The organism is Pseudomonas sp. WS 5146 (genome assembly GCF_012985495.1).
GTDB lineage: Bacteria > Pseudomonadota > Gammaproteobacteria > Pseudomonadales > Pseudomonadaceae > Aquipseudomonas > Aquipseudomonas edaphica.
In genome coordinates, this window is record NZ_JAAQWL010000013.1 from 1 (window position 1) to 113,661 (window position 113,661).

The following is a 113,661-nucleotide window of genomic DNA, read 5'->3' on the forward strand; positions in this document are numbered from 1 at the left end:
TGATGCCATCGCAGGCAAGCCAGCTCCCACCTTTGACCGAGTATGGCTCTGCTGTTGCTGTTGCTGTTGCTGTTGCTGTTGCTGTTGCTGTTGCTGTTGCTGTTGCTGTTGCTGTTGCTGTTGCTGTCGCTGTTGCTCTGGCCCTTACATCCTTTTCGATGACGAAGTCAGCGGTCTTTTGATCTGTGTTTTTGATCTTGATCTGAAATCGCCCCGTCAAACACGATGGCCGGAATCTGACAGGGATTTGGGGGGTAAACCGGCAGGGATGCCGGTTTAGCCGCGCTGGGCCAAGGATGGCCCATCGCGGCGGCCCCCCAAATCACTGGCGGATTGCGGGCATGCCGAGCCATAGCGAGGCACCGAGTGTTGGGGCGAGGACTTTTTGCTTACTTTTTGGTCCTTCAAAAAGTGAGCCGCTGTAAGAGCGGAACCATAAGCCGCCGTTACCTAAATAACGGATATACACACCCCCAACACCCCAACCCCCCCCACAAACCAAACCCCGCAAAAGCGGGGCCTGATCACATCCAAACGAAACCTACTTGGGCGGCACCCAGGTCACCTCGCTGATCCCAAACTTCTCCGCCCAAGGTCGGGTGGTTTTCTTGACCTGCTCATGACCCACGCGCCCAATGCGGCTGACATGGGCAATATCAGCATCGACCGCCGCCCAATGCCACGCTTCAGCGTTATTCATCACTTCGGCGCGTACCACAAAGGACTTCGGTTGACCGTGCAGTTGATAGTGAATGGTGTAGATTTTTGCGGTACTCATGTTGCCTCCCTGTCTTGTTATAGATGGATAGGCGGGCGTTCAAAAAGGTTCACTCAAAATGACAAGTCGCACACTGGCGCGGCATAGTGACGCATCCGCCACGCGCCCAAGGATCGCGCCATGTCCCGATTGACTCACAGCCAGCTCTACCTGCAGCGTCTGGGCTACGACTCAGCCCCGCCACCCACGCTCAAAACCTTGCAAGACCTGCAGCTGCGTCACGTGTGCACCTTCGCCTTTGAGAGCCTGTCGACATTGCTGCATTCACCGGTGCCGATTGACCTGCCCAGCATCGAGCAAAAGGTCTTGCTGGACGGGCGTGGTGGTTACTGTTTCGAGCTTAACTACCTGTTCCTGGCGCTGTTGCAGGAGCTGGGCTTCGACGCCCGCGGGCTTACCGGCTGGGTGGTGATGGGCGGGCCGCCTGATGCGCGCACCGGGCGCACCCATCGCCTGAGCCTGGTGACCCTGGACGGCGTGCGTTATGTCACCGATGTCGGCTTCGGCGGCATGGTGCCCAGCAGTCCGTTGCAGCTGGATACCGAGGTGCCCCAGGCCACCGCCCATGAACCTTATCGCCTGACCTTCAACGGTGCCGATTACACCCTGTGGGCGCAGGTGGGTGAGGAATGGCGTGGCTTATATGTGTTCGACCTGCAAGTGCAGGCCGATATCGACTACACCATCGGCAATTGGTACGTGTCGACGCACCCGGCTTCCGTTTTTGTCGGTCAGCTGAAAGCGGCGCGATTGGCACCGGGTAAACGCCATACCTTGGCCAATGCCAATTACGCGGTTCACTGCCTTGACCAGCCCAGCGAAAAGCGCGCAGTCGAGAGTGCTGATGAGTTACTGGAATTGCTGCAGGGCACCTTCGGTATTCGTTTGCCAAGTCATCCGCAGCTTCGCCAAACCCTTGATGGCTTAGTAATGGAAAACTCCAGGGAGCCTTGAGCTAGAGCCTTCGCTGAACCGTTTTACCTTCATGTCAATGCAAATTAATTCGAGCCTTTGGCAAAAGCCGAGGTTCGAACCGGTTCCTGAATAATTTGCTCACCAGACAAGGAGATGTAAAACGATGTCCAAGCTATTCGGAAAATTCCTCAAGGGTTCCTCACTGCTGGCGCTGGTCACCGCGCCTGCTGTGGTGTTCGCCGCAGCACCGACTGGCCCGATTTCCGTCCTGGGCCTGCAGGGCAGCTATAACGATTTCAAACTCGAAGGTGGGCAGCGACACGGTAGACCTCAAGGACCGCACCAACCCTTACGCCGAGCATTCGACTGTCCGCCCAAGCCCCCTTTGTGTCCCCCAAAACCCTCAACGCCCTGCCTTCGCTGCCTTAGTGTGCAAACAGCTTCCACTGCACAATAAGAGAGGGTGGCCATGCCCCGCACCGCGTTACTGTTGCTCGTACTCAGCCTGCTGACGGCCTGTGACGACACGCCCAAACCTGCCCCCGAACGCACTGCTGCGACCACGACCGTGCCCGCCGACCCGGCACTGGCCCAGGTCTACGACACCAGCTGCAAGCTATGCCACGCCAACCCGGCGGCCGGCGCGCCGTTGGCGGGTGACAAGGCTGCCTGGAGCCCGCGCGTCGCCCAGGGCGCCGACACGCTGCTGGACCACAGCATCAACGGCTACAACGGCATGCCGCCGATGGGGCTGTGCATGCAGTGTTCCGAAGCGCAGTTTCTGGCGCTGATCAGCTTTATGGCCGGTGTTCAACTCCAATAATAAAAAGAGGTGGTGGATGGCGCTTTCACGGCGGCAACTCTTGCAACGCTCGGCAGTGGCCGGGGTTTTTCTGGCCCTGTCGAGCAACCCGGTACTGGCCCAGTTGGCCCGCGCGCCACGGTTGATCCCGTGGCGCAACTGGTCGGGCGCGCAGACCTGCCTGCCGCTGGCGCGCCTGGCGCCCAAAGACCTGGATGAATTGGTGCAAATGATTCGCCAGGCACCGAGCACTATTCGGCCCGTAGGCTCGGCACATTCGTTCAGTGCCCTGGTGCCCACCGACGGCACCTTGTTGTCGCTGAGTTACTTCAATGGGCTGTTGGACCATGACCCCGCCACCTTGCAAGCGACCTTTGCCGCCGGCACGCCGATGTCGCGCATGGGCCCGGCGCTCAAGGCCATCGGCCAGGCGCTGCCGAACATGGCGGACATCGATTACCAGACCCTGGCCGGGGCGATTTCCACCTCCACCCATGGCACCGGTGTGGGCTTTACCTCGTATTCCGGTTGCGTCACCGGCCTGCAACTGGTCACAGCCCAAGGCGACGTGCTGGACTGCGATGCGCAACGCCATCCCGAGCTGTTCAGCGCCGCCCGGGTATCTCTCGGTGCGCTGGGCGTGGTCACGCAAATCCGCTCGCAGAACCGCGCACCGTACCGCTTGCGTGAGCGTCAGTGGATCGCCAAGACCGAAGAGTTGCTGGAGGATGTGCACAAGAACACCCGCGAAAACCAGCACTGGGAAATGCTCGTGGTCACCCATTCCGACTACGCGCTGTCCATCGCCCTCAACGAAACCGATGACCCCGAAACGCCTCCCGTCGACCCGGCGGAGGCGGGCGGCAATGAGTTTGTGTCGATCATCGAAAAGCTCGACAAGTATGGCAGTGATTTCCCGGGCACCCGCCGCACCTTGCTCAACAGCCTGCGTTTTTTTGCCAGCTTCCAGGACCGCGTGGCCGAGTCGTTCCAGGTCTATGCCAATGTGCGCAACGTGCGTTTCAACGAGATGGAATATTCGGTGCCCGCCGAACATGGCCCGGCGTGCCTGCGGGAAATCCTCAAGCTGATCACCGACAAGGATCTGCGCACCTGGTTTCCTATCGAGTATCGCTACGTCAAGGCCGATGACATCCCTTTGAGCATGTTCGAAGGCCGCGACAGCTGTTCGATTTCGGTCCATCAGCATTACGCCATGGACCATCACAACTTCTTTGCCGCCGTGGAGCCGATTTTCTGGAAGTACGCCGGCCGCCCGCACTGGGGCAAATTGCACACCCTTAACGCGCGCACCTTGCAGTCGCTGTACCCGCGCTGGGACGAATTCACCCGCGTGCGCCGCGAGCTGGACCCGAGCGGCAAGTTCCTCAATGCGCACCTGCAATCCATCCTGGGAGTGGCCTGATGAAACGCCGACATTTTGTGCTGGGCGCCGCAGTGGCGGCAGTGGCGGGTGGCTGGTGGCTGCGCCCCAGTGATCGCGGCGGCCCGTACAGCGAGTATTTCCGTCGTCTTAATGACGAACTCAAAGCCCATGGGCCGATGCGCCCGGTGATGCTGATCGACCTGGATCGCCTTGATCACAATATCGACGTGGTGATGCAGTCGGTGCAGCGTGGTGGCAAGCATTTGCGCCTGGTGGAGAAGTCGCTGCCGTCGCCGGGGTTGCTGGCGTATATCGCCAAGCGCGCGGGTACTGCGCGGCTGATGTCGTTTCATCAACCGTTTCTGAACCACGATGCGCAGGTGTTTCCCGAGGCCGACATCCTCATGGGCAAGCCGTTGCCGGTGCGCTCGGCCGAGCTGTTTTATCAAACCCATAAAGGTCCGTTTGACCCGGCCAGGCAATTGCAGTGGCTACTGGACACGCCAGAGCGGTTGCAGCACTACCTGGCGTTGGCGCAAGGGTTGGGCACGCGGTTGCGGGTGAACATCGAGCTGGATGTGGGGCTGCATCGCGGCGGCATTAGCGATAACGCGGTGCTGGGGCGGATGCTCACGCTGATCAGCGCCAACCCGCAGCACTTGGAGTTTGCCGGATTTATGGGCTACGACCCGTTTGTGGGCATGGGCGTGCCGGGTATTCTCGGTTCGCCCCAGGCGCTGTTTGAGCAGGTGATGCAGCGCTACAACGGCCATGTTGATTTCACCCGTCAGCAGTTTGCCGGGTTATGGCGTGAGGGGCTGACGTTGAACACGGCTGGCAGCCCCAGCTATCGGATTCACGAGCAGGAAACACTCAGTACCGAGGTGTCGGTGGGTACCGCGTTGCTCAAGCCCACGCATTACGATTTGCCGTCGTTGAGCGAGCATGTGCCGGCAGCGTTTATCGCCACGCCAGTGTTGAAAAGCACCGGGTCGGTGGAGATTCCGGCGCTGGATGGCAAGTCGCGGGTGTTTTCGTGGTGGGATCCGAATCAGCGCGAGACGTTCTTTATTTATGGCGGTAACTGGATGGCGCAATTCGAGTCGCCGCAGGGGCTGCAAAGCAATGAGCTGTTTGGGCGCAGTTCCAATCAGGAGATGGTCAACGGCTCGCCAGCGGTGGGATTGAATATTGAGGATCAAGTGTTTTTGCGCCCGACCCAGAGTGAGTTTGTGTTGTTGCAGTTTGGGGATTTGCTGGGGGTGCGGGACGGGAAAATCGTCGAGACCTGGCCTGTTTATGCCTGACGCAAAGCGCTCGAAATGTGGGAGTGTGATTGTGGGGGGCTGGCTTGTGTGGGAGCTGGCTTGCCTGCGATGCAGACGCCTCGGTCTCAAGGTTAGACCGCGGTGATGCTATCGCAGGCAAGCCAGCTCCCACACAATCACACTCCCACACACGTCAGTGTTCCTGTTTCAAGTCGGGTTTTTACAGGGCAAAGGGAATGGTGAGCTTGGCCCACAACATATCGCCTTCCGGCCGGTTCTTCACATCAAACTCTTTAGCCCAGCGCACCTCTGCACTGGCGTATTTCAAGAAGGTGAAATACACCGCCGGGCCAATGGCAAACACTTGTCCCTTGACCCCATCATTCACTTCATCACCATAGATGTTTACCACCGTGCGCCCGTACTGCTTATCGTCGGTGGTCTGCTTGAGGTAATAGCCGTTGACCCCCAGGCTCAGGTTGTCGGTCACCTTGTAGCTGGCCGAGTAGTCGAAATGGAAAATCTGGCCGGAGCGGTAGTCGGTGTCGTGGTTTTCTTCGTTGAAGCTGTAGGTGGTCTTGATCGACAGTTCGGTGCGTTCATTGGGCATCCAGGTCGCCGAGACCAGCGGCTTGTAGGTGTAGAAGTTGTTGCTGGTGTTGGCCAGGCGCGTGGCGTCGTATTCGCCGGTGGGCAGGGTGATTTCCACGGCGGCGGCCAGGGTCAGGTTTTTGCCCATGTCCCACAGGATGATCGGCGCCAGGGTGGTGTCGCCCATGCTTTCGCGGGTGTCGGACATACCGAACAGCGACACCTGTTGCTTGATATACGGCTGGGCGATGTAGCCGCCCAGGCGCCCGCCGAACACACGCACGGGGCTCAGGTAGTCCAGGCGTGGGATGATCGCGTCGGACTTGATCCGCACTTGCGAGACCTTGCCGCCGAGGGAGCTGATGTCCAGTTTGCGTGCCTGGTAGTGGTTGTAATACAGGTTGAACGCGAACATATGGTCGGGCAGGTTGTTCACGTCCAGCGGCAGGATGTAGAAGCCATCGGTGCCGGGGCCGATGTTGTCGACGCCGCCTTCGGTGGCCAGGGCCGGCAGGCTGAGCAGGCTCAACAACGCCAGTTGCAGGGGGGGAAGTGCACGGGTGGGGTTCATGTCTGGCCTCTTTATTATTGTTAGGGCACCGCTGACGTTAGAAATATGCCTTCAGCGCCCGGCGGGGCAGGGTTTTGGCGGCCAGATAGGGGGACTTTGCCGGACAGGTTTCACTCAGGATGCAGCGGCTCTTGCAAGCGCCTATGATTAGCAGGATGTTTCTAAAACAAGAACTGAAGTACTCAGTCGGGAACCCGTAAGCCATGCAAAGGAAAGCCGTTGACCCGCAATTTGAATTGGCGCTGGTGTCGCCCTTCCTGTTGCAGACCCTCGGGCACGTGGTAGCGCAAAAGGGCGCGAATGCCGAAGCGTTGTGCCGAGGCCTGGGGTTTACCCTGGCCGACCTGGATGACCCGGCCCAGCGTATTTCCTATCGCCAGGCTGTGGCGATGATCCAGCGGGCACTCAAGGTGCTTCCCGATCAGGGGCTGGGCCTGTGGGTGGGGCATCAGAACGTGCTGGGCACCCTCGGCCTACTCGGCCATGTGATCTCCCTGTGCAAAACCCTGCGCGATGCATTTGCCATTGGCGAGCGCCATCAGCACACCTCAGGCGGCATCGCCACCACCCGTACCCATGAGACCTTGGAAGAAGTACACGTCGACGTCGAATGCCTGCTGCCGTTTGCCGAGGTGCAGGTGTTTGCGGCCGAAGAGTTCTTCGCCAGCCTGATGGTGTATGGCCGCGCGCTCGTGGGGGAGACGTTTATGCCCCTGCGCATGGAGTTCGTGCACGCTGCGCCGCCTTACCAGGCTGAGTACCAACGCCTGTTTGGCGCGGATGTGCGCTTTGGCTGCCTGCACAATCGCATGGTGCTGGCCCCGCATTGGCTGGATAAACGCCTGCCTAATCACCACGCCTTGGCGTTGCGCCAGGCCCTGGAGTTGCTGGAGTTGGAGAGCGCGCAGTTGCACCAGAAGATGGACCTGATCCAGGCCGTTGAACGCGCTATTTCGCGGGATTTGCAGGGCAGCCAGCTGGAGAAGGTCGCCGGCGACTTGAACATGAGTGGGCGCACCCTGCGCAGGCGCCTGACCGAACACGGGCTGACGTTCGAAGCGTTGCAGGAGCAAGTGCGACGTGCACGTACCATGGGGTTGCTGGGGAATCCGGGGCTGTCGATCGAACGTATTACCGAGGAAGTCGGTTATAGCGATGTGCGCAGTTTTCGGCGGGCCTTCAAGCGCTGGACAGGGGTGAGCCCGAGTGCGTTTCGTGGCGAAGGAGGAGGGGCCTAGTCCTCGGGGGAGCCGATAAGCCTGCATGAAGAAGCCCCGAACCTGTCGGGGCTTTGTCCATCAACCCAAGGCCGCGAGCTGCGCCACGGTTTCCGGAAAGCGCGCCACCAGCCGAATCAAGGTGGTGGCCTGGGCGTTGGGCTTGGCCCGGCCTTGTTCCCAGTTTTCCAGGGTGCGCACGTTGGTACGCAGGTACATGGCGAACACCGAGCGCGAGAGGTTGAGCTGTTGGCGCACGGCCACCACTTCTTCGGCGCTCAGGGGGGCCAGGTTGTTGAGATGGACCTTGTGGGTCCGCAGGGTGACTTTGCCTTGGCGTTCTTCGGCCAGGGCGTCGAAGCCTTCGACCAGTTCGGAAAAGATTTCACGTTTCATGATGTGTTCTCGCTTTGATTTCCCTGTCCAGCATGTGTTTTAAGGCTTTCTTGTGATTGGGGGTAAGGTCATCCTGTTCGTGTTTGCCGTACAGGGTGAATAACCAGAACTGCGTGCCGCCCGACCACCAGTAGTAAATGACCCGCAAGCCTCCGCGTTTGCCTTTGTTGCGTCGCTCATCGACGAAACGGACCTTGCGCAACCCGCCGGTTCCCTCGATGACGTCGCCCGCTTGCGGATTCTTCATCAACTCCTGTTGAAAGCCTTGGAATAGCTCGTCACTCAGATAGTCCCTGCGATGCCGTTCAAAGGCCGGCAACTCGATAAATAGAGCATCCATGTTCTGTACGTAGCCTGCGTATAGTGTGGTGGCCCACGCGCCCGGGGTCAAGTGACCTGGCTGTGGGAACTTTCCTAAAACACAATCACCATACGGCTAGGTTCAGCGGCTAGATGCCAGACAAAGAGGTAGAGGAGGAAGGAAATTTCAGCGCACAGGGGAGGGCAAAAGAATTGAAAGTCCAGAAACGCAAAACGGCGCCCGAAGGCGCCGTTTCGTTTACTGCATCAAGCTAAGCGATCAAACGCCCAGTACCGCGTGCTGCACCAGGGTGAGCAACGGTTGTGGGTACACGCCCAGGAAGAACGCGAGCAGGGCGATGGCCAGCAGCATCACGCCGCCTGCCTTCTGTTCCCAGTGCAACTCGGCATCCACACGGCGCAGGTTTGGCTCGATCAGGTACAGGGTGACCATCACGCGCAGGTAGTAGAACACGCCGATGGCGCTGCCCAGTACCAAGGATGCAACCAGCCACCATTCATGGGCTTCAACACCGGTAGCCACGATGTAGAACTTGCCGATAAAGCCTGCGGTCAGCGGGATACCGGCCAGGGACAGCATCATCACGGTAAGCACGGCGGTCAGGTACGGACGGCGCCAGAACAGGCCGCGATATTCGTACAGGGCGTCGGCATCACGACCTTTGAACGGCGAGGACATCAACGTGATCACGCCAAATGCGCCCAGGCTGGTGATCACGTAGGTGACCAGGTACACGCCCATGGCTTCCACGGCCAGGCCTTTGCTCGCCACCAGGGCGATCAGCAGGTAGCCGAAGTGCGCGATGGAGGAATAACCGAGCAGACGCTTGAGGTTGTTCTGGGTCAGGGCCAGCAGGTTACCGAACAGGATCGACGCAATGGCGATCACGGTCAGCACGGTGCTCAGCACGCCGGTGTTGGCCGCAGGCGAGATCTGGAACAGACGCACCATCACAGCAAACACGGCAACCTTGGACGCGGTGGCCAGGAACGCCGCCACTGGCGCCGGGGCGCCTTCGTAGACGTCCGGGGTCCACAAGTGGAACGGCACCAGGGACAGCTTGAACGCCAGGCCGATCAGCATCATCGCCAGGCCCAGTTGGGCAATCGGTGCAGGCATGTTGGTGGCCGCCAGGGCGTGACCGATACCGGTGAAGCTCAGGTTGCCGGCCTCTGCGTAGAGCAGCGCCATACCGAACAACAGGAACGCGGAACCGGCCGCCGACAGCACCATGTACTTGATGCCGGCTTCCAGCGAGCGCTTGTTGAAGAACGCGTAGGCCACCAGGCCGTAAGTCGGGATCGACAGCAGTTCCAGGCCGATGAACAAGCCGGCCAGGTGCTGAGCGCTGACCAGCACGATGCCACCGGCCGCAGCCAGCAGAATCAGCAGGTACAGCTCTTCCTTGTTGCCGGGGTAGCCGGTGCCGCCTTCGCCGAGGTAGGCGTGGGCGAGGGTGACGCAGGCCAGGGTGGCAACGAGGATCAACGCGATGTACAGCAGCGCGAAGTCATCGACCATCATCAGCGGGGTCACGGCCAATGGCGCGACCTTGAGTGCCGGGATGATCGACAGCAGGGCCAGGTTAAGACCGGCACACGACAGCAGGAACGTTTGCGAGTGATTGCGGCGCCAGGCGATTGCCAGCATCACCGCCACAACGGTGAGGCTGGTAATCAGCAGCGGCGCAAGCGCGATAAAGTGTTGGATCGTGAATTCCATAGCGCTCTTACCGGGCCGAAGCGAGTTGAGAGAAGGCGGTGCCGATCCACTGCTGCACGCCATGCATCGTCGCGGCAGAAGTGTCCAGGAACGGTTGCGGGTACACACCGATGTAGATCAGCAGCACCGCAAGGCCGAGCACCATGATCAGTTCGCGAGCATCCATCCCTTGCAGGACGGTGTCGGACTTGGCCGGGCCGAAGTAGGCGCGGTGGATCATGATCAGCGAGTAGACCGAACCAAACACCAGGCCCGAGGTAGCAATGGCGCTGATCCACGGCGTGTGTACGAACGAACCCATCAGGATCAGGAACTCGCCGATGAAGTTACCGGTGCCCGGCAAGCCCAGGGATGCGGCGGCGAAGAACAGGCTGATGGCCGGCAGGTACGCGATGCGCGACCACACGCCACCCATTTCACGCATGTCACGGGTGTGCAGGCGCTCGTACAGCTGACCACTGAGGATAAACAGTGCCGCGGCCGAAACACCGTGGGCCAACATCTGGATCACCGCGCCTTGCAGCGCCAGTTGGCTGCCGGAGTAGATGCCGATCAGTACGAAACCCATGTGGGAAACGGACGAGAAGGCAATCAGACGCTTGATGTCGGTTTGCGCAAAAGCCAGGAACGCACCGTAGAAGATCCCGATCAGACCCAGGGTCATGGCGATCGGCGCGAACTCGGCCGAGGCATTCGGGAACAGTGGCAGGGCGAAACGCAGCAGGCCATAAGCAGCAGTCTTAAGCAGGATACCGGCGAGGTCGACGGAACCTGCGGTCGGTGCCTGGGCGTGAGCGTCAGGCAACCAGGAGTGGAACGGCACCACCGGCAGCTTCACCGCGAAGGCGATGAAGAAGCCCAGCATCAGGATGTACTCGGTGGTCAGCGACATCTTGGTTTTCAACAGGTCGGCGTAGTTGAAGGTAATCACGCCAGTGTTGTTGAAGTTGACCAGTACCAGACCCAGGATCGCCACCAACATGATCAGGCCGGAAGCCTGGGTGAAGATGAAGAACTTGGTCGCCGCGTAGATCCGGGTTTTCTTGCCGTCCGAAGAACTGTGACCCCAGAGCGCGATGAGGAAGTACATCGGCACCAGCATCATTTCCCAGAAGAAGAAGAACATGAACAGGTCCAGCGCCAGGAACACGCCGACAACGCCGCCCAAAATCCACATCAGGTTCAGGTGGAAGAAGCCCACGTGACGCTGAATTTCTTTCCAGGAGCAGAGTACCGAGAGGATACCCAGCAAGCCGGTCAGCAAAATCATCAACAGCGACAGGCCGTCGAGGGCCAGGTGCACGTTGATGCCGAAGCGCTGGATCCACACGTGCTTGAATTCAAGCGCGAAGGTTGGATCGACACCCGGTGCCGGAGCGAATGAATAGTCACCGTGCGCCCACAGCCAGAGGCCGAGCGCGAGTTCCAGGGACATGGTCAGCAACGCAATCCAGCGGGGCAGGGTGGCGCCGAAGCGTTCACCCATCCAGCAGAGCAGGCCGCCGATAAAGGGGATCAGGATTAGCCAGGGCAGAATCATGACGGGCTCGTTTCCTTTTGCAAGTTCGCAAAGTACGCAATGTTCATAGTCATACCGCCACCACCACGATGGCACCGATCACCAGCACCGCACCGGCAGCCATGGACGCGGCATACCAACGCAATTGGCCCGTCTCGCTGCGGCTCAGGGCGGTGTGACCGGCCTTGGCGGCGCGCGGGATCAAACCGATGGTCTGGTCGAGCGGGTCTTTGCGCAGAAGGTGGCTGATAGCAAGGTATGGCTTGACGAACAGTTTGTCGTAGATCCAGTCGAAGCCCCACGCAGCGAACCACCAGGCTGACAGGAAGCGACCAATGCCACTGTTGGCCACAGCCGTCACGAAGCGACGCTTGCCGAGGAACAGCAGCGCGGCCAGCAGGATACCGGCGATGGCGATGGCGCCCGAGGCGATTTCCAGGCTGTGCTTGGCGGCGCCACCGGCATGCCCGGCGCTTTCCGGCAGTACACCGGCCAGAGGCGGGGTGATCATGGCGCCGATGAAGGTCGACAGGATGATCAGCACCGACAGTGGCAACCAGTGGGAGATGCCGTGGCCTGCGTGCGCTTCGGTCTTGGCTTCACCGTGGAAGGTGATGAAGATCAGGCGGAAGGTGTACAGCGAGGTCATGAACGCACCGACCAGGCCTGCATACAGCAGGTTCTGGTTACCGCTGGCGAACGCTTCCCAGAGGATTTCGTCCTTGGAGTAGAAACCTGCGGTCACCAACGGCAGGGCGGCCAGGGCGGCACCCCCGACGATGAAGCTGGCGTAGGCCAATGGCAGTTTCTTCCACAGGCCGCCCATCTTGAAGATGTTCTGCTCGTGGTGGCAGGCAACGATCACTGCACCGGAGGCAAGGAACAGCAGGGCCTTGAAGAAGGCGTGGGTCATCAGGTGGAAAATCGCCGCGTCCCAGGCGCCAACGCCCAGGGCCAGGAACATGTAGCCAATCTGGCTCATGGTCGAGTAGGCGAGGATACGCTTGATGTCGGTCTGTACCAGCGCGGCAAAACCCGCCAGAACCAGGGTCACACCACCGACCAGTCCTACAAGATGCAGGATTTCCGGCGCCAGGGTGAACAGGCCGTGGGTACGCGCGATCAGGTAGACACCCGCAGTCACCATGGTTGCCGCGTGGATCAGCGCCGACACCGGCGTAGGACCGGCCATCGCGTCCGCCAGCCAGGTTTGCAGCGGCAGTTGTGCGGATTTACCCACAGCGCCACCCAGCAGCATCAGGGTCGCCAGGGTGATCCAGAAGTCACCAACCTGGAATTTCTGCGGTGCCAGCACCAGCAGTTCCTGGATGTTCAGCGTGCCCACTTGTTGGAACAGGATGAACAGGCCGATGGCCATGAACACGTCGCCGATGCGGGTGACGATAAAGGCCTTGAGTGCCGCGTTACCGTTGTTGCGGTTGCTGTAGTAGAAACCGATCAACAGGTACGAGCACAGGCCCACGCCTTCCCAGCCGAAGTACAGGAACAACAGGTTATCGCCGAGTACCAGGAACAGCATGCTGGCGATAAACAGGTTGGTGTACGAGAAGAAGCGCGAGTAGCCGGCCTCACCACGCATGTACCAGGACGCGAACAGGTGGATCAGGAAGCCTACACCCACCACCACGCCGAGCATGGTGATCGACAGGCCGTCGACGTAGAGGGCGAAGTTGGGCTTGAAGCCGTCCACCGACATCCATTGCCACAGCACCAGGGTGTAGTGGCCGCCTTCCGGCGGTGCCACGTTGAATTGCCAGATGACGTAGGCGGCGACGATCGCCGACAAGCCAATGGAACCCACGCCGATCAAGGCAGAAAGGTTTTCCGACCAGCGTCCACGGGAGAACGACAGCAGCAGGAAACCGATCAGGGGAAATACGAAAGTCAGAAAGATCATGTTCATCCGCGCATCTCACTGGCAGCGTCGATATCAAGCGTGTGGAAGCGACGATACAGTTGCAGCAGGATCGCCAGGCCAATACTGGCCTCGGCGGCTGCCAGGCTGATCACCAGGATGAACATGACTTGCCCATCCGGCTGCGCCCATCGGCTACCTGCAACAACGAACGCCAGTGCGGCGGCGTTCATCATGATTTCCAGGCTCATCAACACGAACAGAATGTTACGGCGAACCATCAGGCCGACCAGGCCAAGGCAGAACAGGATGCCGGCGACCGCCAGACCATGCTCCAAAGGGATAGCAGGCATCGTCATTGCTCCTTGGCTTCGTTGCGGCCCAAGTGGAAGGCGGTGATGGCTGCCGCGAGCAGCAGCATCGAAGCCAGTTCGACCACCAGCAGGTACGGGCCGAACAGGCTGACGCCCACGGCTTTCGCGTCTACGGTGGTGTGGCCGATGGCCTGGCCGCTCTGGTGAGCGAACAGCACATACAGCAGTTCACCCAGCAGCAGGGCTGCCAGGATGACCGGGCCGAGCCAGATGCCGGGCTTGAGCCAGACGCGTTCCTGGGCGACCGAGGCCGGCCCCAGGTTGAGCATCATCACCACAAACACGAACAGCACCATGATGGCGCCGGCGTAGGCGATCACTTCCAGCACACCGGCGAATGGTGCGCCGAGGCTGAAAAAGGTCATGGCCACGGCGATCAACGAAATGATCAGGTAGAGCAGGGCGTGCACAGGATTGGTGTTGGTGATCACGCGAAGCGTGGACACCACTGCAATACCGGACGCGAAATAGAAAGCGAATTCCATCTTTCTTCCTTAAGGCAGCAAGCTCTTCACGTTGATCGGCTCGGCTTCGTTTTGTGCGGCGCCCTTCGGCTTACCGGCAACGGCCATACCTGCAACACGATAGAAGTTGTAATCAGGGTTTTTACCGGGACCAGAGATCAACAGATCTTCTTTCTCGTACACCAGGTCCTGACGTTTGAACTCGGCCATCTCGAAATCCGGTGTCAGCTGGATCGCGGTGGTCGGGCAAGCTTCCTCGCAGAGGCCACAGAAAATGCAGCGCGAGAAGTTGATGCGGAAGAAGTCCGGGTACCAGCGACCGTCTTCGGTTTCAGCTTTCTGCAGGGAGATGCAACCCACCGGGCACGCCACGGCGCACAGGTTGCAGGCTACACAACGCTCTTCGCCATCGGGGTCGCGGGTCAGTACGATGCGGCCGCGATAGCGCGGCGGCAGGTACACCGCTTCTTCCGGGTATTGCAAGGTGTCGCGTTTGCGAAAGCCGTGACCGAACACCATCACCAGGCTTCGCAACTGGGTACCGGTACCCTTAACGATGTCGCCAATATATTTGAACATGGGTCAAATCCTCACTGAACCGCGCCGGCTGGCGTGTTCAACAACACAACGGCAGCCGTCACCAGCAAATTGATCAGGGTCAGCGGCAGGCAGAAGCGCCAGCTGAAATCCATCACCTGGTCGTATCGTGGACGCGGAATGGAAGCGCGCAGCAGGATAAACAACATGATGAAGAACGCGGTCTTCAGGAAGAACCAGAAGAACGCCAACTGCGGCAGGATGCCGAACGGACCGTGCCAGCCGCCGAAGAACAGCGTGACCAACAGGGCCGAGATCAAGATGATGCCGATGTATTCGCCAACGAAGAACATGCCCCATTTCATGCCGGCGTATTCAATGTGGTAACCGTCAGCCAGTTCCTGTTCCGCTTCCGGCTGGTCGAACGGGTGACGGTGAGTCACGGCGACGCCAGCGATGAAGAAGGTGCAGAAGCCGAAGAACTGCGGAATGATGAACCACAGGTTCTGCGCCTGGTACTCGACGATGTCGCGCATGTTGAACGAGCCGACCTGCACCACGATGCCCATCAGCGCCAGGCCCATGAACACTTCGTAGGACACGGTCTGGGCCGAAGCCCGCAAGCTGCCCAACAGGGCGAACTTGTTGTTGCTCGACCAACCGGCGAACAGCACCGCATAGACCGACAAACCGGCCATGGCGAAGAAGAACAGCAAGCCGATGTTCAAGTCCGCCACGCCCCAGGTCGGGGTGATCGGGATGATCGCGAAGGCGATCAGCAAGGCGCTCATGGCCACGACCGGTGCCAGGGTGAAGATCACCTTGTCGGCAAACGGCGGGGTCCAGTCTTCCTTGAAGAACATTTTCAGCATGTCGGCGGCGATCTGGAACATACCGAACGGGCCAACGCGGTTCGGACCGTAACGGTCCTGCCACCAGCCCAGCAGGCGACGTTCGACGAAGCTGAGCAGGGCGCCCGCAACGACAACGGCCAACAGGATCACGATGGCCTTGACGACCGAGATGATCACGTCGATCACTTCAGGGGTGAACCAGGTCATTGCGCTGCCTCCTGCAGACCGTCAACGGTTTGGCCAAAGATCGCAGGCGGAATACCGGCGAGGCCTTTCGGCAGTGCAACCAGGCCAGCACCCAACTCATCATTGATACGCAGCGGCAGACGCAGGGTCTGGCCAGCCACGTTCAGGCTGAGCAGGGCACCGTCGTTGACGCCCAGGCGGTCGGCTTCGGACTTGGCCACGGACACGTAGGCTTCAGGAATGCGACTTTGCACCGGCGCGGCTTTGGAAGAGGTCTCTTCGCTGCCGAACAGGTGGAAGAACGGCACAACCTGCCAGGTGCCCTGGGCCGGGTTGAATGGTCGCGGCACCGCAGCGAACCAGTTCAGCGAGTCACCGGTGCTTTCGATCAGGCGGGTGCCTGGGTCGCCAGCGCGGATGTGACCACCGACTTCGTCCTGGAACTTGTTCCAGGCTTGCGGCGAGTTCCAGCCCGGCGACCAGGCAAATGGCACCTGCTGACGTGGCTCGACCGAGCCCGAGTAACCTTCCATGGAGAAGGCAAACGCGGTATCCGGGTCTTGCGGGGTACGCGGCTCGTGCACGCTGATGTCGGCGCGCATGGCCGTACGGCCGGAGTAACGCAGCGGTTCACGGGCCAGTTTCATGCCCTTGATGCGGAACGAGGCGGACGGAGCCGCGTCGACGATACGTGCCAATTGCGGCGCGCTTGCGGCGGCAGCAGCGGTCACGTGGTCGAGCTGGGTCCAGTCGATCGGCTGGTTCAGCAAGGTCGCGCGCAGGGCATGCAGCCAACGCCAGCCTTCGTGAACCAGGATGCTGGCGTCCATGTACTTCGGATCGAACACCTGGAAGAAGCGCTGGGCGCGGCCTTCCTGGCTGACCAGGGTACCGTCGCCTTCGGCGAAGGTGGCAGCTGGCAGTACCAGGTCGGCACGCTCGCTGGTGGCGGTCTTCTGGTGGTCGGCCACGATCAGTACTTTGGCGGCGTCCAGTGCAGCGTCAACCTTCGCGGCATCGGTGCGGGTGTACAGGTCGTTTTCCAGTACCACGATGGCGTCGGCGTTGCCGTCGGTCACCGCTTGCAGGGCCGCGTCCAGGGACTCGCCACCGAGCATCGCCAGGCCGAGGCTGTTGGCTTCCGGCACGACCAGGCTGATGGAACCGTTCTTGTCGCGCAGCTTCAAGGCCTTCGCGATATTCGCAGCAGCCTCAATCAGTGCCTTGGAACCCAACGAGGTGCCGGCAATGATCAATGGGCGCTTGGCCGCGAGCAGGGCGTCGGCGATGCGCTGGGCCAGTTCAGCGGCTTCAGTGTCCAGGCCTTCGACGGCAGGTGCGCTGGCGTCCAGGGCGTGGGCCACGGCGAAACCGATGCGGGCCAGGTCGTCCGGCGCTGCGTGAACGCATTCTTCGGCGATGTCGTCGAGCTTGGTTTCAGCCAGGCTTGCGATAAACAGCGGGTTCAGCGCGTGCTGGCCGATGTTTTTCACCGCGGCGTCGAGCCAAGGCTGTACGCGCATGGCGTCGGCCATGTCTTCGGCCTTGCCTTTGACCGACTGACGCAGCGACAGCGCAATACGCGCGGCAGTCTGGGTCAGGTCTTCGCCGAGGACGAAGATCGCATCGTGGTCTTCGATGTCGCGCATGTTCGGGACTGGCAGCGGGCTGTCGTTCAGCACTTGCAGGACCAGGCGAATGCGCTCCAACTCACCGGCTTCGATACCGGAGTAGAAGTGCTCGGCACCCACCAGCTCGCGCAACGCGTAGTTGCTTTCGAGGCTGGCACGCGGGGAACCGATACCGACGATGTTGCGGCCGCGCAGCAGGTCGGCGGCTTTATCCAGCGCGTCGTCCAGGCTCAGCTTGGCGCCACCGGCCAACAGCGGCTGGCGTGGGCGGTCTTCGCGGTTGACGTAGCCATAGCCGAAACGGCCACGGTCGCACAGGAAGTACTGGTTGACCGAACCGTTAAAGCGGTTTTCGATGCGACGCAGTTCGCCGTAGCGCTCGCCCGGGGAGATGTTGCAACCGCTGGAGCAGCCATGGCAGATGCTCGGCGAGAACTGCATGTCCCACTTACGGTTGTAGCGCTCGGAGTGAGTCTTGTCGGTGAACACACCGGTCGGGCAGACCTCGGTGAGGTTGCCGGAGAACTCGCTTTCGAGCACGCCGTCTTCAACGCGACCGAAGTACACGTTGTCGTGGGCGCCGAAGACGCCCAGGTCGGTGCCGCCGGCGTAGTCTTTATAGAAACGCACGCAACGGTAGCAGGCAATGCAGCGGTTCATTTCGTGGGAAATGAACGGGCCGAGGTCCTGGTTCTGGTGGGTGCGCTTGGTGAAGCGATAACGGCGCTCGTTGTGGCCGGTCATCACCGTCATGTCTTGCAGGTGGCAGTGACCGCCTTCCTCACAGACCGGGCAGTCATGCGGGTGGTTGGTCATCAGCCATTCGACGACACTGGCGCGGAACGCCTTGGATTCTTCATCTTCGATGGAGATCCAGGTGTTGTCGGTGGCTGGGGTCATGCAGGACATGACGATACGACCACGGGTGTCGTTCTCGTCGGTGTACTGCTTGACCGCGCACTGGCGACAGGCACCAACGCTACCAAGCGCGGGGTGCCAGCAGAAATACGGGATGTCGAGGCCTAGTGAGAGACATGCCTGTAACAGGTTGTCTGCCCCATCGACTTCGAGCGCTTTGCCGTCTACGTGGATAGTGGCCATGGTTCAAAGTTCTTCGTTGGCCCGTTGTCAGCGGGCGTGGCTAATGGAATCTTGTTATTCATGGGCATCAACACAGCCTTTACGGCGTCAGCCCATGAGAAGACGAAGGGCACGGACCCTTCGCCTTTAAAGCGTTACGCGCCGGCTACGATCGGCCTTGCCAGAGGCGGGACGGCGGCGCTGACAGGCGCGATGCCGGCTTCGAACTCCGAGCGGAAGTATTTGATTGCGCTGCCCAATGGCTCCACGGCGCCCGGTGCGTGAGCACAGAAGGTCTTGCCTGGGCCGAGGAACCCGACCAGACCCAGCAGGGTCTCGATGTCGCCTGGCTGGCCTTCACCGTTCTCGATCGCCATCAAGAGCTTGACGCTCCATGGCAAGCCGTCACGGCACGGGGTGCAGAAGCCGCACGATTCACGGGCAAAGAACTGCTCCATGTTGCGCAGCAACGAAACCATGTTCACGGTGTTGTCCACCGCCATCGCCAGGCCAGTGCCCATACGGGTGCCGACCTTGCCGATGCCGCCGGCATACATTTGTGCGTCGAGGTGCTCGGGGAGCAGGAAGCCGGTACCGGCGCCGCCTGGCTGCCAGGCTTTCAAGGTGTAGCCGTCGCGCATGCCGCCGGCGTAGTCCTCGAACAGCTCGCGTGCGGTGACGCCGAACGGCAGCTCCCACAGGCCAGGGTTCTTGACCTTGCCGGAGAAGCCCATGAGCTTGGTGCCCATGTCTTCGCTGCCTTCGCGGGCCAACGATTTGTACCAGTCGACGCCGTCGGCGATGATCGCCGGCACGTTGCACAGGGTTTCAACGTTGTTCACGCAGGTAGGCTTGCCCCACACGCCCACGGCGGCAGGGAAGGGCGGCTTGGAGCGCGGGTTGGCGCGGCGACCTTCGAGGGAGTTGATCAGTGCGGTTTCTTCACCGCAGATGTAACGCCCGGCGCCGGTGTGCACAAACAGCTCGAAGTCAAAACCCGAGCCGAGGATGTTCTTGCCCAACAGGCCTGCGGCCTTGGCTTCTTCCACGGCACGGTTGAGGTGCTTGGCGGCGGTGGTGTATTCGCCACGCAGGAAGATATAGCCCCGGTAGGTTTTCAGCGCGCGGGCGCTGATCAGCATGCCTTCGATCAGCAGATGGGGCAGTTGTTCCATCAGCATGCGGTCTTTCCAGGTGTTCGGCTCCATCTCGTCCGCGTTGCACAGCAGGTAACGGATGTTGATGGATTCGTCTTTGGGCATCAGGCCCCACTTAACACCGGTGGGGAAGCCTGCACCGCCGCGGCCTTTAAGGCCGGCGTCTTTCACGGTCTGGACGATATCGTCCTGGGCCATGTCGGCGAAGGCTTTGCGCGCCGCCGCGTAACCGTTCTTGGCCTGGTACTCGTCGAGCCATACCGGCTCGCCGTCGTCACGCAGGCGCCAGGTCAGCGGGTGGGTTTCAGGCGAACGCTTGATCAGGTTGGCCGGGCCGAAAGATGTAAGGGTCATGGGTAGCCCTCGAGCAATTGGGTCACGCCAGCAGGCTGCACGTCACCGAATGTGTCGTCGTCGATCATCAACGCCGGCGCCTTGTCGCAGTTGCCCAGGCAGCACACCGGCAGCAGCGTGAAGCGGCCGTCCGGAGTGGTTTGGCCGAGGCCAATGCCCAGCTTGTTCTGGATTTCGCTGACCACTGATTCATGGCCACCGATGTAGCAGACCATGCTGTCGCACACGCGAATGATGTGGCGGCCGACCGGCTGGCGGAAGATCTGGCTGTAGAACGTGGCCACACCTTCAACGTCGCTGGCGGGGATGCCGAGGATCTCGCCGATGGCGTAGAGGGCGCCGTCCGGCACCCAGCCACGTTCTTTCTGGACGATCTTCAAGGCTTCGATAGACGCCGCGCGCGGGTCTTCGTAATGATGCAGCTCGTGCTCGATGGCCGAGCGCTCGGTTTCACTCAAGGTGAAACGGTCTGTCTGGATAAGCGTGCTGTTCATGCTTAGCGGTCCACGTCGGCCATAACGAAATCGATACTACCCAGGTACGCAATCAAGTCCGCGACCATCTCGCCTTTGATCACCGAAGGGATCTGCTGCAAGTGGGCAAAGCTTGGGGTACGAATCCGGGTGCGGTAGCTCATGGTGCCGCCATCGCTCGTCAGGTAATAACTGTTGATACCCTTGGTCGCTTCGATCATCTGGAAGGATTCGTTGGCCGGCATCACCGGGCCCCACGAAACTTGCAGGAAGTGCGTGATCAGGGTTTCGATGTGCTGCAGCGTGCGCTCTTTCGGCGGCGGTGTGGTCAGCGGATGATCCGCCTTGTACGGGCCAGCCGGCATGTTGCGCATGCACTGCTCGATGATCTTCAGGCTCTGGCGCATTTCTTCAACGCGCACGATGCACCGGTCGTAGGCATCGCCATTGGCGGCCAGCGGCACTTCGAACTCGAAGTTCTCGTAGCCCGAGTACGGCCGTGCTTTACGCAGGTCGAAGTCGCAGCCGGTCGAACGCAGGCCGGCACCGGTGACGCCCCATTCCAGGGCTTCTTTGGTGTTGTACTGCGCGACGCCGATGGTACGACCCTTGAGGATGCTGTTGTCCAGCGCAGCCTTTTGGTACTCGTCCAGACGCTTGGGCATCCAGTCGATGAATTCCTTGACCAGGCGCTCCCAGCCGTTCGGCAGGTCGTGCGCCACGCCGCCGATGCGATACCAGGCCGGGTGCAGGCGGAAACCGGTAATGGCTTCGATGACCTTGTAGGCGCGCTGACGGTCGGTGAAGGTGAAGAACACCGGGGTCATGGCGCCAACGTCCTGGATATAGGTACCCAGGAACAGCAGGTGGCTGGTGATGCGGAAGAACTCGGCCATCATGATGCGGATGGTGTCGACGCGGTCCGGCACCTTGATACCGGCCAGCTTCTCGACCGACAGCACGTACGGCAGGTTGTTCATCACGCCGCCGAGGTAGTCGATACGGTCGGTGTACGGGATGAAGCTGTGCCAGGACTGGCGCTCGGCCATCTTCTCGGCACCACGGTGGTGGTAGCCGATGTCCGGCACACAGTCGACGATTTCTTCGCCGTCCAGTTGCAGGATGATACGGAAGGCACCGTGAGCCGAAGGGTGGTTCGGGCCCAGGTTGAGGAACATGTAGTCCTCGTTGGTGCCGGAGCGTTTCATGCCCCAGTCTTCCGGACGGAAGCGTGCAGCTTCTTCTTCAAGCTGCTGCTTGGCGAGGTTGAGGCTGAACGGGTCGAATTCGGTTGCGCGGGCAGGGAAGTCCTTGCGCAGCGGGTGACCTTCCCAGGTCGGCGGCATCATGATGCGCGTCAGGTGCGGGTGGCCCGGGAAGTCGATACCGAACATGTCCCAAACTTCGCGCTCGTACCAGCTGGCATTCGGCCAGATACCGGTGACGGTCGGGATGCTCAAGTCGCTTTCGGACAGCGCGACCTTGATCATCACGTCGCTGTTACGTTCCAGCGACATCAAGTGGTAGAACACGGTGAAATCGGCACCGCTCGGCAAACCTTGACGCTTGGTGCGCAGACGCTCGTCCACGCCATGCAGGTCATAAAGCATGACGTACGGCTTGGGCAGGTTGCGCAGGAAGCTCAGGACTTCGACGAGCTTGGCGCGCGCCACCCACAGCACCGGCATACCGGTGCGTGTGGCCTGGGCGGTGAAGGCGTCAGGGCCAAAACGGTTATTGAGTTCGACAACCACATCCTGGTCGTCTGCCTTGTAAGGCGGGATGTACAGAGCACTGCCTGTAGTCATGGTTTTTTATCGCTTTCGGTCAACGTAAAGAATGAAGCCAGGTTTTCGTTCTATAAAAGAAGCGGGGCTGGATCAGACTTCGTCGGGGCTGCGCAGGTTGGTGACTGCGATTCGCTGTTCGCGGCGCTGTTCCTTTTGTGACGGCATCTCGGCGCGATAAACGCCTTGATCACCGACCACCCAGGAAAGCGGACGACGCTCCTTGCCAATCGACTCCTGCAACAGCATCAAGCCTTGCAGAAAAGCTTCAGGGCGGGGCGGGCAGCCTGGCACGTAGACGTCCACGGGCAGGAACTTGTCCACCCCTTGAACGACGGAGTAGATGTCGTACATGCCACCGGAGTTGGCGCACGAACCCATGGAGATAACCCACTTCGGTTCGAGCATTTGCTCGTAGAGACGCTGAATGATCGGCGCCATTTTGATAAAGCAGGTGCCGGCGATAACCATGAAATCCGCCTGGCGCGGTGATGCCCGGATAACTTCGGCGCCAAAGCGCGCGATGTCGTGGGGCGCCGTGAAGGCGGTGGTCATTTCCACGTAGCAGCACGAAAGGCCGAAGTTGTACGGCCACAGGGAGTTTTTACGCCCCCAGTTGACCGCGCCACTCAGCACGTCTTCGAGTTTGCCCATGTAGATGTTTTTGTGGACTTGATCTTCTAACGGATCGGAGACGGTTTCCCGTTCGCCGATAGGGTACTGATCGTTAGGAGCATCCGGGTCGATCCTGGTGAGATTGTATTGCATCGCCAAAGCCTCATTGTTTCAGCTTCGCTTGCCGCTTACGACGAGCTTCCGGAGCCCAGTCAAGGGCGCCCACTCGGAATAGGTAGACAAGGCCTGCCAACAGAATTGCTATGAAAACGAGGGCTTCGACGAATCCGGTCCAGCCGCTTTCGCGGACGGACACAGACCAGGCAAAGAGAAAGAGGGCTTCGATATCGAAGATCACGAACAGCATCGCGACCAGATAGAATTTGGCTGAGAGCCGCAAGCGGGCGCCACCTGTAGGCAGCATGCCGGACTCGAACGGTTCATTTTTGCTGCGGCCCCAGGCTTTTGACCCGAGGAGGCTGGAGACGCCGAGCATGAAGGCACAAAGGCCGACAACACCGAGGAGGAAAATGGCAAAGCCCCAGTTGTGGGCCATGAGTCCTGTCGCTTCGGTCATGCTGGAAATCCTTAACAGAGAGCAAAGGTCTCTGAGCTCGAAAAAGTAACGATGCAGTGACGATATGTCGCACTGCAATCAATCGCGGTGATTTTATGGCTAAACACCGGGCAAGTAAAATTCCTATAGCGAAATTATTCGATGGAATAAGCACATAGTGCACCTTCTTGGGGCTGTAGCCCTTGTGGGGCGGGGATTAGCGGGCATTTAATCAAATGTGTTTTGTTTAAGCGGTAAAGAAGTTTTCATCGGCTAAATGATAATGAATATTGTTTGCGCAGGATTTAAGCGAATGTTTCTCGTGTGGCGCGGGAAGTTGTTGTTACTTGCGTGATTGCTGCTAGTTGCTGGAGGGGATCTTTTAACCGATTTGATTCAGGCAAATAGCGCCCTGGGTCAATGTTTTGCGCAAAACCTTCAGGGTCGACACGGTCGATGTGGGAGCTGGCTTGCCTGCGATAGCGGTGGAACAGTTGAAAAATCTGTCACTGACCCACCGCCATCGCAGGCAAGCCAGCTCCCACAGGTGATGTGTGGTGTTTTCAAGCGGGCAAAAAAAACGCCCCGAACCAGTCGGGGCGTCAGATCAAGCGGCAGTGCGGTTAGGTCTTCCGTGGGGCCGCACTGGCCGTTTACTCGCGACTTAGTGGAACTGCTCTTCTTCGGTCGAGCCGGTCAGCGCGGTCACGGACGAGGTGCCGCCCTGGATCACGGTGGTCATGTCGTCGAAGTAGCCGGTGCCCACTTCCTGCTGGTGCGCCACAAAGGTGTAACCCTTGGCGGCGTCAGCGAACTCTTGCTCCTGCAGTTTCACGTAGGCGGTCATGTCGTTACGGGCATAGTCGTGCGCCAGGTTGAACATGCTGTGCCACATGTTGTGAATGCCAGCCAGGGTGATGAACTGGTGCTTGTAGCCCATGGCCGACAGTTCGCGCTGGAACTTGGCGATGGTCGCGTCGTCCAGGTTCTTCTTCCAGTTGAAAGAAGGCGAGCAGTTGTAGGACAGCAGTTGGTCCGGGTATTCCTTCTTGATCGCTTCGGCGAAACGACGCGCTTCGTCCAGGTCCGGCTTGGCGGTTTCGCACCAGATCAGGTCGGCGTAAGGCGCGTAGGCCAGGCCACGGGCGATCGCCTGGTCGAGACCGGCGCGCACTTTATAGAAGCCTTCCTGGGTGCGTTCGCCGGTTACGAACGGCTGGTCGTACGGGTCGCAGTCGGAGGTTAGCAAGTCTGCCGCGTTGGCGTCGGTACGCGCCAGGATGATGGTCGGCGTGCCAGCAACGTCAGCGGCCAAGCGTGCTGCGGTCAGCTTTTGTACGGCTTCCTGGGTTGGAACCAGTACCTTGCCGCCCATGTGGCCGCATTTTTTCACCGACGCCAGTTGGTCTTCGAAGTGCACGCCGGCAGCGCCTGCCTCGATCATGCTCTTCATCAGTTCGTAGGCGTTGAGTACGCCGCCGAAACCCGCTTCGGCGTCAGCCACGATGGGTGCGAAGTAGTCGATGTAGCCTTCGTCGCCCGGACCTTTACCGGCTTTCCACTGGATCTGGTCGGCGCGGCGGAACGAGTTGTTGATGCGCTTGACCACGGTCGGCACGGAGTCCACCGGGTACAGCGATTGGTCGGGGTACATGGATTCAGCGGAGTTGTTGTCCGCTGCCACTTGCCAGCCGGACAGGTAGATCGCCTGGATACCGGCTTTTACCTGTTGAACTGCCTGGCCGCCAGTGAGGGCGCCCATGCAGTTGACGAAATCTTTTTCGGGGCGGAAGGACGGCTTGGCACCCTGGGTGACCAGCTTCCACAGCTTCTCGGCGCCGAGTTTTGCAAAGGTGTGCTCAGGTTGAACCGAGCCACGCAGGCGGACGACGTCAGCAGCGGAATAAGCGCGGGTTACGCCTTTCCAGCGTGGGTTTTCAGCCCAATCTTTTTCAAGGGCTGCAATTTGCTGTTCGCGTGTCAGTGCCATGGGGAAAAACCTCGTCGCGTCTTGTTTGGAAAAACATCCGTTTTGCCAGCCGTGCATTCAATGCGTGGGCAGGGCTGCTCGCTGACCAGAAGCTTAGGCGGTCAAGTCGGGTTTGGCGGGGAAGGCGACGGGATAAACGCAGTGCGAGAGGGCGAGTTGAGCAGGTAAGGGCAAACTGCGAACAGTCTTCGGGCATCGTGGGCCTTGGTACGATCCATCAGTGTGTAGCCGGGTTACCTGGTTAGCTTCCGTCCCTCGGGACAACTTCGTTCCAGTCGCAACCAACGTCAAACACACCTTGTGGGCGGTACAGACACGAATCGGCTCAGGTGGGTAGCTTAGAGCGGCGATCCGAAGGCCCTTGCCAGGGCCTCTGATTAGCGGGAGCGAGGCCATCATGCACAGGCTTTTTTGGCTCGTCAAATGTTTTGTAGTGCTATTTTTCAGGCACTACATCTTTAGTCTAATGCGACTCGCCAGTCAGTTTTTGGTGCTTTAGTTCAGGGTGTCGACCTTGACCCGCAAAGTCAGGTCATCACGGCCCTGGGTAGAGTAGCTGCGGGTTGTAGAGGATTTATCGGCCTGGGTCTCGCGATTGATACCCGCCAGCGGGATCCATTCGCCCAGGCGGCCACTGACCGTTGTGTCGGTACTTTGAATATTCACTACATCGGGACGTTCCTGGCTCATGCGGTCACGGTTGGTACTGATAGCCAGGTGTACGGTCTCGCCAGTGACACTGGCAGTCACGTAAAAGCCCTGGGTGACGTTGCGGTACTGGGTCTGGTTCTGCGGGCGGCCGTAGGCGTCAGGCTGCGTGGTGGTCAGTGGCACGCTCTGGCCGACCTGAATCAGTGCGGGCACGCCTTCACTGGCCTGGATCTGCTGGATGCCGCCGTCGCGGCTGGCAGTGCCGTAGCTGATGATGCGGGTTTGGCTGTCACCGCTGTTCTGCTGGTTGTGTTCGTTGCTGTCGACGGTGATCAACAGGCGCTTGGCGGGTGTGTCCAGTTGCGTGAGCAGGGCGCGCAGGTCCTGGATCTTGCCGGGGTCCGCTTTAACAATAAGCTGGTTGCCATAGGCGCTGACGGTGCCGTCCTTGCCGATAAAGTTCTGCGCGACGGGCAGCAGGTCGGCGCTGGTGCGGTTGCTCAGATTGACGACTTCGGTGTCGGCCATGGCGCAGGCGCTGGCAGTGAGGAGCAGGGCGGTGAGCAGGGTGCGTAGGGACATGTCCGTTATCTCTGCGAGTCAATTAGGCTTGATAGTGCCAGTTTGTCGGCCTGGCGGGTCGCAAGTTGAATCGTAGACGGCAAAATGCCCTGGCAGGCAGGGCATTTTGGGTGTTGCTGATGGCGCTATCGCAGGCAAGCCAGCTCCCACATTTGGAATGCATTCCCCTGTGGGAGCTGGCTTGCCTGCGATAAGGGCGACTCGATCTCGAATCAGCCCTCGCGCACCATATCAACGTGCGGAATCCCGACTTCAAGGAATTCGTCACTGACGATCTTGAAACCCAGCCGCTCATAAAACGGCGCCGCATACACCTGCGCACTCAGGAACTGCCTGGTCTGGCCACGTTTTTCGGCCTCGCCGATCACCGTTTCCATCAGCTTGTCGCCGACCTTCAGTCCGCGCCAGTCCTTGAGTACCGACACGCGACCAATCTCGCCGCTGGGCAGCAGGCGAGCGGTGCCAATCGGAAAATCGCCTTCGAATGCAAGAAAATGCATTGCGTCGGCGTCATCCGCATCCCATTCCAGCTCTGGTGGAACCGATTGTTCAGCGATAAACACCGCCTCACGAATGCGCCGAATCTCAGCGATATCCTTTTGCCAGTCCGCGACACTTACGTGAATCTTATTCATCGGCAAATCCCAGGCTTCCTTGCTTGACCAGTTCGCACAGCAGGTCACGACCGTCTTCGTCGGCCAGCCAGGTGCCGAGGTTTTCGCTGTGCAGGGCGTCGGCCGAGCAGACCAGTTTCAACAGTTCGCGCAGTTTGCCTGGCAGATAACGGCTCTGGCCGCTGGCAAACAGCAGTACGTCATCGTCCACTTCCGACCACGCCATGCGCGCGCTCGGGTTGCGCACCAGAATCGCGCCGTTTTCCAGGCTGCTGATAAAGTCTTCTTCGCCCAATTCTTCACCGGCGACCAGTTCCGGGTAGCGCGGCTCGGTCATGAACTGGCCGAACCAGGTCAGCAGCATGCGCTCGTCGCTCATGTGCTCGGCCAACAGACCTTTGAGGCGGTCGAGTGCATCCGCCTGAATCTGGTGCGGGTCGCTGACTGGTTGGGCGTCGGCGTCCGTGTAGCGCTCTTCATCGGTCAGGTACTGGCTGAGGAAGTCGGTGAAGTGGGTCAGCACTTCGGCGGCGCTCGGTGCGCGGAAGCCCACCGAATAGGTCATGCAGTCATCTTCGGCGATGCCGAAGTGCGCCAGGCGCGGCGGCAGGTAAAGCATGTCGCCCGGTTCCAGCACCCATTCTTCGCTCTGTTCGAATTCTGCGAGGATGCGCAGGTCGGCGTGCTGCAGCAGCGGGCTTTCGGAATTGCACATCTGGCCGATTTTCCAGTTGCGCTTGCCTTGGGCCTGCAGCAGGAACACGTCGTAGTTGTCGAAGTGCGGGCCAACACTGCCGCCGGGTGCGGCGAAGCTGATCATCACATCGTCGATGCGCCAGCTGGGCAAAAAGCGGAAGTGCCCGAGCAATTCGGCAACTTCGGGTACGAACTGGTCGACTGCCTGCACCAGCAGGGTCCACTCACGCTCTGGCAATGTGCTGAACGCATCTTCGGCGAACGGCCCGCGGCGCAGTTCCCATGGGCGCTCGCCGTGTTCGATTACCAGGCGCGATTCAACTTCTTCTTCCAGGGCCAGGCCGGCCAGTTCGTCGGCGTCGATCGGGCTTTCGAAATCAGGGATGGCCTGACGGATCAGCAGCGGTTTTTTCTGCCAGTAGTCGCGCAGGAATTCGCGTGCCGTGATGCCGCCCAGAAGTTGAAGAGGAATATCAGGATTCATGTGTAACCTATTGAAAAAAAGCGCTTTTAAGACAGGAATAAAAACGCCCGGCGCGGCCGGGCGTCTCAAGAGGGCTTGCGCTAAATCAGATGCGCTTGGCTTGGGCCACCGCATTGCCGATGTAGTTGGCCGGGGTGAGCAATTTCAGCTCGGCCTTGGCGGCGGCTGGCATGTCCAGGCCGTCGATGAAAGTTTGCAGCGCCTCAGGGCTGATGCCCTTGCCGCGCGTCAACTCTTTCAGCTTCTCGTACGGGTTTTCGATGTTGTAGCGGCGCATTACGGTCTGGATCGGCTCGGCCAGCACTTCCCAGCACGCATCCAGGTCAGCGGCGATCTTCTGCGCGTTGAGCTCAAGCTTGCTGATGCCTTTGAGGCTGGCTTCGTAGGCGATCACGCTGTGGGCAAAGCCCACGCCGAGGTTACGCAGTACGGTGGAGTCGGTCAGGTCGCGCTGCCAGCGCGAGATCGGCAACTTGCTGGCCAAGTGCTGGAACAGGGCGTTGGCGATGCCGAGGTTGCCTTCGGAGTTTTCGAAGTCGATTGGGTTGACCTTGTGCGGCATGGTCGACGAACCGATCTCGCCGGCGATGGTGCGCTGCTTGAAGTAGCCCAGGGAGATGTAGCCCCAGATATCGCGATCGAAGTCGATCAGGATGGTGTTGAAGCGCGCAATGGCGTCGAACAGTTCGGCGATGTAGTCGTGCGGTTCGATCTGCGTGGTGTAGGGGTTGAAGCCCAGGCCCAGCTCGTCTTCGATGAAGGCGCGGGCATTTTCTTCCCAGTCGATTTCCGGGTAGGCCGACAGGTGGGCGTTGTAGTTGCCCACGGCGCCGTTGATCTTGCCCAGCAGCGGCACGGCGGCGACTTGAGCGATCTGGCGCTCCAGGCGATACACCACGTTGGCCAGTTCTTTGCCCAAAGTGGTCGGCGAAGCTGGTTGGCCGTGGGTGCGCGACAGCATCGGCACGTCGGCGAAACGGATGGCCAGTTCGCGGATGGCGTCAGCGGTCTGGCGCATCAGCGGCAGCATCACGTCATCACGGCCTTCGCGCAGCATCAGGGCGTGGGACAGGTTGTTGATGTCCTCGCTGGTGCAGGCAAAGTGGATGAACTCGCTGACCTGGGCCAGTTCCGGCAGCTTGGCCGCTTGCTCTTTGAGCAGGTATTCGATGGCTTTAACGTCGTGGTTGGTGGTGCGCTCGATCTCTTTCACACGCTCGGCGTGCTCCAGGGAGAAGTTTTCCGCCAGGGTGTTCAATACAGCGTTGGCTTCGGCGGAAAACGCCGGCACTTCGCTGATGGCAGGGTGAGCGGCCAGGCGCTGGAGCCAGCGCACTTCAACCAGAACGCGAGCACGGATCAGACCGTATTCGCTGAAAATAGGGCGCAGGGCCTGGGTTTTGCCGGCGTAGCGGCCGTCAACAGGGGAAACCGCAGTGAGCGAAGAGAGCTGCATGGGGTGTTCTCGGACAGTCGGGCAACGAAATGGGGCGCGTATCATACATGAAAAAATCCGCCGGTCCGTCGCCAACTGACCGGCGTATTACGCGTGAGGCTATAAAAAAACGGGTCGCTGCGACTTATTCGTTGCGCATCAACGGGTAAAGCTCTTTGAGCAATTTGCGTCGGCTGATCACCAACTGCCAGCGATGACCGCCCAACTGGCGCCACAACCGCGCCGAACGAATGCCGGCCAGGAGCAGGGCGCGGATTTTCGAGGCGTTGTTCGGTTGTTGCAGGTTGCGCATGTCGCCGTGCACCTGGATGCGTTGGCGCAAGGTGCTCAACGTGTCCTGGTACAGCGCGCCACAGGCGGCAATCACGTTTTCGTGGGCCGGGCCGAAGTGCTCCACCTGGGACTGAATCTGCGGCAGGCGTTTGCCGATGGTTTCGAGCAGGTCGTCACGCTTGGCCAGTTGCCGTTCAAGGCCGAGCATCGACAGCGCATAGCGCAACGGCTCACGTTGCAAGGTGCTTGGGTCGCGCTCCAGGGCGCCGATCAGCGCGCGGTAGCCTTCGCGTAGCGCCAGATCATCACCGCCGTAGACTTCCAGTGTGTCCTTGGGGTCGCGAATCAGCAGGCTGCCGAGCATGCAGGTCAGGCCTGCCTCGGTCACCTGGCCGGTCTTGGCAATCTTGTCGACCAGCACCGCGGCGAGGAAAACTCCGCCGAGCGCCGTCAATTGCTCCTGGGTCGGGCTCATGCCGGGTTGCTCCAGGCTTCGGCGACTTCAATCACGCCGCCACCCAGGCAGATTTCACCGTCATAGAACACCACCGATTGGCCGGGCGTGACCGCGCGTTGCGGGTCATCGAACGTGGCGCGGTAGCCGCTGGCGGTTTTTTCCAGGGTGCAGGGCTGGTCGCTTTGGCGATAGCGCACTTTGGCGGTCAGGCGGCGTGGCGTGCTCAGGTCGATCGGGTTGACCCAATAGATTTCCGAGGCCAGCAGCGCGCCCGAGAACAGCAGCGGGTGCTCGTTGCCCTGGCCGACGACCAGCACGTTGTTTTCCAGGTCCTTGACCAGCACGTACCAGGGTTCTTCACCGGCGTCTTTAAGGCCGCCGATGCCCAGCCCCTGACGCTGGCCAATGGTGTGGTACATCAAGCCATGGTGACGGCCGATCACTTCACCGTCGGTGGTTTTGATCTCGCCAGGTTGTGCCGGCAGGTATTGCTTGAGGAAGTCGCTGAAGCGGCGCTCGCCGATAAAGCAGATCCCGGTGGAATCCTTCTTCTTGGCGGTAGCCAGGCCGTGTTTTTCGGCGATCTTGCGCACTTCGGGTTTTTCCAGCTCGCCGACCGGGAACAGGGTCTTGGCGATCTGTTCACCGCCCACGGCGTGCAGGAAGTAGCTCTGGTCCTTGTTCGGGTCCAGGCCTTTGAGCAGTTCGGTACGGCCATCGATATCGCGACGGCGCACGTAATGGCCAGTGGCAATCAGGTCGGCGCCGAGGATCATGGCGTAGTCGAGGAACGCCTTGAACTTGATTTCGCGGTTACACAGGATGTCCGGGTTCGGCGTACGGCCGGCCTTGTATTCGGCCAGGAAGTGCTCGAACACATTGTCCCAGTACTCGGCGGCGAAATTGGCGGTGTGCAGCTTGATGCCGATCTTGTCGCACACGGCCTGGGCGTCGGCCAGGTCGTCCATGGCGGTGCAATATTCCGTTCCATCGTCTTCTTCCCAGTTCTTCATGAACAGGCCTTCCACCTCATAACCCTGCTCCATGAGCAGAACGGCGGAAACGGAAGAATCCACGCCGCCGGACATGCCGACGATGACGCGCTTCTTTTGTGTGTCAGAAGGGGCTGGATCACGCATAGGGTTTCAACGGGTGTCTTGAAAAAGGACGCGATTCTAACAGGCTCACGCCCGCAAGGCTAAAGAGAAGGGCGGATCAATTCGAGGCTATGGCGCTGGCCGGCCAGATAATCATCGATACAGCGGATGATCAGCTCACTGCGCCAGTCGTCGCGCAGGGCCATCAGCTCCTCACGGGTCAGCCAGCGGGCGCGGACGATGCCTTCATCGAGCTGGTAGTCGGGGTGATGTTTCAAGGCCTTGGCGGTAAAACACACGCGCTGATAAGTCACGCCATTGCTGGGAGCGGTGTACAGGTAGATGCCGACAATGCCGGTGGCCTCGACGTCCCAGCCGGTTTCTTCGAGGGTTTCACGCACGGCAGCTTCGGTGAGGGTTTCATGCGGGTCCAGATGGCCGGCCGGCTGGTTGAGCACGGCGCGGCCGCCCTTGAGTTCCTCGACCATCAGGAAGCGGCCGTTGTCTTCGACGAGGGTGGCGACGGTGATGTGGGGTTGCCAGGTCATAGGTGCCTCAATGTGTAGTGACTGAAGAAACTCGTTCAGTGTGGGAGCTGGCTTGCCTGCGATAGCAGTCTGTCAGTTGACCCAGATGCAGCTGAACCACCGCTATCGCAGGCAAGCCAGCTCCCACATTTGATCGGGGTTGTTCAATGAAATCGGGGGCACAAACAGAAACCCCGGCACGGGGCCGGGGCTTCTTTGCATCCTTACAACCTTACTTCAACTTGGCAATGGCCGCGTTGAGGGTGTTGCTTGGGCGCATGGCTTTGCTGGTCAGCTCCGGGTTCGGCGCGTAGTAGCCGCCGATGTCCACTGGCTTGCCCTGTACGGCGTTCAGCTCGGCAACGATGGTTGCCTCGTTGTCGGCCAGGGTTTTGGCCAGTTCGCCAAACTGCGCTTGCAGTGCAGCATCTTCAGTCTGTGCGGCCAGGGCTTGAGCCCAGTACAGCGCCAGGTAGAAGTGGCTGCCGCGGTTGTCGATGTTGCCGACTTTGCGCGATGGCGACTTGTTGTTGTCCAGGAACTGGCCAGTGGCCTGGTCCAGGGTCTTGGACAGCACCAGGGCTTTCGGGTTGTTGTAGGTGACACCCAAATGCTCAAGGGACGCGGCCAGGGCCAGGAACTCGCCCAGGGAATCCCAGCGCAGGAAGTTCTCTTCAACCAGTTGCTGCACGTGCTTTGGAGCCGAACCGCCGGCGCCGGTTTCGAACAGGCCGCCGCCGTTCATCAGCGGCACGATCGACAGCATCTTGGCGCTGGTGCCCAGTTCCATGATCGGGAACAGGTCGGTCAGGTAGTCGCGCAGCACGTTGCCGGTCACCGAGATGGTGTCCAGGCCCTTGCGGGTGCGCTCCAGGGTGAACTTCATCGCGTCGACCGGCGACATGATGCGGATGTCCAGGCCTTCGGTGTTGTGGTCTTTCAGGTAAGCCTGAACTTTCTCGACCACCACGCCATCGTGGGCACGCTTAGGGTCCAGCCAGAAAATGGCCGGGGTGTTGCTGGCGCGAGCACGGTTGACGGCCAGTTTGACCCAGTCCTGGATCGGTGCGTCTTTGGTCTGGCACATGCGGAAGATGTCGCCGGCTTCGACAGCCTGTTCCATCAGCAGGTTGCCCTTGCTGTCGGTGACGCGGACTACGCCGTCAGCCTTGATCTGGAAGGTCTTGTCGTGGGAACCGTACTCTTCGGCTTTCTTGGCCATCAAGCCAACGTTTGGCACGCTGCCCATGGTGGTTGGGTCGAAAGCGCCATTGGCCTTGCAGTCTTCGATGACGGCTTGGTAGATGGTGGCGTAGCAGCGATCCGGGATCACCGCCTTGGTGTCGTGCAATTGGCCGTCGGTGCCCCACATTTTGCCGGAGTCACGGATCATGGCTGGCATCGAGGCGTCGACGATGACGTCGCTCGGCACGTGCAGGTTGGTAATGCCTTTGTCCGAGTTGACCATGGCCAGGGACGGACGAGCGGCGTACACCGCCTGGATGTCGGCTTCGATCTGCGCTTGCTGATCGGCCGGCAGGGCCTTGATGCGGGCGTACAGGTCGCCGATGCCGTTGTTCAGGTTAAAGCCGATCTGCTCCAGCACGACAGCGTGCTTGGCCAGTGCGTCTTTATAGAACTCGGCAACGATCTGGCCGAACATGATCGGGTCGGAGACCTTCATCATGGTGGCTTTCAAGTGGACCGACAGCAGTACGCCTTGTTTCTTGGCGTCTTCGATTTCAGCGGCGATGAAGCTGCGCAGGGCATTCTTGCTCAGCACGGCGGTGTCGATGATCTCGCCAGCCTGCAAGCTGGTTTTTTCTTTCAGGACGGTAGCGGTACCGTCCTTGGCGATCAGTTCGATCTTGACGGCGTCAGCCGCTTCGATCTGTACGGCTTTCTCGCTGCCGTAGAAGTCGCCGTTGCTCATGTGGGCCACGTGGGACTTGGAGTCCGCAGCCCAGGCGCCCATTTTATGCGGGTGCTTGCGCGCGTAGTTCTTGACCGACAGCGGTGCGCGGCGGTCGGAGTTGCCTTCGCGCAGTACCGGGTTCACGGCGCTGCCCTTGACCTTGTCGTAACGTGCGCGGGTTTCTTTTTCCGCGTCGGTGGTTACGGTTTCCGGGTAGTCCGGCAGGGCGTAGCCCTGGGCCTGCAGTTCCTTGATCGCCGCTTGCAGCTGCGGGGTCGAAGCACTGATGTTAGGCAGCTTGATGATGTTGGCTTCAGGCGTAACGGCCAGGTCGCCCAGTTCGGCGAGGTGGTCCGGGATAGCCTTGGTGCCCAGTTGCTCGGGGAAGCTTGCGAGGATGCGCGCGGCCAGGGAAATGTCGCGGGTTTCCACGGCAATATCAGCGGAAGCGGTGAAGGCCTCTACGATAGGCAGCAGTGAATAGGTGGCGAGGGCTGGGGCTTCGTCGGTGAAGGTGTAGATGATCTTCGAGCGGGTGGGCATATTCGGATTAACTCTCTTCTTTGCTGAAAGCGTGCGCAGAAACTCGAGATGCGCCGGGTGGAGCGCGTTCGTTCAAAGTCATCCATGAGCGAAATGTCGAGGTTTCTTCGCGGTGATGTTGGGTTGCATCAGTCGAGCGTCAAGCGGGTGGACTATTGTATTAGTCCTGCTTTGTAGCGGAAGGCTTTGTTCTAGAGCGGTCCGCCGTCGTGACTCTTTGGTCAGCGGCGGCATTATACATAGGTCGCTATGCTTACGCCGAGCCTTCATACAAAAGGTGTGTCGTCCATTGGTCTAAAGGTCGCAGGGTCCAGACTGCGACCAAAGTCGCACGATGTGCTCAAGATTGGCGATTTTGTCTTTGCTTTCAGGCTTGTAGGCGACAAATTATGCTGTTTTCGATGCAAATGAGCATGGCGTGAGGTTTCAGTCGCCATTTATCTGGAGTAGGCTCGAACGCAGCCAGATGTTCAATCCATAGATGGAGTTCAGCATGGGATACAAGAAGATTCAGGTTCCGGCAGTCGGCGACAAAATCACCGTCAATGCAGACCATTCTCTCAATGTTCCTGACCAACCGATCATCCCTTATATAGAAGGCGACGGTATTGGCGTCGACATCAGCCCGGTGATGATCAGGGTGGTCGACGCAGCTGTTGAAAAGGCCTACGGCGGAAAACGCAAAATCTCCTGGATGGAGGTGTATGCCGGCGAGAAGGCGACTCAAGTCTACGACCAGGACACCTGGCTGCCCCAGGAAACCCTGGATGCGGTCAAGGATTACGTGGTTTCCATCAAAGGCCCGCTGACCACGCCGGTTGGCGGCGGCATCCGTTCGCTGAACGTGGCCCTGCGTCAGCAGCTCGATTTATATGTGTGCCTGCGCCCGGTGCGCTGGTTTGAAGGCGTGCCCAGCCCGGTCAAGAAGCCTGGCGACGTCGATATGACCATCTTCCGTGAAAACTCCGAAGACATTTACGCCGGTATCGAGTGGAAGGCCGGTTCGCCGGAAGCCATCAAGGTGATCAAGTTCCTCAAGGAAGAAATGGGCGTTACCAAGATCCGTTTCGACCAGGACTGTGGCATTGGCATCAAGCCGGTTTCCAAGGAAGGCACCGAGCGCCTGGCGCGCAAAGCCCTGCAATATGTAGTGGATAATGATCGTGATTCGCTGACCATTGTGCACAAAGGCAACATCATGAAGTTCACCGAGGGTGCCTTCAAAGAGTGGGCCTACGGTATTGCCGAAAAAGAATTTGGCGCGACCCTGCTCGACGGCGGCCCGTGGATGCAGTTCAAAAACCCGAAGACCGGCAAGAATGTGGTGGTCAAGGACGCGATTGCCGATGCCATGCTCCAGCAGATTCTACTGCGCCCGGCGGAATATGATGTGATCGCCACGCTTAACCTCAACGGTGACTACCTGTCTGACGCGCTGGCGGCGGAAGTGGGTGGTATTGGTATTGCGCCGGGGGCCAATCTCTCCGACACCGTGGCAATGTTCGAGGCCACCCACGGTACTGCGCCTAAATATGCCGGCAAGGATCAGGTCAACCCGGGTTCGCTGATCTTGTCGGCGGAAATGATGCTGCGGCACATGGGCTGGACTGAGGCGGCGGATTTGATCATCAAAGGCACCAATGGCGCGATTTCGGCGAAGACCGTGACCTATGACTTTGAGCGTTTGATGGACGGCGCGAAGCTGGTGTCGTCGTCAGGGTTTGGTGATGCGTTGATTGCGCATATGTAAAGCGCTGCTGTAAAAAAGCCGGCCATTCTGATGACTCAGAATGGCCGGCTTTTTTGTGCCGTATTGCTTAAGGCGTTATCAGGCCGTTTGTTTCTTTTTTGATGGGGTGGCCTGACTTGTCCTGGGCTTTGTTTCGTGCGTTTCGTCGTGGATTGTTCCCGATGTAACTGCGCAGGCTGCACAAATTTCGACGGCGTGCAGCCCTTTCGGCCCTTGAATGATTAAAAACTCCACAGGCTGGCCCGCTTTTAGGGTCTTGTACCCATCCATGGTAATCGCTGAATAATGCGCGAAGAGGTCTTCTCCGGATTTTCCATCTGCGTTGATGAACCCATATCCCTTGGCGTTGTTAAACCATTTGACCTTGCCACTGACCTTGACGCCAGACATAACCATATCCCTCTGCACCAGACTCCATCACTGGAGTATCATCCAGTTTATCCGTCCTAACCCGAATAAATAAGGTTGACTGCGCGGACCTTTTTTACCCACTGTGGGTTCTATTGGTTGTAACACCGTTTCGCCGATAGTCAAGGCGACCAACCGGTCAGTAGTTGAAAATCTGACAGGTCGCCCCCACCACTGTATTTGAACCACTGACGAACCTTTCTTTCCATGCATGCAAACAGCCAGATTCGACTAACATTCAATCAGGATCGCCCGGATCAGGAACACGATGACGACGGTTCTGCAGGCATTGCTGTCCAGGAGGCGAAGCCTGCTCTTCAGGCGCCGCCGATGTACAAGGTGGTTTTGTTTAATGATGACTACACACCGATGGATTTCGTCGTCGAAGTGCTCGAGGTGTTTTTTAACCTGAACCGCGAGCTGGCGACCAAGGTAATGCTGGCCGTTCACACAGAAGGACGGGCAGTATGTGGAGTGTTTACCCGTGACATCGCCGAGACAAAGGCCATGCAGGTCAACCAGTACGCCAGGGAAAGCCAGCATCCGCTACTCTGTGAAATCGAGAAGGACGGTTAACGCCGACCACTTGGGTATGAGGTGAAGCTATGTTAAACCGCGAGCTCGAAGTCACCCTCAATCTTGCCTTCAAGGAGGCTCGTTCGAAGCGTCATGAATTCATGACCGTCGAGCACCTGCTGCTGGCACTTTTGGATAACGAAGCTGCCGCCACCGTTCTGCGTGCGTGCGGCGCCAACCTCGACAAACTCAAGCATGACCTGCAGGAGTTCATCGACTCCACCACGCCACTGATCCCCGTGCATGACGAGGACCGTGAGACCCAGCCAACCCTGGGCTTCCAGCGGGTATTGCAGCGTGCTGTCTTCCACGTACAGAGCTCCGGTAAGCGTGAGGTCACGGGCGCCAATGTGCTTGTGGCGATTTTCAGCGAACAGGAAAGCCAGGCAGTGTTCCTGCTCAAGCAGCAGAGCGTTGCCCGTATTGATGTCGTCAACTACATCGCCCACGGTATCTCCAAAGTGCCAGGGCACGGCGATCATTCCGAGGGTGAGCAGGATATGCAGGACGACGAGGGCGGTGAGTCTTCTTCTTCGGGCAATCCACTGGATGCCTATGCCAGCAACCTTAACGAACTGGCGCGCCAGGGGCGGATTGATCCGCTGGTGGGGCGTGAGCTTGAGGTTGAGCGTGTAGCGCAGATCCTCGCGCGTCGTCGCAAGAACAATCCGTTGCTGGTGGGTGAGGCCGGCGTGGGTAAAACCGCAATTGCCGAAGGCCTGGCCAAGCGCATCGTTGATAACCAGGTGCCTGATCTGCTGGCCAACAGCGTCGTCTACTCCCTTGATCTTGGCGCATTGCTCGCCGGGACCAAGTACCGTGGCGATTTCGAGAAGCGCTTCAAGGCGCTGCTCGGCGAGCTGAAAAAACGCCCGCAGGCGATTCTGTTTATCGATGAAATCCACACCATCATTGGCGCCGGCGCGGCGTCCGGTGGGGTGATGGACGCCTCCAACCTGCTCAAGCCGTTGTTGTCGTCGGGTGATATCCGCTGCATTGGCTCGACCACGTTCCAGGAATTTCGCGGGATCTTCGAAAAAGACCGTGCCCTGGCGCGTCGTTTCCAGAAAGTCGACGTCTCCGAGCCTTCGGTTGAAGACACCATCGGCATCCTGCGCGGCCTCAAGGGACGCTTCGAGGCGCATCACGGCATCGAGTACACCGATGAAGCCCTGCGCGCTGCTGCTGAGCTGGCGTCGCGCTACATCAATGACCGGCATATGCCGGACAAGGCCATCGATGTGATCGACGAGGCGGGTGCCTACCAGCGCCTGCAGCCGGTCGAGAAGCGTGTGAAGCGCATCGACGTGCCTCAAGTCGAGGACATCGTGGCCAAGATCGCACGTATTCCACCCAAGCACGTCAACAGTTCCGACAAGGAACTGCTGCGTAACCTGGAGCGCGACCTCAAGCTCACGGTGTTCGGCCAGGATGCCGCTATCGACGCGCTGTCCACCGCAATCAAGCTCTCGCGTGCAGGCCTCAAGTCGCCGGACAAACCGGTCGGATCGTTCCTGTTCGCAGGCCCGACCGGCGTCGGCAAGACCGAAGCGGCGCGGCAATTGGCCAAGGCCATGGGTATTGAGCTGGTGCGTTTCGACATGTCCGAATACATGGAGCGCCACACCGTGTCGCGCCTGATCGGCGCGCCTCCGGGCTATGTCGGGTTCGACCAGGGCGGCCTGCTGACCGAAGCCATCACCAAGCAGCCACACTGCGTGTTGTTGCTCGATGAAATCGAGAAGGCTCACCCGGAAGTCTTCAACCTGCTGCTGCAGGTCATGGACCACGGTACCCTGACCGACAACAACGGGCGCAAGGCGGACTTCCGCAACGTCATCGTGATCATGACCACCAACGCCGGTGCCGAGACTGCTGCGCGAGCCTCTATTGGCTTTACGCATCAGGATCACTCGTCCGATGCGATGGAAGTGATCAAGAAGAGCTTCACGCCGGAGTTCCGCAACCGTCTGGACACCATTATCCAGTTTGGTCGCCTCAGCCATGAGGTCATCAAAAGCGTGGTGGACAAGTTCCTTACCGAGCTTCAAGCGCAGTTGGAAGACAAGCGCGTGCAGCTTGACGTAACGGACGCGGCGCGCAACTGGCTGGCCCAGGGTGGCTACGACTCGGCAATGGGCGCTCGTCCAATGGCGCGTCTGATCCAGGACAAGATCAAGCGGCCACTGGCCGAAGAGATCCTGTTTGGCGAGCTTTCCGACCATGGTGGCGTGGTGCACATCGACCTGAAGGATGGCGAGCTGACCTTCGAGTTCGAAACCACCGCCGAAATGGCCTGATAGCTGATCGCAACACAGTAAAAAGGCGCCCAAGGGCGCCTTTTTGCTGTCTTGAATACGCTGGAGATCTACTGTGGGGGCTGGCTTGCCTGCGATAGCGGTGGGTCAGCTGAAGAATATTTTCCTGATAGACCGCCATCGCAGGCAAGCCAGCTCCCACAGGGATTTGTGGTGTTGAACAAAATTGCGCACACACAAAAACGCCCGGTATAACCGGGCGTTTTGTATTGACTTGCTTAACGAGCGCGGTAAGTGATGCGCCCTTTGCTCAAGTCATAGGGCGTCAGCTCGACGCGCACTTTGTCACCGGTAAGAATACGAATGTAGTTCTTGCGCATCTTGCCGGAGATATGCGCGGTTACGACGTGCCCATTTTCCAACTCCACACGAAACATGGTGTTGGGCAGGGTGTCGACGACAGTGCCTTCCATTTCGAAGCTGTCTTCTTTCGACATGCAGTAAAGCCCTCGGTATCCAGTGAATGGCCCGGTGCAACTGCGCCAGGCAAAAGCGGCGTGCATTGTGCCCGAAAAAGGGTGTTTAAGCCAAGGGGTTCTAGTTAAGCGTTACCCATCTTTGATTAATCAGTAGCTCAATAGGCCGATATTGGGTCTTGTAGTTCATCTTTTTGCAGTTCTTGATCCAGTATCCGAGGTACACCGCCTCCAGTTCCAGGCGTGCGGCTTCACCGATTTGCCACAAAATCGCAAAGCGCCCAAGGCTGCGGCGTTCTTCGGTCGGCTCGTAGAAGGTGTAGACCGCCGACAGGCCGTTGGGCAGCAGGTCGGTCACCGCCACCGCCAGCAAGCGGCCTTCCAGGCGGAACTCATAGAAGCGCGAGAAGGGCAGGTCGCGCACCAGGAAGGTCGAAAACTGATCGCGGCTGGGCGGGAACATATCGCCGTCCGCATGGCGTTGTTCGATGTAGCGTTGGTAAAGATCGAAATATTCTTCGCTGTACTGCGGCTTGGTGGCCGTGACCGTCAGGTCGGCGTTACGTTTGAGGATGCGTTTCTGGTTGCGGTCCGGCAAAAACTGCGCAACCGGGATGCGTGCAGGCACGCACGCATTGCAGTTCTGGCAATGGGGCCGGTACAGATGATCGCCGCTGCGCCGAAAACCCATCTCTGAGAGGTCGGCATACACATGCACGTCCATCGGCTGGCTGGGGTCGAGGAACAGTGTGGTGGCCTGCTCGTCAGGCAGATAGCTGCAAGAGTGAGCTTGAGTGGCATAGAACTTCAAGCGTGCCAGCTCGGTCATGATCAACCCTCGGGATAAGCTTTGAAATAAGTGTAAGCCAGGTACGAGGAAGTCGCCTAGGAAACCCACGGGCCAGAGCTGGGCTGGTCTAAATGGTTACGCAGGAAGCCGGCAAATTCACTGCGCGGTATGGCGCGGGCGCCGAGGCTGTGCAGGTGATCATTGGGCATCTGGCAGTCGATCAGTACAAAACCCCAGGCCTGCAACTGGCGGGTCAGCGTGGCAAAGCCGAACTTGGAGGCATTGTCGGCGCGGCTGAACATCGATTCGCCAAAAAATAACTGGCCCATCGCCAGGCCATACAGGCCGCCGACCAGCTTGCCTTCATCCCATACTTCGACGGAATGCGCGTAGCCGCGCCGGTGCAGCTCCAGGTAGGCGCTTTGGATACCTTCGGTGATCCAGGTGCCGTCTGCATAAGCGCGGGGCGCGGCGCAGGCCTGGATGACGGCGGCGAAGTCCTGATCAAAGGTCACGCTGTAGCGCTGCTGACGCAACAGTTTGCCGAGGCTGCGTGACACGTGCAGCTCGTCGGGGAATATCACCGTGCGCGGGTCTGGAGACCACCAGAGGATCGGCTGGCCGTCGGAGAACCACGGGAAACAGCCATGGCGGTAGGCCTGGATCAGTCGCTCGGCCGACAGGTCGCCACCGGCGGCCAGCAAGCCATTGGGTTCACGCATGGCTTTGGCCAGCGGCGGGAAAGTCAGGGAATCGCGTTGCAACCAGGTCAGCATGGTATCCAGGCTTACGGTAGGGGAGGGGAGTGGCAGGTATGACGCCTGCCGCATTTGGGATGATTATTGTCGACATGGCGCTGTGGGGCCAGCCCGAATCGGGCATCCGCGCGCAATAGCGTTAATAGGTGTTTCTGCAACTCTACCCTTTGGGCGCGGTCGTAATCGGGTCTGGGCCATGCAGGCCAATTGCCAAGCTTGCCTGCTTTGATAAAAACAGCGCATAAGCCTTTGTCAGCAAAGACAATGCGTGCTCAAATTGAACAGGCTATGACACATCATCTGTGCAGGCCACCGGGTGAGGGCAAGTACGTGGCATCGTCGACGCAAACCCGTACAATGCGGGCATTGTGGCGTTTTCGCCCTTTCACCTGTTCATCACCCAATGTTAAAAGTAGTTTCAGCGACATTCGTTCATTTTTCAGCTGCTCGGATTGAGCAGTGTGCAGTCATTCAACAGATGGACGCGCTAAAGGCGCAGGAATAGACCCGTTTTGAAGAAATCCGCCGCAACACCTAAAGCAGCAGTCGTGCCGGCCTGGCGCCAGCACCTGCATTATCGACTCAAGGAAGGCGCGCTGATCGCTATCGGCGCCCTGTGCCTGTTCCTGATGATGGCCTTGCTTACCTATGGCAAGGACGATCCGGGCTGGAGCCACAACAGCAAGATCGAAGACGTGCAGAACTTCGGCGGCCCCGCCGGTTCCTACAGCGCCGATATCCTGTTTATGGTGCTGGGCTACTTCGCGTATATCTTCCCGTTATTGCTGGCGATCAAGACCTGGCAGATCTTCCGCCAGCGTCACGAACCGTGGCAGTGGAGCGGCTGGCTGTTCTCCTGGCGCCTGATCGGCCTGGTGTTCCTGGTGTTGTCCGGCGCGGCGCTGGCGCACATTCATTTTCATGCACCTACCGGCTTGCCGGCGGGCGCGGGCGGGGCGTTGGGCGAAAGCCTCGGCGACCTGGCGCGCAAGACCCTGAATATCCAGGGCAGTACCTTGATGTTTATCGCGCTGTTCCTGTTCGGCCTCACTGTGTTCACCGACCTGTCGTGGTTCAAGGTGATGGACGTGACCGGCAAGATCACCCTGGACCTGCTCGAATTGTTCCAGGGCGCAGCCAACCGCTGGTGGTCGGCCCGGGTCGATCGCAAACGCATGGTCGCGCAACTGCGTGAGGTGGACACCCGCGTTAACGAAGTGGTGGCCCCGAGTACGCCGGACCGCCGCGAGCAAGCCAAGGTCAAGGAACGCCTTATCGAGCGCGAGCAAGCCCTGAGCAAGCACATGTCGGACCGCGAGAAGCAGGTGCCGCCGGTGATTGCCCCGGCACCGCCCAAAGCGCCGGAGCCGAGCCATCGTGTGCAGAAAGAGAAGCAGGCGCCGTTGTTCGTCGACAGCGCCGTAGAGGGCACCTTGCCGCCGATCTCGATTCTCGACCCGGCCGAAAAGAAACAACTCAATTATTCTCCGGAATCCCTGGCGGCCGTCGGCCACCTGCTGGAAATCAAGCTCAAGGAATTCGGCGTCGAAGTCTCGGTGGATTCGATCCACCCAGGCCCGGTGATTACCCGTTACGAAATCCAGCCGGCAGCCGGCGTCAAGGTCAGCCGTATCTCCAACCTGGCCAAAGACCTGGCCCGCTCCCTGGCCGTGACCAGTGTGCGTGTGGTGGAAGTGATCCCCGGCAAGACCACCGTCGGCATCGAGATTCCCAACGAAGATCGTCAGATCGTGCGCTTCTCCGAAGTGCTCTCGACCCCGGAATACGACAACTTCAAATCGCCGGTCACCCTGGCCCTCGGCCACGACATCGGCGGCAAGCCGGTGATCACCGACCTGGCAAAAATGCCGCACTTGCTGGTGGCCGGTACCACCGGTTCCGGTAAGTCGGTGGGCGTGAACGCGATGATTCTGTCGATCCTGTTCAAGTCCGGCCCGGATGACGCCAAGCTGATCATGATCGACCCGAAGATGCTCGAATTGTCGATCTACGAAGGCATCCCGCACCTGCTGTGCCCGGTGGTGACCGATATGAAGGACGCCGCCAACGCCTTGCGCTGGAGCGTCGCCGAGATGGAGCGTCGCTACAAGCTGATGGCGAAGATGGGCGTGCGTAACCTGTCGGGCTTCAATGCCAAGGTCAAGGAAGCCCAGGACGCCGGTACACCGCTGACCGACCCACTGTACAAGCGCGAAAGCATTCACGACGAAGCGCCGCTGCTGACCAAGCTGCCGACCATCGTGGTGGTGGTCGATGAATTTGCCGACATGATGATGATCGTCGGCAAGAAGGTGGAAGAACTGATCGCGCGTATCGCCCAAAAGGCCCGTGCGGCCGGTATTCACTTGATCCTCGCCACCCAGCGGCCGTCGGTGGATGTGATCACCGGCTTGATCAAGGCCAACATTCCAACGCGGATGGCGTTCCAGGTTTCCAGCAAGATCGACTCGCGCACTATCATCGACCAGGGCGGCGCCGAACAACTGCTGGGTCACGGTGACATGCTCTATATGCCGCCGGGCACCAGTCTGCCAATCCGGGTTCACGGCGCCTTCGTCTCCGATGATGAAGTTCACCGCGTGGTGGAAGCCTGGAAGCTGCGCGGCGCGCCGGAATACAACGACGACATCCTCGCAGGCGTCGAAGAGGCCGGCAGCGGCTTCGACGGCGGTAGCAGCGGTGATGACGATGCCGAAACCGACGCGCTCTACGACGAAGCCGTGGCATTCGTACTCGAAAGCCGTCGCGCTTCGATCTCTGCGGTGCAGCGCAAGCTCAAAATCGGTTACAACCGCGCCGCCCGCATGATCGAATCCATGGAAAACGCTGGCGTCGTAACCGCCATGAACACCAACGGTTCGCGTGAAGTCATCGCTCCCGGGCAGATGCGCGACTGATTCCGTGCTGCGTGGCAACACGCAGCGCGCCTTGACGACTCAATGAGGATTCCCATGCGCTTTATCCGCATGCTGTTGTTGCCTGCACTGGCCCTGACTGCTGTTTCGGCCCACGCTGATCCGGCCTCGGTGGCCAGCCTGACTAACCTGCTGGACAAGTCCAAGACCCTGACCGCACGCTTCTCCCAGTTGACCCTGGATGCCGGCGGCACCCAGTTGCAGCAAACCGAAGGCGAAATGGCCGTACAGCGTCCTGGTCTGTTCTACTGGCACACCGAAGGCAAGGCCGAGCAGACGATTGTTTCCGATGGCCAGAAGGTCACCCTGTGGGACCCGGACCTGGAGCAGGCGACCATCAAGAAGCTCGACCCTCGTTTGAACCAGACGCCGGCGCTGCTGCTGTCGGGCGATGTATCAAAGATCAACGACAGCTTCGATATCACCTCCAAGCAAACCAGCAACGTGATCGAGTTCACCCTCAAGCCTAAATCCAAGGACACGCTGTTTGACAGCCTGAACCTGTCGTTCGGCAATGGCGTGATCAACAACATGCGCCTGATCGACAGCGTGGGCCAGCGGACCGATATCCTGTTCTCCGGCGTCAAGGCTAACCAGCCAGTGGACGCATCCAAGTTCAAGTTCGTCATCCCCAAGGGTGCCGACGTGATCCAGGAATAACCTGTCTAGAGGTTTCAAACGCTGCCCATGGATTTGTTTCGAAGTGACCCGATTGCTCAGCCTCTGGCGGCGCGTTTGCGCTCGACCAACCTGGATGAGTACGTCGGGCAGGAACACCTGCTCGCTCGCGGCAAGCCTTTGCGTGAAGCCCTGGAGCAGGGTGCGCTGCACTCGATGATTTTCTGGGGGCCGCCGGGCGTGGGTAAAACCACCCTGGCGCGGCTGCTGGCGAAAGTCTCGGATGCACATTTCGAAACGGTTTCGGCGGTACTGGCCGGGGTCAAAGAGATTCGCCAGGCGGTAGAAGTTGCCAAGCAACAGGCTGGGCAATACGGCAAGCGCACCATCCTGTTTGTCGACGAAGTGCATCGTTTCAATAAGTCGCAGCAAGACGCGTTTTTGCCGTATGTCGAAGACGGTACGTTAATCTTTATTGGCGCTACCACCGAAAACCCTTCGTTTGAACTCAACAATGCCTTGCTCTCGCGAGCGCGTGTCTATGTGCTCAAGAGCCTGGACGAAGCGGCGATGCAAAAGCTGCTGCATCGTGCCCTGAGCGAAGACAAGGGCTTGGGCAAGCGCCAGCTGAGTGTCAGCGAAGAAGGCTTCAAAATTCTGCTGGCCGCCGCCGATGGCGATGGTCGCCGCTTTCTGAACCTGCTGGAGAATGCCTCGGATTTGGCCGAAGACGGCAGTGAGATTGGCGTCGACCTGTTGCAAAGCCTGCTCGGCGACACGCGCCGCCGTTTCGACAAGGGCGGCGAAGCCTTTTACGATCAGATCTCGGCACTGCACAAGTCTGTGCGTGGCTCCAACCCTGACGGCGCGTTGTACTGGTTTGCACGCATGATCGACGGTGGCTGCGACCCGCTGTACCTGGCGCGCCGCGTGGTACGCATGGCCAGCGAAGACATCGGCAACGCCGACCCGCGCGCCTTGAGCCTGTGCCTGGCCGCCTGGGATGTGCAGGAGCGCCTGGGTAGCCCGGAAGGCGAGTTGGCCGTGGCCCAGGCCATCACCTACCTGGCCTGCGCGCCAAAAAGCAACGCGGTGTACATGGGCTTCAAATCCGCCCTGCGCGCCGCTGCCGAATACGGCTCTCTTGAGGTGCCGATGCACCTGCGCAATGCGCCGACCAAGCTTATGAAACAGTTGGGTTATGGCGACGAATACCGCTATGCCCACGATGAGCCGGACGCCTACGCGGCCGGCGAAGACTACTTCCCCGATGAGCTTGAGCCCTTGCCGCTGTATCAGCCGGTGCCGCGTGGCCTGGAGCTGAAAATCGGTGAAAAGCTCAATCACCTGGCCCAACTCGACCGTCTCAGCCCAAAACAGCGGAGAAAGTAGTGCTCAAGACCATTCTTGCCGTGTCCGCCGCGGGCATCGCTGGTACATTATTGCGTTTCGCCACTGGCACTTGGGTCAGCGCCAATTGGCCGAAGCATTTTTATGCGGCCACTCTGGCGGTCAACCTGGTGGGTTGCCTGATTATCGGCCTGTTGTACGGCTGGTTCCTGTTGCGCCCCGAAGTGCCGATTGAGGTTCGCGCCGGCTTGATTGTCGGTTTTGTAGGCGGTCTTACGACCTTTTCATCCTTTTCACTGGATACGGTGCGCCTGCTGGAAAGCGGGCAAGCTTTGGTAGCTTTCGGTTACCTGGGCATCAGCGTGTTCGGCGGGCTGCTCGCCACCTGGGCTGGCCTGTCCTTGACCAAACTTTGATAAACGAGAGACCGACATGCTCGATTCCAAACTGTTACGTAGCAACCTTCAGGACGTAGCGGACCGCCTGGCATCCCGTGGCTTTGCCTTGGATGTTGCGCGCATCGAAGCGCTGGAAGAACAGCGCAAGACCGTCCAGACCCGCACCGAAGCACTGCAGGCTGAGCGTAATGCGCGTTCCAAATCCATCGGTCAGGCCAAGCAGCGTGGCGAAGACATCGCGCCGTTGATGGCGGACGTCGAGCGCATGGGCACCGAGCTGTCCGACGGCAAAGTCGAGCTGGAAGGCATTCAGACCGAGCTGGATTCGATCCTGCTGGGCATCCCGAATATTCCGCACGAATCCGTGCCCATTGGTGAAGACGAAGACGGCAACGTCGAAGTGCGCCGTTGGGGCACGCCAAAAGCCTTTGATTTCGAGATCAAGGATCACGTTGCGTTGGGCGAACTGACCGGCGGCCTGGATTTCGAAACGGCCGCCAAAATGTCCGGCGCACGCTTTGCTCTGCTGCGCGGCCCGATCGCGCGCATGCACCGTGCCCTGGCGCAGTTCATGATCAACCTGCACACCGCTGAACACGGCTACGAAGAAGCCTACACGCCGTATCTGGTGCAGGCGCCGGCGCTGATGGGCACCAGCCAATTGCCTAAGTTCGAGGAGGATCTGTTCAAGATCAGCCGCGACGGCGAAGCCGACCTGTACCTGATCCCGACCGCCGAAGTGTCGCTGACCAACATCGTCGCCGGCGAAATCCTCGACGCCAAGCAGCTGCCGATCAAGTTCGTGGCCCACAGCCCGTGTTTCCGTAGCGAAGCCGGCGCTTCGGGGCGTGACACGCGCGGCATGATCCGCCAGCACCAGTTCGACAAAGTTGAAATGGTGCAGGTTGTTGAACCGTCGACCTCCATGGAAGCCCTGGAAGGCCTGACCGCCAACGCCGAGCGCGTCCTGCAACTGCTGGAGCTGCCTTACCGCGTACTGGCGCTGTGCACCGGCGACATGGGTTTCAGCGCTGTAAAAACCTACGACCTCGAAGTGTGGGTGCCGAGCCAGGACAAGTACCGCGAAATTTCGTCGTGCTCCAACTGCGGTGATTTCCAGGCCCGTCGCATGCAGGCGCGTTTCCGCAACCCGGAAACCGGCAAGCCGGAACTGGTACACACCCTCAACGGTTCGGGCCTGGCCGTAGGCCGTACCCTGGTGGCCGTGCTGGAAAACTACCAGCAGGCCGACGGTTCCATCCGCGTGCCGGAAGTGCTCAAGCCGTACATGGGCGGCGTTGAGGTCATCGGCTAAATGGAATTTCTGCCGCTGTTTCATAACCTGCGCGGCAGTCGTGTGTTGGTCGTCGGTGGCGGGGAGATTGCCTTGCGCAAATCCCGGCTGCTGGCCGACGCCGGTGCGTTGCTGCGGGTGGTTGCTCCCCAGATCGAAGACCAGTTGCGAGAACTGGTGCTGGGCAGTGGCGGGGACCTGATTCTGCGCGGTTATCAGGAGGCCGACCTTGACGGCTGCGTTCTGATTATCGCGGCCACGGACGACGAGCCGCTGAACGCGCAAGTGTCCAGCGATGGCAAGCGCCGGTGCGTACCGGTCAATGTGGTGGACGCGCCAGCCCTGTGCAGCGTGATCTTCCCGGCGATTGTCGACCGTTCACCCTTGGTGATTGCGGTGTCCAGCGGCGGCGATGCGCCGGTGCTGGCGCGCTTGATCCGCGCCAAGCTAGAAACCTGGATTCCGTCGACTTATGGCCAGTTGGCCGGTTTGGCGGCGCGTTTTCGCGCCCAGGTCAAAGGTTTGTACCCGGATGTGCAGCAGCGTCGGGCCTTTTGGGAGGAGGTTTTCCAAGGCCCGATCGCCGACCGTCAATTGGCCGGGCAGGGCGATGAAGCTGAGCGTCTGTTGATCGAAAAGGTCAACGGCGCGCCGCCGTACGCGCCGGGCGAAGTCTATTTGGTCGGTGCAGGCCCAGGTGATCCGGACCTGCTGACCTTCCGCGCCTTGCGCCTGATGCAGCAAGCCGACGTGGTGCTGTATGACCGCCTGGTAGCGCCGGCGATTCTTGAGCTGTGCCGACGTGACGCCGAGCGTATCTACGTCGGCAAGCGTCGCGCCGACCATGCCGTGCCGCAGGACCAGATCAACCAGCAACTGGTGGACCTGGCCAAGCAGGGCAAGCGTGTGCTGCGACTCAAAGGTGGCGATCCGTTCATCTTCGGCCGTGGCGGCGAAGAGATCGAAGAACTGGCGGCCCATGGCATCCCGTTCCAGGTGGTGCCGGGGATCACGGCAGCCAGCGGTTGCGCGGCGTATGCGGGGATTCCGCTGACGCACCGTGACTATGCGCAGTCGGTGCGCTTTATCACCGGGCATTTAAAGAACGGGACCTCGGACCTGCCCTGGCATGACCTGGTGGGGCCGTCGCAAACGTTGGTGTTCTACATGGGCCTGATCGGCTTGCCGATCATCTGTGAGCAACTGATCAAGCACGGGCGCGCGGCGGATACCCCGGCGGCGTTGATCCAGCAGGGCACCACGTCCAACCAGCGTGTCTTTACTGGCACATTGGCGGATTTGCCGCGCATGGTGGCGGAGCATGAAGTGCATGCGCCGACACTGGTGATTGTCGGTGAGGTGGTGGTGTTGCGCGAGAAACTCAAGTGGTTTGAAGGCGCGCAATCCCAGGTCTGACATCGCCGCTGTGGTGAGTGATCTTAATGTGGCGAGGGAGCTTGCTCCCGTTGGGCTGCGAAGCGGCCCTAAAACCAAACACCGCGTTTTGCCTGGCAGAACGCGGTGTTTTTATTGGGGCCGCTGCGCAGCCCAACGGGAGCAAGCTCCCTCGCCACAAGGTGTTTTCAGTTCCAGACACCTTTACCGCTCAACCGCGCCCGATCATGCTCGGCATCAAACCTCAGCAACGGCCCCTTCGGCACAATCCCGGTGGGGTTGATCGTCCGATGGCTCGCATAGTAATGCCCCTTGATATGCGCAAAATCCACCGTCTCGGCCACGCCCGGCCACTGATACAGCTCCCTTAGCCAGTTCGACAAGTTCGGATAATCGGCAATCCGCCGCAGGTTGCATTTGAAGTGGCTGTAATACACCGCATCAAAGCGAATCAGCGTGGTGAACAGCCGCACATCGGCTTCGGTCAGGTATTCACCGGCCAGGTAGCGCTGCTCAGCCAAGTGCTGTTCCAGGCGATCCAGCTCGGTAAACACATCATCAAATGCGCTTTCATACGCCTGCTGCGAGGTGGCAAACCCTGCGCGGTACACGCCATTGTTCACCGCGGGGTAGATGCGCTCGTTCAGCGTATCGATTGTCGAGCGCAGGGCTTCGGGGTAGAAATCCAGAGTATTGCCGGTCAGCCCGTTAAACGCGCTGTTGAACATGCGGATGATCTCCGCCGATTCATTGCTGACGATGCGCTTGAGCTTCTTGTCCCACAGCACTGGTACGGTGACACGCCCGGTGTAATCGGCGGTGTCTGCGGTGTAGCGCTGGTGCATGAAGTCGAAGCCGTCGAGCTTATCGCCCGTCGAGCCGTGAGCCTTGTCGAAGGTCCAGCCATTTTCCAGCATCAGCCAACTGACCACAGATACGTCGATCAAGCTTTCCAAACCCTTGAGTTTGCGCAGGATCAGCGTGCGATGGGCCCACGGGCAGGCCAGGGAAACATACAGGTGATAGCGATCGGCCTCGGCTTTGAAACCGCCGTCGCCGCTGGGGCCGGGCTCGCCATCGGCGGTCACCCAATTGCGCCGTTGCGCCTGCTCGCGCTGGAACGCGCCGTCTGCGCTACTTTCGTACCACTGGTCTTTCCAGTGTCCTTCGATCAGCAAACCCATGACTGGCTCCTTGGCTAATAAGCGTTGGAGCCCAGTCTAAAGGGATGAGTTCGAACTAAAAGCGCAAAGACCGGGCGGGAATTATCGATTAAATCGATTTGTCCCGCGCATCCCAGTACTGCTGGGCCAATTCGAACGCCTGTTCACGAGCGTGGCCGAGGCCGCGCAGGGCCAGGGCCATGGTTGCGATCAGCGCGAGTTGCGGGTAACTGTCCTCGACATCACCGCGCCACAAGGCTTTTAAATGCTCGGGTTCCAGGCTGGCCGGTTTGACGTGCCGCTGGGCGGAGAGGGCGGGCCACTCTTCGTCCCAGCTCTGGCCACCGGTGGTGCCATACAAATGGCTGAGGGTGTCCGGGTTGATCTCGACTTCGCCGCCATCTCCCTTCACCACAATCACATTATCGCCCAGCAGGCCGCTGGCATCGCGGTGTACGCCCTGGTAACCGGGGTGGAAAATGCTTTGCAGGCCGCAACGTGCATTCAGCGGGTTGAGCAGGCGCGCCAGGGAGTGAATCGGTGAGCGCAGGCCCAAGGTGTTACGCAAATCGATCATGCGTTGCAGTTGTGGCGCCCAGTCACCCAGCGGGATAAACGCCAGGTTGCCTTGCTCGAACGCCGTCTCGACCTGTTGCCAATTGCGACACAGCGGGATTTGCAGGCCTTGCAACAATTGCTCGGTGTACAAGCGGCCCGCCGTATGGGCACCACCGCCGTGCATCAGAATGCGCACCCCGTTTTGCGCCAGGCACTTGGCCGCCAACAGATACCACGGCAGATGGCGTTTTTTACCGGCGTAGGTCGGCCAATCGACATCCACATTCAGCGCTGGCGCATTCAGGCGCTCGCGCACGGCTTCGGTGAAACCGGCGAGCTCTTCCGGGCTTTCTTCCTTATGGCGCAGCAGCATCAGGAAGGCGCCGAGCTGGGTGTCTTCGACTTTTTCGTCGAGCAACATGCCCATGGCTTCGCGGGCTTCCTCACGGGTGAGGTTGCGCGCGCCGCGCTTGCCTTTGCCCAGGATGCGCACGAACTGCGCAAACGGGTGCTCGGCGGGGGTTTCAAGGGTCAGCGGGGCAAAGTCGGTCATAAGCAATTCGTCGGCCTGGGCAGGCCCGCCAGCTTGGCGGCAAGTTTGGCGGGGGTGCCATTGAAGAGTTTGTTGAGGTGCAGGCTGTTGCCCTTGTCCGTGCCGAGCTTTAAAGCGGTGTACTTGATCAGCGGGCGTGTGGCCGGGGACAGCTGAAATTCTGCGTAAAACCCGCGCAGCAGTTCGAGGATTTCCCAATGTTCGGCGGTCAATTCCAGGGGTTCAGCGGCGGCCAGGGCATTGGCCACGTCGATGGACCAGTCATCCAGGTTGACGAGGTAGCCGTCCTTGTCCAGTTCCAGCGTGCGTTCGCCTACGGTCAGGGTGTTCATAACCAGGTGTTGACCTTGTCGTAGTCGATCGACAGCTGCACAAAACCTGGGTAGTCGACGCTGTCGGCCCAGTCCGGCAGGGGCAGGTTGCGTGCCTGCATGTCTTCGGCCAGGACAAAGACCTTCACGCCCCGGGTTTGCAGGGCTGCGTTGTGCAGGCCGTAAGCGCCATCGCCACACAGCAGGATGGCGTCCTCGGCGCCGCACACGCGCAGGCAACTGGCCAGGCGGCTATCGGTAAACGGGGAGTGAGATACCACATGCAAAGTCGACATCAGAGGGTCATCACCTGGTCATAACGGTCAATCAATTCGGCGATCGCGGCGCTGTCCAGCGCCTGCGCGCTGGCAGGTGTTGCGAGGCTGCGTTCGGCAAGGCTGTGGCTGCAAGCAAACACCTCATCAATGCCGAACAGGCCCAACGCCTGCAGGTTGGCGCTGAGGTCTTTTTGCTGCACGGCCTTGGCATCCTGATGGGTTGCCAGCTGGAACACGCCATCGTCCATAAACAGCAGGCCGATCGGCAGGTCAAAAGCGCCACCGGCCAATACGATATCCAGCGCCTCGCGCGCACTTGGCCCGGACCACGGTGCCTGGCGGCTGATCACCAATAAAGACTTGGCCATCTCACGGCCCTCCAAAACAGATCAGGCGGTCGGCAGCCTGGATGGCGTCATGCAACTGCCCCAGGCCCGACAACGCCCACGGCGCGTCGAGGTTCACCGCGCTGCGTTGATAACGCGTGGCTTCCTCAGTATTGAGTACGCCACGGCGCAAGGCGGCGGCGATGCACACCACGCCGTCGAGCTGATGCAGGCTGACAAACTCACGCCACTGGCGGGCAATGTCCTGCTCATCCTGGGGCGCAACGATGTTATTGGCAGCGCTGTACACGCCGTCCTGATAAAAAAACAGCCGCACAATCTCATGCCCACCGGCAAGCGCTGCCTGGGCGAACAGCAAGGCGCGGCGCGAGGAGGGCGCATGGGCGGCGGAAAATACTGCAATCGCAAACTTCATGGAACACTCTGCAAGCAAACCTGAGCCAATGATAAAGCCGCCGCCGCGAAAAAGCCCGCCGTGATCAAAACGGTCACTGTCGCTGATCGTTCTGACGATTGCCGCCAGGCGCAAGGCTGCCTAGGCTGTGGGCAGTCGCTACCCAAATGGAGTCTTTATGTCAGGTCCCTTGGCGTCCCTCAAAGTGCTGGATTTTTCCACCTTGCTGCCTGGCCCGTTCGCGTCCTTGTTGCTGGCGGACATGGGTGCCGAGGTGCTGCGTATTGAATCGCCCACGCGTATGGACCTGTTACGCGTGCTGCCGCCCCATGACCAGGGCACCTCGGCGAGCCACGCATACCTCAATCGCAACAAGCGCAGCCTGGCACTGGACCTCAAGCAGGCCGAGGCGCTGCAGATCGTGCGTGAGCTGGTCAAGGACTATGACATTGTCCTTGAGCAATTCCGGCCTGGGGTAATGGAGCGTCTGGGCCTGGGTTATGAGGCGCTGAAGGCGCTCAACCCCCGGCTGATTTATGTGTCGATCACCGGCTACGGTCAAACCGGGCCTTATAAAGACCGCGCCGGGCACGATATCAACTACCTCGCGTTGGCTGGCGTGGCCAGTTACACCGGCCGCCAGGACAGCGGGCCGTTGCCGCTGGGCGTGCAATTGGCGGATGTCGGCGGTGGTTCGTTGCACGCTGTGGTGGGGTTGCTCGCCGCCGTTATTGCCCGCCAGCACAGTGGCGTCGGCCAATACCTGGATGTGAGCATGACCGATTGCTCGTTCAGCCTGAATGCCATGGCCGGTGCGGGCTACCTGGCCTGTGGGGTCGAGCCGGATTGGGAGAGCCATGTGCTCAACGGCGGCAGCTTCTACGATTACTATCGCACGCGTGATGGGCGCTGGATGTCGGTGGGTAGCCTGGAACCGGCGTTTATGCGGCAATTGTGCGAAACGTTGGGAAGGCCGGAGCTGGCCATGCAAAGCTTGAAACCCGAGCAGCAAAAAGCCCTGAAGCTGGCGTTACAGGTCGAGTTTGAGAAGCGCAGCTTTGACGAGCTGCGTGAGTTGTTCGCCGGGGTGGATGCGTGTGTCGAGCCGGTGCTGAGCCTGAGTGAAGCGCTGGAGCATCCACAGTTGAAGGCGCGCGAGCTGGTCAGCCAGGTGCCACGGGGTGATGGCTCGACCCAGGCGCAACTGGCTTGCCCGCTGAAATTTTCCGAGGGGTTGCCGCAGCCTCGGCATATTGGCGTGGCGGTGGGGGCGCACAGTGATGAAGTGCTGGCTGAGTTGGGGCTCAGTGCTCAGCGGATAGACGAGTTGCGGCGGGCCAAGGTTGTTGGGTGACTGATCGGGCCTGCGATGAGGCCCTTACTCCACCCGAGTTTCCCCGGTGAATACCAAGGTGTGCCGACACCGCCTGCACAAATACCGCCGCCCCTGATTCACCAGCCCATGCCGCTGGGCCGAAAACGGGAAATCGCTGTCGGCACACGGGCAGCGATAGATATACCGGGTCACTTGGCGGCGCTTGATCTCATAGGTGTGGCAACGATCCGGCGGCAGTTCGTAAACCCCGCGCATGATCAGCTGCCATTCCTCGCCATGGGGTTGGATGCGCTCGCCAAACAACTGGTGGGCGATCAGATGCGCCACCTCATGGGCCACGGTCTGTTTGAGGAAGTGCTGGCTGTTTTCGCGGTACAACTGTGGGTTGAAGCGCAGCAGGTTCTCGTGCAAATGCGCGACACCGGCCTTCTGGCCCCGCAGCTTGAGGCTGACCTGGGGGCGTTTGAAGCTTCGTTTAAAAAATGATTCGGCTTGTAGGAAACAATCTTCGACGCGGGTATTGAGTTGCTCGGGCATGCTGACCATATCTCCAGAGACGTCCAGTATGCCGCAAAAGCAGGTGTTTCCGAATCTGTCAGGCGCCGAATGGTCATGCATGACGCACAAAGCCACCTTGCGGTGGCTTTGCCTGCGGTTGATCAGCTTAGTTGGTGTAGATCGGGCCTACGCCCAGCCCCCAGACGATCACGGTAAACGCCATGATTGCCACCAGTACCACCAGGCCCACGGCCAAAACCGAGCTGGAAAACAGAAAGCCCTCGTCCGGGTCGATGTTCATAAACGTCGGCAGCCCCACATACAGCAAGTACACCGTGTAACAGATAGCCGCCGTGCCCACGACCATGCCCAGCCACATATGCGGATAGAGCGCCGCCAGCCCGCCGATAAACAGCGGGGTCGCGGTGTAGGTGGCAAACGCTACGCAGCGCGCCATGCTGGGGCTGGCGTCGTAGGTGCGGGCCATCCAATGGATGAATGCGCCCATCACCGCCACGCCGCCGAGCATCGCCGCGTAGGACATGAGGGTCATCCACAACGCACTTTCCTGGGTCAACATGACCGGGGCGCGGCTGCCGATCACCCAGCCGACCCGGGTGGTGCCGATAAAGGCCGATACGGCGGGGATCGCCGCGAGAATCAAAGTGTGAGTGAGGTACATGTGGCCGATACTTTCTTCCTTATCGCCACGAATTTCCCGCCATTCCTGGTCGGGATGGGTAAACAGCCCCACGACGTGATGGATCATGCCAGTCACTCCTGTCGTTATTACCATCGCCCCCCATCGGAGCGCCCACGGGCCAAATGGCCACATAAGGTCCTGGATAGTTGTGCGACCTTACGTCGCAGTATAGGAAGTGATGACCGGAAAAACTGTAGGGCTTTAGAGCAAATTGCGCTGTAAACATGGGCGCTAATCGCGGTGAGGTCTGTCAGTGACCACTGGGCCTACTGTGGGAGCTGGCTTGTCGGGTCGCCGCATCGCTGCGATAGCGGTGGATCAGTGATGTATTAGTTGCTGACACACCGCCATCGCAGGCAAGCCAGCTCCCACATTGGATCGGCGTCGCCCATTGAAGTATTTTTGCGTAAAATGCTGCGCTTTTCGTCACACACCTCTAGCGGATCCAAGCGCCATGGGCACTCTTACGGTCAACCAGAACAAACTGCAAAAACGCCTGCGTCGCCTGGCCGGGGAAGCGGTCGCCGATTTCAACATGATCGAGGACGGCGACAAGGTCATGGTCTGCCTCTCCGGCGGCAAAGACAGCTACACCATGCTCGACGTGCTGCTGCACCTGCAAAAGGTCGCGCCGATCCAGTTCGAGATCGTCGCCGTCAACATGGACCAGAAACAACCGGGCTTCCCCGAACACGTGCTGCCGGCCTACTTGAAAGACCTGGGCGTCGAGTACCACATTGTCGAAAAAGACACCTACTCGGTGGTCAAGGAGCTGATCCCAGAGGGCAAAACTACCTGCTCGCTGTGCTCACGCCTGCGCCGTGGCACGCTCTACACCTTTGCCGATGAGATCGGCGCGACCAAGATGGCCCTGGGGCATCACCGTGATGACATCGTTGAGACCTTCTTCCTCAATATGTTCTTCAACGGCTCGCTCAAGGCCATGCCGCCCAAGCTGCGTGCCGATGACGGGCGCAACGTGGTGATCCGCCCGCTGGCGTATTGCAACGAGAAAGACATCCAGGCCTACTCCGACTTCAAGCAATTCCCGATCATCCCGTGCAACCTGTGCGGCTCTCAGGAAAACCTGCAGCGCCAGGTGGTCAAGGACATGCTGGTGGACTGGGAGCGCAAAACCCCAGGCCGCACCGAAAGCATCTTCCGCAGCTTGCAGAATGTGCAGCCGTCGCAACTGGCCGATCGCAACCTGTTCGATTTCAGCAGCCTTAAAATTGACGAAACCGCCGCTTCGCGCTTCGTCAATGTGGTGAACCTCTAAGACGTTTCAACGCTCTGAAAGACGGCGCTCACGGGCGCCGTTTTCCATTCAACTGCCAGGAGAGGGCATGCGCGATTACAAGTGGCTGCACGAATATTGTCTGAACCGCTTTGGTTCAGCGGCCGAGCTGGAAGCCCACCTGCCGGTACCCAAGACCCCGGCGCAATTGCGCAAGATCAGTGATGATCGCTACCTGTCGACCCTGGCGCTGCGCGTATTTCGCGCGGGTTTGAAGCACAGTGTGGTGGATGCCAAATGGCCGGCGTTCGAGCAGGTGTTCTTCGGCTTCGATCCGGAAAAAGTCGTGCTGATGGGCGCTGAGCACCTGGAGCGCCTGATGCAGGACGCGCGCATCATCCGTCACCTGGGCAAGCTCAAGAGCGTGCCGCGCAATGCGCAGATGATGCTGGATATCGAGCAGGAAAAAGGCAGCTTCGGCGCGTTTATCGCCGACTGGCCGGTGACCGATATTGTCAGCTTGTGGAAGTACCTGAGCAAGCACGGCCACCAGTTGGGCGGGCTGTCGGCGCCGCGCTTTTTGCGCATGGTCGGCAAGGACACGTTTGTGCCGAGTGATGACGTGGTCGCGGCCTTGAATGCACAGAAGATCGTCGACAAGGCGCCGACCAGCCTGCGGGATTTGGCGACGGTGCAGGGTGCGTTTAACCAATGGCATGCCGAGAGTGGCCGGCCGATGTGCCAGTTGTCGATGATGCTGGCCTACACGGTGAATCATTGAGACCGAGGTGAGGCTATCGCAGGCAAGCCAGCTCCCACATTCGACCGCATTCCAAAGGATGTACTCGGATAAATGTGGGAGCGGGCTTGCTCGCGAAGACTGACTGTCCGGCGCCAAATTCCTATCAGACTTGCGCCAACCGCCGATTCAACTGATGCCGCCACCGCACATATAACAGCGCGGTACAAAACACCGCCAGGCTCGCCAGCATCTCCAGCACCCCGAACCACTGGCGGTTCGGGTCATACGCCGCCAGTGCGCCCTTGATGAAATACAGGTTTACCACAAAGCACATCCACGAATGCCCACGCGCGCTGCCCAGCAGCATCCCCGGCGCCAGTACCAGCAGCGGCACCAGCTCGATCAGCAGAATCACCCACGGGCGCGCACCGTGCAGGTCGGCGATGAACAGGTAATACACGCACAGCAAACCCACCAGCCCTAGAAAAGCCAACAAGCTCAGCACGCGTGCCACCTTGACCCGTGGCTCCAGCCACGCCTGGGGCGGCAGGACCTTAGGCTTTCTGGCCACGGCCGTTCTCCAGCAGCATGGCGGTAGTGGCCAGGCGCAGGCCGAGTGCCCGACACAGGGTGATTTCGTGTTGATCGAGCATGCGTTTGCCGTCCGGCCCGGAATGGTGGCTGGCGCCATATGGCGTGCCGCCGCCCTGGGTGTCGAGCAAGGCTTGTTCGCTGTAGGGCAGGCCGGTGATCAGCATGCCGTGGTGCAGCAGCGGCAGCAGCATCGACATCAGTGTGGTTTCCTGGCCGCCGTGCAGGCTGGCGGTGGAGGTGAACACGCCGGCTGGCTTGCCGACGAGTGCGCCGGTGAGCCACAGGTTGCTGGTGCCATCGAGGAAGTACTTGAGCGGCGCGGCCATGTTGCCAAAGCGCGTCGGGCTGCCCAGGGCCAGGCCCGAGCAATTCTTCAGATCATCCAGGCTTGCATACAACGCGCCTTCGTCCGGGATGCTCGGCGCCACGGCTTCGCACTCGGTGGAAATCGCCGGTACGGTACGCAGGCGGGCTTCGAGGCCGCCTTGCTCGATGCCGCGGGCAATCTGCCGAGCCATTTCGCTGACCGAGCCATTGCGGCTGTAATACAGCACCAGCACATAGGGCGCGGTCACGGCAGCAACTCCAGCACGTTTTCCGGTGGGCGGCCGATGATGGCTTTGTCGGCGGTTGCCAGGATCGGGCGTTCCATCAGCTTCGGGTGCTCGGCAATCGCGGCAATCAACTGCGCCTCGCTGAGGCTGGCGTCGGCCAGGTTGAGGGTTTTGTATTCGTCTTCGCCGGTGCGCAGCAGTTGGCGTGCGCTGATCCCCAGTTTGCTGAGCAAGGCCTTGAGTTGCGCGGCGTCCAGCGGCGTTTCGAGGTAGCGCACAACGGTCGGGGTCAGGCCGCGGGCTTCGAGCAGTTCAAGCGCACCGCGCGATTTCGAGCAGCGCGGGTTGTGATAAAGCGTCAGATCGGTCATGTGCGGGTCGCATCTTGCGTAAGGTGGCGGGTATTCTACCTGCGCGGCGCCCCGTCCTTAAACCGTAAGAGGCGATAGGTCGCAGCCAACGTTCATTTTTTGCGAAGGATTTCCCCATGACTAGGCGACTGATCGGTGCATTGGCGATCATCACAACCCTGCTGCTCAGCGGCTGCGGTAACGATTACGGCGTTGACCAATATGGCAAGAAAGTGGCGGCCGAACGCCTGGACAAACAATGGGTGGTGGTCAATTACTGGGCCGAATGGTGTGGCCCGTGCCGCACGGAAATTCCGGAACTGAACACCTTGGCCGAACAGTTGAAAGGCCAGAACGTGGGGGTGTTCGGGGTCAATTTCGACAACGTACAGGGTGAAGAACTCAAGGCCGCCAGCGAGAAGCTGGGGATCAAGTTCACGGTGCTGGCGCAGAACCCGGAAGAGATTTTCGATATTCCACGCAGCGAGGCGCTGCCGGTGACTTACATCATTGATGACAAAGGCAAGGTGCGTGAACAGCTGATGGGTGAGCAGACGGCAGAAGGCGTGTTGGCCAAGCTCAAAGCCCTGCGTGGTTAAATCTGTGGGAGCTGGCTTGCCTGCGATGCGGTTGGCGCGGTGTATCAGGTACACCGCGGTGATGCTATCGCAGGCAAGCCAGCTCCCACAGAAAAGCCGATCCAGTCTGACTTTCGATCAGCCTTCTTCCAGCCACAGTCGAATCGGCTTGCCTTCAGCCGGCCAGAAGCGCGTCTGCTCGATCGGTGAGATATCCCAGCGCTGCACACCTTGCAGGGCCTGGAAGAAGCGGTGCTCCTGCTCCATCAAGGCTTCGGCGCAGAGTTTGCGGGTGCTGCCGATCTTGCCGAAACTGAGCGTCCGGCCTTCGACGGTGTACGGCGCAAACCAGTGGTTGCAGCCGCCATTGCCGTAGGCGCGGCCATCGGCGCCGAGGGTGACGGTCAGGTGCGCGTAATCCATCAACGGCCGTTCGCCAATCCACTCCACCACGTAGCTGTGGTCTTGCTGCAGCTTTACCGCGTCACCGGCACAGCCCGTCAGGGCCACACCGAGGGCGGCGAGCAGCAGGCCTTTCATTGCGCAGCCTGCTGGCATTTCGGGCAGCGGTGCTTGTCGCCTTCGCTGGCCCAGCCCAGTTCCTTGATGCGCGCATTGGCGGCCGGTTGCAGCGGCTCTTTGGCCAGCTTGGTTTCCACGGCGAATTCAAACTCCAGCAAGCTGTCGCAGCTGTCGCAGTTGACCTTCCAGGTGTGAATTTCCAGCTCGCCGAATTTCGGCCCCTGGGCCATGGCGACCCACTGGCCCGCCGGGCGAATGGAATAGCGCGCGTCACCTTCGACGGTCAGGCGCATCGACAGGGTTTTACTGCCGCGCAGGGTGACGATCAAGACGTCGCCATGCTTGATCGAACCACCGTTGCCGGTGACCTGGTAACGGCCCGGCACCAGGGCGCGGCATTCGATCAGGGTGTGTTGCGGGCTCAGCAAGCTGAAGCGGAAATCGTGTTCGGCCATGGATCCTCCAAATAGGCGCGGCATCCTATCACGGGTGCCGGCCTATCATGAGCCTGGTATATGACCGCTGATCAACCTTGCACAAGGTTCTGCGGCTGGCCATCGGCCCACGCGGCAATGTTGGCCAGCGTGGTGGCTGCGATTGCCGCCAGGGCTTCACGGGTCAGGAATGCCTGGTGGGCAGTGATGATCACGTTGGGAAAGGTCAGCAGGCGTGCGAGTACGTCGTCCTGCAGCGGCAGGTCGGAGCGATCCTCGAAAAACAACTGGGCCTCTTCCTCATACACATCCAGGCCCAGGTAGCCGAGTTGGCCGTTCTTGAGGGCCTCGATCAAGGCTGGCGTGTCCACCAGGCCACCGCGTCCGGTGTTGATCAGCATGGCGCCAAGCTGCATCTGTGCCAGGGAACGTGCGTTGATCAGGTGTTTGCTGTCGGCGGTCAGTGGGCAGTGCAGGCTGATGATCTGTGCCTGGGCCAATAGCTCTGGCAGGTTTACATAGCGGGCGCCAAGGGCCTGGACCTGCGGATTGGGGAATGGGTCGTAGGCGAGTAACTGGCAGCCGAACCCGGCCATGATCTTGGCAAAGGTGGCGCCGATCTGCCCGGTGCCGACCACGCCGACGGTTTTGCCGACCAAATCGAACCCGGTGAGCCCGTGCAGGCTGAAATCGCCATCGCGGGTGCGGTTATAGGCGCGGTGCAAGCGGCGGTTGAGGGCCAGGATCAGCGCAACCGCATGCTCTGCCACCGCGTGGGGCGAGTAGGCCGGTACGCGCACGATACTCAGGCCCAGGCGCTGGGCGGCGGCCAGGTCGACATGGTTGTAACCGGCCGAGCGCAGGGCAATCAGGCGCGTGCCGCCGGCGGCCAGGTGTTCCAGCACCGGTGCGCTGAGGTCATCGTTGATAAAGGCGCAGACCACTTCGTGGTGTTCGGCCAGGGCCACGGTGTCGAGGTTCAGGCGGGCCGGTTGGAATTGCAGCTCTACACCTGCCGGCAGCGGCTCGCCGAGAAAGCTGTCGCGGTCGTAGGTCTGGCTGCTGAAAAGAATGACGCGCATTAAAAATGCTCCCTGCAATCACTGAGTTTTAGGTAGGCCGATGTGGGCACCGGGCTTTTTGTGGGAGCTGGCTTGCCTGCGATGCGGGCAACTGGGCCTGGCTGTTCACCGCGTTGATGCTATCGCAGGCAAGCCAGCTCCCACACAAGCCAGCTCCCACACAAGCCAGCTCCCACACAAGCCAGCTCCCACACAAGCCAGCTCCCACACAAGCCAGCTCCCACACAAGCCCGCTCAACACAGGCCTGGAGAAGCCTCAGGCGCTGACCCGTGCCTCACTGGCCAACCGCGCAATCGCCATGTCCAGTTCATCCAGCGCGGCGATGGCCTTGGCGTCGTCTTGCTTGAGCAAGGTTTCCGCGCGCTGGCAGGCGGCGCGCAATTGAGGCACGCCGCAGTAGCGGGTGGCGCCATGCAGGCGATGCACGCGTTCAATCAGCGCATTGTTGTCTTTGGCTTCACGGGCGGCGGTGATCGCCAGGCGATCGGCTTCCAGCGAGGCCAGCAGCATGGCGAGCATGTCGGCGGCCAGGTCGGCTTTGTTGGCCGCCAGACGCAGGCCTTCCTCATGATCCAGTACCAGCAGTTGCACGCCGGGTGCCAAGCCGTCAGTCGCGCGCTCCGGCCCTTGATTGCGCAGGGCCAGGCCGGTCCACTTCAACACTACTTGGGCCAACTGCCGCTCGCTGATGGGTTTGGTCAGGTAATCGTCCATACCGCTTTGCAGCAGCGCGCGTTTTTCGTTGGCCATGGCGTGGGCGGTGAGGGCGACCACCGGCAGCGGCGTACCGTGGCGTTCGCTTTCCCATTGGCGGATCGCCTCGGTGCTTTGGCGCCCGTCCATGCCGGGCATTTGTACGTCCATCAGCACCAGGTCGAAGGTTTCCTGCTTCACCGCGTCAATGGCCGCATAACCGCTTTCGACCGCGTGCACCTTGGCGCCCATGTCTTCGAGCAACGTTTGCACCAGCAACAGGTTGGCCGGGTTGTCGTCCACGCAGAGTACGCGCGGCGCTCGGCTGGAGAGCGGTTCGCCGGGTTCGCTGCGCAATGGGCGCGGGCTGATCAAATCGGCCAGTGCACGGCGCAGTTTGCGCGTACACGCAGGTTTGGCCTGCAACTGGCTGTTGGGGTTGGGCACTGACTGGTTGAACAACATCTGTTCGGTGGTCGGGCACAGCACCAGCACCTTGCAGCCCAGGTGTTCCAGGTCCCATAGATGCTGGTTGAGGCGTTCGGGCGGAATGTCATTGGCGGTGACACCGAGCACTGCCAGGTCGATTGCCTGTTCAGTCTGGTGTGCGCTGGTGATGCCGTTGGTCAGGCTTTCCAGGGTATTGAACGGTGTGACTTGCAGGCCGCAATCTTCCAGTTGGTGCTGCAACGCCTGGCGCGCGAGCTCGTGGTTTTCCAGCACGGCCACACGACGGCCGAGCAGCGGCGGGGAGGGCAGGTCTTCGGCGTCGTCGCGGGTTTTGGGCAGGCTCAGGCTGATCCAGAACTCCGAGCCTTCGCCCGGTGTGCTGTCGACGCCGATCTCACCGCCCATTTGCTCGATCAGCCGCTTGGAAATCACCAGGCCCAGGCCGGTGCCGCCGGGTTGGCGCGACAGCGAGTTGTCGGCCTGGCTGAAGGCCTGGAACAACGCACGCACGTCCTGGTTCGACAGGCCGATGCCGGTGTCTTGCACACTGATGCGCAGTTGCACGCTGTCTTCCTGTTCGTCTTCGACCATCGCGCGGGCAACGATAGTGCCTTCGCGGGTGAACTTGATCGCGTTGCTGATCAGGTTGGTGAGGATCTGCTTGAGGCGCAACGGGTCGCCCACCAGCGCCAGCGGCGTGTCGCGGTACACCAGGCTGACCAGCTCAAGCTGTTTGGCATGGGCGGCGGGGGCGAGGATGGTGAGGGTGTCTTGCAGCAAGTCGCGCAGGTTGAAGGGCACACTGTCGAGCACCAGCTTGCCGGCTTCGATTTTCGAGAAGTCGAGGATCTCGTTGATGATACCCAGCAGGTTGTCGGCGGATTTTTCGATGGTGCCCAGGTAATCCAGCTGACGCGGCGACAGCTCGCTTTTTTGCAGCAGATGAGTGAAACCCAGGATGCCGTTGAGCGGCGTGCGGATTTCATGGCTCATGTTGGCGAGGAACTCCGACTTGATCCGGCTGGCCTCCAGGGCCTCCTTGCGCGCCAGGTCCAGCTCGATGTTCTGGATCTCGATGGTTTCCAGGTTCTGACGCACATCTTCGGTGGCCTGATCGATACTGTGTTGCAGTTCTTCCTGGGCATTTTGCAGGGTTTCGGCCATGCGGTTGATGCCCGAGGCCAATTGGTCCAACTCCTGGCTGCCCAACGGTGGCAGGCGGGTTTCGAGGTTGCCGTCCTTGAGTTGGGCCACAGCTTGCTTGATCTGGCCGATGGGCGAGTTGATCGTGCGGCTGATGCGCAACGCCAGGGCGGCCGTGCAGATCAGGCCGATGGCGATCAGCAGCAGGCTGGCAAACAGGCTGCGATAACCGCGCAGCAACATGCCATTGTGCGACAGCTCCACTTCGACCCAACCCAGCAGGCGATCGGCTTCATCGGGGATCAATTCGCCCGCGAGGTTGCGATGGCGACCGAACACCGGCAGCAGGTAGCGCGTGGCGTCATTGCCACTGCGCTGCAGCAGGTGCGAACTGTTGCCGACCGGCGCGAGGTTAAGCATGGTCGGGCCGGCGTGGGCCAGGGACGAGCGGTCCGGTGCCAGGAACGACACCGCGCGCACGTCCGGTTGCTCCAGCGACTGGGTGGCGATGCGTTCAAGCAGGTCGGTGTTCTTGCTGCTCAACGCCGGGGCCACCAGCGGCGCCAATTGCTCGGCGATCATTTCGCCGCGTTGCAGCAATTGGGTCTGCAACTCCGACAGCTGCATCCAGGTGAAATAGCCCCCCAACAACAGGGCCATCAGGCTAGTCGGTAATAAGGTCAGCAACAGTACGCGGCCTTTTATCCCCATTCTTCTAAGCACGCCACTCTCCTGCTACCACACTGTTTTCGTTTATCTGCGCGGGCATCCGGCCCACGCCACCTGCGCAGTGTAGCCATTTGCGCGGTGTGGAACCTCGCAAATTAATGATCGACGTCAATCTCCGACGTCAATCGCCGAGCGCAATCTTCGAACCATTGGCAGCCGGGTGGCGATTGCCTGTCACCGTTTAATCTTGAATAATCAGCGATTGAGAATGACTTGCAGACGCTAATGAATCCCGCAGTTGGCCTACCCAGTATCCTGGCAATCGAAGACGACCCTGTATTGGGCGCCTATGTGCATGAGCAACTGGGCTGCTGTGGCTTCCAGGTCACCTGGTGCCAGAACGGCCAACAGGGCCTGCAGATGGCACGTGACCAGGCGTTCGACGTGGTGTTGATGGACATCCTGCTGCCGGGCATGGACGGTTTGTCGATTCTTACCCATTTGCGCCAGCACCATGCGACGCCGGTGATCCTCATGTCTGCGCTGGGCGCCGAGGCCGATCGCATCAGCGGTTTTCGCCTGGGTGCGGACGACTACCTGCCCAAGCCGTTCAGCATGGTTGAACTGCGTGTACGCATCGAAGCCATCCTGCGCCGCGTGGCCCTGGACCGGCGGCCGTTGCCGCTGCGTTTACCGGCACGCGACGATGCACGCAGCCTGCGTTTTGACGATGAACTGTACGACGTGTTCTTTCAAGAACACTGGGCCGGGCTGACGCGCAGCGAGTATCGCTTGCTCGAGACCTTGCACCGTAGCGCCGATGAAGTGCTCAGCAAAGCCTTCCTTTACCAGCATGTGTTGCAGCGCGGTTACGCGCCTCACGATCGCAGCCTGGACATGCATATCAGCCAGATTCGCCGCAAGCTCAAGGCCATCGGCTACAGCGAGCGCGAAGTGCGCACGGTGTGGGGCAAGGGTTATGTACTGAGCGGCCATGATGAAGGGCTTTGAGCGGCTGCCCGGCCGGCACTCGTTATTCTGGAAGCTCGCCTGCCTGCTGATCGCCTTCTGTTTGCTGATGATCTGGCTCAGTTGGTCCTGGGGCCGCTATATGGAAGAGCAGAACGCCTATGTGGCCGAGGAGTCCCGCGAGATTTTGCGCGGCTATGCCGCGGGCGCGGAATTGGCCTGGAGTACCCAGGGCAGTGCTGGCGTGGACGCCTGGTTGCAGCTGATGGCTACGCGCGAATCGACCTGGATCGGGGTGATCGGCCACGACTTGCAGTCGCTGAGCAGCCTGCCGCTGAGCGACAAGGAAAGCCAGCGCCTGACTTTTCTGCGCGGGCTGGAGTGGCCGGTCAGCCGACACGTCAAAGGCCTGCCCTGGGTGAAAATCCCATTCCCGGTCAACCCTGGCGCCGGCTCGCTGGTAATCGAATTACCCAAGCGCTTTATGCCGGGGCGCTATCAGGTGTTCTGGCGCGTGGTGACCAACGGCGTGATTCCCGGCTTGTTTACCTTGCTGCTGTGCGTGGGGCTTTATCGGCTGCTGATCATGCCGCTGAACCAGTTGCGCGAGCAGGCCAACGCCTGGCGCGCCGATCAATTGAATACGCGCATGTCCCGCGAGGCCACCAGCCGCCAGGATGAATTGGGTGAGTTGGGCCGCGCCTTTGACCACATGTCCGAGCGTTTGCAGGGCACGGTGGAGTTGCAGCAACAGTTATTGCGGGACATGTCCCATGAGCTGCGCACGCCGTTGAGCCGTTTGCGCGTGGCCTGTGACAGTGAGCAGGATCTAGCGCAGTTGCGCGAGCGCCTGGGCCGGGAGATTGACGCCATGCAGCGCCTGGTGGAAGACAGCCTGCAACTGGCCTGGCTGGACAGCGAGCGAACGCGGTTACCCGAGGAAGCCATCCAGCTTCCGGCCTTGTGGGACATGCTGCGGGAAAACGCTTGTTATGAAAGTGACTGGCCAGCAGCGCGTTTGCCGTGTCTGTTGCCCGTCGACTGCTGGGTGCGCGGCAACCTGAATGCGCTGGCCCAGGCCCTGGAAAATATCCTGCGCAATGCCATCCGACATTCCCCCGCTCAGGGGCAGGTGACGCTGGACGGCTGTCGCGAGGGCGATGATTGGCATATCTGGCTGCAAGACCAGGGCGGCGGTATTGATGAGCAGGACTTGGAACGTATCTTTGCGCCGTTCACCCGCCTCGAAGGCTCACGGCCGGGTGATGGCGGTTTTGGTCTGGGCTTGAGCATCGCCCGCAATGCGGTACAGCGCCAGGGTGGGACGTTGTGGGCGCAGAACAGCGCGCAAGGTTTGTGCGTGCATCTGCGGCTGCCAGCGCGCTAGCTGTCAGGTGCGTCGTTGTTTGCGCTTCTTCCACTGATGCGCGACCCACCAGCGCCAGTAGCCCATCGTCAGGCAATAGGCCAGCGCGGCCAGCACCAGCCCGCACACCACGGAACCCAACAGGAACGGCTGCCACAGTGTGCCCAGTTGGCTGCTGATCCACTCCCAGGTCAGGTTGTCGGGCAGGCTGCGCGGCGGCGTGTTCATCAGCCAGGCGCCGGTCAGGTAGGTGCAGAAGAACACCACCGGCATGGTGATCGGGTTGGTCAGCCACACCAGGCTCACGGCAATCGGCATATTCCCGCGCACAGCGATCGCTAGCACAGCCGCCAATAACATCTGCAACGGAATCGGGATAAACGCCGCGAACAGGCCCACTGCCATGGCGCGGGCGACGGAATGGCGGTTCAGGTGCCAGAGGTTGGGGTCATGCAACAACGTGCCGAGAAATCGTAAGGACTTGTGTTCCCGGATACTCGTGGGGTCGGGCATGTACCGTTTGAATAAGCGCCGGGGCATAAGGGGTCCAGGTCAGTTCGAGGGGCAAGTATGCCCGCATTCTATAAACAGAAAATTCAGACTTTGTGACAAAACATCAGAGGCCGCGGGAAGTATCCGACTAAGACTAGTGGATCACTGGAAAAGGATGATTCATGAGAACAGGGATGTTCGCGTTCGGAATGGGCTTGTTGTCGCTGCGATTTTTACCCGCATTGCCCGCCACCGCGTGGCTGCTGGCCATGTTGGTAGTGGCCTTGATGTTGCTGCCGTTTCGTACCTATCCGCTGGCGTTTTTGCTGTTGGGCTTGAGCTGGGCGTGCATGAGCGCGCAATGGGCGTTGGACGACCGATTAAGGCCGGCTCTGGACGGTCAGACTCGCTGGGTTGAGGGGCGCGTCATCGGGTTGCCGCAAACCACCAGCACCGGCGTGCGCTTCGAACTGGCCGACAGCCGGTCACGCAAGGCCCGGCTGCCCAAGCGTATCCGGCTGTCCTGGCATGGCGGCCCGCAGGTTAACAGCGGCGAGCGCTGGCGTCTGGCGGTCACGCTCAAGCGGCCGGCGGGCCTGCTCAACTTCCAGGGGTTTGACTACGAGGCCTGGCTGCTGGCCCAGCGCATCGGTGCCACCGGCTCGGTGAAAGATGGCCAACGCCTGGCGCCGGCTCGCCATGCCTGGCGTGACAGCGTCCGCCAGCGCCTGCTGGCGGTGGATGCTCAGGGCCGCGAGGCGGGGCTGGCAGCCTTGGTGCTGGGCGACGGCTCGGGGCTGGCAACCGAGGATTGGCGGGTGTTGCAGGACACCGGCACGGTGCACCTGTTGGTGATTTCCGGCCAGCACATTGGCTTGCTGGCCGGTTTGATCTACGCGCTGGTGGCCGGGCTGGCGCGCTACGGTTGCTGGCCCCGCGCCTTGCCCTGGCTGCCGTGGGCCTGCGGCCTGGCATTTGCTGCCGCGCTGGGTTATGGCCTGCTGGCGGGGTTCGGTGTTCCGGTGCAGCGGGCTTGCGTGATGGTCGGGTTGGTGCTGCTGTGGCGTTTGCGGTTTCGCCACTTGGGTGTGTGGTGGCCGTTATTACTGGCGTTCAATGCCGTGCTGGTGCTGGAGCCGCTGGCCAGTTTGCAGCCGGGGTTCTGGTTGTCGTTTGCCGCCGTGGCCGTGCTGGTGCTGGCGTTCAGCGGGCGTTTGGGCGCGTGGAGCGTCTGGCAGGCCTGGACCCGTCCCCAATGGTTGATCGCCATCGGTTTGTTTCCGGTGCTGCTGGTGCTGGGGTTGCCCATCAGCCTTAGCGCCCCGGTGGCCAATCTGTTTGCCGTGCCGTGGATCAGCCTGGTGGTGCTGCCGTTGGCACTGCTGGGCACCGCACTGTTGGCGGTGCCGTGGGTGGGAGAGGGCCTGTTGTGGTTGGCCGGTGGCGCACTGGATGGCCTGTTCACAGGCTTGGCGCTGCTGGCCGGGCTGCGCGCAGCATGGGTGCCCGCCGACGTGCCGTTGGGTTATTGGTTGATCAGCGTCACGGGCGCGGTGCTATTACTCTTGCCCAAAGGCGTGCCATTGCGGCTGCTGGGCTGGCCGATGCTGCTGTTGGCCGTCTTTGCCCCTAAACCATTGGTGCCGCACGGGCAGGTGGAGGTGGTGCAATTGGATGTCGGCCAGGGGCAGGCGGTGATCCTGCGCACGCGCCATCACGCCATGCTCTACGACGCAGGCCCGCGCTCGGGGGTGGTTGACCTGGGCGCGCGCGTGGTGCTGCCATCCCTGCAAAAGGTTGGGGTGGCGGCGTTGGACGCGATGGTGATCAGCCACGCTCACGCGGACCATGCCGGCGGTGCCGCAGCGGTTGCCCGTGTGCTGCCCGTCGGGAGGGTTATCGGCGGAGAGACCGAAGGGCTGCCGGCTTTTCTCGCCGCCCAGCCCTGTAACAATGGCGAGCGCTGGGAGTGGGATGGCGTGTCATTCGAGGTGTGGCGATGGCCTGGCGCCACCAGCAGCAATCCGAAATCCTGCGTCTTGCAGGTACAGGCCCGTGGCGAGCGGTTGCTACTGACGGGCGATATTGATGAGGCGGCTGAAACAGCCTTTCTCGCTTCGCCCTTGGCGGTGCCGACCGATTGGCTGCAAGCGCCGCACCATGGCAGTCGCAGTTCCTCGTCCTGGGCGTTTTTACAGCGGCTTGCGCCCAAGTCGGTGCTGATTTCCCGCGGCCGTGGCAACGCATTCGGGCATCCCCATCCGCAGGTGATGGCGCGTTACCAGGCGCTGGGCAGCCGGGTCTACGACAGCGCCGAGCAAGGTGCCGTGCGTGTGCAACTGGGCAGTTTTAGAGCACCGGTTGTTGCGCGCAGTCAACGGCGATTCTGGCGCGAAGCGTTACCGTAATACAGGCTTACCAAACACCTGGGCCTGCGACAGGCGGGCCTGGCGCCTGCGAACCACGCGGGTGAACCTATATGGTAAAGTGGCGCACTTTTTCGAGGGGACATTCACTGTGTGGGAATTGGTCAAATCCGGCGGCTGGATGATGTTGCCGATTATCTTGAGCTCCATCGCCGCACTCGGCATCGTTGCCGAACGTTTGTGGACCCTGCGCGCCAGTCGCATAACCCCCGAGCATCTGCTGGGGCAGGTGTGGGGCTGGATCAAGAACAAACAGCTGGATAAAGAAAAACTCAAGGAGTTACGCGCCAACTCGCCGTTGGGTGAAATCCTCGCAGCGGGCCTCGCCAATTCCAAACATGGTCGCGAGATCATGAAAGAATGCATCGAAGAGGCCGCTGCCCGCGTCATCCACGAAATGGAGCGCTATATCAATGCGCTCGGCACCATCGCAGCCATGGCGCCGTTGCTTGGTTTGCTGGGCACGGTGCTGGGCATGATCGACATTTTCAGCTCGTTCATGGGTTCAGGCATGACCACCAACGCTGCCGTCTTGGCCGGTGGTATTTCCAAGGCCTTGATCACCACGGCAGCCGGCCTGATGGTCGGTATTCCGTCGGTGTTTTTCCACCGCTTCCTGCAGCGTCGCATCGATGAACTGGTGGTCGGCATGGAGCAGGAAGCCATCAAGCTGGTGGAAGTGGTGCAGGGCGATCGTGATGTCGATTTCGTTGAGGGTCGAGCGTGAAATTTCGCCGCAAGCAACGGGAGAATGTTGATATCAACCTGGCGTCGCTGATCGACGTGGTCTTTATCCTGCTGCTGTTTTTTGTCGTGACTACCACCTTCACCCGCGAAACCCAACTGCGCGTTGATTTACCCGAAGCAGTGAGTGGCTCACCGGCCGAAGACCAGGAAATTAAGCAGCTGGACATTGCCATCAGCGCCGACGGGGTGTTTTCGGTAAATAACCAATTGCTCGAAAAAAATGACCTTGCCAGCCTGATGGATGCCTTGCAGAAAGAGTCCGGTGGCGATACCAATATGCCGCTTTCCATCAGCGCTGACGGCAAAACCCAGCACCAAGCCGTGATCACCGCCATGGACGCCGCCGGCAAGCTGGGCTTCAGCCACCTGCGCATGACCACCGTCGAGGCGGCGAGCCCGCCTTGATGGCCATGTCCGATCGTTTGCTCAAGGCGTGGTACGAGGGCCATCCGGCACTCGTACTGCTGCGGCCGCTGGAATCTATGTACCGTCACGTTGTACAGCGCAAACGCGCGCGCTTCCTGGCGGGCGAGGGTGAGATTTATCAACCGCCGGTGCCTGTGGTGGTGGTGGGCAATATCACCGTCGGCGGCACCGGCAAGACGCCGTTGATCCTGTGGCTGATCGAACACTGCCGGCGCAGCGGCCTGCGGGTCGGCGTGGTCAGCCGCGGCTATGGTGCCAAGCCGCCGCAGTTGCCGTGGCGGGTCGAGGCCAGCCATAGCGCCGAAGTAGCGGGCGATGAGCCGTTGCTGATCGTTCAGCGCTGCGGCGTACCCCTGATGATCGATCCAGACCGCAGCCGCGCCGTCAAAGCCTTGCTGGCCAGTGAACCCCTTGACCTGATCCTCTCCGACGATGGCCTGCAGCATTACCGCCTGGCCCGCGACCTGGAACTGGTGCTGATCGACGCCGCCCGTGGCCTGGGCAACCGCCGTTGCCTGCCTGCCGGGCCTTTGCGCGAACCGGTGGAGCGCCTGCATAGCGTGGATGCGCTGTTGTACAACGGCGCCGGAGCCGATCGCGAGGATGGGTTTGCCTTTCGCCTGCAACCCACGGCGCTGATCAACTTGAAAACCGGTGAGCGCCAATCGGTGGAGCACTTTGCCGCCGGCCAGCGGGTCCATGCCGTCGCGGGTATCGGTAACCCGCAACGTTTCTTCAATACCCTCGAAACGCTACACTGGCAGCCGATTCCCCATGCATTTGCCGACCATGCGCCGTACAGCGCAGAGGTGTTGAATTTCACACCGTCATTGCCGTTGGTGATGACCGAAAAAGACGCGGTGAAGTGCCGCGCCTTTGCCCAGCCCGACTGGTGGTACCTTGCAGTGGATGCATTGCCGTCACCGGCGTTTGTGGCCTGGTTCGACACGCAATTGATGCGCCTGCTGCCCGCCCGACTTTTGCCTTAAACCGCTTTTTCCAGGAAATACTCATGGACACCAAACTGCTCGACATCCTCGCTTGCCCGATCTGCAAAGGCCCGCTCAAGCTCAGCGCCGATAAAACCGAGTTGATCAGCAAGGGCGCCGGCCTGGCTTATCCGATCCGTGATGGCATTCCGGTAATGCTGGAAAGCGAAGCCCGTACCCTGACCACCGATGAGCGCCTGGATAAATGACCACCGCCTTTACCGTTGTCATTCCTTCGCGCTACGCCTCCACGCGCCTGCCGGGCAAGCCGCTGCAATTGATCGGCAACAAGCCGATGATCCAGCTGGTGTGGGAACAGGCCTGCAAAAGCAGCGCCGAACGCGTGGTGGTTGCCACCGATGACCCGCGCATTATCGAAGCCTGCAAAGGTTTCGGTGCTGAAGCGGTGCTGACCCGTGAAGACCACAATTCCGGCACCGACCGCCTGGCCGAAGTCGCCACGCAGTTGGGGTTGGCGCCCGACGCGATCGTGGTCAATGTGCAGGGTGACGAACCCTTGATCCCGCCGTGCGTGATCGATCAGGTCGCCGCCAACCTGGCCGCGCACGGCGAGGCGCGTATGGCGACCCTGGCCGAACCGATCGAAGACATCGACACCCTGTTCAACCCGAACGTGGTCAAAGTGGTCAGCGATATCAATGGCCTTGCGCTGGCCTTCAGTCGCTCGACCCTGCCTTGGGCGCGGGATGCGTTTGCCAAACAGCCCGACGTATTGCCCCAGGGCGTACCGTACCGTCGCCATATTGGCATTTATGCCTACCGCGCCGGTTTCCTGCATGACTTCGTCAGCTGGGGGCCGTGCTGGCTGGAAAACACCGAGTCCCTGGAACAGCTGCGTGCCCTGTGGCACGGTGTGCGTATCCACGTGGGCGATGCGCTGGAAGCGCCGCCAGCCGGTGTCGACACCCAGGAAGACCTTGAGCGCGTCCGTCGCCTGCTGGGGGCCTGATGGAGGTTCTGTTCGTCTGCCTGGGTAATATCTGCCGCTCGCCCACCGCCGAAGGTGTGCTGCGCCATAAATTGCGCGAAGCGGGGCTGGCCGGCCAGGTTGAAGTGGCGTCTGCCGGCACGGGTGAATGGCACATCGGCAACCCGCCGGACCAGCGCAGCCAGCGCGCGGCGCTGGTGCGCGGTTACGACTTGTCGGCCCAGCGTGCCCAGCAGGTTTCCCGTGCAGACTTTGCTCGATATGACCTGATCCTGGCCATGGATCACAGCAATCTGCGCAACCTCAAGGCGTTGCATCCTGGCCAAGGTAAAGCCGAGCTGGACTTGTTCCTGCGCCGCTATGACGCCGAGGTGGACGAGGTGCCAGACCCTTACTATGAAGGCGAGCAAGGCTTCGAACGGGTACTGGACCTGATCGAGCGGGCCTGTGATTTATTGGTGATCGAATTGAAGGGGCGGTTATGACCTTGCAAGTGCTTGCGCAGGTATCGCTCAAGCCATTCAACAGCTTCGGCATCGACGTGCGCGCCCAGTGGTTTGCCGAGGCCCGCAGCGACGCCGATGTGCGTGAAGCCCTGGCCTATGCAACGGCGCAGTCATTACCACTGTTGGTGATCGGCGGTGGCAGCAACCTGCTGTTGACCCAGGATATCCAGGCGTTGGTGTTGCGCATGGCCACCCAGGGCGTTCGGGTGCTGCAGGACGACGGTGTAAACGTGGTGGTCGAAGCCGAAGCGGGCGAAGCCTGGCACCCGTTTGTAGTGTGGACCTTGGAACACGGCTTCTGCGGCCTCGAGAACCTCAGCCTCATCCCAGGCACCGTCGGTGCTGCGCCGATGCAGAACATCGGCGCCTACGGTGTGGAGATCAAGGACGTGTTTGCCGGCCTCACCGCCCTGGATCGCCACACCGGCGAGCTGCGCGACTTCAGCCTGCAAGAATGCAACTTCGCCTACCGTGACAGCCTGTTCAAGCACGAAACCGGGCGCTGGCTGATCCTGCGGGTGCGTTTCGCCCTGAGCCGCGCCAGGCACCTCAAGCTCGACTACGGCCCGGTGCAGCAGCGCCTGGCCGGGCAGGGCATCACTGAGGCGACGCCGAGTGATGTCAGCCGTGCCATTTGCAGCATCCGCCGTGAAAAACTGCCCGACCCGGCAGAACTGGGCAATGCCGGCAGTTTCTTCAAAAACCCACTGGTGTCCCATGTGTTGGCGGCTGAGCTGAAGGCGCAGTATCCGGATCTGGTGGCATACCCGCAGGCCGATGGGCAGATGAAGCTCGCCGCTGGCTGGTTGATCGATAAAGCCGGCTGGAAAGGCTTTCGCGACGGCGATGCCGGCGTGCATAAACTGCAGGCGCTGGTGCTGGTCAACTATGGCGCGGCCACTGGGCATGATATTGCCAACCTGGCACTGCGCATCCAGCGTGATATTGCTGAGCGTTTCAAGGTCGATCTGGAAATGGAACCTAACCAGTACTGAGCGTTTGCAATCCCGTGAAAACAAAAATGCCCCGTATCTTTCGATACGGGGCATTTTTTATTGCGCTAGCAATCAGTCATCGCGGCTCATGATGCCGAAGATCTGCAGCAGGCTAATGAACAGGTTGTAGATCGACACATACAGGCTGATGGTCGCCATGATGTAGTTACGCTCACCGCCGTGGATGATGGCGCTGGTCTGGAACAGGATGCACACGGAGGAGAACAGCACAAAACCCGCGCTGATCGCCAGCTGCAAGCCGCTGATCTGGAAGAACATGCCGGCAACCACTGCCGCCAGCAACACGAAGAAGCCTGCGGTAATGAAGCCACCCAGGAAGCTCATGTCCTTACGGCTGATCAGCACGTAGGCCGACAGACCACCAAACACCAGGGCCGTCATGGCAAATGCCGAGCTGACCACTTCCGCGCCGCCGGCCATGCCGAGGTAACGGTTGAGGATCGGGCCAAGGATAAAGCCCATGAAACCGGTCAGGGCAAACGCCGACACCAGGCCCCAGGCCGAGTCACGCAGTTTGTTGGTCAGGAAGAACAGACCGTAGAAACCAATCAGCACGACAAAGATATTCGGGTAGCCGACGCGCATCTGCTGCGCCACATACGCCATTACGCCGCTGAACGCGAGGGTAAGGGCGAGCAAGCCGTAGGTGTTGCGCAACACGCGGCTGACTTCAAGCTGCTCAGCCTGCGCGTTACCATTCAGTGCGTAATTCTGTTCGCGCATGGCGACACTCCTTCAGTTTTGAAACATTCAGTCGCAAGGATCATAACAGACGCTCTGTAACAAGCCATGGCAAGAGTTTGACAGTGTGTTTCATTCGGGTATTATGGCGCCCGCTGACACGGGATGGGCTATCATAATCCTGTGAAGCAAAAGGGAAATTGGCAGAGTGGTTGAATGCACCGGTCTTGAAAACCGGCGGACGTTAATAGCGTCTCCAGGGTTCGAATCCCTGGTTTCCCGCCAAGATTTACACGAAAGCCCCGCGAAAGCGGGGCTTTTGCGTTTCTGGGGGTTGGTCGTGGCGGGTTTGTATTTGTTCCGCGTTCCATAGCTATTATGGAAGTGTTCCAGAACTTTTCTATTTTGACGGCTTCGCAGTGGCGCCAAGCCTTCTGTAAACGCGCTTTGCGATTTCCTGATTGCTATGCCCCAGCAACAGGCTTGCATCGCCAATATCCACGATTTCTGACCCCGCTTTGGGTCGAATATTCCTGAACTGATACCCGCCGATCTTTGCGGCAAGCGCCGGATCTCCCTGCCCAATTCAGTCACTACGATCGCCTCGTTAGCATCTGTGTAAAACAGTAGCGATGACATAGCTCTTCCTTGAATTGACAGTAACTGCCTATATGCGCGCCTCAACACCCGGCAAACTGCACGCCTGCCGGGTTCAAGAGCGTTTAAGGCATCAAGACCGAGTCGATAACGTGGATTACGCCGTTGGACTGCATAACGTCTGCGATGCTGATACTCGCCTTACCGCCTTTGGCATCGACAACCCAAAGCTTGCCGTCGTGCAGCTTAATATTCAGCGACTCCCCCTGAACTGTTTTCAACACAACGGTGCCGCCATTCTTCTTGGCGTCGGCCATCAGCTGTGCTGATGTATGTGTGCCAGCAACTACATGGTAGGTCAGAATTTTAGTCAGGTCGGCTTTGTGCTCAGGCTTGACCAGAGTTTCGACGGTGCCTGCTGGCAGCTTGGCAAAGGCTTCGTTTGTCGGAGCGAATACGGTAAAAGGACCTTTGCTGTTGAGTGTATCAACCAGGCCGGCAGCTTTGACTGCCGCTACCAGTGTGGTGTGGTCCTTTGAATTGACTGCGTTCTCCACGATGGTTTTGCTTGGGTACATCGCTGCGCCTCCGACCATCACAGTGTCGGCAGCAAAGCTGAGTGTTGCAGTAACGGAGAGAAACGCGAAGCAGGCTGCAGCAGCAATTTTTTTGTAAAAGGCGTGCATGATGAATCTCCTTGGCTCTTGTGCCCTCCGAGTGAGGGTATTGAATCTACGAGCCAACGATCAAAGTGGATGCACCTTTTCAGAAAATAACTTTTTAAGCGCAACGCCTGCCGGTTCAAACCTGTCGGTCGCTGTTCCTGACATTCCATCCACACTGAATGCCTGGGCAGGGGCGCAATTGTGATTTGTCCGTTCTTGGTCAAAAATGGTCATTCCACCTGCCTGCCAAATCAGCGACGATTCAGTATGAGTAGTTTAAAAAGCCCGAGATTCAAAAAAATCAGGTCTGTAATTGCGACAGTGTTGGTCGTCGTGATAGCAGGGTTTGTGCTGAGATACTACGAGGCAAAGGATGAGGCGAATATTGCGTTTCAGGAGTATTTACGTTCAAACCAACAGGTGACTACTCAGATAGGTAATGTTGCTTCCTTAACCTTGTTGAAACGGTTTGTATACGATGAAAGTGACACTGGGCCAGGTTTTCATCTTTACCTTTACTTGGTCAAAGGCGAGCATGGGAGCATGACTGTAGAAGTCAAAAGGATCGAGGGGAGCTCGCAGATTGTGATCAGTGATATACAGCAGTAGCTGAATCGCCCCGAATTTCGTAGGCACTCCTGGTGGTCGGCCATTTGCCGATATCCCTGACTCGATATCCTTTCGGCAGGTCGCCAGGCTATTCGACTTTCTTGCCTGGCAGATGGATGACAACGGATCAGCGATGACTCGCACCGCTGAGTGCTGGCTCGTCGAAGGCACAGATCTGCGCAAGATTCAGATCGCTCTCAACCTCGAGGTTTACCCGTTTGCGGACGAGCATGAGATGTACCGCGTGTTGTCTGATGTGGCTGTATCCCTCCCGCAGATGGCGGGTAGATGCCAGTTGCTGATTAGCGCTCGGAAAGTCGGTAGATAGCACCTGGTCACACAGTCAATTCAGCACATTCAGCCCGCGCAATGGCGGGCTTCAAGCCAATACCGTGAGCGGCGCCTATCCCGCCACATGCAAATCGCCACGATGAGCGATGTGCACCTTGTTGCCATCTGGATCACGCAGGTACGCACCGTAGTAACCGTCACCATAGTGAGGGCGTTGGCCAGGTTCACCCTCATCAGATCCACCTGCAAGAAGCCCGGCTGCATAGGCGGTATCTACCGCATTTGGAGAGGGTGCAGTGAAAGCCACCATGCTGCCATTCCCTGCTTCGGCCTCATTGCGGTCATAAGGGCTGTACACATAAAAGCGAGGGAGAGCGTTATCTGGCTTGATCCAGCATGCCGAAGGTGGCCCGCCATCAGGGGTTACAGGCCGACGACAGAGCCCCAAGGGGATCAGCACCGCGTCATAGAAGCTAGACGCCTTATCAAGATCGTTTGTCCCAACGGTTACGTGACTGAACATCCTGTATTCCTGCTTACGAAGGCAAGGCGTTATCGTGTCATTTTGAAGGTGGGCGTGTATAGCGGTCGTCGGGTAAGACGTCGAGGGCACGTCTCGGCTCTGCAAATCGCAGACAAAGAAAAGCCCGCGATGGGGATTAGCGGGCTTAAAGGGATGTTCTCTAGGAGCTGGGGTAACCCTAAGCGCTCGAGTGTGAAAGGGATGTGAAAGGATGCGCTCAGTAGGACGCCGCGATCGCCTTGGCGAGTTGCATATCGGACATGAGCGGTGACCTGTGGCTCAATCGATAGTGTCGGGAGGCTTGCTCAAACTGTGCTCCGCGAATCTCGCCGTCCGAACCTATGAACGCCAGTGCATCAGTCTTGGCTGACTTGAATATCTTTGGCGGCTCGGTGGTGAGGGATGTGGTTGCCCCAATTAAAATGGTTGGCAAGGAAATGGTGATAAATATTCCTGCAGCGACAGGGTTGACGTTGTCACCTGATACGGCCTGTGTGCTGACCGATGCCAGTAAGGCGATTGCCAGAGTCTTCCATGAATTCATGCTTCGATGCTTCCACTGCGATCAGAGCGGGCCACGATAGCAGAGCGGGGCGCCTGCCAGAAACAAGAAGCCCGGCGCTGGGCCGGGCTTCGATGTAACAGTGTCAGAACCTAACGATGCTTGTTCTTGTGTTTATGCTTGTTGTTGCCTTTGTGCTTTCTGCCATCGGATCGATGATTGCTCTCATCGTCCGCCAGGTTGTTTCCCAGCGCGCCACCCGCCGCGCCGCCGAGACCTGCACCGATAGTCGAGCCGGTTGTACCGCCGAGGCGATTACCAATCAATGAGCCACCCGCGCCGCCAATTCCTCCACCTAATGCAGCTTCCGCTCTATTGCCTTTTTGAGCACCGACAGCACTGCCGGCAGCACCACCTACGCCTGCGCCTACCGCCGCGCCCGTTGAGCCACCGAGCTGTTGACCTACGATGTTGCCAAGTGCACCACCAACGCCGCCTCCAAGGGCGGCTGTGCCATCTCCGGCAGCCATCGCTCCTTGCGAAATGAGGACGCCCAGAAATAGGGCGGGCAGTGTCATTTTCATTTTGTGAACCTCTATGGGTTGTCAGCAGGCGCTCACGGTTTAAAGCACGCCTGGCATTAGGACTAGGACAAAAGTTTGAAGTTCTTTGCGGGTGGTGCCTGCGGGCAAATGGTTGTAACAAGATATAAGCGTACCGCCTTCACCTCATCCTCGCACACCATAGAAGTGGTTCAGCGCTATCAGCTCAACCACAGCCACGAAAACGCACAGCGCAACGAAGCCAGGGCTGAAGACTCGCTTGCGATTGGACGAGCCTGCGCCCATCCAGCCTGCGTCGCAAGCGCCAGGAATGACCATGAGGAACGTCAGCCAGGCAATGACCCCGACCTTGCTCCAGAAGCTCTGATTTCGCCATACTGTCATGCGTTATCTGTTATCCATGAATGTCATCGCCAGTCCACTTTTGGCGTCTACGGCTCGTGATACAAGAACATTCCCTTCTCGTTACTTTCATCGGCAGCGCTGAGCGCTGAGCGCTCGAGCCGCCAAGGCCATCGTTTCACGGTATTGAAAGTGATGCCGGGGCGGCAGTACAAGCACGCTTGTCCACGAGGGGTCGCCTTCTATAGCCAGCGGTAGATTATGGCAAATCAGCTGATGCTCAGCAGATCTATTGCCCAGCGCGGCTCTTAATTCCTTAGTCAGATCCGATGCGCCGGGGCGGGTGTAGTAGTTAGCCAGCACCAGACCATAGGCCTTCAGCGCGCCTAAAATCTCACCTTGGTCTGACTCATCATTCAGCACAGCTACCACTGGCATATCGCGCTCCTTGCAATGCAGATTTAAGACTCTCGACTGCCGAATGGATGTCGGCGTTACTGGAACTCCATCCATGCTGGATGGGCCCACAAGCCAATGACAAGTTTTCTGACACAGAGATCACACTTACATACCAAGAGTAGGCATGATTACCCGGCCGCACTCTATGAGTTGGCCGGCTGTTACTTGAAGTTCGCGGGTGGGTTTCGCTGCATACCCGGCAAGGAAGCCAGCGGCGACAAGCGCAATGTACAGTAAGGTGTTTCTCAAAATCATGCTGGGCGCTCGCTAATTGATTGATGTAAAAGCAAGCAGCACTGATTCCAGATTATGCAAAAGGTTCCTGATGGTAGCCCTCATTGAGCTATGGTAATCACTGACGCTGGCGACCAAGGACTGATCATCAGGCACGTGATATTGCACACTGAGAACACTCAACTACTCTGATTGGATGCGTTCGTATTGCGGTCATCCGGTTTTTGATAGGGCACCATGGATAAGCGGCTCGCAGGTCTATCATTTTTGCTTACCCTAGGATGGGTTGCCACCGTGATAGCTGTAATGTGGTACTTCTACGACAATTAGTCTAAAGGCCAGAATCCACTTCTGGCTCCTCAGAACGCGGCGCCGAAGCACCGCGCTTTAGATCACGCCACGATGTCGCTGATGGCCGCCTGGCCCACGGTGGTGACGAGGAAATCGGCCACGCCGTGCCCGGAGAAGTCCACCGCCAAGGTGCCCAGGTTGGTACCCGAGGCATAGCTCAGCACAGCATCGCCGGCATGCCCGGTGAATGCATTGACGAAGCTCAAGCCTGCACCTTTGGTAATGCCCGACAGGTCGATCTTGTCGGAGCCCGAGGTGAAGTCAAAAATCCTGTCTGCAGCCCCTGGCCTGGAGTCGGAACTGGCACCATACACAAACGTGTCGTTGCCGGCGCCGCCCCATAGTTGGTCCGCACCGCCACCGCCGTAGATGATGTCGTCGCCGGCACCGCCTTTGATGATGTTGGCTGTGTTGTTGCCAATAATCAGGTCGTTGCCTGCGCCACCAAAAGCGTTCTCGAGGGTAACGCCCTTGGCGATGGACACGTTACCCACCAGGCCGCCGACGTCGGAGAACGCGCCTTCAGTGAGGTTGATCTTCTGGTTCTGGGTGAAGCCGGAGAAGTCCAGGGTGTCGTTGCCGCCACCGTCCCATACCGAGAACACCAGCTTGTCGGTATTGGAGGCGGCACTGTAGAAATCCCGCCCGGTATTGGAGTTGAACCCGTAGGTGGTGTCGCCGGCGCGGGTGGCGTAGTTGGCGCCGTAGAGCTTCTGGATCGCAGCGATGTCGTCGATCAGCGGGCCGGCTGCATAGGCTTCGCCCCCGCCTTTACTGAAGTTTTGATGGGTGTTGCTCTCGTTCCAGTAACTCATCACGGAGTAGCCGTGTGTATCTTCGGCATATTTCGCATCCGAATAGGACGGCTGTCCCACGCTGGCATCGTACGCGCCTGGGTGTTGCAGGCCAAGCGTGTGACCAATTTCATGGGTTAAAGTTTGACGGCCGTAATTCCCGTTCGCTGGCGTTAAATTTTCCTGGTAGCTTTTATTGGTATAAAACAGGGCGTCACTGTTTCCACTGTTGTTTGGGTAGAACGCGAAAGCCGACCGGGCACCACCATGCTGCAGATCATTGCTATAGTTACCCAAGGATATATGTCCGTCGCCTCCGCTTTTAGATTCACGGAATGAGATATTAGCGACGTCCGACCAGGATTGGAACGAAAGGGCTGCCTGGGACTTTTGTTGTGCGTTGAAAGCGGTGAAGCCGGAAACTTTCTCGGCGGCGTAAGATTTACTTTCTGAGGTCAGAAAGCTGTAGGTGAAATTGTATTTGCCGTTATGGTCATTGTCGCCCCAATAGTAACCGCCTCGGGTTATTTCATCCGCTGCCTGCGTAATGGTGTAAGACGGCTTTCCATTTAAATTAAACCCTCCTCGATCATAAGCGTGTGAAAAATTCAGGAGGCTTTGGTAATCTTCACTCGTCTGGATTCCTGCCGAAGAGGCAGTTGGATTAACAAGAATTTTCGTTGAGACAGTCATAAGTTTACATTCCTTCGTGTCCATTGAGCGTGGAGTGCTATAGGCTTATCACGTGTTCGCTGTTTTCTTGTTGTGTTGATCTTTATAAAGGAGTTATGCGTTTAGTGTTATTTGAAAATTAAATATAATATATAACGTATTGAAATATCCTTAAATATTTTGAGAGCCTCAGTTTGGTGAGAGGTCGCTGACCATGGAGTGGGCGCTCCGTTAGATAAATATGAGCGGGTGGCAATAACTTCCAGCGCTTACTTGTAAGCCTCAGGAAACCAGCGTTGTGCCAGCTTCACCTTGATCGCCAGGTCCTCTTTCGACTTCTGGCATTCGAGTGCTCGCTGCTCAACGCTCGGGATGGCCGGCCAATTGCGCTCACCCCGGGAGACGACTTGTTCATAGCCTTCATCGTATTCCGCGCTTGGCCCTGCAATCAGCTTGGATGCCTTTACATAATCGGCGACGAGATCGGCGGGCAGCGCCCCGCAGGTGAATTGCGCCCGGGAGTACATCAGGCCATCGCTTGCCCCGAGTACCTTCCCGTCAGCAGGTTGGGTGGCTGCAACGGATAGCGTGGGGCAGGCAAGCAACATAACGACCAGCAAGGTGCGTCCGTTCATTTGAAATATCCTTAACACTTCGAGCACTGGAGGTATTTTCTCATCGGGCAATTCCCTTTGCAGGGTGATAAGTGTGCATTAAAGCATGTCTACCTCCTCGGGCTGCACACGGCAGATAGCCAAGTACCGGTTGTAAAAAAGCCCGCAACCGCGGGCTCTTCTCACATCAAATTTCGACTTACTTGAACAAACCACCGATGGCATTAATCGCATCCGCAGCCTTGTTCACGTTTTGCTGGTGTTGTGGGTTGGTATCCACCTGCGCCTGGGTGTTGTAGCGCGCGTTACTGCAGCTTTTATTGGTTTGCGTCAGGGCCGCCTGAAAGGCTGTCGCGCGCAAGGTATCGCCTTTGGCGTTGGCTGCATTGATGTTGGCCTGCAGATCGCGGATCTGCTGCTGGCAGGAGGCGTTGTTGGTATTAGTGTTGACGGTGTTGTTGCTGCTGCCACCCAGGGCGGAGGACAGCGCGCCCGTCAGGGCTGTCAGGTCGGCGGCGTGGGCGGGCAGGGTAAACAGGCTGAACAGGGCGGCGGCGGGTGCGAGTTGGGTAAGACGCATGGCAAACCTCAATGTTTGATTGCCTGCACACGTGTCAGCGCCCGAGCTGGCGCAGAGCAATATCCGTATAAAGTTGGGCGCTCGGGTGGAGGGAAATACTATTGGGGCAATTTTTGTGCTTCAACACTGGCGTTGCGGAAGTGTGAATGCCTTCACGTTGTTGGCGGGGCATGGCCTGGGCTGTCTACACCTCTAACCGCTCGGCACGCAGGTAAAACCAGACAAAGAAAAGCCCACGATGGGGGCGCGGGCTTAAAAGGTGTTCACTTAGGAGCTGAGTTCAGGCTAGGCGCGCCACTGTGAAAACCGCGTGAAATCTGCATGTGAATTATGTTTTTTGCACCCAGGCATCACGCTCAAGTACTGTGCTGCTTCTTTATCCAGCCTAAGTGACGGTGTGTTCATGCCAAATGAAGTGCGGCTTGTCGTGATGATCAATACCCAGCCCGGCAAGGGCTTGCAGCAGTTGGCAGCGTTTCAGGCGCTGGCACCTAAGGTGCGGGCCGAGCACGGGTGCCTGAACTATGATTTGCATCCCGTGGCGGGCAACCCCGACAGCTTTGTCCTCATCGAAAAATGGGCTTCAAAGGCTGCATTGGACGCCCACCATGTCGCCCCTCATATGGTGGAAGCGGCCCAACACAATCCGTCGTTTCGTGCGGGGCCTGCGACCGTCTTGCTGCTGGAGGACGCGGTATAAGGCCGTTTTCAGAGCCAGCGCTTTCAAGGTCTTTGAATAACCCGCGATACCCTTTAATCAAGGACGAACACTGTCACTGTGGCAAGCCTGCTCGCCACGGGTTGCTTTTCTTCAGCTCGATTTCTGATTCGACTTGCTTGACTGCGTAGGGCATGGTTTCAAAGCGGCACCCGCCTTATCTTGCCGCTCAATGGCACCACTGTGTTGTAGGGCGTGGGGATTGGCCGACCGGCCAGGCCCATGCCTTCGCTGATCAGCACGGCGCCCGGCACCACGCATAAGTTGGACGGCGTATCCAGGCCGCGCACCAGTACTTCGACTTCCCGGGTGTGCAGGTTGCAACGCAGCAAACGCCCACTGAATCGGGTAAAACCGCCGTGCAGCGGCTCGCCGCTCCAGTCCGGCGGCAGCGGTTGTTGCAGGTGGCTGCACAGCTCCAGCACCAGCAGCCTGCCGCGCGGGCACAACGCCAGGCCCGTGGGTAATTGCAGGCCGCGTATCACCACTTCCATCTGCCCGGTGGCCGGGTGCACGCGGATCACTTGGCCGGCAAAGTCGGCAAAGTCGATACCCTTGCGCGCCGGGTCGCCGTACAGCTCGCCAGAGAACAGGCTGATCAGCACTGCATCCGTCTGCGGTTCGTACACCAGGGTCACGGGCACGGCTTCCTGGCCCTGATCGAGTTCCGGCAGTTGCGCCAGCACCCGTTCGTCCCTGCCTTGTGTGAACTCAACCAGTTGATTGGTATCAGGTTTTACCGCCAGCCAGCTGCGGCGCGTGGGGTGGTAGCACAGCGCATTCAAATTGCCCCGGCTGTGGAACACCGGCTCAGGCGGGTTGTATTGCAGGTCGAGCAGTTGCGAGCCGCCGACGTAATCGGTCAGGCTGGCCAGGCAACGCCCATCAACACAGGCGATGTCCGACACGCCCATGATTTCATCGCGCAGCATGCGCGCCTGCATGTTCATGCTGCGAAAGCCTTGGGCGATGACTTTGCCGGGCAAGTATTCACCAGGCCGCGCAGGGTCGGGTTGAAGTTGGCTGATGCGGCCGCTGAAGGGCTGGTCCGCCAGGCCGGAGCCGGCTTCGGCCAACAGCAGGCTGCCATCGTCTTGCAGGCACAGGCCGCGTGGGTTGAGCAGGCCGTCGGCGATCAGTGTAATGGGGTGCAGTGCCTCAATGGGCTGCGCCGGAATATGCAAGGTCATGGGGTGTGCTCCTATTGTGGCGGCTGCCATGGGCTGCCGGTGAGGTAGGCGCGCAGCAACGCACGCTGGGCCGGCGACATCGAGCGCACGACCGGCATGAACAGCGTGGTGCCTTTGTAGGCGTCCGAGGTGCGCGCCAAAATCGCGTTTTTGGCGCCCATGATCGCGTCGGGCTGGTTGAGCGGTACGTAGCGCGACATGGCGGGGAAGGCCAGGTAGTGAAAGCGCAACACGTTCGGGTAAACCTGTGCCCAGGTGATGGTGCTGCCCTTGGCTATGCCGAAATCAGTCTGGGCGTATTTGCGCAAGTTGGTGAAGAAGGCGCCATCGTCCACGCCGTTGGCCGTGCAGGTCAGCGCGACAAAACCGGCCTGGCCGGCACTGCCGCTTTTGAGCGTGACCGGGAAGCTCACCGTCTGTTGCCCGGCATTCACGGTCAGAGACGTGGGGAAGTTAAGGAAGTCAAAATACTGCTTTTGATCGTAAGCCCCCGGCGCGCTGGCTGCGAGGCTCACCTTGGTGGCGTTGGGCACCGGTCCGCCCAGGTAGCTGACGCGCAAGGTGATGGTCAAGCCAGTGGGGTAGTCCTCCAGGTACACATTGCGCTGGTCGGCATACACCCGGTACGTCGCTTCGGTGGCGTTGAGTTTTTTACCGTTCACTGCATTGGGGGCGGTGATGTTCAGCGCCGTGGTACTCACGGCTTGCTGTTGGCTGGTATTCAGGGGCAGGTCAACGATACCGCCATACACGTAGTAATTGACCAGCGGGCTGGCGGTGGGATTGAGTGTCGTCAGCGGCGCGGCACCGGCGGCAATGGTCACCGGCCCGTAATTGGCATTCGGCCCGATGGGGCTGGTGATGTCATCGCGCACGGCGCGGAAGGTTTGCTTGGGGATGACGTTGACCATATCGAGGCTCAGCAAACCGTTGTTGCCCAGCGCCGCATAGGCGGCGTTGCCCGTGGCCTGGTTGACTATCTGGCGGCCCGGCTGGCAGCCCGGCAGTTCGCCGGCAAACGCCGGGGCCAGGGTGCCGATCACCCGGCCGATGCTCGGGTTAGGCGTATATTTACCGGCGGCGTAATCGGCGTCCAACTGCGCCGTGGTCATCTGCGGGCACATCTCGAACATCACAAAACGCAAGACAATGCCCGTCGCCCCCGGCGCCTGGATGATCGCCTTGAGGCCTGCGCTGTTCTGGTTCCAGCTGACGATACTGCTCAGCGGGAAGGTCAACTGGAACGTGCCACTGGCATGGAACGAGCCCGGTGCGTCCATTTTTGCCGGGTCGAGCACGCGGCCGGTCACGTCGTAACTGCTGCACACCGCATTGTTGCGGATCAGCAACTGGATATTGTCGTTGCCACCAATTTGCAGGCCACCGACAAATATCTGCGTGGTGGTCGAGGCGCTGGGGTCCAGGTCCACCATCATCGGGCCGGAGACCGGGCCTTGGCCGGTCACGGGGTCTACCGAGCCGAGCAGATACACCGGCTGGCCAATCAGGTCGCCGGTGGTGCTGATGTTGCCCGGCACACCTTGGGAACTGATCAGGGCGTTCTGCATGTCCACCACATGCTGACCATAGTGGTTCCAGCCGCCGGCGGTGTAGTAGTTGCCGGCCGGCGCGTTGATCATGTTGTTCAGTTGGTCATCGGTATAAGACTGCGCACCCGGCGCCAGGGTCGAGGTGGTCAGGTCGAACAGCGGCCAGTTCGGGTTGCCATTGAACGGGATGGTCGGCGAGTTGTTCGGCAAGCTCACGTCGGTGCGGATGCCGCCCCAGAAATTCAGTCGTGGTCCATTGAGGATGCTCATGGTCTATTCCTTGTCCGTGGCGTGTGGGGTGACGGGCGGGTTGGCAAATTTGAACAGGTACGAGAAGTCAGACTTGAACGGGCTCTTCACCGGCGTGGCCATGGAATGGCAATTCATGCAGCTGCTGTTGGGCTGGATATAACTCTCCATGGTCACGTTGGCCGACAGCGCCGGTGTCGGCTGGCCCAGTGGGTTGCTCGGGTTGTTGGGCATCAGCGGGCGCTGGGTGGTGATCAGCTGGTAGTACTTCAAGACGCTGCGTTGCAGGCCGGGGTTGGCTTGGTAATTGGCATTCACCCAGCCTGTGGCGTCGGCAATCGGCGTTACGCGGTTAAGCGGGTTCGGCGTCTTGAACGTGGTGCCGGGCTTGGGCACACAGACCAGTTGCGTGCCCTGGGTCTGCCAGTTGCACGGCGACTGGTTGAGCGTGGCGGCCGGGGCCAAAGGGGTGTAGTAGGAATACGCCGTACCGGACACCGGCTGATCGACCCACTGGCCATTGACCTTGGCCTTGGGCGGCACGTTTTCGATCTGCTCGAAGGTCGACCAGATCCACTGCGGGTAGCCATTGACCTTGGTAATGATATGCAGGCCCACCAGCCCCAGATACGCCTCGGTCACCCCGGTGCGTTGGCCCTGGCTGTTGAAGGTGGCCACGCGCGCAATCTGCGTCAGGTAATGGCTGGCGTTGTCCCTGGGCGTGAGGATACGCCAGCTCGATTTGATCTCGATCACCCCATTGGGGAAGCTGATGTTATTGGCTTTGGACACCACATTCGCGTTGTAGAAGCGGTTGCCGACAATGTAGTTATAGGACGCCTGGTTGGCCGAGATATCGTAGTAGGTCGGGTTGCCCGCCTGGTCGATCAGCCAGCCACCGACGGCCTGGTCGATGGAGTTGACCAGCGAACTGTTCTTCAACGCAGCGATATTAATGATGCCCAGGCTGCGGGCCGTCAGCGGGCTGTTCCACGGCCCAGGGTTGGCGGCGCCCGGCAGGAAGATCTCACTGACGGTCTTGTAGGTCTGCCACACGGTGTAGCCAGAATCCCCAGGCTGTTTGTTGCAGTTGGGCGTGCCACGCTGCCCGTCCTGGGCCGGCCAGTTCAGGGCGACGAACATCTGCCAGCTGTATTGATCGAACTGGTCCTGCGGCGCATTCGCGGCGGGGGCGCTGGTGGGTGGCTGGCAGTTGAGCTGCGTGGCCAGCGTCGACGGCTGCGGTGCTTCGCGCGCCAGGGCCGGCAAGCTGACCAGCCCCAGCAGCATCACACTCAGTAGTGTTTTCATGATGATCTTCCTCAAGGCTTACGCTGCATCAACTGGTTCCATTGCGCCTTATGGCCGTTGCTCTGGGAGGCCGGCGGCTCGAACAGCTGGCAAGGCGGCGGGTTGGACGGGCACATCGCAGCCACTTGGTCCCAGGTCTGCCTGGGGTCGGGTTTGGCGATACGGAAGTTGGTGTAGTTCTGGCTCACGATCGGCGCATTGGCCACGCTGGTGTCCCCGGAAAAGAAGAACGACTGCGGCGAACGGTAGGGTGGTGCGCCGGTCTGGCGCTTGTTGAAGGCATAACCAAACAGGATCGGCCCCGACGGTGATTGCAGGTCCAGGGCATAGGCCTGCACGCTGGCGTTGAGGTTTTTGCTGCGCTCGGCGCTGTAGGGCAGATGCTCGATAAAGTCCTGGCGCGGTGGGTGGTTCATCGGCGAAAACATGCAGCAGGCCGGCATGTCTTTCGGGCGGTCCTGCGGGTAAGTCAAAAAGTACGCCTTGTTGCCCAGGGACACGAACGAGCAGGTGTAGTTGTTGTTCTTGATCGGGAAGATCGGCAGGCAGTACTTCTCGTAGTGCTCCATCATCGCGCCGAAGCCGTCGCCATCCGGCGGGATATACGTGGTGTCGTAGTAGCTCGTCCCGCGCGAGACCGTGTAGTCGGCAGGTGTGAGGGTCGAGGGTGGATTGCTATAGGGCGGCGGGTTTTTCGCGTAGTTGTTCATGACCCGGTACATCGTCCAGTCGCTGATCCATTGCGCCGGGAAAAACGGATCGGACGGCTCGCCTGGCGCGCGTTTGGCGATGCAGTTGCCGTTCTGCGCGTTGCACCCTTCGCTGTTGTGTACACCATTGGTGAAGTACACGGCGCCGCTGTCGTCGGCGGCAAACGCGGCGGGGCTGAGCAGCACAAGCAGCAGCAACAGTCGGCTCAAAAGGCTGGTGTTCATAGGACACTCCTGTGGGGTGCCGGGCAGCCGTCAGGCCACCCGGCGCTCCTGCGTGTGGCTTAGTGGTAGTCGCTCATGCTCAATTGCACGGGCGGGTAGTTGCGTTTCACCAAGGCTTGCGCCCACAACTCCAGTACGGCTCGACGGCTTTGCGGCATGTCTCGCGTAATGGGCATCGCCAGGGTGCTTTCTTCCTGATAGGGCTTGCTGATCAACACAATCAGTTGGTCCACCGCGCCCTCAATGCGCGACAAGGAGTTGAGCGGCATGAACTTGCTCATGATCGGGTACAGGTAATAAAACGGCTGCAGGATGAAGGGGTAGATGAAGGTCTCCCAGATCAGCTGGCCGGCGTTTTCGCGCTGATAAATCAGGTTCCAGGCGTTGACGAAGTTCTGCTGCAACTGCGGTTCCAGCGGCAGCACCCGCAGCGGCGCAAGGAAGTCGGTGAAGGCCGTGGGCAGCGGGAAGCTGAACGGGATCGCCGGTGCCTGCTGACCTTCCTGCACAAAGAAACGCAAGGTCGGAAAACCCGGCGCCTGGGCGGTGACGGTCAGGTTGGCGATGCCGTTGGCGTCGGTCTGGATCTTCGCCAGGCTGTATTGCACCGTATTGTTGAGCGGGTCTTGCAAGGTGCCTTGCATGGCGATCGGGTTGGCGAACGTGAGCGTCGGGCTTAAGGCCACTGCCGCAGGTGTCGGTAAAAATTCCTGGTAGGTCACCGGCGTCATTTGATCGGCCGACACCGCCAGCCGCGTGGCCATCAATTGGCGACCGGTGCCCTCGGTCACGTGGCTGCGCAGCGTGGTTGCGCCTTGAAATTGCGGCCAATTGGCGCTGTTATTGGCCGGGTTGGCCGGGTCGTTGTTGAACAGGGTGAAGTTGGCCGCGTTGCTGAAGGCCAGGTAGTAGTCGGTGGTACACAGCATGTAGGCATTGCCGTATTCGGCCACCCACAACGTGGTGCCGGCAGGCGCGGGCAGGCCGTCGTATTGCACCATAACCTGCAGGGTTTTGGTGTCGCCCACGTCGATAAAGCTCGCGCTTTCGACGACTTCGGCGGTCCACATCTGCTGGGTCGCGGCGATCACGGGCGTGGTGCCGGGCTGTTGCAGTTCCAGGGAGCCGGTTTGCAGGAGTGCCTGGGCGTCTACGCCCAGCGGCAGGTCGAGGATGCCCGAGCGTTTGTCGAAGGCCGCCTGTTGATAATCGTCATAACCAAAACTGGCCAGCGGGCTGAATTGCGTGCCCTGGCGGATGCCGATCTGGTAATTGCCGGCCTGGAATTTGGCCGCGACCGGGATGTCGGCCGTCTTGTCGATCGGGTAGAACGGGAAGGCATTGCCCAGGTCCAGCGACAGGGTGTTGTCGTGGGCCTGCGCCGAGATCACCCCGAGCTGCGCCTGGGTGGCCGTGCCCGGCGAGGTCTTGTAGATGGGCACTGCACCGGCCGGTACCAGGCGCCGGCCGGCGGGGGCGGTGGGGAACTCATCGTCGAGCCACAGGCCCAGGGTGCCGACCGTGCGGCTATAGGCCGGGTTGAAGAAGATATCGCCGACGTTATCCAGCCCCTGTTGGTACATGGCCTGCACCTGGGCCTGGGCCGCCGCGCTGGAGGAGTGGGTGTCGATCGGCGGGTAGTTGTTGAGGATGCCGTTCTTGTCGTAGCACGTCAGGTAGGTCGAAAAACGGAACATCAAGCCCTTGGCATTTTGCTGCGCCATCTGGGTCTGCAGGTTTTGCAGCAAGGCGGAATTGCCGATCACCCATTCCAGGTTCTCTTTGGGGAAACAGGTTTGCCAAGTGGTGGTCACGTAGGCCAGGCCACCGAGGTTGGCCCAGTTGAAGTTGAGGAAACGGTCGAGCATGCGGAACTGGCGATTGAGCGTCAGGCCGCACTCGGCGTTGCCCAGCACCAGCTTGTCGAAGTACAGCGCGGTGAAAGTGTTCTGCCAGGGGCTCACGTCGACAAAGCGCGCCGGCGAGCTGGGGGCACCGCCGAAGGGGTTGCCGAGCAACTGGAAGCTCTGGTTGATCAGCGGGTCCTGGTCCACGTAGCCACCGCCGGGCAACTCGCCGCCGGTGATCACCGACTGGGTCTGGTTGTAGCTCACGGTGCCGCAGGCATTGTCGCCGAACAGGTTCCACTCGCCAGGGATCATCGGCGTGGTCAACTGCCCGGCATTGCCTGGCACCTGCATCACGTAGTCGGGCACGCTGGCGGGCGGCAGCGGGGCGATGGTCCAGGGCAGCAAGGTGCTGGCGGCATTCAGTGGCGTGATGTCGAAGGCCTTCAAGAACGGCCAGTTCATCTGCATTTTTACCGCATCGTACAGCGGGTACATGTCGTTGTTGTTGGCCGTCGGCGGGTTCCAGAACATATGGCCGCCCAGGTAGATACGCGGGAAATTCAAGACGCTCATGTGAGGCTCCTTAACGTTGCCACTGGGCGCGTTTGAGCGACCAGACAAAGTCCAGTTTGTGGTAGCCGACAAAGTCGGAGGCGGGCAGCGGCGCGGTGGGGTAGACGATGCCGCCGTCTTTGTTCAAGGCGAAATTGAAGTAGCCCTGCTTGGGCGAATAGGCCGCGGTGCCATGGCAGGCAAAGCATGAAGATTCACTTTGGAACGCCGATTCCAGCTGGGAGTTGGCCAGTAACGTTGGCGTGGTGTTGGATTGCACGCCGATCAGCTCGTATTGCGCCAACGCCGGGTATTGAGCCTGGAAGGTGGCGTTCACCGGCTGCGCCGCCGCTGTTGGCCCGGTGCTGTTGGTCATCGGCGCAGCGGGTGCGGCGTTGGTCACCGTGTACTGGCTGTTGTTACGGTTTTCGAAGGTGGTCCACACCCAATCGGGGTTCAGCTTGTTGATCACATGCAAGCCGCTCAGCGCCGCATAGCCAACCTGATATTGCTTGCCCTGCTGGTAGTAGGCCTGGGCAATGTAGTAACCCTGGCTGGCCAGTTGTTGCTGGTAGGCCGTGTCGTTACCGATCCACAACCACGCGGCTTTCAGCTCCCAGGCGGTGGAGGGGAAGTTCAGGTCGCTGGTGAGTGCGGCCTGGCCGTTCACGTTGTAGACGTTCTGCTGCACGATGTACTCGAACGTATCCTGGCCCATCAGCAGTTGGAAGCGTACCGGCTGGCCTTTCTCGGCTGCCGGCACCTGGCCGCCCATTTGCAGGATCAGCCCGTCCACCTGTTGCGTGGCGTTGAGGTTATGCAAGATTCGGTTGGGGTTCATGCCCATCGCCTGGGCCTGGCTCAGCACGGCGGCGGGTGGCGGCACGCTTTGGCCATACGGCAGCGGTTGGGCGCCGTTAGGCAGGTAGACCTGGTCCGACGGTTTGAGGGTTTCCCAGACCCGGTCAGGGCTTTGTGGGCCGGCAGGCTGGTTCAGGCAGGCAAACCAGTTCCAGGCGAGGGTGTCGGGGCCTTGGGTGAAGGCGGCCCGGGTGGCGTCGAGATTGCCTCCAAACTGCAGAAAGTTGCTGCAATCGAAGGGGGTGGTGTCCTGTGCCTGGGCCAATCCGGCCAGTGCGCTCAGGACCGTTATAGATAAGGCTCGCCGCATGAAAGCTCCTTGGCATTCGCCAGTTCGAGGTGAGGGCGCCCCAGGAAGTGCTCCAGGAGCAGTTGCTTGACTGCCGTCGCCGCCAATTGTTGCGGCAACGCCAGGTCGCAATTGGTGATCAGCAGCGGGCCGGTCTGCGCACTGCTGGGCAGACGACCATGGCTGCCACGGACTAACCCTGTGTCCAGTGGGATCAGGTCCATGTAGTAGCGAAAACCGAGCTTTTTTTGCAGCAGGCGGCGCGCCACTTTGAGCTTGGGCAAGCGAATGGCCGGGTCGATAAACAACTCGACCGGGTCGTAGCCGGGCTTGCGGTGAATGTCCACGGTGCGCGCAAAATCCGGCGCTTTGCGTTCGTCCAGCCAGTAGTAGTAATCGAACCAGAACCCGGCGGCGGCCACGGCCACCAGCTCGCCGCTGCGTGGATGGTCGAGCTGCCAAACGCGTTGTTCGGCTTTGTCCAGCACCTGCTCGATGCCGGGCTGGCGCTGCAACATGGCTTTGACGCGCGGGATGTCTTGCGCGTGCTTTACGTAGACATGCGCGACCTGATGGTCCGCCACCGCAAACGCCGCGCTGGCGCCGGGGTCGAGCAGTTCCCAGCTCAAGGATTGGCGCACCTGCAACAGGCCTTCGGCGCGCAGCACGCGGTTGATCGACACCGACTGCGCGACGGCTTCGATGCCGTACTCAGACAGCAGCATCACCGCCGCACCCTGGGCCTCGGCGAAGGCCAGCAAACGCCCGACTTCGTGGTCGATGGCGCGCACTTCATCAGCAATCGACGGGTGCTCAGGCCCCACGCGCTGCAAGCTGTAATCAAGGTGCGGCAGGTAGATCAATTGCAGGTGCGGCCGGCTGATCTGGAACTCGGCCATGGCGCACTCGACAATCCAGCGGCTCGACGCGATGCCCGCCGCCGGCCCCCAAAAACCATGGAACGGGAACTCGCCAATCTGCGCCTCGATCTGCTCATGCAAACCGGGCGGCGACGAATACAGGCCAAATTGCTTGCGCCCATCGGCCGGGTAATGCGGGCGCGGTGTGATGGAGGCGTCCACATCGGCGTACATGTTGTACCACCAGAACAACTGGCTGCAGCGAAAGCCCGGCATTTCACGCTTGAGGGTGTGCCAGACCTTTTCGCCCTGGATCAGCGCATTGGGTTGCAGCCAGAAACGCACTTCGGCCTGGTCGCGAAAGTACCAGCCATTGCCGACGATCCCATGCTGCGACGGCGGCGCGCCGGTGAGGATCGAGGCCTGCACCGTGGACGTCACGGCAGGGAACACCGGTTGCAGGCTGGCCATCTTGGCGGTCTTGAGCAGCGCGTTGATCTGCGGCGTCGCCTCGCCCAGCAGCGACGGCGTCAGCCCGACCACATTGATCAGCAGCAGCGGTTGCTCAGAGCGCATCGGCATACGCCTCCTGCATCAGGGTTTGCAGCAGGTTGCGCTGGCGCAATTGGCTCTCGACCCAACGCAGCTCGGCGGCGATGCCTTCCAGCTGCGCCTGTTGCGTGGTGGGCCGCAGTTGCGCGGGCAACACGCCCCAGCTGTAGGTTTCCACCTCCAGCACCGGGCGGAACTCAGTGTGGGCGGCCAGGTAGTCGAAGGTCTGGGCCAGGGCCGCCTGGCTGCCGCGCAGCTCGGGCAACAGCAAGTGTTCGCTGAACAGCGGGATATGGAAGTGAATGCGCAGTTCGTTGAACCCGGTGCAACCTTGCAATGCCGCCGGCAGATCGGCCCAGGCCACGCGACGGCCCTGTGCATCGAGTGCCTTGACCTGGTGCAGGTAGGTGGCTTCGGCAAAGCTTGCGAGGGTGTCGAGCACGGCTTCGCGCCGAACGGCATCGTCGGGCGGCAAGTGGCAGATCATCGCATTGGACAGCTGGACCTTGCCCACCGGCACGCCGGCGGCACGCAGCCGTTCCAGGGATTGATAACAATCCTCGAACATCACCGCTTGGTGGCACACATCAAAACACAGCGCCAGGTAGGCATGGTTCGGGTCCATGGCCTGCCGGTGCTGGAAGAATGCGAGGGTCTGCTCGGTGTTTTCCAGCACACAGTCGGGCTCCATCTCCAGGCAGAACACAATTTTCTTGCCGGTTTTGTGGTGCAGCCTGGCAAGTGCGGCTGTGAGTTGGCTGAGGTGTTCATCGGCGCGCAGTTGCCGCGCTTTGCTCCAGGTTGCGGCATAGCCCAGCGGCACCGTGGAAATCACCCCTTGGCGGCAATCGTCGGGCAGGGCGTGGGCAAGGATGCGCGCCAGGTCCAGACTGTAAGCCAGCCGTTGCGGGTCGGCCCAACTGGGCAAATACACTTCGGCCTTCACCGCGCCCTGGTGGAAGTCGCCATAGGGAAAACCGTTCAGTGAGGTCAGGCGCACGCCGCTTTGCTTGAGTAACTGCACAAACTGCGTGCGCGCCGGGGCGTGCTGTAATTGCGCCGCCGCCTGGGCGCAGATCCACAGGCCGCTGTCTTGTTGGGCCAGCCCGCGCAAGGTGCGCACGCCCTGAAAATGCTCGGTGATGGAGGCGCGCAGCCCGGCCAGGTCGCGTGCCGGGTGTACATTGCTGCAATAGCCGATCTGGCTGGCCGCCAAGCCCTTGGCGGCGCTCATTTGACCACCGGGTCCTGGCCACGCAGGGCCGAGTTTTCTTGCCATTGCTTGCGTTGGTCGATGGGCAGCGGCGTGCTCACCAGGGCCTTGTCGAGTTGGCCGCTCTGGGCAAAAAAATCCACCGGGTTATGGAACAGCACCTGTTCCACCTGGGCTGCACTGAACCCGGCCGCGAGCATCGCCTGGCCGGTCTTGGGCACCTTGAGCGGGTCGCTGATGCCCCAGTCCGCCGCGCTGTTGACCACCATTTTTTCGGTGCCGTATTCCTGCAGCAACGCGACCATGCGCTGCTCCGACATCTTGGTGTTGGGGTAGATCGAATGGCCGCGCCAGCAGTCGCTGTCGAGCACCAGCGGCAAGGTCAGTTCGTTGAGGTGGTCGATGATTACCAGGTGTTCGGCAATCCCCACTTCGCGGATGACGGCGAGGGTGCGTTTGGTGCCGCCGATCTTGTCACGGTGCGGCGTGTGCACCAGCACCGGCAGGTTGAATTGCTTGGCCAGTTCCAGTTGCGCGGCGAGGAAGCGGTCCTCTTCGGGGGTGATGTCGTCGTAGCCGATTTCACCCACCGCCACCACGCCATCCTTGACCAGGTAACGCGGCAGAATCTCCAGCACTTCATTGGCAATCGACAGGTCATTGGCCTCCTTGGGGTTCAGGCCGATGGTGCAGAAGTGATGGATGCCGAACATGCTCGCGCGAAAGCGTTCCCAACCCAGCAGCGTGTCGAAATAGTCGACGAAACTGCCCAGGCTGGTGCGCGCCTGGCCCTGCCAGAATGCCGGTTCGATGACCCCGGTGATGCCGGCGGCGGCCATGTTCTGGTAGTCGTCGGTGGTGCGGCTGACCATATGGATATGCGGATCGAAGTACTTGAGCATGGTGAATCCTCGTCAAGGGAAGGCGATGTGCATCAGTTCAGGTAGGCGTGCCATTCGGGCGGCAGGCGCAGGCCGCGCAAGCGCTGTAGTTGCGCCGGGCTGAGCAGGTCAAAGGCGATCGCTTTGGGTAAGCCTGGGGACACGGTGCGCGAGGCCGCGAGCTGTTCGTCGAGCAGGTCGAGGGCGAGCTGGTTGAGGGGCACGCTGTGGTGGTGAGCAAGATTGACCAGGCGCCCGATGTCGAGGCCCATGCCGAGCGCCTTGAGCACCAACTGGTGAAAGGCGCGTTCCGGGTAATGACGTGACGGGTAAGCGGTGTCGAGGGCGAGGGCAGCAAATACCTGGGGGTTACTGGTGCGCCCGGCCTGCAACGCCAGTTCCAGGCACATCCCGTCGCGGTCGAGCCAGTCGAGGGCGCTGAGCAGGGCGATTTTTTCCTGGTCATCGCCCCACAGGAACAGTTGGCGCAGCAGCGGCAGTTGATCGTCTGCCGGCGTGTGTTCCAGCGCCTTGGCTATCACCAGTGCCCGGGCTGGCGCGACAACGGCGGCAGGCAACTGGCGTTTGCACTGGCCGCTCAGCAGCGCCGCCGTGGAAGCATGCGGTTGTTCTTCAAGCTGTGCATGTGCCTGCAACCACCAATGCAGCTGCGTGGCATCCAGCCGTTGGATGAGGCTCAAGCGAAGGTCGGCGAGGTTATCCGGGCGCATGTTCATGTCGGCTTGATCCAACGCTGAAAGTGGGGAAGCAGGAAAAACACCAGCACACACACCAGGCTGCCCAATGGCTGATTGGCCACCGCCAGCACCAGTGCATCGAACAACGGCAGCGCGGCCAAACCTGCGCCGATAAACGCGCGCACCTGGCGCTGTTGCGGGTGGGCCAGGTGTTTCCAGTAATGCCAGCCCAACCAGCCCAGCCACAGCAGCAATACCGGCCAGAACCACAGGTTGTTGGAGTAGAGCGCCAGGGCCAGCGGGCTGAGCATCAACAGCAGCGGCAGGCGGCTGATCAGTTGGTTGCGGTGCTCCTGGCGGGCCAGGTAGGTCAGGCCGCTGATGTACACGCCAAGCAGAATCGCGCAGAGCCAGATCGGCTCCGGCGGCACCGCCAGGCTGGCGGCGGCGGTGAGGTACAGCGCCGAGCGGCAGGCGCCCATCAGCCACACGCTGTGCGCATATTTTTTGTGCAGCAGGTTGTAGCCGAAGATGCAGCCCACCAGCAGCACCACGCCGCCGAGCAACCAATGCGGCGTGTCGATCAAGCGGCTCAGGCCCAGCACCGCCGCTGCCGCGAGTACCAGCAGCAAGGTTGTGGCCAGGCCGACTTGTTGACGGCTGGCAAGTCCCAGGGTAATGGGGCGCGGGTTGTGGTGTTGTTCGTCCCAGTCGGCATCCAGCAGGTCATTCAAGAACATGCCGGCCAGGTACAGCAGCGACAAGGTGGTCAACAGCAGCACCCACACCAGCGAGGAGGGCGGCGCCAAGGCCCCGGCACTGCTGGCGAGCAGGGCGGCGGCCAGGGTGTTGGTCCACACCGTCGGCAGGTTGGACACGCGGCCGAGGGTCATCCAGGTTTTCATCGGGCTCATCGCGCGTAGCCCTCGGTGGCCGCCAGTGCCGGGCTGCTGTGGGCCGCCAGCCGTTGCAGCGCCGTTTGCATTTTTGCGCTGTCGATTGCATGCAGGTCCACCGATTGGCCGATGCAGGTGAGCATGGGGATCGACAGTTGCCCGCCCAAGTGCTGGCGAAATTCCTCCAGGCCGAGCAACAGCGGTGAGCGGCCCTGTGCGTCGGTCACACTCAGTTCCGGCGGGCACAGGTTGAAGCCCAACGTGTGCAGCAGGCTCATCACCCGCTCAGTTTCGGAATCGCTCAACAGGCCCAGTGCGTTCGCGTAAAGCCCATCCAGCGCCATGCCCACGGCTACTGCTTCGCCATGGCGCAGCCGGTGGTGGCTAAGGTTTTCCAGTTTGTGCGCGGCCCAATGCCCATAATCCAGCGGGCGGCCGTTACCGCGCTCGAACGGGTCACCGGCGCCGGTGATATGCCCCAGGTGCAGCTCGGCGCAACGGCGAATCGCGTAGCGGCTGGCCGCGTGGTCGAAGTGGGCGAGGGCGCTGGCATTGGCTTCCATCCACTCGAAGAACGCGGCGTCCTTGATCAGCGCAACTTTCACCGCTTCGGCCAGCCCGGCGATCTGGTCGCGGCGGGTGAGGCTGGTGAGCAACTGGAAGTCGTTGATCACGGCGGTGGCGGGGTAGAACGCGCCGAGCAGATTCTTCTGGCCAAAGGCATTGATGCCGTTTTTGACGCCGATACCGGCATCGTTCTGGGCCAGCACTGTGCTGGGGATGCGGATCAGCCGGATGCCCCGGTGGAAGGTCGCGCAGGCGTAACCCACCGAATCCAGCACCGCGCCACCGCCCAGGGCGAGCACGTAGCAATGCCGGTCCAGGCCGTGTTGCAGCATGTCGCTGTACAGCTGCTGCAACACCTCTGAGGTCTTGCTCAGTTCACCGGCCGGCACCGCGATGGGCGCGGCGAGCAACTGCAGATCGGCATGGGCCGCGAAGTAGGCGTCGATCTGGTCGCGCAACGCGGGCGCGCTGTGCAGCAGTTGCTCGTCGGCGAACACCATCACTGTCACCTGGCCGCTGTGCGCTGCGGTGAGTTGTTGGTGCAAGCATGGGTTGTGCGGGTCGAACAGGTGGTCGGTGAAGATCACCGGGTAGTCATAAGCGACCGTGAACCGCCCACGCAGAGGCTGATCCCCACTTGGCTTGCGTTTGAGCAGGCTGTAAATCGCCACAAACGCCAGCGGCAACACCATGCTGGCCAGCACCGTGACCAGCAATGAATTCTGCTCGATCAGGAAGGTGCCGATGGCCGTGTAGGCCAGCGCCAGGCCGGCATTGGCCAACGTGGTGATCAGCAAAAAGGCCCGCAGCGGGTAGCGCTGCATCCCGGCGGCCACCACCGAGGTTTCCGCCAGCACCGGTACACCGCGCAGGCAAATCAACGACAGCGTGCCCAAGCGGTACGCCAACTGCCCGGGCGAGCGCTGATGCAAGCCAAGGCGGCCGGACAGCAAACGAAAATAACCGGCGCCCAACGCATACCCCAAGCCTGCACCCAGGCACAGACCGATAAAAATCACCAGGTAACCGCCAATGCTGCCGAGCATGGCCACCGCCAGCAACGCCACCATGCTCGACGGCACCGGCAACACCACGTCCAGCGCGAGCAGGGCGACCAGCAGCAGTGCCAGGTTGAACGCCTGGGCAGGCGAGGACGGTTGGTACAGGTTGAGGTGAATCAGGAAGTCTTGGATCTGTTGTTCAAACAACAGAAAGCTGGCAATCACCAGCGCAGAAAAGCACACCAATGACAGCCAAAAGTGTTCGGCTGGCGCCTTTTTCGAGCATGCACGATACCACCGGCTGCGCTTCATCAAAGCATCCCTTTTGAGTATTGAGACTTAAGTTCCGTGTCTGTGCTTGCGCCGTTTTTAGAGCAATAAAACCCCTCACCTGGCTGGCAGGTTTTGTGCGTAATGGCTGATGGCTTTCACGGTATTCATGAACTTAGCCGGTTGTGGTTGATTTGCAAGTTTGTGCGGGCGGGAGTTTAAAAAGGGCGCTTGAGTGGAGCAGGAGTGGCGATGATTATTCAATATTTACAATTAGTTGTATGGCTTTTTTGTCTGCGTCAAGAAGCTGTTGGTGAGGGGCTTTGAAAGTAACAAGTGGATTACATAACGGTGGGGTTTGTTTGGTTAATTATTGCGGCTGGCTATAACAAGTTTATGCGCGCGTAGTTGTCGAGAACTATTCCGTTTAGTGGGTGCGACGATGGTCAATTGTGGGAGCTGGCTTGCCCGCGATAGCGGTGTATAAGTTAGAAAATCAGGTACAGATATACCGCCATCGCAGGCAAGCCAGCTCCCACATTTTTTTACCGCGTTTAAGCCATTGCCTTGGTGGGTTTCAGGCACTCGATAGAGCGATCCACCGTGGTGCGGGCCAGCTCCAGCAAATGCCACACCGCCAGAATCTTCGCCCGTTCGGGGCTGGCGAGCATTTCACTGCAATTGAGTGTGGTGGCCGAAGCGCTGTCGAGCAGGCTGGCGGTGTAGAGCAACGCGTCTTCAAAGCTCAGGTCTTCGATCACGCTGTGAACGCCGGGGGTGGGCAGGTAATGGTCGAGGGCGCGGTTGAAGGCGGCGCGGTCTTTGGCGCAATTGCGGGGTGGGTCGGGAACAATTTTCTTCATCGTTTAGTACCTGTCTGGTCAAGGAGCCGACACGCTTCGCGACTAAACGAGGGTGGCGGCTGTACGCAGGTTAGTCGACCGGTCAGAACAGGAACCCGGCGCGCCCGAAGGCGCCCTGCGCACAGCCACCATAAACTTCGGAGGACGATGCGCCTGTTCTGAAACCGGGCGACTAAACCCGATCACTGATGAGCAGTGACGGATCGCAGACTAGCCATCGATTCCAACAGGCACAAGGCGGCAGGGATTGTCTAGGAAACGTCCTGCAATTAAAAGGGACGCGCCTTGCTGGCCCTTTACAAACCATGTCGAAAGGCCACCGACTGATCAGCCACCTGGAGCAGCAGCCACAGATCTAATGTGGGAGCTGGCTTGCCTGCGATAGCGGTATATCTGCACCTAATTTTCTGTCTGATACACCGCTATCGCAGGCAAGCCAGCTCCCACATTTTCTTGACCGCGTTCAAACCATTGCCTCTAAGGGCGCACCTCGCTGGCGCTGCCTCATCCCACAAACCGAAACCCACCCGACAGTTTCTCCTTCAGGTACCCCACCAACGCACTCACCGACTTCGGCACATGGGGCGAATACGGGCGGATCAAGTAAATCTCATCGGCAAACGCGCCCTTGAGCGTCCAGCCCTTGAGCACTTGCACCAACGTGCCGCTGGCCAGCGCCGCCTGGGCGCTGAAGTCCGGGAGCAGGGCGATGCCCAGGTGGTTGAGCGCCGAGTCGCGCAGGGCTTCGCTGTTGTTGGTGGAAAAACTGCCGGCGATGGGCACGGTGACGCGTTCGACTTTTTTGCCGCCGCGCTCGAATGTCCAGGCCGGCTGGTCGGCGCCGCGTGGGTAGTAGAGGCAGTTGTGGGCGCTGAGGTCGTTGGGCTCGCGGGGGTCGCCGTGGCGCTGCAGGTAGTCCTGGGTGGCGACCAGCACCGAGCCGGTGTCGCACAACTTCCAGGCCACGTGGGTTTCTGGCACCTGGAAACCGTGGCGCACCGCCAGGTCGTAACCTTCGGCTGTCAGTGAACTCAGGGCATCCGACACGTCCAGTTGAATACGCACTTGCGGGTATTGCTGCAGGAATTCCGACAGATGCGGCACCAACTGCTGCCGGGCAAACGCCACCGGCGCGGTGAGGCGCACCAGCCCGCGAATCTCTCCGGCCGAGTCGCGCACCGACGAGAAACTGCGGGCGATATGTTCGTAGGCGCTGCGCACTTCGCGGGTCAACGACAGCCCCGCATCGGTAAGCCGCACACTGCGCGTGGTGCGGGTGACCAGGCGGGTGCCGGTGGCCTTTTCCAGGTCCGAGATGCGCTGGCTGACCGCCGACTTGCTCACCCCCAGACGCGCTGCGGCAGCGGTGTAGGTGCCTTGCTCTTCGAGCACCGACAACCAGTGAATATGGGTCCACAGCCCTTCGATCTCGGATTTTTCCATGGTTCTATTGTTCGCTCACAAGGACAATAAGTTCAGGATTCTGCTCTGGTTTGGAACAAACTGAAAGCCTATCGTGTGCCTCAACGCTACCCACCTGGGATCACCTGCCATGACCAGTACGATCGAGCACTACATCAACGACCAACGCGTGAGCCGCGATGATCGCTATCAGGACGTCTACAACCCAGCCACCGGCGAAATCACCGGCCGCGTGGCGCTGGCCAGCCGCCAGACCGTCGGTGAAGCCGTCGCCGCTGCCCAGGCCGCGTTTGCCAGTTGGGCCGACACGCCGCCAATCCGCCGCGCTCGCGTTTTGTTCGAGTACCTGCACCTGCTGCGTGAACGCAAGGACGACCTGGCGCGCATCATCGTCGCCGAGCACGGCAAAGTCTTTACCGATGCCCAGGGTGAAGTTGACCGTGGCATCGATATTCTGGAATTCGCCTGCGGCATTCCCAACCTGCTCAAGGGCGAGCATTCCGACCAGGTTTCCCGTGGTATGGACAACTGGACGATGCGCCAGCCGCTGGGCGTGGTTGCCGGCGTCACGCCGTTCAACTTCCCGGTGATGGTACCGATGTGGATGTACCCGATCGCCATTGCGGCGGGCAACACCTTTATCCTCAAGCCAAGCCCGACCGACCCGAGCGCCTCGCTGTTCATGGCCGAGCTGCTGCGTGAAGCCGGCCTGCCCAAAGGCGTGTTCAACGTGGTGCAGGGCGACAAGGAATCGGTGGATGCACTGCTCGAACACCCGGACGTCAAGGCCATGAGCTTTGTCGGCTCCACGCCGATTGCGCAATACATCTACGAAACCGGCGCGCGCAACGGCAAGCGCGTACAAGGCCTGGGCGGCGCGAAAAACCACATGGTGGTGATGCCCGACGCCGACATCGAAAAAACCGTGGATGCGCTGATGGGCGCCGCCTACGGCAGTGCCGGCGAGCGCTGCATGGCGATTTCCGTCGCCGTGTTGGTAGGCGATGTGGGTGACAAAGTCATCGCTTGCTTGACCGAGCGTGCCAAGCAATTGCGCATCACCGACGGCCGCGATTTGAAGGCTGAAATGGGCCCGATCGTGTCGCGTGCTGCGCTGGAGCGTATCAGTGGCTACATCGAACAAGGCGTGCAAGCCGGCGCGCAATTGCTGCTCGACGGGCGTGATTACGTGCCAACCGAGGCAGGCTTGGAAAACGGCTTCTGGCTCGGTGCGACCTTGTTCGACCACGTGACCCAAGACATGAGCATCTACCGCGAAGAAATCTTCGGCCCGGTGCTGGCCTGCGTGCGCGTGAATGACTTTGCCGAGGCGATCAAGCTGGTCAACGACCACGAGTTCGGCAACGGCGTCAGCTGCTTCACCCGCGACGGCAACATCGCCCGCGAATTCGCCCGGCGCATCGAAGTGGGCATGGTCGGAATCAACGTGCCGATTCCGGTGCCGATGGCCTGGCACGGCTTTGGTGGCTGGAAGAAGAGTCTGTTTGGCGACATGCATGCCTACGGCACGGAAGGTGTGCGTTTTTACACCAAGCAGAAGTCGATCATGCAGCGCTGGTCGGAGAGCATTGAGCAGGGCGCGGAGTTTGCGATGCCGGTGTCGAAATAACTTAAATACACTGCAGGTCAATGGTGGGAGCTGGCAAGCCAGCTCCCACATTGGCGCGACCCTGTCAGCGCCGCCCCGTCCGCGTACTCACATCCACCCACACCGCCAGCACCAGAATGCTGCCCTTCACAATCATCTGCCAGTAGCTGTCCACGTCCAGCATCGACATGCCGTTATCCAGGCTGGTAATCACCAGCGCGCCGAGCAACGCGCCATACACCGTGCCCGAGCCGCCGCGCATGGAGGTGCCGCCGATAAAACACGCGGCAATCGCATCCAGTTCGCCCATATTGCCCGCCGACGGCGAACCCGCAGCCAGGCGCGCGGTGTTGACGAGGCCGGCGAGGGCGCACATCACGCCCATGATGCCGAAGATCCACAGTTTTACCGCCTGCACGTTGATGCCCGACAGGCGTGTGGCTTCCATATTGCTGCCCACCGCGTAAACGCGACGGCCGAACACGGTCTGGCTGGTGACGTAGCTGAACACGCCGAGCAGCACCAGCAACAGCAGCACCGGCACGGGGATGCCGTCGTAACTGTTGAGGGTGGTGACGAAGCCGGCCAGCACTGCGCCGATCACAGCCACGCGCAACAGGTCACGCACCAACGAATGCGCCGCCAGGCCATGCAGTGCGCGGTTGCGCCGTTGCTTCCAGGTCAGGAACAGGGTCAAGGCAAACAGCAACACGCCCAGCCCCACACCGACGGCATGCGGCAAATACCCCTGGCCCACATACACCAGCGACGGCGACACCGGCGCAATGGTGGTACCGCCGGTAATGCCGAGCAAAATCCCGCGAAACGCCAACATGCCGCCCAGGCCGACAATGAACGAGGGGATGCGCAGGTAGGCGGTCATGTAGCCGTTGGCCAGGCCGATCATCAAACCGCACAGCGCCACCAGGCTCAGGTTGGCCAGTAGCGGAATGTGGTAGACCACGTCCAGAATCGCCGCCAGCCCGCCCAATAACCCCAACAGTGAACCCACCGACAAATCGATCTCGCCGCTGATGATCACCAGCACCATGCCGCACGCCAGGATCCCGGTGATCGACATCTGCCGCAGCAGGTTGGACAGGTTGCGCGGCGTGAGAAAGCCGCCTTCGGTCTGCCAACTGAAAAACACCCAGATGATCGCCACTGCGATCACCAGGGCGAGCATTTTGTAGCGGGTAAAAAGGTGTTTGACCTGGTTCATCTACGCGGTTTTCCCATTCTTATTGTGTTGGCTGAGCGCAGCGGCGAGCACCTGTTCCTGGGTGAGCCCCTGGTTGATGAAGTCTCCACGCAACTGGCCGTCGCCAATCACCAGCACGCGGTTGGAAACCCCCAGCACTTCGGCCAGTTCCGAGGAGACCATGATGATCGATACACCCTCGGCGGCCAGCGCGCCCATCAGTTTGTAGATCTCATACTTGGCGCCCACATCCACGCCGCGTGTGGGCTCGTCGAGGATCAACACCCGTGGCTTGGCCATGAGCATTTTCGCCAGCACGGCCTTTTGCTGGTTGCCACCGGACAGGCTGGTGACCGGCAAAAACGGGCTGGCGGTCTTGAGGTGCAGGCGCGCGATTTGCTGGTCGATGCTGCCAAGCTCGGCCTCGGCGTCGATGCGGGTCATATGCGCGTAGCGGTCGAGCACCGCCAGGGTGATGTTCTGGCCCACGCCGAAGTCGGGAATGATGCCTTGGCGCTTGCGGTCTTCGGGCACCATGCACAGCCCGGCGCGGATCGATTTGAGCGGCGTGCGCGTGTCGATCAGTTGGCCGTCCAGCCATACTTCGGCGCTGTAGCGGCCGGGGTAGGCGCCGAACAAGGCCGACACCAGTTCCGTGCGCCCGGCACCGACCAGCCCGGCAATGCCGAGAATTTCCCCGCGCTTGAGCACGAAAGAAACATCGTCCACGCGTTTGCGCTTGGGGTTGTCGACGTCATAGCAGGTGACGTTGCGCGCCTCGAAAATCACCTCACCGACTGCATGGGGCTCGGTGGGGTAAAGGTTGCTCATCTCGCGGCCGACCATCTGCGTGATGATCTGCGCGATATCCATGTCGGCCATGGCCGTGGTCGCGATGTGCTTGCCATCGCGAATCACTGCGATGGTGTCGCACACGGCCGCCACTTCATCGAGCTTGTGAGAGATGTACACGCAGGCCACGCCCTTGGCCTTGAGACCTCGGATAATGTCGAGCAGCACTTCGATTTCCGAACGGGTCAGGGCCGAGGAGGGCTCGTCGAGGATCAACAGGCGCGCCTGTTTGTTCAGCGCCTTGGCGATTTCCACCAGTTGCTGGTAACCGCCGCCGTATTGCGACACCGGCAGCGCCACATTCATGTCCGGCACCTTGAGTTCGCGCATCAGCGCTTCGGCGCGCTGCAGCATGGCCGGGTAGTTCATGCGCCCGCCGGGCAGGGTCAATTCGTGGCCCATGAAGATGTTTTCGGCCACCGACAAGTCCGGCACCAGGGTCAGTTCCTGGTGAATGATAACGATGCCGGCGGCCTCGGTTTCGCTGATGGAATGGGCTTTAAGCGGCTGCCCGTCCCAGAGTATTTCCCCTTCCCAGGTGCCATACGGGTAGACCGCCGACAGCACCTTCATCAAGGTGGATTTGCCGGCACCGTTTTCACCGCACAGGCCGACGCATTCCCCCGGCCGTACCTTGATATCGATGCCGTTCAGAGCGTTGACACCGCCAAACGTTTTGACGATGCCGTTCATTTGCAGCAAGTAGTCGGCCATGGCGGTCACTGCCCGGCAATCTGCTCTTTGGTATAGAAACCATCCTTCTCCAGCAGGTCGATATTGGCCTTGGTCAGCGGGGTCGGCGTGAGCAGGATGGTGTCGACTTTTTTGCTGCCATTATCGTATTGCGAGCTGTAGGTAGGTTTTTCATTACGCGCAAGCTGTACCGAGAGCTTCGCGGCTTCGGTGGCGATCAGCTTGAGAGGCTTGTACACGGTCATGGTCTGGGTGCCGTCGATCACGCGCTTGACGGCGGCGAGGTCGGCGTCCTGGCCGGAAATCGGCACCTTGCCTGCCAGTTTCTGCGCGGCCAGGGCCTGGATCGCGCCGCCGGCGGTGGCGTCGTTGGAGGCCACAATGGCATCGATCTTATTGTCGTTTCGGGTCAGGGCGTTTTCGACGATGCTCAGGGCCTCGGTGGGGTTCCATTCCTTGACCCATTGCTGGCCGACAATCTTGATATCGCCCTTGTCGATGGCCGGTTGCAGCACCTTCATCTGGCCTTCGCGCAGCACTTTGGCGTTGTTGTCGGTGGGCGCGCCGCCGAGCAAAAAGTAATTGCCCTTGGGCGCCGCTTGCAGCACGCCGTTGGCCTGCATCTCGCCGACTTTTTCGTTATCGAAGGAGATATAGGCGTCAATATCGGCGTTGAGAATCAGGCGGTCATAGGACACCACCTTGATCCCGGCCTTCTTGGCTTCGGCGACGGCGTTGGTCAGCACGGTGGCGTTGAACGGCACGATGACGATCACGTCAACGCCGCGAGAGATGAGGTTTTCGATCTGCGAGATTTGCTTCTGCTCGTTGGCATCGGCCGACTGCACAAACACCTTGGCGTCGAGCTTTTCGGCCGCGGCGACAAAGTAATCGCGGTCGCGGGACCAGCGCTCCAGGCGCAGGTCGTCGATGGAAAAGCCGATTTTCGGGTGGGCCGAGTCGGCCATCACCGGCAGGGCGAGCAGGGCCAGGGCAGTGGCGAGCAGGGTACGTTTGAATGCTTTCATGGTGGTGCGTCCTTTTATTGTTGTTGGAAAGACACTGATTTGATGAATGTACCGTACCTGTGGCGAGCAGGCGGTCAGGTGTAGATAAACCGGTTGACCACGCCTTCGAGCATCTCCTGACGGCCGCTCACAGCCTGCGGGTTCAGCTCATGGGCAAACGCGTGCTCGGCCAACGATGCCAGGCTGTACTCACCGGCCAGCACCGCCTGGCCCAAGGGCTGCTGCCAGCCGGCATAACGCTGGTCCTTGAACTGCTGCAATCGGTCGTTTTGCACCATGGCCGCCGCACGCTCCAGAGACAGGGCCAGCACATCCATGGCGGCGACATGCCCGTGGAACAGGTCAACCTCATCCAGGCTCTGGCGGCGCACCTTGGAATCAAAATTGTAGCCGCCGTTCTTGAAGCCCCCGGCCTTGAGGATTTCATAGGTGGCCAGGGTCATCTCCTCGACACTGTTGGGGAACTGGTCGGTGTCCCAGCCGTTCTGCGGGTCGCCGCGGTTGGCGTCGATGCTGCCGAAAATCCCCAGGGACACGGCGGTGGCAATTTCATGGTGAAAACTGTGCCCGGCCAGGGTGGCGTGGTTGGCCTCGATATTCACTTTGATCTCGTGTTCCAGGCCGAACTCATGCAGGAAGCCGAACACCGTGGCGCTGTCGTAATCGTACTGGTGCTTGGTCGGCTCCTGGGGCTTGGGTTCGATCAGCAGGTCACCCTTAAAGCCGATCTTGTACTTGTGCTCGACCACCATGCGCATAAAACGCCCGAGTTGTTCGCGCTCGCGCTTGAGGTCGGTGTTGAGCAGGGTTTCATAGCCTTCGCGACCGCCCCACAGCACGTAGTTGGCACCCTTGAGGCGCTGGGTGGCGTTCATCGCGCTGAACACTTGAGCGGCCGCGTAGGCGAATACCTCGGGGTCCGGGTTGCTGGCGGCGCCGGCGGCAAAACGCGGGTGGCTGAAGCAGTTGGCGGTGCCCCACAGCAACTGGATGCCGGTCTGTTCCTGATGACGCTCAAGGTGGTCGACCATCTGGGCGAAGTGGTTGCGGTATTCCTTGAGTGAGCTGCCCTCGGGCGCCACATCGGTGTCGTGAAAGCTGTAGTAATCAATGCCCAGTTTGGAGAAAAACTCGAACGCCGCTTCAGCCTTGCCGATGGCCACGTCCATCGGCTCGCCGCTGCGCTGCCACGGGCGCTTGAAGGTGCCCATGCCGAACATGTCCGCCCCCGGCCACACGAAGGTGTGCCAGTAGCAGGCGGCCATGCGCAGGTGTTCACGCATGGGCTTGCCGAGGATCAGTTTGTTGGCATCGTAATGGCGAAAGGCGAGAGGGGCGTCGCTGCTGGGGCCTTCGAAGCGAACCTTCTCGACACCTGGGAAGTACGGCATGGCGTTTTCCTTATTGTTCTTGGCGGTGCCCCGATACTAGCAACGGCATCGGGACTGCCGATTATGAAAATCACCAAGACGTAGTGCGATTTTGACCAGCCAGGGCTAGTCTGTAGCGACCGGCCCCAGGATAAAAACAATGAAAACCCTACCGCCCGTGCACCGCATTGCCCTGTTGTTCAACGGCAGCAAAATCTACGATCGCGGCATCATTACCGGCATCGGCAATTACCTGAGCAGCACGCGTGTGTCCTGGGACTTGTTCCTGGAGGAAGACTTTTTGTGCCGTTTAAGAGGCATCGAGCGCTGGCAGGGCGACGGCATCATTGCCGACTTCGATGACCCGCTGATCGGTGAGGCGCTGGCCGATATTCATTTGCCGGTGGTGGCAGTGGGCGGCTCCTATCAGGATGCACGCGCCTACCCCAAGGGCATTCCCTATGTGGCCACCGATAACCATGCACTGATCAAGTTGGCGTACGAACATTTGATTGAGGCGGGGCTGACCCGCTTTGCCTGCTTCAGCCTGCCCGAAGCCCAGGCCAACCGCTGGGCGCAGGAGCGCGAGAAAGCCTTTCGCCGCCTGATGCAACGCGATGGTTTGCAGGTTGAGGTTTACCGTGGGCTGGGCACCAGTGCGCCGCTGTGGGACAGCGCGGTGGAGCAGCAGATCGCCTGGCTGCAAGCCTTGCCCAAGCCCATCGGCATCATCGCCGTCACCGACGCCCGCGCCCGGCAATTGCTGCAAGCCTGCCTCACTGCCGGCATCGCCGTGCCGGAACAGGTCGCGTTGATCGGCATCGACAACGACCCGCTGACCCGCACGCTTACGCGCGTGCCGCTCAGCTCGGTCATCCAGGGTACCGAAACCATGGGCCGCACGGCCGCCGCGTTGCTGCACCAGATGCTGCACGGCAAACCCTGCGCGGGCACGCAGATTTTGGTGCCGCCGGATGCAATCAATGTGCAGGCCTCCAGCCTGCATCAACCGTTGGGCAACCCGTATGTGATGCAGGCGTTGCTGTTTATTCGCCAATACGCCTGCCAGGGCATCAAGACCGCGCAGGTGGCGGCGTATGTGGGGGTGTCGCGTTCATCCCTGGAGTCGCACTTTCGCAAGGTGCGTGGGTGCAGCGTGCATGACGAGATTCTGCGCTTCAAACTTGCGGCGGCGGCCAAGGGCCTGGAAAACCACGCCCTGGCGATCGCCGACATTGCCCAGGGTTGCGGCTTCAAATCGGCGCAGTACCTGCATACAGTGTTTCGGCGAGAGTTTGGCTGTACGCCGCGCGAGTACCAGCATGGCGCAAGTGTTCCTTGAAGTGAGATCGTTCCCACGTTCCACGTGGGAATGAATCCCGTGACGCTCCGCGTCACACAGGCGCAGGTGGCGGGACGCGGAGCGTCCCATGATGCATTCCCACGCGGAGCGTGGGAACGATCCTCATTTCATGCTTTTAGAATACGGCTTTGACCTGCAACCCCAGTACCAGCGCGTTATCGATGCTCTCACCGGAGAACGCCCCAGGCTCGATGATGTATTGCACATCCGGGCGCAGCGTCAGCCACGGCGTGGCCTGGTAGCCATAACTGAGTTCGATCAATTGCTCGGCATTGTTCAGGTTGGGGTAGTCCGTCCCCGCATTGAACGCCGCCAACTCCTGCACGTCACGGCTGCGTGGGTTGGGCACCGCACGGCCATAACCCAAGGCGATTGTGTCGCGTGGGCGGCCTTCAAACGGCTTGTACAGCACCACGCCCGCGCCATACCACTTGCTGAACGGCGAGGCGGCTTCGCTGGCGGCCGAGTATTGGCCGAAAGCGTGCAGCACACGGCCTGCGGATGTGCTGGAGGCCCAGACGGCCTGGTCGATCAGCAGGTAGTGACCCCCGCGACCGTTCACGTCTTTGTTGCTGCCGATGCGCTTCACATCGGAGCTGTCGTAGTAATAACCCAGCTTGTACTCACCCGGCAGCGTGCCCGCGTGTTTGTACACCAGCTCGATCGGCACCACGGTGCCGGTGGTGTGTTTGGGGTCCAGGCGCCAGGCGCGGCTGGAGTTGCCGTTGCTGTCGGGGTCGACATTGAATGCCGCCACACGCAGTTGCCAGTTTGGCGAAAAATCGTATTTCACCCGCGCACCCAGGCGTGCATTCGGGTAGTTGGTCCAGCCGCTGCCGCCGGACATGTTCAGCGGGTGCCCGCAGAAACCGGCGTTCATGAAGTTGCACAGGATGCCGCTGTCGAGGCCGCCGAGGTCGTTGCCCATCGCCATGTAACCGAGCTTGATGTTCAGCGCGGGCGTGAACAGCGTGCGCTCGTAGCTCAGCTCGGTGAGGCGGGTGTAGAGGCCGCCATAGTTTTCCTGGATCGGCAGGCGGTTGCCTACCAGGTCTTCGGAGGCGCTGTTGCCGCGCCGGTCGTTGATGGTCAGCTGAATGCGGTCGCCGTTGGTGAAGCCGTAGAGCTTGCCGAGGTCGAACTGCACACCGAGCTTGATGTTTTGCGAGTAGCGCGCCGAGCGGTGTTGGCCGCCGTCGGCGTTGTAGGCGGTCTCGCCGCTGTAGTCGCCGGTGAAGCGGATGCCTTGCTCGTCGAGTTCACGGCGCAGGCCGCCCCAGTCGCCGGTCAGGGTAGTGTCGTCGGCTTGAACGGGCAGGGCGGCAGCCAAAGCCAGGCCCAGCGCCAGGCGGCCGAAGGGCATAGGAGAAGTGAGGGTCATGCGGGGTCTTCCAAACGGCATGTATAGAAAGGCGCGCGCGGTGCAGGAGAGCACCGCGCGAACAGAGGGGGCGTTACGGCAGGGCGTAGGCGATTACGTAGTCGCCACGGTCAGTGGACTGGCGAGCACCGCCGGCGGTGATGACGATGTACTGCTTGCCGGTTTTTGGCGACACATAGGTCATCGGGCCGCCCTGGCTGCCCACTGGCAGGCGGGCTTTCCAGACTTCATCACCGTTGCCGCTGTTGAAGGCGCGCAGGTAGAAGTCCTGGGTGCCGGCGATAAAAATCAGCCCGCCCTGGGTCGACAAGGTGCCGCCCAGCGTCGGCAGGCCGACCTTGATCGGCAGGTGCATGCGGATGCCCAGCGGGCCGGTGTCTTCAACAGTGCCCACCGGCACTTGCCAGGCGATCTGCTGAGTCTTCATGTCGATGGCCGTCAGGGTGCCGAACGGCGGTGCCTGGCACGGGATGCCAGCCACGGACAGGAAGCGGTTTTTGTTCACCGCATACGGCGTGCCCTTGAGCGGCACGGCGCCCATGCCGGTGTTCAGCGCTTCACCACCGGACGCGGCCTGGGCCTTGTTCTGCGACGGCACCATCTGGATCCACAGGCCCAGGCGCATGTCATTGACGAAGATAAAGCCGTGCACCGGGTCGGTGGAAATACTGCCCCAGTTCATGCCGCCCAAAGAACCCGGGAAGCTCAGCGATTTGTCGGTGCCCGGCGCGGTGTACAGGCCTTCGTAGCGCATGCCCTTGAAGTCGATACGGCACAGCAATTGGTCGAACGGCGTGGCGCCCCACATGTCCGATTCGGTCAGCGTCTGCGCGCCGATCTGCGGCATGCCCACCGATTTAGGCTGGGTCAGCGAGTAAGGCTCGTTGGGGATGTTGGCGGCCTTGACCGGTACTTCCTTCACGTCGGTCAGCGGCTTGCCGGTGGCGCGGTCGAGCACATAGATCTGCCCGGCCTTGGTGCCGATCACCACCGCCGGCACGGCCTTGTCGCTGCCCGGTGGGGTGAAGTCGATCAGGCTCGGCTGCATCGGCAGGTCGAAGTCCCACAGGTCATTGTGGACGGTCTGGTACACCCACTTTTCTGCACCGGTAGAGGCGTCCAGCGCCAGCACCGAAGCGCCGTATTTGTGGTTCAGTTGGGTCCGCTCAACGCCGTAGATGTCGGTGGACGAGCTGCCCATCGGCAGGAAGACCGTGTTCATCTGCGGGTCATAAGACATCGGTGCCCAGCTGTTCGGCGTGCTGCGTACATAAGTGCTGCCGGCTGCCGGGGCTTGCTTGTCTTCGGGGTTGCCCGGGTCGAAGGCCCAGCGCATCTGGCCGCTGATCACGTCGAAGCCGCGGATCACACCGCCGGGCATATCGGTTTGCACGTTATCTGCCACGCGGCCGCCGACCACTACGGTGGTGCCGGCGATCAAGGGCGCAGAGGACAGTTGGTAGTAGCTGTCCGGTACATTGCCCAGGCCGGCCTTGAGGTCCACCTGGCCGTGGGTGCCGAAGTCTTCGCAGAACTTGCCGGTGTCGGCATCCACTGCGATCAGGCGTGCATCAATGGTGTTGGTCAGCAAGCGGCGCTGGCATTGCGCGCCGGCCGGTACGCTGGCAGCAATGATCGGCGAGCTGTTTGGCTGGGTTGGCTGGGCAATCGGCGCAGTGGCATCGAAATACGCCATGCCACGGCAACGCTGCCAGACCGCCGATTTGGCGTTGACTTCGTTCTTCCACAGCTCTTTGCCGGTGTCGGCATCCAGGGCGATCAGGTTGTTGTGCGGGGTGCAGATGAATACCTTGTTGCCGATCTGCAGGGGCGTCAGTTGGTCTTCGGCACCGTTGCCGTCGCTGATCGCCACGTCGCCGGTGTGGTAGGTCCACGCCACTTTGAGCTTATTGACCGTGTCGCGGTTGATCTGGTCCAGCGCCGCAAAACGGCTGCCGCCTTCGGTGTTGCCGTAATGCGCCCAGTCCTTCTGCGCATCGGCGGCGGCCACTGGCGTGACGCCAGGGCCTTTGCCGGTGGGCGCAACGCTTGGGTGTGCAACGAACATATTGCTCGCCGCCACCGCCACGCCGACGGCCAGCACGGCGGCAACGCCATAGGCGCCACGCGCCGGTCGGCCGGCCAGCAGCGGATACACC

Annotated in this window: 108 protein-coding genes, 1 tRNA gene and 1 pseudogene (1 of these 110 only partly in view); 33 read left to right on the plus strand and 77 right to left on the minus strand. The window is 60.3% G+C overall.

Annotated features, from left to right (window positions below; genetic code table 11):
• A partial coding sequence (locus tag HBO41_RS29415) for a hypothetical protein (RefSeq protein WP_222933971.1) occupies nt 1-182 on the plus strand: 182 nt, incomplete at its 5' end.
• Between the two features lie 359 nt (nt 183-541).
• Here the strand turns inward: HBO41_RS29415 and HBO41_RS25920 are convergent.
• Nucleotides 542-778: a DUF6555 family protein gene (locus tag HBO41_RS25920; RefSeq protein ID WP_017137532.1), complete on the minus strand. Its 237-nt coding sequence runs from the start codon at nt 776-778 to the stop codon at nt 542-544.
• Nucleotides 779-898: 120 nt separating this feature from the next.
• Here HBO41_RS25920 and HBO41_RS25925 point away from each other — a divergent pair, with 120 nt between their 5' ends.
• The 4 genes from HBO41_RS25925 (at nt 899) to HBO41_RS25940 (ending at nt 5,189) form a co-directional block, all read left to right on the plus strand.
• Complete coding sequence (locus HBO41_RS25925) at nt 899-1,732, plus strand: arylamine N-acetyltransferase (protein ID WP_017137531.1); 834 nt, start codon at nt 899-901, stop codon at nt 1,730-1,732.
• Between the two features lie 430 nt (nt 1,733-2,162).
• Complete coding sequence (locus tag HBO41_RS25930; RefSeq protein WP_138453873.1) at nt 2,163-2,516, plus strand: cytochrome c5 family protein; 354 nt, start codon at nt 2,163-2,165, stop codon at nt 2,514-2,516.
• Between the two features lie 76 nt (nt 2,517-2,592).
• Nucleotides 2,593-3,921: a D-arabinono-1,4-lactone oxidase gene (locus tag HBO41_RS25935; protein ID WP_169988383.1), complete on the plus strand. Its 1,329-nt coding sequence runs from the start codon at nt 2,593-2,595 to the stop codon at nt 3,919-3,921.
• 59 nt (nt 3,922-3,980) lie between these two features.
• Nucleotides 3,981-5,189 carry a DSD1 family PLP-dependent enzyme gene (locus tag HBO41_RS25940; protein ID WP_169988385.1) on the plus strand — a complete coding sequence of 403 codons (1,209 nt, stop codon included), beginning with the start codon at nt 3,981-3,983 and terminating at the stop codon, nt 5,187-5,189.
• Nucleotides 5,190-5,370: 181 nt separating this feature from the next.
• Here the strand turns inward: HBO41_RS25940 and HBO41_RS25945 are convergent, their stop codons facing one another.
• Entirely contained in the window at nt 5,371-6,312 is a 942-nt protein-coding gene (locus tag HBO41_RS25945) for a transporter (RefSeq protein WP_017137527.1), read from the minus strand.
• Between the two features lie 203 nt (nt 6,313-6,515).
• Here HBO41_RS25945 and HBO41_RS25950 point away from each other — a divergent pair, with 203 nt between their 5' ends.
• Nucleotides 6,516-7,550: an AraC family transcriptional regulator gene (locus HBO41_RS25950; protein WP_017137526.1), complete on the plus strand. Its 1,035-nt coding sequence runs from the start codon at nt 6,516-6,518 to the stop codon at nt 7,548-7,550.
• 60 nt (nt 7,551-7,610) lie between these two features.
• On the opposite strand, the gene HBO41_RS25955 is transcribed toward HBO41_RS25950, so the two are convergent.
• The 24 genes from HBO41_RS25955 to HBO41_RS26070 form a co-directional block, all read right to left on the minus strand.
• Complete coding sequence (locus HBO41_RS25955) at nt 7,611-7,925, minus strand: DNA-binding transcriptional regulator (RefSeq protein WP_017137525.1); 315 nt, start codon at nt 7,923-7,925, stop codon at nt 7,611-7,613.
• On the minus strand, nt 7,915-8,265 hold the full coding sequence (locus HBO41_RS25960; RefSeq protein ID WP_026013737.1) for a toxin: 351 nt from the start codon (nt 8,263-8,265) through the stop codon (nt 7,915-7,917). Before HBO41_RS25960 ends, HBO41_RS25955 begins: the two co-directional genes overlap by 11 nt.
• Before the next feature lie 240 nt (nt 8,266-8,505).
• Complete coding sequence (gene nuoN / locus HBO41_RS25965) at nt 8,506-9,969, minus strand: NADH-quinone oxidoreductase subunit NuoN (protein WP_017137523.1); 1,464 nt, start codon at nt 9,967-9,969, stop codon at nt 8,506-8,508.
• A 7-nt stretch (nt 9,970-9,976) separates the two neighbouring features.
• Nucleotides 9,977-11,509: an NADH-quinone oxidoreductase subunit M gene (gene nuoM, locus HBO41_RS25970; RefSeq protein WP_017137522.1), complete on the minus strand. Its 1,533-nt coding sequence runs from the start codon at nt 11,507-11,509 to the stop codon at nt 9,977-9,979.
• Between the two features lie 49 nt (nt 11,510-11,558).
• Nucleotides 11,559-13,412 (minus strand): NADH-quinone oxidoreductase subunit L, encoded by a 1,854-nt coding sequence (nuoL, locus tag HBO41_RS25975; RefSeq protein ID WP_138450408.1) that lies wholly within the window; start codon nt 13,410-13,412, stop codon nt 11,559-11,561.
• Complete coding sequence (gene nuoK, locus HBO41_RS25980) at nt 13,409-13,717, minus strand: NADH-quinone oxidoreductase subunit NuoK (RefSeq protein WP_017137520.1); 309 nt, start codon at nt 13,715-13,717, stop codon at nt 13,409-13,411. The genes nuoL and nuoK overlap by 4 nt, the downstream gene beginning before the upstream one ends.
• A gap of 2 nt (nt 13,718-13,719) precedes the next feature.
• Nucleotides 13,720-14,223, minus strand: a complete 504-nt coding sequence (nuoJ, locus tag HBO41_RS25985) for an NADH-quinone oxidoreductase subunit J (protein WP_017137519.1) — start codon at nt 14,221-14,223, stop codon at nt 13,720-13,722.
• Between the two features lie 9 nt (nt 14,224-14,232).
• A complete protein-coding gene (nuoI, locus tag HBO41_RS25990; protein WP_003174725.1) occupies nt 14,233-14,781 on the minus strand; it encodes an NADH-quinone oxidoreductase subunit NuoI in 549 nt (182 codons plus the stop codon).
• Nucleotides 14,782-14,792: 11 nt separating this feature from the next.
• The gene (gene nuoH / locus HBO41_RS25995; protein ID WP_017137518.1) at nt 14,793-15,800 is read right to left on the minus strand and encodes an NADH-quinone oxidoreductase subunit NuoH; all 1,008 of its coding nucleotides are present in this window, start codon (nt 15,798-15,800) and stop codon (nt 14,793-14,795) included.
• Entirely contained in the window at nt 15,797-18,511 is a 2,715-nt protein-coding gene (gene nuoG, locus HBO41_RS26000; RefSeq protein ID WP_169988252.1) for an NADH-quinone oxidoreductase subunit NuoG, read from the minus strand. Before nuoG ends, nuoH begins: the two co-directional genes overlap by 4 nt.
• 134 nt (nt 18,512-18,645) lie before the next feature.
• A complete protein-coding gene (gene nuoF / locus HBO41_RS26005; RefSeq protein ID WP_169988254.1) occupies nt 18,646-20,001 on the minus strand; it encodes an NADH-quinone oxidoreductase subunit NuoF in 1,356 nt (451 codons plus the stop codon).
• Nucleotides 19,998-20,495: an NADH-quinone oxidoreductase subunit NuoE gene (gene nuoE, locus HBO41_RS26010; RefSeq protein ID WP_003174721.1), complete on the minus strand. Its 498-nt coding sequence runs from the start codon at nt 20,493-20,495 to the stop codon at nt 19,998-20,000. Before nuoE ends, nuoF begins: the two co-directional genes overlap by 4 nt.
• A gap of 2 nt (nt 20,496-20,497) precedes the next feature.
• The gene (nuoC, locus tag HBO41_RS26015; RefSeq protein WP_017137515.1) at nt 20,498-22,282 is read right to left on the minus strand and encodes an NADH-quinone oxidoreductase subunit C/D; all 1,785 of its coding nucleotides are present in this window, start codon (nt 22,280-22,282) and stop codon (nt 20,498-20,500) included.
• A gap of 72 nt (nt 22,283-22,354) precedes the next feature.
• The gene (locus HBO41_RS26020) at nt 22,355-23,029 is read right to left on the minus strand and encodes an NADH-quinone oxidoreductase subunit B family protein (protein WP_012724951.1); all 675 of its coding nucleotides are present in this window, start codon (nt 23,027-23,029) and stop codon (nt 22,355-22,357) included.
• Nucleotides 23,030-23,039: 10 nt separating this feature from the next.
• A complete protein-coding gene (locus HBO41_RS26025; RefSeq protein WP_003219575.1) occupies nt 23,040-23,453 on the minus strand; it encodes an NADH-quinone oxidoreductase subunit A in 414 nt (137 codons plus the stop codon).
• 643 nt (nt 23,454-24,096) lie between these two features.
• Nucleotides 24,097-25,422: an isocitrate lyase gene (aceA, locus tag HBO41_RS26030; RefSeq protein WP_003219577.1), complete on the minus strand. Its 1,326-nt coding sequence runs from the start codon at nt 25,420-25,422 to the stop codon at nt 24,097-24,099.
• A 495-nt stretch (nt 25,423-25,917) separates the two neighbouring features.
• Nucleotides 25,918-26,655 carry a secretin N-terminal domain-containing protein gene (locus HBO41_RS26035; protein ID WP_169988256.1) on the minus strand — a complete coding sequence of 246 codons (738 nt, stop codon included), beginning with the start codon at nt 26,653-26,655 and terminating at the stop codon, nt 25,918-25,920.
• Between the two features lie 212 nt (nt 26,656-26,867).
• A complete protein-coding gene (locus tag HBO41_RS26040; RefSeq protein WP_017137513.1) occupies nt 26,868-27,290 on the minus strand; it encodes a GNAT family N-acetyltransferase in 423 nt (140 codons plus the stop codon).
• Nucleotides 27,283-28,449: a cupin domain-containing protein gene (locus HBO41_RS26045; RefSeq protein ID WP_017137512.1), complete on the minus strand. Its 1,167-nt coding sequence runs from the start codon at nt 28,447-28,449 to the stop codon at nt 27,283-27,285. Before HBO41_RS26045 ends, HBO41_RS26040 begins: the two co-directional genes overlap by 8 nt.
• An 85-nt stretch (nt 28,450-28,534) precedes the next feature.
• Nucleotides 28,535-29,905: an adenylosuccinate lyase gene (purB, locus tag HBO41_RS26050; RefSeq protein WP_017137511.1), complete on the minus strand. Its 1,371-nt coding sequence runs from the start codon at nt 29,903-29,905 to the stop codon at nt 28,535-28,537.
• Nucleotides 29,906-30,029: 124 nt separating this feature from the next.
• Nucleotides 30,030-30,653, minus strand: coding sequence for a high frequency lysogenization protein HflD (gene hflD / locus HBO41_RS26055; RefSeq protein WP_017137510.1), 624 nt, complete (start codon nt 30,651-30,653; stop codon nt 30,030-30,032).
• Complete coding sequence (mnmA, locus tag HBO41_RS26060; RefSeq protein WP_017137509.1) at nt 30,650-31,774, minus strand: tRNA 2-thiouridine(34) synthase MnmA; 1,125 nt, start codon at nt 31,772-31,774, stop codon at nt 30,650-30,652. Before mnmA ends, hflD begins: the two co-directional genes overlap by 4 nt.
• Nucleotides 31,775-31,833: 59 nt before the next feature.
• Entirely contained in the window at nt 31,834-32,280 is a 447-nt protein-coding gene (locus tag HBO41_RS26065) for an NUDIX hydrolase (protein ID WP_169988258.1), read from the minus strand.
• A 211-nt stretch (nt 32,281-32,491) separates the two neighbouring features.
• The gene (locus tag HBO41_RS26070) at nt 32,492-34,717 is read right to left on the minus strand and encodes an NADP-dependent isocitrate dehydrogenase (protein WP_169988260.1); all 2,226 of its coding nucleotides are present in this window, start codon (nt 34,715-34,717) and stop codon (nt 32,492-32,494) included.
• A 493-nt stretch (nt 34,718-35,210) separates the two neighbouring features.
• Here HBO41_RS26070 and icd point away from each other — a divergent pair, with 493 nt between their 5' ends.
• Nucleotides 35,211-36,467 (plus strand): NADP-dependent isocitrate dehydrogenase, encoded by a 1,257-nt coding sequence (icd, locus tag HBO41_RS26075; RefSeq protein ID WP_169988262.1) that lies wholly within the window; start codon nt 35,211-35,213, stop codon nt 36,465-36,467.
• A 78-nt stretch (nt 36,468-36,545) separates the two neighbouring features.
• On the opposite strand, the gene HBO41_RS26080 is transcribed toward icd, so the two are convergent.
• Nucleotides 36,546-36,857 (minus strand): cold shock domain-containing protein, encoded by a 312-nt coding sequence (locus HBO41_RS26080; protein WP_099548040.1) that lies wholly within the window; start codon nt 36,855-36,857, stop codon nt 36,546-36,548.
• A 225-nt stretch (nt 36,858-37,082) separates the two neighbouring features.
• On the opposite strand from HBO41_RS26080, the gene clpS reads away from it, so the two are divergent.
• Both clpS and clpA read left to right on the plus strand, forming a co-directional pair.
• Nucleotides 37,083-37,451, plus strand: a complete 369-nt coding sequence (gene clpS, locus HBO41_RS26085; RefSeq protein WP_005789091.1) for an ATP-dependent Clp protease adapter ClpS — start codon at nt 37,083-37,085, stop codon at nt 37,449-37,451.
• Nucleotides 37,452-37,480: 29 nt separating this feature from the next.
• Complete coding sequence (gene clpA / locus HBO41_RS26090) at nt 37,481-39,751, plus strand: ATP-dependent Clp protease ATP-binding subunit ClpA (RefSeq protein WP_053256828.1); 2,271 nt, start codon at nt 37,481-37,483, stop codon at nt 39,749-39,751.
• Between the two features lie 236 nt (nt 39,752-39,987).
• Here the strand turns inward: clpA and infA are convergent, their stop codons facing one another.
• From infA to aat, 3 genes are all read right to left on the minus strand, one after another.
• A complete protein-coding gene (gene infA, locus HBO41_RS26095) occupies nt 39,988-40,206 on the minus strand; it encodes a translation initiation factor IF-1 (RefSeq protein ID WP_002553999.1) in 219 nt (72 codons plus the stop codon).
• 100 nt (nt 40,207-40,306) lie between these two features.
• Nucleotides 40,307-41,014 (minus strand): arginyltransferase, encoded by a 708-nt coding sequence (locus HBO41_RS26100; RefSeq protein ID WP_169988264.1) that lies wholly within the window; start codon nt 41,012-41,014, stop codon nt 40,307-40,309.
• A 56-nt stretch (nt 41,015-41,070) separates the two neighbouring features.
• Nucleotides 41,071-41,751, minus strand: a complete 681-nt coding sequence (gene aat, locus HBO41_RS26105) for a leucyl/phenylalanyl-tRNA--protein transferase (protein WP_017137503.1) — start codon at nt 41,749-41,751, stop codon at nt 41,071-41,073.
• A gap of 494 nt (nt 41,752-42,245) precedes the next feature.
• Here aat and HBO41_RS26110 point away from each other — a divergent pair, with 494 nt between their 5' ends.
• Genes HBO41_RS26110 through cysG form a run of 6 tightly spaced genes read left to right on the plus strand, consistent with a single transcriptional unit; the run spans nt 42,246 to nt 49,745 of the window.
• Nucleotides 42,246-44,651 (plus strand): DNA translocase FtsK, encoded by a 2,406-nt coding sequence (locus HBO41_RS26110; protein WP_069788233.1) that lies wholly within the window; start codon nt 42,246-42,248, stop codon nt 44,649-44,651.
• Between the two features lie 54 nt (nt 44,652-44,705).
• A complete protein-coding gene (gene lolA / locus HBO41_RS26115) occupies nt 44,706-45,329 on the plus strand; it encodes an outer membrane lipoprotein chaperone LolA (protein ID WP_017137501.1) in 624 nt (207 codons plus the stop codon).
• 27 nt (nt 45,330-45,356) lie between these two features.
• Complete coding sequence (locus HBO41_RS26120) at nt 45,357-46,679, plus strand: replication-associated recombination protein A (RefSeq protein WP_099548025.1); 1,323 nt, start codon at nt 45,357-45,359, stop codon at nt 46,677-46,679.
• Nucleotides 46,679-47,053: a fluoride efflux transporter CrcB gene (gene crcB, locus HBO41_RS26125; protein ID WP_017137499.1), complete on the plus strand. Its 375-nt coding sequence runs from the start codon at nt 46,679-46,681 to the stop codon at nt 47,051-47,053. The genes HBO41_RS26120 and crcB overlap by 1 nt, the downstream gene beginning before the upstream one ends.
• A gap of 16 nt (nt 47,054-47,069) precedes the next feature.
• The gene (serS, locus tag HBO41_RS26130; RefSeq protein ID WP_017137498.1) at nt 47,070-48,350 is read left to right on the plus strand and encodes a serine--tRNA ligase; all 1,281 of its coding nucleotides are present in this window, start codon (nt 47,070-47,072) and stop codon (nt 48,348-48,350) included.
• Complete coding sequence (gene cysG / locus HBO41_RS26135) at nt 48,351-49,745, plus strand: siroheme synthase CysG (protein WP_169988266.1); 1,395 nt, start codon at nt 48,351-48,353, stop codon at nt 49,743-49,745.
• 167 nt (nt 49,746-49,912) lie between these two features.
• On the opposite strand, the gene HBO41_RS26140 is transcribed toward cysG, so the two are convergent.
• The 6 genes from HBO41_RS26140 to tusD form a co-directional block, all read right to left on the minus strand.
• The gene (locus HBO41_RS26140; protein WP_169988268.1) at nt 49,913-50,908 is read right to left on the minus strand and encodes a glutathione S-transferase family protein; all 996 of its coding nucleotides are present in this window, start codon (nt 50,906-50,908) and stop codon (nt 49,913-49,915) included.
• Nucleotides 50,909-50,996: 88 nt separating this feature from the next.
• On the minus strand, nt 50,997-51,998 hold the full coding sequence (locus tag HBO41_RS26145) for a glycosyl transferase family protein (RefSeq protein ID WP_099548023.1): 1,002 nt from the start codon (nt 51,996-51,998) through the stop codon (nt 50,997-50,999).
• Entirely contained in the window at nt 51,995-52,330 is a 336-nt protein-coding gene (locus tag HBO41_RS26150) for a TusE/DsrC/DsvC family sulfur relay protein (RefSeq protein WP_099548022.1), read from the minus strand. The genes HBO41_RS26145 and HBO41_RS26150 overlap by 4 nt, the downstream gene beginning before the upstream one ends.
• A complete protein-coding gene (gene tusB, locus HBO41_RS26155) occupies nt 52,327-52,605 on the minus strand; it encodes a sulfurtransferase complex subunit TusB (protein WP_065931003.1) in 279 nt (92 codons plus the stop codon). Before tusB ends, HBO41_RS26150 begins: the two co-directional genes overlap by 4 nt.
• Nucleotides 52,605-52,955, minus strand: coding sequence for a sulfurtransferase complex subunit TusC (tusC, locus tag HBO41_RS26160; RefSeq protein ID WP_099548021.1), 351 nt, complete (start codon nt 52,953-52,955; stop codon nt 52,605-52,607). The genes tusB and tusC overlap by 1 nt, the downstream gene beginning before the upstream one ends.
• A 1-nt stretch (nt 52,956) precedes the next feature.
• The gene (tusD, locus tag HBO41_RS26165) at nt 52,957-53,349 is read right to left on the minus strand and encodes a sulfurtransferase complex subunit TusD (RefSeq protein WP_169988270.1); all 393 of its coding nucleotides are present in this window, start codon (nt 53,347-53,349) and stop codon (nt 52,957-52,959) included.
• Nucleotides 53,350-53,506: 157 nt separating this feature from the next.
• Between tusD and HBO41_RS26170 the strand changes: the two genes are divergently transcribed.
• Entirely contained in the window at nt 53,507-54,682 is a 1,176-nt protein-coding gene (locus tag HBO41_RS26170; protein WP_169988272.1) for a CaiB/BaiF CoA-transferase family protein, read from the plus strand.
• Between the two features lie 24 nt (nt 54,683-54,706).
• Here HBO41_RS26170 and HBO41_RS26175 read toward each other — a convergent pair whose 3' ends face one another.
• Nucleotides 54,707-55,201 carry a SprT family zinc-dependent metalloprotease gene (locus HBO41_RS26175; RefSeq protein ID WP_026013658.1) on the minus strand — a complete coding sequence of 165 codons (495 nt, stop codon included), beginning with the start codon at nt 55,199-55,201 and terminating at the stop codon, nt 54,707-54,709.
• 127 nt (nt 55,202-55,328) lie between these two features.
• On the minus strand, nt 55,329-55,931 hold the full coding sequence (locus HBO41_RS26180; protein ID WP_099548019.1) for a Yip1 family protein: 603 nt from the start codon (nt 55,929-55,931) through the stop codon (nt 55,329-55,331).
• Nucleotides 55,932-56,319: 388 nt separating this feature from the next.
• Between HBO41_RS26180 and ttcA the strand changes: the two genes are divergently transcribed.
• Together ttcA and HBO41_RS26190 are read left to right on the plus strand one after the other, a co-directional pair.
• A complete protein-coding gene (gene ttcA / locus HBO41_RS26185) occupies nt 56,320-57,144 on the plus strand; it encodes a tRNA 2-thiocytidine(32) synthetase TtcA (RefSeq protein WP_169988274.1) in 825 nt (274 codons plus the stop codon).
• A gap of 67 nt (nt 57,145-57,211) precedes the next feature.
• Entirely contained in the window at nt 57,212-57,883 is a 672-nt protein-coding gene (locus HBO41_RS26190) for a DNA-3-methyladenine glycosylase I (RefSeq protein ID WP_017136578.1), read from the plus strand.
• Nucleotides 57,884-58,007: 124 nt separating this feature from the next.
• On the opposite strand, the gene HBO41_RS26195 is transcribed toward HBO41_RS26190, so the two are convergent.
• From HBO41_RS26195 to arsC, 3 genes are read right to left on the minus strand one after another with little or no spacing between them, the layout of a single operon-like run.
• Complete coding sequence (locus tag HBO41_RS26195) at nt 58,008-58,415, minus strand: DUF2069 domain-containing protein (protein ID WP_169988276.1); 408 nt, start codon at nt 58,413-58,415, stop codon at nt 58,008-58,010.
• Nucleotides 58,399-59,013 (minus strand): NAD(P)H:quinone oxidoreductase, encoded by a 615-nt coding sequence (gene wrbA, locus HBO41_RS26200; protein WP_138814969.1) that lies wholly within the window; start codon nt 59,011-59,013, stop codon nt 58,399-58,401. Before wrbA ends, HBO41_RS26195 begins: the two co-directional genes overlap by 17 nt.
• A complete protein-coding gene (arsC, locus tag HBO41_RS26205) occupies nt 59,010-59,363 on the minus strand; it encodes an arsenate reductase (glutaredoxin) (protein ID WP_169988278.1) in 354 nt (117 codons plus the stop codon). The genes wrbA and arsC overlap by 4 nt, the downstream gene beginning before the upstream one ends.
• Before the next feature lie 116 nt (nt 59,364-59,479).
• On the opposite strand from arsC, the gene HBO41_RS26210 reads away from it, so the two are divergent.
• On the plus strand, nt 59,480-59,941 hold the full coding sequence (locus HBO41_RS26210; RefSeq protein ID WP_017136574.1) for a TlpA disulfide reductase family protein: 462 nt from the start codon (nt 59,480-59,482) through the stop codon (nt 59,939-59,941).
• A 117-nt stretch (nt 59,942-60,058) separates the two neighbouring features.
• Here HBO41_RS26210 and HBO41_RS26215 read toward each other — a convergent pair whose 3' ends face one another.
• From HBO41_RS26215 to HBO41_RS26230, 4 genes are all read right to left on the minus strand, one after another.
• Entirely contained in the window at nt 60,059-60,460 is a 402-nt protein-coding gene (locus tag HBO41_RS26215; RefSeq protein WP_099548014.1) for an META domain-containing protein, read from the minus strand.
• The gene (locus HBO41_RS26220; RefSeq protein WP_017136572.1) at nt 60,457-60,897 is read right to left on the minus strand and encodes a hypothetical protein; all 441 of its coding nucleotides are present in this window, start codon (nt 60,895-60,897) and stop codon (nt 60,457-60,459) included. Before HBO41_RS26220 ends, HBO41_RS26215 begins: the two co-directional genes overlap by 4 nt.
• Before the next feature lie 71 nt (nt 60,898-60,968).
• The gene (locus HBO41_RS26225) at nt 60,969-61,958 is read right to left on the minus strand and encodes a 2-hydroxyacid dehydrogenase (RefSeq protein WP_169988280.1); all 990 of its coding nucleotides are present in this window, start codon (nt 61,956-61,958) and stop codon (nt 60,969-60,971) included.
• A 256-nt stretch (nt 61,959-62,214) separates the two neighbouring features.
• Complete coding sequence (locus tag HBO41_RS26230) at nt 62,215-64,968, minus strand: response regulator (protein WP_017136570.1); 2,754 nt, start codon at nt 64,966-64,968, stop codon at nt 62,215-62,217.
• A gap of 231 nt (nt 64,969-65,199) precedes the next feature.
• On the opposite strand from HBO41_RS26230, the gene HBO41_RS26235 reads away from it, so the two are divergent.
• Both HBO41_RS26235 and HBO41_RS26240 read left to right on the plus strand, forming a co-directional pair.
• A complete protein-coding gene (locus HBO41_RS26235; RefSeq protein ID WP_138450904.1) occupies nt 65,200-65,925 on the plus strand; it encodes a response regulator transcription factor in 726 nt (241 codons plus the stop codon).
• The gene (locus HBO41_RS26240) at nt 65,912-67,270 is read left to right on the plus strand and encodes a sensor histidine kinase (protein WP_169988387.1); all 1,359 of its coding nucleotides are present in this window, start codon (nt 65,912-65,914) and stop codon (nt 67,268-67,270) included. The genes HBO41_RS26235 and HBO41_RS26240 overlap by 14 nt, the downstream gene beginning before the upstream one ends.
• Before the next feature lie 3 nt (nt 67,271-67,273).
• Here HBO41_RS26240 and HBO41_RS26245 read toward each other — a convergent pair whose 3' ends face one another.
• A complete protein-coding gene (locus tag HBO41_RS26245) occupies nt 67,274-67,789 on the minus strand; it encodes a DUF2062 domain-containing protein (RefSeq protein ID WP_017136567.1) in 516 nt (171 codons plus the stop codon).
• 134 nt (nt 67,790-67,923) lie between these two features.
• Between HBO41_RS26245 and HBO41_RS26250 the strand changes: the two genes are divergently transcribed.
• The 8 genes from HBO41_RS26250 (at nt 67,924) to murB (ending at nt 74,779) form a co-directional block, all read left to right on the plus strand.
• On the plus strand, nt 67,924-70,149 hold the full coding sequence (locus tag HBO41_RS26250; RefSeq protein WP_169988282.1) for a DNA internalization-related competence protein ComEC/Rec2: 2,226 nt from the start codon (nt 67,924-67,926) through the stop codon (nt 70,147-70,149).
• Between the two features lie 109 nt (nt 70,150-70,258).
• The gene (locus HBO41_RS26255; protein WP_016969293.1) at nt 70,259-70,894 is read left to right on the plus strand and encodes a MotA/TolQ/ExbB proton channel family protein; all 636 of its coding nucleotides are present in this window, start codon (nt 70,259-70,261) and stop codon (nt 70,892-70,894) included.
• Entirely contained in the window at nt 70,891-71,319 is a 429-nt protein-coding gene (locus HBO41_RS26260) for a biopolymer transporter ExbD (protein WP_017136564.1), read from the plus strand. Before HBO41_RS26255 ends, HBO41_RS26260 begins: the two co-directional genes overlap by 4 nt.
• Nucleotides 71,319-72,329, plus strand: coding sequence for a tetraacyldisaccharide 4'-kinase (gene lpxK, locus HBO41_RS26265; RefSeq protein WP_099548010.1), 1,011 nt, complete (start codon nt 71,319-71,321; stop codon nt 72,327-72,329). Before HBO41_RS26260 ends, lpxK begins: the two co-directional genes overlap by 1 nt.
• Before the next feature lie 23 nt (nt 72,330-72,352).
• Entirely contained in the window at nt 72,353-72,538 is a 186-nt protein-coding gene (locus tag HBO41_RS26270) for a Trm112 family protein (RefSeq protein WP_003174668.1), read from the plus strand.
• Nucleotides 72,535-73,299, plus strand: coding sequence for a 3-deoxy-manno-octulosonate cytidylyltransferase (kdsB, locus tag HBO41_RS26275; RefSeq protein ID WP_169988284.1), 765 nt, complete (start codon nt 72,535-72,537; stop codon nt 73,297-73,299). Before HBO41_RS26270 ends, kdsB begins: the two co-directional genes overlap by 4 nt.
• Nucleotides 73,299-73,763, plus strand: a complete 465-nt coding sequence (locus tag HBO41_RS26280; protein ID WP_017136561.1) for a low molecular weight protein-tyrosine-phosphatase — start codon at nt 73,299-73,301, stop codon at nt 73,761-73,763. Before kdsB ends, HBO41_RS26280 begins: the two co-directional genes overlap by 1 nt.
• The gene (gene murB / locus HBO41_RS26285) at nt 73,760-74,779 is read left to right on the plus strand and encodes a UDP-N-acetylmuramate dehydrogenase (protein ID WP_017136560.1); all 1,020 of its coding nucleotides are present in this window, start codon (nt 73,760-73,762) and stop codon (nt 74,777-74,779) included. Before HBO41_RS26280 ends, murB begins: the two co-directional genes overlap by 4 nt.
• A 72-nt stretch (nt 74,780-74,851) precedes the next feature.
• On the opposite strand, the gene HBO41_RS26290 is transcribed toward murB, so the two are convergent.
• A complete protein-coding gene (locus HBO41_RS26290) occupies nt 74,852-75,523 on the minus strand; it encodes a Bax inhibitor-1/YccA family protein (RefSeq protein WP_058419884.1) in 672 nt (223 codons plus the stop codon).
• A gap of 152 nt (nt 75,524-75,675) precedes the next feature.
• Here HBO41_RS26290 and HBO41_RS26295 point away from each other — a divergent pair.
• Nucleotides 75,676-75,766: transfer RNA gene (locus HBO41_RS26295), tRNA-Ser, on the plus strand.
• Nucleotides 75,767-75,881: 115 nt separating this feature from the next.
• On the opposite strand, the pseudogene HBO41_RS29610 reads toward HBO41_RS26295, so the two are convergent.
• The 10 genes and pseudogenes from HBO41_RS29610 to HBO41_RS26335 form a co-directional block, all read right to left on the minus strand.
• A pseudogene (locus HBO41_RS29610) lies at nt 75,882-76,058 on the minus strand (integrase); the annotation flags it as partial.
• 145 nt (nt 76,059-76,203) lie between these two features.
• Nucleotides 76,204-76,764, minus strand: coding sequence for a fasciclin domain-containing protein (locus tag HBO41_RS26300; RefSeq protein WP_017136558.1), 561 nt, complete (start codon nt 76,762-76,764; stop codon nt 76,204-76,206).
• A 991-nt stretch (nt 76,765-77,755) separates the two neighbouring features.
• The gene (locus HBO41_RS26305) at nt 77,756-78,166 is read right to left on the minus strand and encodes a VOC family protein (protein ID WP_169988286.1); all 411 of its coding nucleotides are present in this window, start codon (nt 78,164-78,166) and stop codon (nt 77,756-77,758) included.
• A gap of 217 nt (nt 78,167-78,383) precedes the next feature.
• A complete protein-coding gene (locus HBO41_RS26310; RefSeq protein ID WP_169988288.1) occupies nt 78,384-78,710 on the minus strand; it encodes a DUF2388 domain-containing protein in 327 nt (108 codons plus the stop codon).
• A 110-nt stretch (nt 78,711-78,820) separates the two neighbouring features.
• Nucleotides 78,821-79,252 carry a hypothetical protein gene (locus HBO41_RS26315; protein WP_099547930.1) on the minus strand — a complete coding sequence of 144 codons (432 nt, stop codon included), beginning with the start codon at nt 79,250-79,252 and terminating at the stop codon, nt 78,821-78,823.
• A 144-nt stretch (nt 79,253-79,396) separates the two neighbouring features.
• Nucleotides 79,397-79,615, minus strand: a complete 219-nt coding sequence (locus HBO41_RS29615; protein WP_099547929.1) for a hypothetical protein — start codon at nt 79,613-79,615, stop codon at nt 79,397-79,399.
• A gap of 87 nt (nt 79,616-79,702) precedes the next feature.
• Nucleotides 79,703-80,011, minus strand: a complete 309-nt coding sequence (locus tag HBO41_RS26320) for a hypothetical protein (RefSeq protein WP_169988290.1) — start codon at nt 80,009-80,011, stop codon at nt 79,703-79,705.
• 647 nt (nt 80,012-80,658) lie between these two features.
• Nucleotides 80,659-82,104 (minus strand): serralysin family metalloprotease, encoded by a 1,446-nt coding sequence (locus tag HBO41_RS26325; protein WP_169988292.1) that lies wholly within the window; start codon nt 82,102-82,104, stop codon nt 80,659-80,661.
• A 248-nt stretch (nt 82,105-82,352) separates the two neighbouring features.
• On the minus strand, nt 82,353-82,718 hold the full coding sequence (locus HBO41_RS26330) for a hypothetical protein (protein ID WP_169988294.1): 366 nt from the start codon (nt 82,716-82,718) through the stop codon (nt 82,353-82,355).
• A gap of 178 nt (nt 82,719-82,896) precedes the next feature.
• Nucleotides 82,897-83,277: a DUF1090 family protein gene (locus HBO41_RS26335; protein WP_169988296.1), complete on the minus strand. Its 381-nt coding sequence runs from the start codon at nt 83,275-83,277 to the stop codon at nt 82,897-82,899.
• Nucleotides 83,278-83,680: 403 nt separating this feature from the next.
• Between HBO41_RS26335 and HBO41_RS26340 the strand changes: the two genes are divergently transcribed.
• Nucleotides 83,681-83,977, plus strand: coding sequence for a putative quinol monooxygenase (locus HBO41_RS26340; protein ID WP_026013657.1), 297 nt, complete (start codon nt 83,681-83,683; stop codon nt 83,975-83,977).
• Nucleotides 83,978-84,135: 158 nt separating this feature from the next.
• Here the strand turns inward: HBO41_RS26340 and HBO41_RS26345 are convergent, their stop codons facing one another.
• The 14 genes from HBO41_RS26345 to HBO41_RS26410 all read right to left on the minus strand — a co-directional run bounded on the left by HBO41_RS26345 (nt 84,136) and on the right by HBO41_RS26410 (nt 102,026).
• Nucleotides 84,136-85,185, minus strand: coding sequence for a hypothetical protein (locus tag HBO41_RS26345; RefSeq protein WP_169988298.1), 1,050 nt, complete (start codon nt 85,183-85,185; stop codon nt 84,136-84,138).
• 11 nt (nt 85,186-85,196) lie between these two features.
• A complete protein-coding gene (locus HBO41_RS26350) occupies nt 85,197-87,005 on the minus strand; it encodes a hypothetical protein (RefSeq protein WP_169988300.1) in 1,809 nt (602 codons plus the stop codon).
• A gap of 3 nt (nt 87,006-87,008) precedes the next feature.
• Nucleotides 87,009-88,295, minus strand: a complete 1,287-nt coding sequence (locus HBO41_RS26355; RefSeq protein ID WP_017136545.1) for a hypothetical protein — start codon at nt 88,293-88,295, stop codon at nt 87,009-87,011.
• 11 nt (nt 88,296-88,306) lie between these two features.
• Nucleotides 88,307-89,230, minus strand: a complete 924-nt coding sequence (locus HBO41_RS26360; RefSeq protein WP_169988302.1) for a hypothetical protein — start codon at nt 89,228-89,230, stop codon at nt 88,307-88,309.
• 59 nt (nt 89,231-89,289) lie between these two features.
• Complete coding sequence (locus HBO41_RS26365) at nt 89,290-91,653, minus strand: hypothetical protein (protein ID WP_169988304.1); 2,364 nt, start codon at nt 91,651-91,653, stop codon at nt 89,290-89,292.
• 10 nt (nt 91,654-91,663) lie between these two features.
• On the minus strand, nt 91,664-92,803 hold the full coding sequence (locus HBO41_RS26370; RefSeq protein WP_169988306.1) for a hypothetical protein: 1,140 nt from the start codon (nt 92,801-92,803) through the stop codon (nt 91,664-91,666).
• Complete coding sequence (locus HBO41_RS26375) at nt 92,782-94,218, minus strand: alkaline phosphatase family protein (protein ID WP_169988389.1); 1,437 nt, start codon at nt 94,216-94,218, stop codon at nt 92,782-92,784. Before HBO41_RS26375 ends, HBO41_RS26370 begins: the two co-directional genes overlap by 22 nt.
• The gene (gene eboE / locus HBO41_RS26380) at nt 94,208-95,428 is read right to left on the minus strand and encodes a metabolite traffic protein EboE (protein WP_169988308.1); all 1,221 of its coding nucleotides are present in this window, start codon (nt 95,426-95,428) and stop codon (nt 94,208-94,210) included. The genes HBO41_RS26375 and eboE overlap by 11 nt, the downstream gene beginning before the upstream one ends.
• Nucleotides 95,425-96,309, minus strand: a complete 885-nt coding sequence (locus HBO41_RS26385; RefSeq protein WP_099547919.1) for a TatD family hydrolase — start codon at nt 96,307-96,309, stop codon at nt 95,425-95,427. The genes eboE and HBO41_RS26385 overlap by 4 nt, the downstream gene beginning before the upstream one ends.
• 32 nt (nt 96,310-96,341) lie before the next feature.
• The gene (locus tag HBO41_RS26390; protein ID WP_169988310.1) at nt 96,342-97,025 is read right to left on the minus strand and encodes an EboA domain-containing protein; all 684 of its coding nucleotides are present in this window, start codon (nt 97,023-97,025) and stop codon (nt 96,342-96,344) included.
• Entirely contained in the window at nt 97,022-97,891 is an 870-nt protein-coding gene (locus HBO41_RS26395; protein ID WP_169988391.1) for a UbiA family prenyltransferase, read from the minus strand. The genes HBO41_RS26390 and HBO41_RS26395 overlap by 4 nt, the downstream gene beginning before the upstream one ends.
• Before the next feature lie 5 nt (nt 97,892-97,896).
• On the minus strand, nt 97,897-99,762 hold the full coding sequence (locus HBO41_RS26400) for a 3-dehydroquinate synthase (protein ID WP_169988312.1): 1,866 nt from the start codon (nt 99,760-99,762) through the stop codon (nt 97,897-97,899).
• Between the two features lie 512 nt (nt 99,763-100,274).
• Nucleotides 100,275-100,583, minus strand: coding sequence for a DUF6124 family protein (locus HBO41_RS26405; RefSeq protein ID WP_099547916.1), 309 nt, complete (start codon nt 100,581-100,583; stop codon nt 100,275-100,277).
• A 504-nt stretch (nt 100,584-101,087) separates the two neighbouring features.
• Nucleotides 101,088-102,026, minus strand: a complete 939-nt coding sequence (locus tag HBO41_RS26410) for a LysR family transcriptional regulator (protein WP_169988314.1) — start codon at nt 102,024-102,026, stop codon at nt 101,088-101,090.
• Nucleotides 102,027-102,135: 109 nt separating this feature from the next.
• Between HBO41_RS26410 and HBO41_RS26415 the strand changes: the two genes are divergently transcribed.
• A complete protein-coding gene (locus HBO41_RS26415) occupies nt 102,136-103,635 on the plus strand; it encodes a CoA-acylating methylmalonate-semialdehyde dehydrogenase (protein ID WP_169988316.1) in 1,500 nt (499 codons plus the stop codon).
• Between the two features lie 64 nt (nt 103,636-103,699).
• Here the strand turns inward: HBO41_RS26415 and HBO41_RS26420 are convergent, their stop codons facing one another.
• The 4 genes from HBO41_RS26420 to xylA all read right to left on the minus strand — a co-directional run bounded on the left by HBO41_RS26420 (nt 103,700) and on the right by xylA (nt 108,779).
• A complete protein-coding gene (locus HBO41_RS26420; protein ID WP_017136532.1) occupies nt 103,700-104,836 on the minus strand; it encodes a sugar ABC transporter permease in 1,137 nt (378 codons plus the stop codon).
• Nucleotides 104,837-106,381 (minus strand): D-xylose ABC transporter ATP-binding protein, encoded by a 1,545-nt coding sequence (gene xylG / locus HBO41_RS26425; protein WP_169988318.1) that lies wholly within the window; start codon nt 106,379-106,381, stop codon nt 104,837-104,839.
• A 5-nt stretch (nt 106,382-106,386) separates the two neighbouring features.
• Nucleotides 106,387-107,388, minus strand: coding sequence for a D-xylose ABC transporter substrate-binding protein (xylF, locus tag HBO41_RS26430; protein ID WP_017136530.1), 1,002 nt, complete (start codon nt 107,386-107,388; stop codon nt 106,387-106,389).
• Nucleotides 107,389-107,462: 74 nt separating this feature from the next.
• Nucleotides 107,463-108,779: a xylose isomerase gene (xylA, locus tag HBO41_RS26435; RefSeq protein WP_169988321.1), complete on the minus strand. Its 1,317-nt coding sequence runs from the start codon at nt 108,777-108,779 to the stop codon at nt 107,463-107,465.
• Nucleotides 108,780-108,918: 139 nt separating this feature from the next.
• Here xylA and HBO41_RS26440 point away from each other — a divergent pair, with 139 nt between their 5' ends.
• Nucleotides 108,919-110,100 carry a XylR family transcriptional regulator gene (locus HBO41_RS26440; RefSeq protein WP_017136529.1) on the plus strand — a complete coding sequence of 394 codons (1,182 nt, stop codon included), beginning with the start codon at nt 108,919-108,921 and terminating at the stop codon, nt 110,098-110,100.
• Nucleotides 110,101-110,236: 136 nt separating this feature from the next.
• On the opposite strand, the gene HBO41_RS26445 is transcribed toward HBO41_RS26440, so the two are convergent.
• Both HBO41_RS26445 and HBO41_RS26450 read right to left on the minus strand, forming a co-directional pair.
• Nucleotides 110,237-111,502: a carbohydrate porin gene (locus tag HBO41_RS26445; protein ID WP_169988323.1), complete on the minus strand. Its 1,266-nt coding sequence runs from the start codon at nt 111,500-111,502 to the stop codon at nt 110,237-110,239.
• A gap of 73 nt (nt 111,503-111,575) precedes the next feature.
• Nucleotides 111,576-113,661 carry the 3' portion of a glucose/quinate/shikimate family membrane-bound PQQ-dependent dehydrogenase gene (locus tag HBO41_RS26450; protein ID WP_169988325.1) on the minus strand. 323 nt of this gene lie beyond the right edge of the window, so 2,086 of the gene's 2,409 nt are visible here — the last part of the coding sequence; its start codon lies off the right edge, out of view; the stop codon is at nt 111,576-111,578.

Bases quoted from the DNA above. Each gene is read 5' to 3' on its own strand.
- HBO41_RS26315 (WP_099547930.1), bottom strand. From the start codon at position 79,252: ATGAAAATGACACTGCCCGCCCTATTTCTGGGCGTCCTCATTTCGCAA.
- nuoF (WP_169988254.1), bottom strand. From the start codon at position 20,001: ATGACCCTTACATCTTTCGGCCCGGCCAACCTGATCAAGCGTTCGCCT.
- HBO41_RS26240 (WP_169988387.1), top strand. From the start codon at position 65,912: ATGAAGGGCTTTGAGCGGCTGCCCGGCCGGCACTCGTTATTCTGGAAG.
- HBO41_RS26340 (WP_026013657.1), top strand. From the start codon at position 83,681: ATGCCAAATGAAGTGCGGCTTGTCGTGATGATCAATACCCAGCCCGGC.
- aat (WP_017137503.1), bottom strand. From the start codon at position 41,751: ATGCTGACCTGGTTGCAACGCGATTCCCTGACTTTCCCGCCGCTGGCC.
- lolA (WP_017137501.1), top strand. From the start codon at position 44,706: ATGCGCTTTATCCGCATGCTGTTGTTGCCTGCACTGGCCCTGACTGCT.
- HBO41_RS26140 (WP_169988268.1), bottom strand. From the start codon at position 50,908: ATGGGTTTGCTGATCGAAGGACACTGGAAAGACCAGTGGTACGAAAGT.
- HBO41_RS26370 (WP_169988306.1), bottom strand. From the start codon at position 92,803: ATGCGGCGAGCCTTATCTATAACGGTCCTGAGCGCACTGGCCGGATTG.
- HBO41_RS26235 (WP_138450904.1), top strand. From the start codon at position 65,200: ATGAATCCCGCAGTTGGCCTACCCAGTATCCTGGCAATCGAAGACGAC.
- HBO41_RS26350 (WP_169988300.1), bottom strand. From the start codon at position 87,005: ATGAGCATCCTCAATGGACCACGACTGAATTTCTGGGGCGGCATCCGC.
- nuoJ (WP_017137519.1), bottom strand. From the start codon at position 14,223: ATGGAATTCGCTTTCTATTTCGCGTCCGGTATTGCAGTGGTGTCCACG.
- HBO41_RS25960 (WP_026013737.1), bottom strand. From the start codon at position 8,265: ATGGATGCTCTATTTATCGAGTTGCCGGCCTTTGAACGGCATCGCAGG.
- kdsB (WP_169988284.1), top strand. From the start codon at position 72,535: ATGACCACCGCCTTTACCGTTGTCATTCCTTCGCGCTACGCCTCCACG.
- HBO41_RS26305 (WP_169988286.1), bottom strand. From the start codon at position 78,166: ATGTTCAGTCACGTAACCGTTGGGACAAACGATCTTGATAAGGCGTCT.
- HBO41_RS26440 (WP_017136529.1), top strand. From the start codon at position 108,919: ATGAAAACCCTACCGCCCGTGCACCGCATTGCCCTGTTGTTCAACGGC.
- HBO41_RS26190 (WP_017136578.1), top strand. From the start codon at position 57,212: ATGCGCGATTACAAGTGGCTGCACGAATATTGTCTGAACCGCTTTGGT.
- HBO41_RS26175 (WP_026013658.1), bottom strand. From the start codon at position 55,201: ATGCCCGAGCAACTCAATACCCGCGTCGAAGATTGTTTCCTACAAGCC.
- lpxK (WP_099548010.1), top strand. From the start codon at position 71,319: ATGGCCATGTCCGATCGTTTGCTCAAGGCGTGGTACGAGGGCCATCCG.
- nuoN (WP_017137523.1), bottom strand. From the start codon at position 9,969: ATGGAATTCACGATCCAACACTTTATCGCGCTTGCGCCGCTGCTGATT.
- HBO41_RS25925 (WP_017137531.1), top strand. From the start codon at position 899: ATGTCCCGATTGACTCACAGCCAGCTCTACCTGCAGCGTCTGGGCTAC.
- tusD (WP_169988270.1), bottom strand. From the start codon at position 53,349: ATGAAGTTTGCGATTGCAGTATTTTCCGCCGCCCATGCGCCCTCCTCG.
- HBO41_RS26365 (WP_169988304.1), bottom strand. From the start codon at position 91,653: ATGAGCGTCTTGAATTTCCCGCGTATCTACCTGGGCGGCCATATGTTC.
- HBO41_RS26220 (WP_017136572.1), bottom strand. From the start codon at position 60,897: ATGGCCGAACACGATTTCCGCTTCAGCTTGCTGAGCCCGCAACACACC.
- HBO41_RS25955 (WP_017137525.1), bottom strand. From the start codon at position 7,925: ATGAAACGTGAAATCTTTTCCGAACTGGTCGAAGGCTTCGACGCCCTG.
- tusC (WP_099548021.1), bottom strand. From the start codon at position 52,955: ATGGCCAAGTCTTTATTGGTGATCAGCCGCCAGGCACCGTGGTCCGGG.
- nuoK (WP_017137520.1), bottom strand. From the start codon at position 13,717: ATGCCTGCTATCCCTTTGGAGCATGGTCTGGCGGTCGCCGGCATCCTG.
- cysG (WP_169988266.1), top strand. From the start codon at position 48,351: ATGGAATTTCTGCCGCTGTTTCATAACCTGCGCGGCAGTCGTGTGTTG.
- clpA (WP_053256828.1), top strand. From the start codon at position 37,481: ATGTTAAACCGCGAGCTCGAAGTCACCCTCAATCTTGCCTTCAAGGAG.
- HBO41_RS26065 (WP_169988258.1), bottom strand. From the start codon at position 32,280: ATGACCTGGCAACCCCACATCACCGTCGCCACCCTCGTCGAAGACAAC.
- HBO41_RS26405 (WP_099547916.1), bottom strand. From the start codon at position 100,583: ATGAAGAAAATTGTTCCCGACCCACCCCGCAATTGCGCCAAAGACCGC.
- HBO41_RS26345 (WP_169988298.1), bottom strand. From the start codon at position 85,185: ATGACCTTGCATATTCCGGCGCAGCCCATTGAGGCACTGCACCCCATT.
- HBO41_RS26300 (WP_017136558.1), bottom strand. From the start codon at position 76,764: ATGCACGCCTTTTACAAAAAAATTGCTGCTGCAGCCTGCTTCGCGTTT.
- tusB (WP_065931003.1), bottom strand. From the start codon at position 52,605: ATGTCGACTTTGCATGTGGTATCTCACTCCCCGTTTACCGATAGCCGC.
- HBO41_RS26270 (WP_003174668.1), top strand. From the start codon at position 72,353: ATGGACACCAAACTGCTCGACATCCTCGCTTGCCCGATCTGCAAAGGC.
- murB (WP_017136560.1), top strand. From the start codon at position 73,760: ATGACCTTGCAAGTGCTTGCGCAGGTATCGCTCAAGCCATTCAACAGC.
- HBO41_RS26390 (WP_169988310.1), bottom strand. From the start codon at position 97,025: ATGAACATGCGCCCGGATAACCTCGCCGACCTTCGCTTGAGCCTCATC.
- HBO41_RS26120 (WP_099548025.1), top strand. From the start codon at position 45,357: ATGGATTTGTTTCGAAGTGACCCGATTGCTCAGCCTCTGGCGGCGCGT.
- HBO41_RS26215 (WP_099548014.1), bottom strand. From the start codon at position 60,460: ATGAAAGGCCTGCTGCTCGCCGCCCTCGGTGTGGCCCTGACGGGCTGT.
- infA (WP_002553999.1), bottom strand. From the start codon at position 40,206: ATGTCGAAAGAAGACAGCTTCGAAATGGAAGGCACTGTCGTCGACACC.
- HBO41_RS26045 (WP_017137512.1), bottom strand. From the start codon at position 28,449: ATGAATCCTGATATTCCTCTTCAACTTCTGGGCGGCATCACGGCACGC.
- HBO41_RS25950 (WP_017137526.1), top strand. From the start codon at position 6,516: ATGCAAAGGAAAGCCGTTGACCCGCAATTTGAATTGGCGCTGGTGTCG.
- HBO41_RS26360 (WP_169988302.1), bottom strand. From the start codon at position 89,230: ATGAACACCAGCCTTTTGAGCCGACTGTTGCTGCTGCTTGTGCTGCTC.
- HBO41_RS26395 (WP_169988391.1), bottom strand. From the start codon at position 97,891: ATGAAAACCTGGATGACCCTCGGCCGCGTGTCCAACCTGCCGACGGTG.
- HBO41_RS26335 (WP_169988296.1), bottom strand. From the start codon at position 83,277: ATGCGTCTTACCCAACTCGCACCCGCCGCCGCCCTGTTCAGCCTGTTT.
- HBO41_RS26020 (WP_012724951.1), bottom strand. From the start codon at position 23,029: ATGCAATACAATCTCACCAGGATCGACCCGGATGCTCCTAACGATCAG.
- HBO41_RS29615 (WP_099547929.1), bottom strand. From the start codon at position 79,615: ATGACAGTATGGCGAAATCAGAGCTTCTGGAGCAAGGTCGGGGTCATT.
- HBO41_RS26375 (WP_169988389.1), bottom strand. From the start codon at position 94,218: ATGCGCTCTGAGCAACCGCTGCTGCTGATCAATGTGGTCGGGCTGACG.
- HBO41_RS26150 (WP_099548022.1), bottom strand. From the start codon at position 52,330: ATGAACACCCTGACCGTAGGCGAACGCACGCTGGAACTGGACAAGGAC.
- HBO41_RS26250 (WP_169988282.1), top strand. From the start codon at position 67,924: ATGAGAACAGGGATGTTCGCGTTCGGAATGGGCTTGTTGTCGCTGCGA.
- HBO41_RS26290 (WP_058419884.1), bottom strand. From the start codon at position 75,523: ATGCGCGAACAGAATTACGCACTGAATGGTAACGCGCAGGCTGAGCAG.
- HBO41_RS25930 (WP_138453873.1), top strand. From the start codon at position 2,163: ATGCCCCGCACCGCGTTACTGTTGCTCGTACTCAGCCTGCTGACGGCC.
- xylG (WP_169988318.1), bottom strand. From the start codon at position 106,381: ATGGCCGACTACTTGCTGCAAATGAACGGCATCGTCAAAACGTTTGGC.
- HBO41_RS25945 (WP_017137527.1), bottom strand. From the start codon at position 6,312: ATGAACCCCACCCGTGCACTTCCCCCCCTGCAACTGGCGTTGTTGAGC.
- HBO41_RS26310 (WP_169988288.1), bottom strand. From the start codon at position 78,710: ATGAATTCATGGAAGACTCTGGCAATCGCCTTACTGGCATCGGTCAGC.
- HBO41_RS26330 (WP_169988294.1), bottom strand. From the start codon at position 82,718: ATGAACGGACGCACCTTGCTGGTCGTTATGTTGCTTGCCTGCCCCACG.
- mnmA (WP_017137509.1), bottom strand. From the start codon at position 31,774: ATGCGTGATCCAGCCCCTTCTGACACACAAAAGAAGCGCGTCATCGTC.
- HBO41_RS26410 (WP_169988314.1), bottom strand. From the start codon at position 102,026: ATGGAAAAATCCGAGATCGAAGGGCTGTGGACCCATATTCACTGGTTG.
- nuoI (WP_003174725.1), bottom strand. From the start codon at position 14,781: ATGTTCAAATATATTGGCGACATCGTTAAGGGTACCGGTACCCAGTTG.
- ttcA (WP_169988274.1), top strand. From the start codon at position 56,320: ATGGGCACTCTTACGGTCAACCAGAACAAACTGCAAAAACGCCTGCGT.
- aceA (WP_003219577.1), bottom strand. From the start codon at position 25,422: ATGGCACTGACACGCGAACAGCAAATTGCAGCCCTTGAAAAAGATTGG.
- nuoE (WP_003174721.1), bottom strand. From the start codon at position 20,495: ATGAACAGCACGCTTATCCAGACAGACCGTTTCACCTTGAGTGAAACC.
- HBO41_RS26320 (WP_169988290.1), bottom strand. From the start codon at position 80,011: ATGCCAGTGGTAGCTGTGCTGAATGATGAGTCAGACCAAGGTGAGATT.
- nuoL (WP_138450408.1), bottom strand. From the start codon at position 13,412: ATGAACATGATCTTTCTGACTTTCGTATTTCCCCTGATCGGTTTCCTG.
- HBO41_RS26415 (WP_169988316.1), top strand. From the start codon at position 102,136: ATGACCAGTACGATCGAGCACTACATCAACGACCAACGCGTGAGCCGC.
- HBO41_RS26100 (WP_169988264.1), bottom strand. From the start codon at position 41,014: ATGACCGAGCTGGCACGCTTGAAGTTCTATGCCACTCAAGCTCACTCT.
- nuoM (WP_017137522.1), bottom strand. From the start codon at position 11,509: ATGATTCTGCCCTGGCTAATCCTGATCCCCTTTATCGGCGGCCTGCTC.
- HBO41_RS26385 (WP_099547919.1), bottom strand. From the start codon at position 96,309: ATGCTCAAGTACTTCGATCCGCATATCCATATGGTCAGCCGCACCACC.
- serS (WP_017137498.1), top strand. From the start codon at position 47,070: ATGCTCGATTCCAAACTGTTACGTAGCAACCTTCAGGACGTAGCGGAC.
- HBO41_RS26225 (WP_169988280.1), bottom strand. From the start codon at position 61,958: ATGCGCGTCATTCTTTTCAGCAGCCAGACCTACGACCGCGACAGCTTT.
- HBO41_RS26280 (WP_017136561.1), top strand. From the start codon at position 73,299: ATGGAGGTTCTGTTCGTCTGCCTGGGTAATATCTGCCGCTCGCCCACC.
- eboE (WP_169988308.1), bottom strand. From the start codon at position 95,428: ATGAGCGCCGCCAAGGGCTTGGCGGCCAGCCAGATCGGCTATTGCAGC.
- xylA (WP_169988321.1), bottom strand. From the start codon at position 108,779: ATGCCGTACTTCCCAGGTGTCGAGAAGGTTCGCTTCGAAGGCCCCAGC.
- clpS (WP_005789091.1), top strand. From the start codon at position 37,083: ATGCATGCAAACAGCCAGATTCGACTAACATTCAATCAGGATCGCCCG.
- HBO41_RS26445 (WP_169988323.1), bottom strand. From the start codon at position 111,502: ATGACCCTCACTTCTCCTATGCCCTTCGGCCGCCTGGCGCTGGGCCTG.
- HBO41_RS26325 (WP_169988292.1), bottom strand. From the start codon at position 82,104: ATGACTGTCTCAACGAAAATTCTTGTTAATCCAACTGCCTCTTCGGCA.
- HBO41_RS26070 (WP_169988260.1), bottom strand. From the start codon at position 34,717: ATGCCCACCCGCTCGAAGATCATCTACACCTTCACCGACGAAGCCCCA.
- arsC (WP_169988278.1), bottom strand. From the start codon at position 59,363: ATGACCGATCTGACGCTTTATCACAACCCGCGCTGCTCGAAATCGCGC.
- HBO41_RS26025 (WP_003219575.1), bottom strand. From the start codon at position 23,453: ATGACCGAAGCGACAGGACTCATGGCCCACAACTGGGGCTTTGCCATT.
- HBO41_RS26170 (WP_169988272.1), top strand. From the start codon at position 53,507: ATGTCAGGTCCCTTGGCGTCCCTCAAAGTGCTGGATTTTTCCACCTTG.
- HBO41_RS26035 (WP_169988256.1), bottom strand. From the start codon at position 26,655: ATGTCCCTACGCACCCTGCTCACCGCCCTGCTCCTCACTGCCAGCGCC.
- HBO41_RS26355 (WP_017136545.1), bottom strand. From the start codon at position 88,295: ATGAAAACACTACTGAGTGTGATGCTGCTGGGGCTGGTCAGCTTGCCG.
- HBO41_RS26400 (WP_169988312.1), bottom strand. From the start codon at position 99,762: ATGAAGCGCAGCCGGTGGTATCGTGCATGCTCGAAAAAGGCGCCAGCC.
- HBO41_RS26245 (WP_017136567.1), bottom strand. From the start codon at position 67,789: ATGCCCCGGCGCTTATTCAAACGGTACATGCCCGACCCCACGAGTATC.
- hflD (WP_017137510.1), bottom strand. From the start codon at position 30,653: ATGAGCCCGACCCAGGAGCAATTGACGGCGCTCGGCGGAGTTTTCCTC.
- HBO41_RS26210 (WP_017136574.1), top strand. From the start codon at position 59,480: ATGACTAGGCGACTGATCGGTGCATTGGCGATCATCACAACCCTGCTG.
- nuoH (WP_017137518.1), bottom strand. From the start codon at position 15,800: ATGACCTGGTTCACCCCTGAAGTGATCGACGTGATCATCTCGGTCGTC.
- purB (WP_017137511.1), bottom strand. From the start codon at position 29,905: ATGCAGCTCTCTTCGCTCACTGCGGTTTCCCCTGTTGACGGCCGCTAC.
- HBO41_RS26040 (WP_017137513.1), bottom strand. From the start codon at position 27,290: ATGAATAAGATTCACGTAAGTGTCGCGGACTGGCAAAAGGATATCGCT.
- HBO41_RS26420 (WP_017136532.1), bottom strand. From the start codon at position 104,836: ATGAACCAGGTCAAACACCTTTTTACCCGCTACAAAATGCTCGCCCTG.
- nuoC (WP_017137515.1), bottom strand. From the start codon at position 22,282: ATGACTACAGGCAGTGCTCTGTACATCCCGCCTTACAAGGCAGACGAC.
- icd (WP_169988262.1), top strand. From the start codon at position 35,211: ATGGGATACAAGAAGATTCAGGTTCCGGCAGTCGGCGACAAAATCACC.
- HBO41_RS26145 (WP_099548023.1), bottom strand. From the start codon at position 51,998: ATGACCGACTTTGCCCCGCTGACCCTTGAAACCCCCGCCGAGCACCCG.
- HBO41_RS26180 (WP_099548019.1), bottom strand. From the start codon at position 55,931: ATGATCCATCACGTCGTGGGGCTGTTTACCCATCCCGACCAGGAATGG.
- xylF (WP_017136530.1), bottom strand. From the start codon at position 107,388: ATGAAAGCATTCAAACGTACCCTGCTCGCCACTGCCCTGGCCCTGCTC.
- HBO41_RS25920 (WP_017137532.1), bottom strand. From the start codon at position 778: ATGAGTACCGCAAAAATCTACACCATTCACTATCAACTGCACGGTCAA.
- HBO41_RS26080 (WP_099548040.1), bottom strand. From the start codon at position 36,857: ATGTCTGGCGTCAAGGTCAGTGGCAAGGTCAAATGGTTTAACAACGCC.
- nuoG (WP_169988252.1), bottom strand. From the start codon at position 18,511: ATGGCCACTATCCACGTAGACGGCAAAGCGCTCGAAGTCGATGGGGCA.